Below are 115343 nucleotides of genomic sequence, written 5' to 3' on the forward strand. Positions count from 1 at the left end.
GGAAGCACAATTTTCATTTTTTTTATCTCATCCGCGCTGACATTCGGCTGTGCAGATCCAGTAGACCGATCTAAAATTTTTTGGCGGAAATCCGGCAATTTAGTTATGGCATAGACAAATGGCAATGTGTTCATCTCGTGCACGCTAGAATAAAATTTGCCGACACGTTGATTTAATAATGCGGGTTCTTCAAAATAGTAAATGCCGCATTTCCCGATTTCAGCGCCTGTTAGCCCAATGAGCAGATCTCCTTGTGTAATTTTGAAACGATCTAATCGATGGAATAAAGATGGATCTACATATGCTGCATCTTCTTTGTTGATGAAAGGCGGGACAATATTTTTTATTTTTATTACTGGTATGCCTTCACATTTCCATTCCTTGCTTTTAAAAGCATATCCATTTTGTAATTCTATAACTTCACCTAATGTTCCTGCCTTCCATCCTTTCGGAATCATTCCCAATTCAGAAAGTTCGAACCCTCTATCTTTAAAAGGCCCAAACTCTATGAACCAGTATTTGTAAAGTGTCATGATCGTTTCATCGATCGTTTTATTTATCTTGATATTCAGTTCAATTTTATCATCAATTGTTCCTAATATGTCCGCAATCTTCTCTTGCGTCCGCATGTCCGGCAGCAATACGAGCGCATTTTTAATAGAATCCATGCTGACAGCCGGATACGCAGCTCCCTGTTCCTGAGAAACTAAATAATCTGTAAAAGATTGATTGGAAATAAGGTAATACACATACCTCGGATGAATATGCTCCGTAGGCCGAAGAACCGCAAAACCGGTCGATACAACTTGATTTTCTTTCGGATTTTTTAAAAACAAAAAGGATCTTCGATTCGGACGGACGGTCGAAAGAATTGTATCGCCTGCTCGAACCAGCCTTTTTGCTCTGCTGGGCGCTTCATGAATCAAATATTGCGATGTCTCCCTCAGTTCGCCTGTTCCAACAGACGAAATATCGATGTAATCGATCATTTGAAAGGGAAATTGTTTCGTTAATGATTCAGGATTTATTTGAACAATCTCACCAAGCCGAACTTTCTTCCAGCTCGCCACATAAATTCCTCCACATGCATTAATTTTGAAACTTTATGGGGCAGTCTAATAAGTCGATTTTCCGGCTTATAGACGCCCCTTTAATGTTTTAGAAACGTTGATCCGTTGATATATCAATGCTTATGATGTTTCGTTTTCAGTGGATTTTGACTTTCTGGACAGCCCCATGACAATTCCGAAGCAACAATCAGATCGCTTCCCCAATTTTTCTAGTTATAGCTCGTTCAGAACATAATCCTCCTGTTTTGATCCATATTGATTAGCTTTTCATTTCCAATCAAAGCGGATAAAAAAAACTGCACTATTTTAATTTTTCTTCTGCTTCCGGCATGATGATAGATGTAAAAATTCTTTTTTTTCGGTTAGGAGCAGGCTGGTTTTCCATTAGCTTTTTCATCGCCCGGTTGATAGTTTGAGCAAATTGAAAAAACTCTTCGTCGCTTGCATAAAAGCGAACCTGCCGAAATCCCACCCCATCTTTTAGGAGATCGATTTGTTCTTGTCGTAAATATCTCTCATAATCCGCTAAAATATTGGCGATAAATCTCATAAATATGTTCAAATGTTCATCTCTGCTTATATGCTGCAAATCGCTGTCTTCGAGCCCAATCGTTTCATCCGGCAAGGCATAAACTTTTTCTATTGTTCCCCTTATCTTTCTTTTCTCAACGATTTCAATCAGCTTTGCTTCTTCAAGTTTTTTTAAATGTCTGTACAAGGATGCTTGCGGAACTTCCGGCAGAAACTCCATTATTTCCTGCACAGTCAAGCGTTTTCCGATCAATGTTTGAATGATCCGAATCCGTACCGGATGCAAGATTAAAGCAGCTTTTGATTCAATCATGAAAACACCTCATTGTACCGTTTGTTCAACCAATTTTTCAAATGGTCGCAAAGCTCTTCGTGAAGCGGTTGATCCGCATTTTTGATATAATTTTTTTTCATTTTCAACATATTAATCTCATCTTCTTGTTTTTTCAATAAATGATCCATATTTTGAATCATATAATATTCCAACTCCCCTTTCACTATAGCGGGGAGGCGGTTGAGCTTTTCCGGATCAGCTTGAACGTCCTTGTCACCGGTAATGGCCAAAACAGGGCATTCTATTTTTTTCAAATCTTCGAGCACATCGTATTGCAAATGCTCCCGAAACCATTTAGCATTTATTTTTTGAAAACCAACTTTGATCACATCTTGATCAGATTGCATGATTTTTTCAAAAAGGGCATTCGACTTTTTTTCGTTTTTTTGCTCGATGTTAAACATGCGGATCATTTTTCCTTTTAAACCTGTTACATTGTTTAAAGCTTCATACACAAGCTTTCTCTGTCTCGTTAAAGCTTCTTCCAGCCTCTCCCCTGCCCCTGAGAGAAGAATGAGCCCATCCATTTTCTCCAAGGTGTTTAAAGCAACTGCCAATGTTGTTCCTTCACTGTGCCCCAAGGCAATGATCCGATTTTCATCAACAAGCGGATGTTGTTTTAAAAATTGTACAGCGCTAGCTGCATCCCGGACGAAATCCCACATTCCTGCAGATAAATAATCGCCGCCGCTTTCACCAACTCCCCTTTTATCATATCGCAACACGATAAATCCTAAAGAAGTAAGAAATGATGCCAATTGCTTATATATATTCAACTGGAATTTTCCTTTTGCATCATTGCCGTCGCGATTCAACGGACCAGAACCGGAAAGAATGAGAATAGCCGGCTTTTTTTGGCTGTTCTGTAACACGGATAACGTTCCTTTTAACTCATATCCGCAGCTTTGAAAGCTGATAAATTGTTCAATCATGTTAATTTCTCCTTTATTTATGTTATTATTATCATTATCGATAATAATAACAAATAAGTCAAGAAAATTCTGATGATTGTTTTTTGCATATAAATGTTATCAGAATTGTGCCTTCAGCCCACAGCATATTGAAAGCAGCCGGCATCTGCGAACTGTTTTTTTGAGAAAAATCGTAAACATACAAAAGCCCTTAGAGAAAAACAGCTCTTTTTCTCTAAGGGATTTATTTTAGAGACTAACGGACAGCACCGATGCAAATGTTCTATCATTCTACAACGGCTTTCCTATCAAAATCTTAATTTGGGAGCACTGCGTCGCTGACCATTTCCCATTCGTGAATCTCATACCCTCTAGCGCCAGTCACAACATATGGATCTTCTTTCGCAAGCTTTTCGGCCTCTTCAAAAGAGCCGGCGCGATAAATCACCATACCGCCTGTGCCGTCGGTAAATCTGCCTTTTGCAAATATTTTTCCTTCTTTTCCTTTCTGCTCTAAATAATTCAAGTGATCATTCCGAAACGCTTTGCTTTTTTCTTCATCTTTCATCGGCAATAATACGACAAAATATTTCATCTCAACCACTCTTTCTATTAGATTCATCGCTTACCATTTTACTTGAAGCTGTCAGTCTTGAAAAGCTTCATGTCTTAAGTTCCTAATGTCAATCAAATATTTCTTGCTGCATGCGAATGTGCTCTATTGCGCAATCTTCTTTGATGGAGCAGTTTGATCAATGGAGGTACTGCGATGCATACTAACACAATGCGCAGTACTTGAACGACCACAACAAATGTTGAATCTTCATGAAGTACAGCGGCTGTTGTAGCCATCTCCGTAATACCGCCCGGCGCAAATGCAAGAACTGCTGTGACAAAGGTTATTCCAGTCAGCTTTGAAACAATAAAAGCGCAAATAAACAAGGAAAGAATTAAACCAATCGTGCTGAATAAAGCAACCGCCATTGTTTTCCCTAGCCCTGTAAACATCTTTTTATGAAATTTCGAGCCGATGCTTGAAGCGATAAAAACTTGTGACATTATGATCAATATGTTCGGCCACCATGGAGTCAAGTTGTGGCCTGCAAATGATGAGCCGGCTGCTTGAATGCAAGCAGCACCAAGCATTCCGCCAACGAGCCAAGGTGCAGGGAACTTCAGCCGCTTTCCAATGTAATACCCTCCCAATGCCCCTAGTGCCAATACTGCCGTCCACATCATTTCGCCCATATCCAAACTAGGAAAAAAGAGCGCTGATTGGTTGTTCGAAACTTCAAGCTTCTCAGAATGGACCGCAAATGAAGAAACAAGAAACGGGATCACAAGCACCACTAAAAATACCCGCATCGTTTGTATAATGCTGACGACGCCAATGTTCCCCCCGACTTCTTCTGCTATGCCGGGTATAACTGACAAGCCTCCGGGCACCGTTCCAAATAAACTAGTCAATAAATCTGTATGACTGAACTTCCACAAGACGAGGCCAGACAGCAACGAGAAAAAAACGGACAAGAACAGCATTGTCATAATCGACATCCAATGGTCTGCAAAAATATCTATAACCGTCAAATTGATTTTTTGACCTAATTCAATCGCCAAAATAAATTGCCCGGCGTTCATCCAAAATCGGGGTAAAACATACTTGTCATCGGACGATGTTGAATTGGTATGGCTCCAAAATGAAAAAGCCCCTGCCATCACCAATGTTCCGAGCATCCAGCCGATGGAAAGGCCAGTTTGAGATAAAATCAATCCACCAATGCTGCTAACGATGATAAACGCAATGTTGCGGAAAATACCTTTCGTTCGCATCATGACAAATCCTTCTTTCTAAAACAAAATCTCTTGCGGCATTAGCTATCGTTACAAACATATTGTATACTTTTTTTAGATATAAATAAAATATCAATAATCTATGCATGATTATAAAAATTATTGATGGAAAAAAGAGAGGTGATGACGATGGATGATCGAGACTGGCTTATTTTGAAAGTTCTCTACAACGAAAAAAACATTACAAAGGCTGCAAAAGCGTTATATATTTCCCAACCGGCTTTAACAAACCGGCTTCAGCAAATTGAAAAGGAATTCGGTGTACAGATTGTTCATCGAGGAAGGCGGGGAGTTGAATTTACCCCGCAAGGAGAATATTTAGCGAAATGTGCGAATCAAATGCTGCTGAAAATACAAAAAATAAAAGAAAATGTTGTGAACATGGAGAACCGAGTAACCGGCACATTAAGATTAGGGGTTTCCAATTACTTTACAGATTATAAACTCCCCGGTCTTTTAAAGCTTTTTAAAAACGAGTATCCCGACATTGAATTTAAGGTCCTGACAGGCTCGAGCAGCGAGATAGCCCATTTGATCCACAGCCACGAAGTCCATGTCGCTTTCGTAAAAGGAGCTTACAGCTGGAACGATCAAAAACGATTACTATTTGAGGAATCCATTTGTATTGCTTCTAAAGACAAAATAGATCTCCGGGAGCTTCCAAATTTGCCGAGAATTGATTACCGGATGGATCCCTTGCTAAAAACGGCAGTGGACAATTGGTGGTTTGAGAATTACTCCCAACCACCATTGATCAGCATCGAAGTCGATAAAGCAGATACGTGCAAAAAAATGGTGTTGAACGGATTAGGTTACGCTATTTTGCCAAGCTTGATTTTAGATGATGCCGACGATATTTATAAAATCGATCTGAAATCGAAAAATGGGAAGCCCATTTTAAGAAAAACTTGGATGTTTTATCACAAGGAATCGATCCAACTGAAATTTGTGAAAGCGTTTGTCGAGTTTATGGAAAAGCTCGATTTTCAAAAAATTCCATAAAATGCTATGACACTCGTATAACCTTTTTCCTTACATATGTTGCTTGGAAAAAGGTTTTTCAAAATTTCCGCAAACGTAATTACGTTTGAAACCGTTCATAATGAATAATAGATTCCTTCCGAACCATTTCTTTTGCGGGCGGTTCCTTTTCAGGATAACCTAAACCTAATATTGCAACTACGCGGCGGTCTGATGGAATGTTTAAGGCTGTCCGGACAAAGTCTTCCCGTTTTTTTGATTCTGCTTGATCCTGTGAGTGATATATCGCACCAAAAGCAGCCCCTAAACCTAATTCAGTTGCAGTCAGCCATATAAAACCGCATGCGATCGAGGCGTCCTGCAGCCAATATTTGCTCACTTCCGGGCAGCCTGTAACGGCTATGGCCGCTTTCGCCTCTTTCAACCAAGAAACAAAAGGCGTGGCGTTTGCCAATTCATCAAGCTTTTCACGATTTGTTATAAGTATAAACTCCCTGGAAGGCAGATTGTTCCCAGAAGGGGCTAAATAAGCTGCTTCTAAAATTTGCTCCAACCGTTCATTTGGTATAGGCTGATCTAGAAACTTTGTCATTTCACGTCTTTTCTGTATAGCTTCAAAAACGTTCATGCACCTTCATCCTTCTTTCTATTTTTTCGCCTATTTTGATTTCGTATGAATGTACCTTTTCATAAACGATTTTTTCCCTCTCCTGTTCAATACATGATATGGAATCATTATATCGATTCATATGGATCCACAAAAGAATCATTTTAGCCAAAACTTAGGAAGTTTCATTCCGAAAAATTAAAATATAGGAATGGACGAACAGCGTTATTATTTAGATGCTGCTGTCTATAATGGCAGCTTTATGATACCGACAGAGCCATTCACTTTACTTTTTAATTATTTCACAGTTTGAAGTTAATTTTTTTTATTTATAAATAAAAATCCTAGTTTTGACACTAAATACAAGATAAAAAGAATTACTAAAGTTCTAGCAATTACATAACCATCAACAGCCAGCTTATATGCTTCAGGCACTAGTGAATTGGGTTCAATTAACAAATAAATTGAAATTATCAAAACAATAGAAATAAGTATATACCCTAAAGCTGAAACAGATTCTTTTGACATACATGTTTCTCCTTTTTACCCAATAATAACATTTTTTTGTTGGTACTGGAACATTAGAGATTTCTAAACAATGATAATTAAAATAATTGGAACAATACGCTAAAGCTGGATTGAAAGTGAAATCGGATAATTAGCAGCTAGTATTCACCCGTTATTATCCAATAGAGTATAAATGAAAATATTTAACGACAAGCTGGAAAGCTTCTTGAGTCGTAATCCATCGCTGCCTAAGATAACGATACACACGCTTCATCGTTTTTTGAAGCCGGATTGAATATTAAAAAGATGCAGAAATAGTGACAGTAAAACTATCTATGCTCATATCACGAGATTAGAAAAGATCATCCTGCTCATTTCTAGATTTTTAAAAATGCACAACATAAAAAAACTTTCCCAAAAATCGCGGGAAAGAGTTTGGAAACGTCATGATTATTTGCCAAGCAAAAATGATACACAAATTCATTTTCAGTTAACCATTAACTGTTCGTTCAAAAATCCCTTATTGTTTGGCAGGTCGGGATGTTGTTAAAAAGGATATTTTCGATATTCTTTTTGAATCGAAATCCATTTTGTCATCGTAAAATCTTCTACTACCCAAGGATTTCCGAATCTACCCATTCCGCTCGACTTTGTTCCGCCAAACGGAATTGTCGGGCTGTCGTTGACTGTTTGATCATTAATATGAGTCATTCCGCTTTCAATTTGAAGTCCTAATTGTTCCCCTTCACTTAAATCCTCTGTAAAAATAGCAGAGCTTAAACCATATTCTGTATTATTCGCCATTTCAATTGCGTGATCGTCTGATTCCGCTTTAATGATCGTAGCAATTGGTGAAAATAACTCAGTTTGGGCCAGTTTACTGTTGTTATCAACATCCACAAATACAGTCGGAGTTAAAATATTTCCGATTCGCTGCCCTTCCAATGCAATTTTCGCTCCTTCTTTTTTTGCTTCATTTATAATATTTAAAGCTTTTTCAATTTGTGTTTCGTTTATAAGCGGTCCAATAATTGTTTTCGGGTCAGACGGGTCTCCGTAAGGCAACGATTTGGCTTTTTCCACAAATTTTTGTACAAATTCATCATATTTATTTTTATGGACAATAATTCTGTTTACAATCATACAAATTTGACCTTGATGTATAAACTTTCCAAAAATAGCTGCATCAACAGCACGGTCTACATTTGCATCTGCCAGAACAATGAACGGGTTATTTCCGCCTAGTTCAAGGGCAACCCTTTTCAGCATGCTGCCGGCAATTTTTCCGATATGCTTGCCAACTGGCGTTGAACCAGTAAAGCTAATAAGCTGTGAATGCGGAGAAGTGAGCATGTCATCGCCAATTTCATCAATATCCGTTAAAATACATTGAAAAACACCTTTTGCCAGTCCTGCATATTCAAATGCCCTCGCAATGATTGATCCTCCTGTCAAAGCTGTTTGAATATCAGGTTTATGAACGACACTGTTTCCAAGTGCAATAGCAGGAGCAATTGTCCGAATGGATAAATTCATCGGAAAATTAAAAGGCGAGATGGATGTTATAACTCCTAAAGGAAGACGATAAACACGATTCACTTTCCCCTTTATATCGGCTTCAATTTCCCTCACTTCATCTAATTTCTTGGCCATTTTCACAGCTTCTTCCACAAGCCCTACCGTCAAGTCAAGTTCAACGTTAGCCTTTATGAAGCTTCCGCCTGTTTCACGGGAAATCACTTTTATGATTTCGTCGCGATTTTTTTTGAAAAATTCCGCTGCTTTCCGCAGCACTTCTTCTCGCTCACAAGAAGACGTTTTTCCCCATTCTTTTTGAGCTTCTTTTGCGTTTAAAAAAGCTTGTTCAAGTTGCTGTGAGGTCGCTAGCCGAATCGTTTGAATGACAGTTCCATCATAAGGATTCAAATTTTCATATGTTCTCTTACTTAATCCCTCGACCCATTCACCATTAATATAACTTTTGTTCAATTCCTCAAAGCGCTCCATATAACTTACCCCTTTTTTAATTCATTTATTTGTGGGTAGTTTTTTACAGTTCGAACAAAATTATTCTTGCTAAAGGTCGGAAAGCAAATGACAGATGATCTGTAAATTGGTTCCAAAACATAAAAAAGAGCCAGACATAAGCTGGCTCTCATCTGCCTATTAACAAATATAAAAGATGTATGCACTCTTGCCGTATCAGCATTAAAAAAAGCTAATCCGGCAATACAGCTATTTTCCCCATCTATACCCTACTCCCCAAACAGTGCGAAGGAATTGATCGATCGGAAAACCGGCTTGTCTCAGTTTTTCGCGGATATTTTTTACATGAGAGTCGATGGTGCGCTCCTCAGTTTCAGCATCGTATCCCCATAAGGATAAAATGATTTCTTCCCTGCTGAACGCTCTGTTCGGGTGCTTTAAAAGCAGCCCTAAAATATCGAATTCTTTCGGCGTTAATAATATGTCTTCGTTTTGAAAATGGACTTTATGTTCTTCTTGATCCCACACCAATCCTTGAACATCAATAATTGAACGCTTTCCTGCGGAACGACGCAGCACCGCTTCGATGCGAGCAAGCAGTTCAGCTTCGTCAAACGGTTTTGTTATATAGTCGTCCGCACCGAGTTTGAGGCCTTTAACAATGTCGAATGTTTGGTCTCTTGCTGTTACCATTATAATAGGAACGTTTGAAAATTCTCTTATTTTCCGGCAGGTTTCCCAGCCATCCATTTCCGCCATCATAATATCGAGCAGGACAAGTTCAGCTTTGTTGTTTTCTAAATATCGGATGGCTGATAGTCCTGATTCGCACTTGACGCAATGATATCCTTGAGGGGAAAGATAAAGCTCCAGCAAGTCCAACATTTTTCTTTCATCATCAACGAGCAAAATCGTGTACATCCTTATACCTCCGGCAGCGTGATAACAACGTTTGTTCGTTTTCCGTATTCACTGGCGGCGTAAACCGTTCCTCCGTGCGCTTCGACGATCTCCTTAACAATGGCCAATCCGAGACCAGTACCGCCGCTTGTTCTTGATCTTGATTTATCCACTCGGTAAAATCGTTCAAAAATATGATGCAAATCTTCCTCTGGAATTCCGATTCCATCGTCTGAAACAATGATCACTATGCTGTTTTTCTCCGCTCTTGCTTCAATCGATACAACTGAGCCTTCATCGGAATATTTTAAAGCATTGTCCAACAAATTGATCATCACCTGCTCAAATCGCTTTTGGTCAATTTGGACGGTAATGTTTTTTTCACATTTATAGATAAGTGACATGTTTTTCTCATGAAACGCAGGTAGCATTTTGTCATGTAATTTCTTTAAGAAATCACACAGGTTGGCCGGTTCCTTATGGATTTGAAATGAATGTTGATCCATCTTTGCTAATTCAAACAGTTCCTTTACAAGCTTTTGCATATTCTCCGCTTCTTCATAAATAATGGACAAATAGCGGTTCCTCTCCTCTTCTTTTAGATTCGGCCTTCTTGCGATATCTGCATACCCTTTTACATATGTAAGAGGGGTTCGGAGCTCATGAGAAATGCTGGCAAGAAATTCTTTTCTTTCTTTTTTTAAATATTCCAAATCTCTCGCCAATGTTTGAATCGCTTCCCCCAGCTCCGCCAATTCGTCCTCCCCTTTCACTTGCAAGCGAACAGAAAAATCGCCTTTGCTCAATTTTTCGGTTGCCTGTTTCATACGAATAAGGGGATTTGTTATCACTTTTGATAAAAAAGCGATCGTCAAAATGGTTAAAAATACCGAAAGAAATCCAACCAAAACGAAATGATGCTTTAACTTATAGATCATTTTTTGAATAGCATCGGTATTTTGAAACATATAGACATACCCTTTGATCTTGCCGTCAATACGTATCGGGCTTACTGTCGCTATATGCGACTCTTTTTGCCAATTTCTTTGCACGATTATTCCGTCATGCGGAATCGTTCTGTCCATTGTATTTACAATTTTTTTGGCAAAAGGCAATATGTCATCGGAATAATACAATATATTGCCTTTCTCATTTGTAATCACTACATCCGTCACCGCTTCCGATTCCATCATCGTCACATGCTCCAGCGTGGAATGGTCAAAGTTTTTTTCCAGCACATCGCGATGGTTATTCCCTCTCGCCAATAGATGCTCAAACTCCTCCTCAATTCTTGAATTGACCAAAGTTATGTACAATGAGACAAATAAAATGATTTCGACTCCCAAAACAAACACGAAAAATAGCAGCCCTAATTTAAACGAAATTTTTTTCACTTTTTGTCCCTTCCTTATCAGCCAACTAGCTTTCTCTTCAAAAAGGAAAGCTCTTCGCCGCCTTTAACCGAACGTTCTGTTCTCATTTTTTCATTATATCATTTTCATCCAACGCTTATCTGTCCTCCCCCGTCCGAACTTTAAAACAGCGAGCGGATGCCAAATGCGGGCACACCTTTTTGGCGAGTAAATAATTTTCGCATAAAAAAATTTACAGGATCAAAAATGGACCGTCTCCATCATTTTTGCACATTTTTTTGTTAAAACAGATGCAAAGAAAATGTTAGGAGGAGGAATTAGAATGAAAAAAAATAGTAAGCTGCTGATTTTTCTTACCGTTTTAACAGCTTTCATGCTCTTTTCTGCATCATGTTCCAACGGAAGCAGCAACGGCCATACAGGAGAACATACGGAAGACATGAATCATGAAAAAATGGACCACGAAAATATGAATGATCATGCCAATCATAACGGAAAAGACAGTCAGAGCACAAAAAATCAAGACTTTTCCAAAGCGCCCGCACAATTTAATCCTAATGCTGAAGAAAGCTTAATTGTTCAAAACACGAAAAATATAACGAGAATTCCTGTTGCCGATCCAATTCGTGCATCCATTTACGTATCCCAAACCATTTGGCCTGCCACACATAAAGAAAATCAACCCGGAGCCGTTATTCTGTCGCCTGTTGGTCAATGGCAAACAACATTAGCCGGAGCTGACTTAATCCATCATCCAAATAACGGCCCGATCTTACTGATTCATCAAGATCACATTCCCGATAAAGTGTTGAGTGAAATCAAACGGTTAAATCCGACTGGGAACCGGAACGGCACTCAAATTGTTGTGTTAGGAGATGTTTCAAACAATGTCATCAACCAGTTGTCAGGTTATAAAATAGAACAGAGTCAGTCAAGACTTTGTGGGAATTTTTTTGGTTCGCTGAAAATAGATGTAAGTCATAGGTTAGCGAACCATTTTTTTGAATTTCATCCGTAAGCGCTTTCGGACTCTCATCCCTTGCCATGACAGACCGATATGTATACCTTTTTTTACCATCCCTTGAGTTCAGACAGGGCATGATAGATCGGAGTCCCGGACGATTGCTGTAAATATGGCTTGTTTCCGCGTTACCTCTGGAAGAAGACGGCGGATGCGTTGTTTCGCCTTGTTCACGATCGTCTGTTTGGTAGATGCCGTTTCCTCCGCCGGATGCGACGATTCTTCTCCTAAACGACGTCCGAAAAGACGAATCCCATCCATCCGGGCAATCATTGCCTTGAAAAACGCCCCGAGTCCCTTGTCTGTCCAACTGCGGCGGTATTTCACCCGATACGCCAGCTGGCTCATCACGCTTTCAGCCCTCCCCATCGGATACATGCCCGTTGTGTCCACTCCTTGCTCCTTCAGCCATTCCCGGTAATCACGGATGCATCCCGGCATCGATTCGATCCGGTGGATCAAGGCAGCCAGCTGTTGTTCTTTCGCTTCGTCCCCCAGCGTGCCGAGGGCGCTGTTCAGTTCCACAAGCAGCTTCTCTTCATCCTGCTTCGCCAGCTTTTGCCGAATCGCCTGCCACCGTGGATGGCCCGAGAGGCATTGGCGCAACTCACGCGCCACGTGGAATCGATCCAATTGGAAGCAGACCCGTCCTTTGAAATACTCCCGGCACGCGGTAATCCATGGAGCGCCGTCCCCGTTGATGACAAGAAGATCCCGACACGGATCATAGGCATATTCGTTCATCAAAAATTCCTCGAAGCCTTCCCACACCTCCCTCTTGCCCTCATGGACGTAATGGCGCTGATTCACGAATTCGATCCGTGAGCCGTTGCGCTTCCACCCTTCGTGAACGGTCAGGATTTTGTCTTCCTTGGCCCGTTTTCCCTTCCCTTGGCGAGAGACAAACAGTCCATCGGCCTCCACAAACAGCACCCGTCCATATCGCTGGTCAACCGGGCAGTGCAGCGGAACTTCAGCCTCGAGCACCAACTGGCGGATCGCCTCATGGCTCATCACCGGATACCCGACCATCTGGGCAAGCGTATGAGCCGCTTTGCGATAGGAAGAGCACTCCACAGCCAATCCCACCGCTGTTTCTTCTAGACAAGGGCTGATTGACTGTGATCCATCAAACGCTAAAAAGGAGTCAAGCAAAAACGTGTAACGGTTTTGTTCTCGGTCTAAATAGTAGTTTCGCTCAAAGGTAACTTCGCCAAACAGGGTTTGAATCGTGGTGCGTCGTTTGTCTTTCAAGTGGTACCGGCGCTTGTCCCGGGTTTCCGCCAATTGTCGGTCGATGTCCTCCAACAGAGCCGTAAACAGCTCAGCGAAGGCGTTTTGCAGGGCTCGAAACAAATCAAGTTCGATCTCTTTCCATGTCAACGAATTTGTGGTAAGATGTTGTTGAATATTCATGGGACTCTCTCCTCCTGTTTGTGGTGTGGTCAATGAACATCTTACCAGGGAGAGAGTCCTTTTTTCATGTTTCCTGCTTGGGATCCTACCGCGCTTTGCTTGGTGGCCCCGATGAGGGGGATTGCGAACCTACGTTCCCAACCCCCTCATCGGGGAATTCTAAGAATTTCTCCCACAAACATTTTACTCACACAATAGAACAGATCAAAGGAAAAAATCCCGCAGAATTCGCAAGAAATGTCGATCAAGCTTATGCAGAAGTATCCGAAGGCTATCCAGAAAGCGTGATCATCGTTTCTTCAGAGGATCAACATAAACTATATTCCATACCAGCCGTTAATTGGATTTCCCATATGCCTGAGCCTATACTGTTTGCTGCTGAACACGAGCTTCCTAAAGAAACGAAAGATGCGCTTAAGAAACGGAACAAGAAAGCAAACATTTATATTTTAGGACCAGAGAAGGTTATTTCTAAAGATGTAGAAAATCAATTGAAAGAATACGGGACTGTTCATCGAATAGCTGGAAATGACCCTGTAACCACTTCGATTGAATTTGCCAAATTTAAAGATAAAGACACTCAATTCGGATGGGGTATAACGGAACCGGGCCATGGTGTTTCTTTTATTTCAACAGATTCACCAGAGCTTGCTTTAGCTGCCGCTCCGTTTTCACATCTCGGCAAACATGCACCGATGATTTGGTTAAACAAAGGACAGCTTCAACAAGAAACATATGATTTCTTGGCAAGCATCAAGCCAACCTTTCAAGATGACCCGACAACAGGTCCTTACAATCATGGTTTTATCATCGGAGATCAAAAACAAATTTCCTTTCAAACACAAGGAATTCTAGATGACAAGCTTGAAATTGCTCAGGAAGACGGACACGGGCATGGAGGGCATTAAGGAAAACCGGGCGTGAAAATTGAACGCCCGGTTTTCCTTAACTTTTTAAAGTAAATAAACAGCTTCATATGGTAAGTGTGAAAGGTCGCTTCCATTTAGCTTCCTGCTGTTTGAGGAGTTTTATATACTTTCTGCCCCCGAGGACAAAGTCAATTTTTTTCATTTTCCAAAATAACAAAAAGTGCAAAACCAAGAATCGTACAAGACACATCATCTGTTGTTAATTGTATATTTCCCTATTTATAAAAAATTGAGTATTCTTCACGATGAATAAACTGGCGTTTTCAATTAACTAAAAATGTTTGAAAATGGCGGATTAACAAGAGATAAATTTGTGTAAATAATGATTGGAAAAAGAGAACAATAAATCCAACAACACTCATCGCTGTTGGGCCGAAAAGGAAGCTCCCAATCATTTCTATTCGTTTTTATCCCGGAACAGGCCATCGCCATGCATATTATGGAAGGTTTTCTGCCGATTGAATGGGCTTTATTTTGGTGGGGGGTTACTTTACCTTCTTTAATTATAGGCTTACTCTCTATTAAAAAGAAGCTTCAGGAGCATCCTGAATTCAAAATGATGCTAGGTTTATCTGGAGCATTTGCATTTGTGCTGTCAGCATTAAAAATATAATACTTGCTCTATATGAATTTATTTTTTCAATATGCCTTTTACTGTATAATCCGTTCTTTTACATTTGCCATTTTTATAATAATGACTGACTTTTTGATCATATGGCACCCCTTTGCTCAGCTACGATTACCTAATTTTGCATAACTTATCAGCCCAAAAATCATAACGCGCAGTCCGGATCATCGATGCAGAATAAGAGTGTTCCATCGACAATTTACTGATATGAATAGTAATGCTATTTAACTCTATATTTAAAAACTTTAAAAAATCTTCAGCAACTTTTTGTTGAATCTTTTCTGCGATGACTGGTAACGCTTCATCCAATGGATAAAATATGGTGAGGGTGATTTTTATATTCGGCAGCTCGTTTAATGCAATATCTATCCGATGGCATTTTTTTACTGCTTCTACCGAAGTGCAGGCATGGGAAATGATTTGTTTTAAAACGTGTTCAGAAATGTGGATGGTTCCTTGATGAAACCGTGGTCTTATAATCGTTGTTTCGCCAATCTCTTCTTTTTGGGTAGAAAAAATTTTCTTTCCCTTCATAATGATCTTCTTTAAAATATTTTGTTCGACTTGTACATATGGAATCGGAATAATATGTTTCCCCTCTGTTTTTCTCACATATAATGCCATGTTGATTTCCTTTGACGATCTAATTTCTTCAATTTTGTAATATTTGGTGATTTTTCCTAATTGCAATGTTTCCGCAATTTGATCAACCATTTTTGTAGACGTACCAATAATAAGAATCGAATGAATATCAAGTGCTTTAATAGCATTTTGGACTTCTTTTCGGTGATCCTCATAAAAAAAGACAGCCCGTTTAATAGCGGTTATATAGTTCTTTTCATATTTCGCTGAACTCCCTGCAGCTTTTCGCCCTTTATAAATTAACAATCCATCATCAATCATAGCCGGTATGTTTTTACTATGTGCAAAAGAAAGTGCGCTGGTGCTTTTTCCCGTGCCGCTGCGGCCAACAAGAGCGAATACGCGCATTGGGTGAATACCCCTTTCTTAAAAATCTTTCAACCTGAAGGAAAATGCCCGTAAAACTTAAAGGCGGACCGGATCCGGCAAATCGGAAACTCTATTCTGTCTATTTACAGGAAAATTCAGTTCGTATGACAGCAAATGTTTGTTTCGGGACTCCGATTGTTATGTGGGATATTAATATTCATGAATTTCAAAAAAATAGGCTTTGGATCGAGCATCATACACAATAAAACAGAGGAAGTTTTTTTACTTGAAAAAACTAGCAAATTATTAAAATATTTTTAGTCGATTGTCGACTGAATTTTATCGAATTATACACATTTTTGTTGAGGAATAATAATCCCCTCTTTTATAAATGTTTCTATCTCTTCTTTACTGTAGCCCATTTGCTTTAGAACGGTTTCACTATGCTCCCCCTGAGCTGGAGGGACCGTTTTGATCCTGCCCGGTGTGCGCGATAATTTTACAGGAACACCAAGCATTTTTAAGATTCCGAGGGAAGGATGCTCCATTTCAACGACCATTTCCCTTTCCTTGATATGGGCATCATTTAAAATGTCCGAAAGCTTATTAACCGGTCCGCATGGAATTTTCGCAGATTCCAACATGTCAACCCATTCATCTCTCGTTTTTCTTTTAAATATTTCTTCAAGTATGGAAATCAGTTCATCTCTATTTTGAACCCGGTCCGGATTCGTTTTAAATTTCCGGTCTCTAAGAGCTTCCACATCCAATACGTCAACCAGCGAATTCCAAAGGCTGTCATTTCCTACTGCAAGAATAAAGTGGCCGTCCGAAGCTTCAAAAACCTGGTAAGGCACAATATTCGGATGGGCTCCTCCCAGCGGCTTTGGATCATTGTTTGTCGCAAAATAGTTGCCGGCAAGGTACGTTTGCCAAGAAACCATCGTGTCGAGCAAGGAGACATCGATCCATTGTCCTTGACCTGAACGCTCTCTTTCCCAAAGTGCTGACAGAATGCCGATTGTTGCCCACATTCCTGCTCCGATGTCTGCCAAAGAATATCCAGCTTTAACTGGTGTACCGTCTGGTTCGCCTGTAACGGACATTAACCCGCCCATTCCTTGAGCCAGGACATCATAGCCAGGCTTTTTTGAATACGGTCCTGTTTGACCGAAGCCGGAAATCGAAGCAAGAATAACTCCGCGGTTATGCTGCTTTAAGATGTCATAATCAATTCCGAGCTTTTTTAATGTGCCGGGTCGAAAGTTTTCAACAACAACATCCGTTTCTTCTACCATTTTCAATAAAATTTCTTTTCCTTTTGGATCTTTTAAATTTAAAACAACACTTTTCTTATTGCGGTTGACACTTAGAAAGTACGCACTTTCATTTTTAATGAACGGAGGACCCCATTGCCTTGTATCATCCCCTTGTGGACTTTCAATTTTTATCACCTCGGCGCCTAAATCAGCTAATGTCATTGTGCAAAAAGGGCCGCTCAATATTCTCGTTAAGTCAATAATTTTAATTCCTGCAAGTGGCAGCATGTCAACCTCTCCCTTTAAAATTCGGTTTTCTTTTTTCTACAAAGGAACGAACACCTTCAGGAAAATCATTTGCGTCAATACTGGACGCCGTACCTGTATCCCACGGAAATGAAAGTGCCGGCTTATTGTAGGCGACAGATCTTTTAACAGCAAGAAGAGATGCCGGTGACTGCTCCATAACTTTTTTCGCCAAACGTATTGTAAAATGATCCACATCCTCATCATCCGGAACCATGTAATTAACTAATCCCAATTGACAGCATTCTGAAGCGTCTAGCAGTCGACCTGTATAAACTAAATCCATCGTCCGGCTCCCTCCGATCAGATCTGCAATTCGTTTTACAAACATTTGGTTTAACGTAATTCCCAGCCGTCCGACTGGGATTCCCATTTTAGCTTTAGAGGTCCCAACCCGAAGATCACATGCTAAAGATAGAACAAATCCTGCACCTAATGCCGGACCATTTATAGCGGCAATGGTTGGCAACGGAAGTTTTTCAAACGTCGAAATGGCTTGTTCCATTAAGCGGAAAGCTTCGTGCGCTTCGTTAATCGACATTTGGTTAAATTCTTTCAAATCAGAACCTGAACAAAATTGATCCTTGCTTCCGCGCAGGATCACCACTCGTGTTTTCGGGTTTTCAGGAATCAGCCTTCCGATTTCCGCCAGCTCCCTCCACATCCCCGATGTTATAGCATTTTTTAGGCGTGGACGTTGGATCGTTACAATGGCAAGCCCGGCACTTTCCTGAAGTATAATTTTCCCATCCGCCTCGACCTGACTAATCGTTACCCTCATTAAAAATCACCTATCTCTTGTCTTTATATTTTTTAACAAAACCATCAGGATTCAAAAAATGCTCTTCCTAGAAGATGGACGACTGTCGACAATCATCTTGTTACAACCATGATATCCCCTCATGTTATAAAAGTCAATAAAAATTCTAAAAATTTTAAATTTTCATTTTGTATTTGCTGAGGAAAACCTACTTATGTCATGTTTTGATTATGACCCAGTCAATAAGCTGAAAAATAAAAAAAGGAGCTTATATGAAAAGGGCTTCACTCCTTCATATGAACTCCCTAAAATCATGTATATGTTGTTCGTTTCAAGACATTTACAGCGCTCGTTGTTTTCCCTTTTTTGCTGCTAGTACGATTGTTTATTTTTCGTTTTGTTTTCGACCCTTTTAATTACGCTATGATTATGATTTTCAAGCAAAACAAGCGCTTCATCGATCAGGTTTTCCTTTAACAAATCTAAAATAATGCGGTGTTCCTTCAAAGACTTTTTTATATGCTCCTCTTCAAGAAACGATATTCTTTGAAGTACAAGCAAAGGACGTCCTAATCTCCAATACATTTCTTTAATAATTTCGCTTTTGCTCATTTCAATGATGAGCATATGAAACTCTTGGTTCAGATTGGCATACTGTTTTTCGTCATCAACCTCTGACATCTTTTGTACCAATTGCTCCATTTTCTTAAGAATTTCTTCATTTATCCCGCGGACTTTAATTCTTTTCATCGCAAGGCTTTCCAATACGATTCTCATTTCAAGAAGATCATAAACTTCATCTTCCGTATAGCCTTTCACAACAGCGCCTTTTCTAGGAATTCGCTCTATTAGCCCTTCATTTTCCAGCAAATAGAGCGACTCTCGAATAGGCGCCCGGCTCGTTCCAAACTCTTCTGCGTAAGTGGACTCAATAATTTTTTGTCCGGGCTTCAGCTCCCCCGCCATAATTTGGTTTGTTATTTTTTCCGCTATTTTGTGGGACAACGAATGATTGTAAAATAATTGATTATTTTTCATTCCCGCTCTTCCTCTCTATAATGTCGACTGTCTATTTTTTATAATCCTATTATAACTTGTTTATAAATACAAATCGAAAAATTCTGTAAAGTCGGCATTGTATTGGAAGATTTTCCGCAAATCTTTCGTTTGCTGCACTGTTCTAATTTATTCGAAATTTATAGAAGTTCTCCTTCCTCCATATATAAAAATTAATGTGATCCCTTTCATTATAAATGACTTCATAAATAAGAATATTCAAATTTTTATTACGAATATTTCATCGCTTCGTACATACTGTCGACAATTGACAAAGATGCATATTTTTCATTTTGCTTTCGTAAACATTTTTGTAAATGAATAAATAGCTGTAAACAATCTGTGATGAATGAAAAACGGAGAAAAGGAGGGAATGTGCGAAAAACACTTTATCTTAATCTTATAAATGCTGTTTCTCTCTTTATTTTGCCCTTGGACCGCCTTCTAACAAATAGGATAAGCAGCCGATTTCCTTGTGAAGTCGCCGAAATGTTCAGGTATGTCATTCAAAATAAAAGCATACATTTCAATTATTTTTTCGAGAGGTGACGATTTATGATTTGAAATTATATTTTTCAGAATATTCAAATAAAAAGTCACCTTTTTTCTAGTCATTCATATTCTTATAATGCATTGTCGATCGTCGATTTTGTAAGCTGGGGTTTTTAGAAAGCGGTTTCAAATTTTTGGGATTTTCTATTTTCATTCCAAAGCTTAGGAGGAAAAATCAATATGAGTATTGAGCTCATTGGAATTATTGTGCTTCTGTTGATGTTTATTGTAGGTTCAGTTTTGCCAATTAACCTCGGTGTTTTAGGGTTCGTAGCTGCTTTTATCGTCGGAGTTGTATTCAGCGGATTAAATATTGACGACATTTACAGCGGTTTTCCGGCTGAATTGTTCGTCACTCTTGCTGGAGTGACTTATCTGTTTTCAATTGTTGAGAAAAACGGGACAGTTGATTTGATTACCGGATGGGGTCTTCGCCTAGTCAGAGGTAATCTAGGTCTCGTGCCATGGATTATGTTTTTGCTTTGCGCTATTTTAACTAGCGTCGGCACTTTGGGACCTGCTGCTATTGCGATCCTAGCGCCGATTGCGCTGCGTTTTGCCGCACGATACAACATTAATCCTCTCTTGATGGGGTTATTGTTAGTGATTGGTTCCACAGCGGGATCCTTCTCACTGCTTAATCCTTATGGAGTGATTGTTAACGGCGTTATGCAGGCAAGAGATCTTCCTCATTCGCCGGGGTTGCTTTTCATAAACGCTTTTATCTTCAGTGTATTTGCTTCTGTGATTGTGTTCATCGTTTTGGGAGGACTTCGGCTGCTAAAAAAGCGAACTGCTGCCGAAGAAGATGCAGCGTCTAGAGCTGAAGGGTTCTCCGCAAATGAGAACAATAAATCACAAGAAAATGGATTAACTTTTTACAGAGGCATCACACTTTTAGGGATCATCACACTCGTCGTCCTCGCTCTTATGTTCGATATCGATATCGGCTTTGCAGCGCTTGGAGTAGGATTAGTGCTAGCATTAATTGCTCCAAAGCAGCAAAAGGGCGTTCTATCACGGATGCCTTGGTCTGTGATTCTCTTAATAACTGGTATTATCACATACGTAGGCGTTTTAGAAACAATTGGAACGATTGATTACATGACTGACTTAATCGCAAAAGTAGGAAATCCGGTAATCGCAGCCCTTGCATCGTCATACGTAGGAGGCATCGTTTCAGCTTTTGCCTCGACAACAGGGTTTCTGGCAGCTATCATCCCGCTGGCAGCGCCCATTTTACAGGACCCGACCATTTCTTCCGTCGGTGTCGTTTCAGCCATTGCCATTTCTTCAAGCATCGTCGATATAAGCCCCTTCTCCACTAACGGTGCATTACTGCTCGCAAACGTACAAGGGGTAAAAGAGAATGTATTTTTTAAACAGCTTTTACTTTCTGCTGTTGTAGTCGTAGCGCTTGGACCTGGGCTCGCCTGGCTTGCTTTTGTATTAATTGCGGGATAGCATGGCAAACGATCATCCTTTCACCGGCAGAAAACAGTTTTTTATAACGAACAAGCACAGCTTCAAGCTGCAATAATGAAAAAAACGTTGACCGCTTGATCTTTTGGATAAAACAAACACCTCCATTCATCGAATTTATTTGATGCATTCGACACTGGAGGTGTTTGTCCCTTTCCTCATTTAACCGGGCCGCTTTTAGACAAATTCGTATAGTTTTTTTGAGAAGAAGCGGTGCAATGAAATCTTGCTGTATATAGCGTCAAATTGATTTTATTAGCAAATATATAAAATAAGGCGCCCCCAAAATGGAAACAACGATCCCGACAGGCAGCTCTGAAGGAGCCATGATAACCCGTCCTAATGTATCTGCAGCCAAAAGAATGAAGCTTCCTAAAGCGGCAGTAAGGGGCAAGCATTTCGAATGCTTTGGCCCGACTAGTTGTCTTGTAATATGAGGGGCAAGCAAGCCAAGGAACGTAATCCCTCCGCCAACCGCTACACAAACTCCTGCCAGTGTAACGGCAATGATTAATAAAATCTTGCGTTCTCTTGCAACGTTTATTCCTACCCCTGTTGCTGTTGAATCACCTAAAAGCAATATATCGAGAACCTTTGATTTATAAATCGCGATCGGAATAAGGATCAATAACCATGGTAACAGCGCCCACACATAGTTCCAGTTCGCACCCCAGATGGCTCCCGACAGCCAAGTAAGTGCTCTTGTAAAATCATTCGGTTCCATTTTCATTTGGAAGATGAGGATGCCGGCATTGAATGCCCCATTCATCCCTATTCCCATTAATAAAAGTCTTATCGGTGTAATATGTCCATTTTTTCGAGATAAAAAATAGATTAAGACGGCAGTAAGAAAAGCGCCTGCTAAAGCCGTTATGGGCAAAACATACACGGAAGCCCAGCCGTTCAAAAAGGAAGCTCCTTGGAAAAAGAACATATATAATACAACGGCAAACCCTGCTCCTGAATTAATCCCCAATATTCCCGGATCCGCTAACGGATTTTGCGTAACCCCTTGGAGGATAGCCCCTGAAAGGGAGATTCCCATCCCTACGAGCAATGCCATGAATATTCTAGGCAAACGGAATTGGAATATGGTCAATTCATTTTGATCTGTTCCATTTCCTAATAAGGCGGCAATGACCTCATGAAGAGGTATTTGTATATAGCCGGCATTAATGCTTATGATTGCGGTTATAATGATGAAAAAAATAGTTGAAAAAAACAATGTTTTGAAGTTTATTAATCTTTTTGACATGTTACACCCTCCCCTCTTTACGGGCTAAATAGAGGAAGAAGGGAACCCCTACAACGGCAGTTATCGCTCCAACAGGAGTTTCAAACGGAGCATTCACCATGCGTCCGACAATATCAGCCGCAATTAATAAAATCCCGCCTAAAACGGCAGAACAAGGAATAATCCAACGGTAATCCGTTCCGACTAAAAACCGTGCAATATGAGGAACGATGAGTCCGACAAAGCCAATCACTCCAGCAATTGAAACAGCTGCCCCTGTTAAAAGCAGCACCGTGACCGCTCCTAAAAATTTTACCACATTTGTATTTTGCCCGAGACTTTTGGCAGCTTCTTCGCCCAAGTTAAGGACGGTAATAGAGCGCGACAGTAAGATGGCCAGCAAAAGACCGGAAATGACGAACGGCAAAAGAAAATGGACTTGGGTTGGTTGGACAGCTGAAACTCCTCCCGCAAAAAAATAGCTGATATCCTTTGCAATATTAAATTTAATTCCTATCGCAGTCGATAAGGAGGTTAGGAGTGATGTAATCGCTGACCCGGCCAAAGCCAGCTTCACAGGCGTCATTCCTCCGCGAGAAAGGGAGCTAATGCCGAACACAAGACAAGCGCCAAGACCTGAACCTATAAAAGAAAAGATTGATAGACCGAAATAAGAGATTCCCGGTAAAAATGCCAGCGCAATGGCAATGAGAAAGGACGATCCTGCCGTTACACCCATAATAGAAGGAGAGGCTAATGGATTCCTAGTCATTCCTTGCATAATAGCACCGGAAACAGCCAAGGCAGAACCGACGAGAATGGCTGCGACTGCACGGGGCAAACGCAATTCCCTGACAATGACATGAGCTTGATTGTCCTCTTCAAAGGCAAAAAACGCACCAAGAACATCCCGATAATTCAAATCCGCAGCACCAAAACGAATCGAAATGACAACTGACAGAAATAAGCCAATGATGCCTATGAAAAGAACGATAAGAGCAATCCATCTATTTTTGCTTTTATGTAAAGATTCTGAAGCAGTTTTCGTATGTATCATTGAATCCATAAACCATTTTTCCTCCAAATGATAAAAATTTAGATTGACAAAGTGGCAGAGATATATTTTAATTGAAAATGGTTATCATTATTGCTTCCCAAAAATTTATTTTATCATATGAGTTGGAGGTTTAGAAATGGTATTTCAGAAAAAGTTATTTTCTCTAATAGGAGCTGCGCTATTAGCTCTATCACTAACCGCTTGCGGCGGACAAGGAACCGACTCCTCTTCCGGATCGGATCAAGCTTCAAATGAGAATGAAAAGTCAGCAGAAACAAGAACATTAACAGATGGAATGGGAAATAAAGTGGAAGTTCCTGCTAATCCAAAAAGAATTATTGCCAGCTATCTTGAAGATCATCTTGTTGCCCTTGGCGTAAAACCTGTCGCACAATGGAGTGTAAACGACGGGAAAACCGTACAAGATTATCTGCAAGATGAGCTGAAAGGAATTCCAACCATTCCTCATGATCTTCCGTTTGAAGCAGTTCAAAAAATGAATCCGGACTTAATTATAATGGACTCCGCTAGCATGGTAGAAGGCGGAAAATATGAACAATATAATCAAATCGCCCCTACTTTTGTTATTGGTGAAGAAGATAACAGCGATTGGCGCAAAGAATTGAAGCTTATTGGCGAAGTATTAGGAAAGGAAAAAGAAGCGGAAAAAGCTCTAGAAGAATATGACGCCAAAGTAGCCGAAGCGAAAGAGACAATTAAAGAAAAAGTAGGAAATCCTTCTGTCGCAGCAGTCTGGTTAGTAGGCGGACAATTCTTTATCGTAAATGAAAAACTTTCAAGCGGTGCCGTCATGTACGGAGACTTAGGATTAAAAGTGCCAAAAGTTGTAAAAGAAATTTCAGCAAACTCAGCAGATAACTGGAGCTCTATCTCTTTAGAGAAATTAGTAGAATTGGATGCTGACTATTTGTTCTTAATTAATAGTGACGGTTCCAATGCAGCACCTTTAAGTGATGCTCTATGGAAAAGCATTCCGGCTGTAAAAGCAGGCAACGTTTTTGAATTTTCTCCTGAAAAAAGCTGGTTGTACACAGGCTCTATTGCCAATTCGCAAATCATCGATGATATTCTAGATTCTTTAGTACAAAAATAATGAAAAAGGGTATCCATCACGGATGCCATTTTTTGTTGGAAATTTCAACTGAGCGGTTTTTTCCGTTACGCCTTTCCGTAATGGGCGAGCTGTCACAAACTTCAATGTTGTAAGAATTTTAAACGTCTAATTCATATAAACAGCAGGCCATACAGCTGCTAGAAGATCAAATGAACTTTGTTTTGCTATTTTCAGTCAAAACCGGAGTAGATAGATCACATCTCAGTGTGCTGATCTGAAAACGGAGCAAAAACCGAACTTGATTGATCACAAGTTTATCCTTTTCTTAATGTCTGGCCAATGAAGCCAAAAATGTAAGGTTGAAATTCATGGTTTTTCCCGGAAAATTCCCCTATTTTTTATGTAATGGTTGACACTTCATTACATTAGTCGTTGAAAGTTCTTGTTTGCTATTTTCTATGTAATAACGCGCGTTTGCGATTTTTTAATGTTCATTTTCAAACTCAAGCTGATCTGCATTTGATTCAGGCTGCCGATGATGAAAACGGCTTCCCCTCTCAGTTGTACAAAATCTTTAAACCGTTTGAGGACGCTATTTTGTGCTTTGCAATAGCCTTTGAAGCCTTATTCCCCCCCTTCTGCATAACCGAGCTCCATATGTACATTTTTTCTATTGTTCCTATGGCACAATTGGCATCTATATATGTTAAATATTTAAAGGCGGATTTAGCGAAAATGAAGAACACTGTTTCAATCGGCATCTATAATCCTTACACTAAAATGAAAAGCTAAGAGGCTCTTAAATCAAGATTTCCTCCTATCTCGAATCAAGAGCCTCAAATAATTCAGCTGGTAGTTTATTAAATCATACTAATACTATCTATATAGTAGTATTTAAAGGTGCAAAAGCAGATAGAAATTTTTACTAAAAGCCATTGCGTAAAATTTCGTTTTCGATAAATCTTCATTCAAATTTTTTGGAATTTTCCATAGCGTTTTGATTTGCAAATCACTAGCAGAATAATTGAGAAGGGTTGAAGACCTTTTGGAAAATTCAGTTCACTTACCCATGCTTTGAGGAGAATTCACTGTCCTTCCTTTTCCAATGTACGGGTTTAAAAGAATCATGCGTATTTTTTGATGAAAATTATAACTTTTTGCTCGTCCAACGAATCAACCCTGTTTCACTATGCGGATGGGAATCCCTTTGGGTTTTTTTATATTCATATTCTAATTCTGATAACGTTAATTTGCAAAGCTGCTCCTCATTTTTAAATGCATTTAAGACAATCAGTTTGTTGATCAATTTTTTTCTTCTGATTTCTACAGCCTGACGAAGAAGGTTACTCATGTGATCCTCTCCTTATCATAAAATTTTTACGTTTTTTTAAATGGTTATCCGATTTCGCTGCACCAGCTTTCTTAGTGCAAGTCTGATCTTGTTAAGACTATTTCATCCTCTGTGCCTTACACGGATCATTTATATTCCTGCTGCGAATTTAAAAACTAAGAGGCTCCCAAATCAAGAAAATCCATCTTGAATGGAGCCTCTAGTGAACCAGTCGGCGTTTTTTATTTTCCAGTAAATTTAACATTATATTAAAACATATTAATCCTACCTGTCAAGTAGAAATTTATGTTTTTATGAATTTAGGCAAAAAAATTCTTCCTCATCGGTCGTTGATTTGTTAATGCCAAAGTACATATTGATTTCAATTATACAGTCTCGATCCACCCCGGGAAACAGTCCCTTTTGAATGTGCAGTAACATGTTAAAATGTGAAGGGTTCAGGGTTGCCATCCTGACGAATGTACGGTAACATGTTAAAACCCTATTTCACAACTTGTATAGGTTGTTTCAGCAGGCTAAAAATAAAGCAGCTTACCGTTTTTCTTAACAGAAGAAATGGCGTTTTAGACGATAGCTTTTTCTCTAAGCAATTATTCGAAAGAGATGGAATTCCAATGCTGCTGTTAAAAAGTTGGGAAGTCTCCATAGCAATTTTTTGCATAATATGGCATAAAAGCGTTGGATCTGTGTTTTTGTAGAACAAAGAAATGAGCCGTTCACATTTAGCAATTTGCCGTTTAAATCATAATACTCCGCTCTGATGGAGCTGATAAATCGGTTACACGAAAACTTATAGCCCCTCACTTAATGAGTTTCTCCTGTCCTTAGTAAACATAATAACAGTTCATTTTCTCTTCTGTTGCTGAACTCTTTTTTGTTATAGCAGCTGGCAAATGGATTTGATCCCGATCATTCCAAATTTAGCTTTCTACATAAAGCGGGATATCTGGACGTCTTTTAACGTCAACACATCGAACAAAAATTTTTCTTCAAAATGTGTAGATTGAATGCCCCTCATATACCAAATATACCCAATCTTTTACAACTAGATGAATTTTTTATATAACTTGTGATATTTGTCCGTTTCAAAAAGCCCTGCTAATACATTTAATGTATATAGATATTCTAGGAGGTGAGTTTCCAATGTTTGGTCATACTAGACCCATTATCTGTCCGCCTAAACATGTGGTTCGCGACCGTTTCATTCCACGTGTAGTTCCTTATATCCATCCAATTGTAAGGATTAATCGTTTCAATATTGTCAATGTTCCTAGACATATTTATAGACCAATTACAAGAAACGTAATTGTTGATCCAGGATACCCTTCTAAGTGCTGCTAAATGACATTACAATGCGCCCCTCTTTTATTAAGGGGGGCGTTGTTTTGTTTAAATTCCCTTAACGCCATAACCTCAAGAGGTTCCATATTATTTCGCATTTCAAAAGTGCACTAATGTTCAGATTTTCATTGGAGATACCATAAATTAAGCCGATACAGACCAAGCAACTATTCCTTTGCAAAATGCCGATGCGTTTAATGTGAACAAAGGATTTTTGTGCCCTCTGGATGTTTCAATGTATACAAAAGGAATTTTTCGTCTTCTGATTCGCCATCCTCTGGGATGTTGTCTGCGGCCATCCTCCAAGATCAGAAAGCTTTCTTTTTATCAACCCATTCCAACCTGTTTGCCCAACAATATCCATACTTTGAGTTAATCCCCATCAGTTGCAATACATCCATTTATATCCATATGATGAATGAGTCGACACTTTTTTTATATTAGTTTACATAATTATTTTATGGGTTACTAAACTTAATCTTGGCTAATTTATCAGCTGCTGTTCGCTTCAACATTGATTCTGCTGCGGTTTCCAATCGATTTTAGCAGCGCTTTTGGCTCTTGCTCTTACCCGTTGCTTGTTCAGTATTTAACAAAAAGCTCCCTCCCTCTATAAATGTTGATATATCAACGGTTGTAGCCGTTTCAGGGGTGTCAAAAAAATATTTTTCGACAAAGTTTCTAACATTATTTCTTAAATATGTGTATATCTTACATTGACTGGGTACGCTTCGCGGCCACTACTGGTTAAATTTGGTTGTAGTGGGGGAAGCGTATGGGATGCACCGTGGATCTCTGCATCGCTGATGATGACGAACCCTCCCATGTCTCTTGGCATCCTTGTGCCTACATTCCTTCGTTCGGTCTAGTCATCAGGCAGAGGCCGGCTAAGCTCCTTTAGGGACTCAAGGTCGAATGGATGATATCGCGCCAGCTTCTCCGTGTCATCCTTGTTGTCTAGAGAATCGAGACTATAGGCATCAAGCAGCCGTTTCGAGGCCAAAGATGTCCTGCATCATTCGCTTCGCATCGAACGCTTGGTGCTTCGTACATACAGCGTGCAATACCTTCAATAATTTTCCGCATAACACCACAATCGATTGCTTCTTCCGCAACGGATTATCAGGACGTGTCGTGTAATAGTCGTGCAGCTGCCGAAACGCTTCGTTGTGGCGGATCATCGGCATCATCACCCGGAACAGAAGGGCGCGCAACCGCCTTCTTCCACGCTTGGAGATCCGTTTTTGCCCTTTGTGTTGGCCGGAGGAATGTTCCCGCAGCGTCAGGCCCGCTAATTTGATAAGCTGCCGCGGATCCTGATAATGGGAGAAACTCCCGATCTCTGATAACAGTTCTACGATGGTCGCATCGCCTAAGCCCGGAACGGTCTTCAACCATTCGTACTCGACCGATGTCTGTACGAGTTCGATCAGCTGCTCTGTCAGTGCCTCGATTTCTTCTTCCAGTTGGCGGTATCGGCGGACAAGCGTGGCAATTTCGATACGGGCCATCTGTTGTCCTTCCGTTACGCCAATGGAGTGTTGGGCCAATTCCATCAACTTCTTCGCTTTCGGTTTTTGTGGCGATTGTAATCCCTCACTTTTCCGGTAAAGGGCCAGCACCTCTTCTAGTTCTTTTCCTGCCAGATCACTCGGAAATGGCGTATATTCCAGCACCGCGAGCGCCATTTTCCCAAATGACAGGAAGACTTGGGAAAACTCCGGAAAATATCGATCAAGCCAGCGAATCATTTGATTTCGAATCGCTCCCTGTTCTTCCACCAATTTGGAGCGAAATGTCGCTCCCACGCGCAGCTCCGCCTCCATCCCTTTCAGAATACGCGGATAGCTGAATCGGCCGTCTTTCACTAACCGGGCAATGACGAGCGCGTCTTTCGCATCATGCTTGGTTGGAAGATTGTCGTCCAGCTCTTTGGAGCGCTTCACGTGCATCGGGTTTGTCATGACGAGAGGAATGCCCTTCTCGTCAAGAAAGTAAGCGAGATTGAGCCAATAATGTCCCGTTGGCTCGATGCCAACGATCACCTCGGTTTTTCCAAATTCCTTCATGGCTTCCACGATGCACTGGTACAACCATTCCAATCCTTCTCTAGATTGCGGAACGGGAAACGGCTTTTTTAACACCCTCCCTCGCTCATCCACAAAGCAGGCATAATGTTTTTTCTTTGCAATATCCATCCCAACAACCAGCGTTTGATCGGTGACTTGATTAATCTTCTTGTTTGAGATAGAATTCATGTATAGTCCTCCTTGGTATCCAAATTAGGGGTCAATTCGGTTGATTGACACCCCCGAATCATACCAAGAGGGCTTTTTTTATTCAAGTCCCCGAAAAAACTTCTAACAGGAATGCTCCTTTGAAGTTGAGTTTTGAAGGAAAAGAAAAAGCACCTTTCAAAAGGTGCCTACACTTTTTTTCTAAATGCCCTTCTTTCCGCATATACTGCACATTCCGGACAAACTTTCATACTATTTCCGTTATGGTCTACATAATGATAGGAAGTTTTTGTTTTTCGCTTACACAAAAAGCACCGCTTATGAAATAGACGAAACATAATTCAACTCTCCATACTGTAATGTTTGAAATGCACCTCACTGGGTGCATCTTTTAGATGTTCCATTTTAATACTCTCCACAAAAAAACGTTCGATTCCGAACGCTTTTAAAATGTTCTACCTGTCTTTTTCCATATATTTTTTTATCTTTTTTTCTTCCCATTTGATGCTAGTATAGTTTCATGGACACCCTTTAGTGAAATATAATATTAACGAAGGGATGTGTCCTGATATGGGTAACACAAGCGAAAAACGTAAAAGTTATCATGCTGAATTTAAGGAAATGGTGGTTGAGCTTTATCAAACTGGAACACCAGTAAAACAGATCTGCAGCGAATATGGCCTGTCTGAAACGACAATCTACAAATGGATCAGAAAACAAAAACCGGTTAAGCTGGATGACGGGGGCTCTTTTACCCCGGAAGAATTTCTGAACCTGCAAAAAGAATTGCACCGGCTGAAAGAGGAAAACGAAATCTTAAAAAAAGCTATGGCCATATTCGCAAAGAAGTAGATCAAACCACTGTTATATCCATGATTGACGAGATAAGAGCCAAACACCATTATGACCTTAAAACCATGTGTACGGTCCTTGGCGTGCCGAGAAGTACCTACTATCAATCCAAACAAAAAACAGAGTCAAAAACAAAACGGGAAAACCGGGAGCTGACAGACAGAATACGAAAAATCCATACGGAAAGCAAGCAGAGATACGGAGCACCGAAGATCCACCATATGCTTGAAAAAGAAGGGCTCAAAGTCAGCCTGAAACGGGTTCAGCGTTTGATGAAGGCTGCAGGCATTTATTCCATTATCAGAAAAAAGTACCGCCCCCATTCCAATAAGGGCAAGATGGAAGAACACGATAACCTGCTGAACCAGGACTTCTCAACGACAACCATCAACGAGAAATGGGTTACGGATATTACGTACATTCATACTTTGAGAGACGGTTGGTGCTACCTGGCTTCCGTAATGGATTTACATTCCAGAAAGATTGTCGGTTACGCTTTTGACCGCCACATGACGACTGAACTGGCTTTAAAGGCAGTAGAAAACGCTTATCAGGCACAACGTCCAGGTCCGGGATTGATCTTGCATTCTGATTTGGGATCCCAGTATACAAGCGAGAAATTTGCAGAATACATGGAAAAGAAGCAGTTCAAACACTCCTTCAGTAAAAAAGGTTGCCCATACGATAACGCCTGCATGGAGTCTTTCCATGCAATTCTGAAAAAGGAAGAGATCTACAGAGTCAACTATTTGAACTTTCAAGCTGCCAGAAGAGCCTTATTCGAATTTATAGAAGGCTGGTACAATCGGAAACGGATTCATAGCTGCCTGGGCTATATGACGCCACAAGAAACAGAAGACAGTATCAAAGGGGCAGCGTAGTGCTCTTCACAATTTTACAAGCATCCGCTTTACATGGAGTGGCGGGGCGTGGTAGGCTTGTTTGCCATGCGAAAGAAATCATTGCCCCTTTCGCCCTTCGCATAACACCACGCCCGCAGAGGCTCCATGTCAAGCGACCAGCGATGTCAATGAGATCAAAATTAAATTTCACTTATTGGTGTCCAAAATATTGACTTAAATCCATTTCTTCCCCGAATATGCCAAATGCAAACGTTGAGGCGCCGTGTACTAAAAGTCCAATCCCCCAGCCAAAAAGCGGATATTGAAACCACCAATTACCGGGATCCGAAATTAAGTTAAAAAGAAAAAGCATAGAATTCACTAAAACATAAGAAATGAAATGCATATAAAAGGCTTTCAAATTTTCCACTCTTTTTTTCGCCCTTAAATATTTTTCATCTTTTTCGACTTTCAACCCCCCTATATAGCTTAGTTTTTGAACAGCCTTGTTGCCACTCATAATGCTGAAAACATTTTGTTCTCCTTCACCGTTTACATTTGGGAATGAGGCACGACAATTTCTAACCTGCTGTTGATTCGGTTTTTCATAAGTCTTGAACCGTAAACGCAACAAATTTGCTTAAGTTTCGGCATTTACCTCTCTTCTTTTACTCCATTCGACAAAGGGGTAATTTTTCCTTCTTTAAACAATAAGGATTAACAAATTTTTTGCAGGAAAAAGGCGAATAAAAGCTTCAAAAAAATATGGGTCACCATTCAATGAAATCGTTTCACAAATGAAATGCACACCACAAAGCTCTCAGCAGGATGGATGAAATGAGCTTTTTCATCTAGAAAGGCCAGAACAAGAAGATTGGAGCTGAATCGCCATTGGCTAACAAGTACATCTAGTGGCATTCTTTTGAACAATCTTTTTCTGTCAAAGCGGCAACCGTACCGTCATCCAAACCTTTAATTTGCAACGCATCTTTCACTGGAACAGGGTGTGGCTCCTTAAACAGCTCTTTCATCATTAGAATGGGGGCCATCCGTCATCATGAAGGAAATGGTCAATTTTCAAACTTCCCAGCAGGATTTACATCTACAATTATGGAGATCGTGATGCCATGCCTGTATCTAGAAGACAAAGAAACACCTTGATCATATTTCATAAGCAAATACCTGCATCAATTTTACTGTTTTGAACATCATATCGGCACAATATTTTTATATCTCAAATGTATCTTATGACCGCCTCAAAGTTTTTTATTCCTTATTTTTAACAGCTGGGTCTATAATGGGAGCAATTGGTAGGCATCAAACGTAAAGGCCTTTAGTTTGGTGTTGCAATTCCTTGTAGGTAAGATAAAAACACAAGGTGGCTTGTGTCAAGTGTTTCCTTCCAGACTGTTTCAATTCCTTATAGTTAAGATAAAAACTTCCCTATCACATAATGAGTTGTTGCGTAGACTGTATGTTTCAATTCCTTATAGTTAAGATAAAAACAAAATCACGAGCGAATGGGAGGAATTAAAATGAAAAGTGTTTCAATTCCTTATAGTTAAGATAAAAACAGATGTGGATCCCCAATGAAAGGACATACACACAAATGGTTTCAATTCCTCATAGTTAAGATAAAAACAGACGATCATGAATCACGCATCACTCAAACAGAAAATGCTTCAATTCCTTATAGTTAAGATAAAAACGTGCAAGAGCGTCCTTGTCCTCGACAAAAACTTCGCTTCAATTCCTTATAGTTAAGATAAAAACCCCAGAAAATGTTGTTAAATAAGCATTTCGTTTAAAATGGTTAATTGGTTATTTTCATTTTAACGAAGGAGTCAAATTTTATCAATCCTTTGATTTGCGTGGGCTCAATTGAATTTTAAAAGAGTCGTCGATCCCCTAGGATTTTTGCACGATTGGAGGTCGACGACAAAATTTCATTATTTTTATAAAGAAGAATGTCAATGATTCCAGTATTCTTACTGATCAAAGGCTTGTTTTTAGGACTTTTTATTCGGACAGAAATCGAGAAGAGTTGTAAAGAATTAAAGATCCTGAATTAGAAAATAGATAAGTGGATTATTTGACACTACATCATTTGCGGTAAAGCCATTGTTGCATTCCTCCTTATGTTTGGTCCATTGTAAATTCTACAAAGGAAGGGGAAGCAATGTGGCTCTTTTCTATTTCCCTTTTGACACAATCATATGGACTAATTGGTGACGCAATTTTCTAGTCTGCAACGGTCCAGTTACACACGATTTGCTGTTTCAGATAAATGAAAATTTGCAGCATGTGCTATCAGAAAAAGTGGAATGTTAAAAATTATTGGATTTAAAAAAATGACAACGGTTAGTCGTCCCCGTTGTCATTCTAAATGTTAATTGATTAAAGACTAGTTACGCAGCTGAGAAACAATATTCTCATTTGATAGTTCTTTCGCTAATATGCTGGAAATAACATACTTTACAAACAATTTATTTAGCAAAATGAATAAACTTAATAGTATTAATAAACCAACGGTAATTATCATTAATATTTCATTATTTAGCGCCTTAGAAAGAAGAATAGCAAATAAAATAACCGTTCCATAAGAGAAAATATAAATTTTTTTGTTTCCTGATTCGATTGTTTTATAAAACTGGGATGTGATTTCTTTGCTAGACATTCCGTTTAAATAGAGAGACAGTAAATCACGATTTATTAACTTGATGAGAGAATTTAAGCTGTTTTTATATACAATAACAATTACAATAAGTAAGCTTAGCTGGAAAAACAAAAGCAAATGAAAAGAGACTTTCGAATTTTGTACTAAGTTCTCCAATCCTTCAGATTGATAATATACATAAACTTCATCTTCATTAAACATTTCATGAAAGGATTTGACAAAATCATATATATATTCTGTTTTTTCTAAGTTCACAATAAGTGATTTAACACCTGAATAGTTACTGCTATTAATTGTTGCCAACATTTTATTATATAAAGGTTGAGCGAGATAACATTGATCCTTTAGAAAATATGTGCCTGATCCTTCATAATAATAGTTTGTAGTTTTAACGGGCTTGTGATTCATATCAGAAATAATTAATTTTTGATTTTTAAAATGTTCTGGCAGCACTAAAGCATTGTCATCAACTTGTTCGTCAAAACTAATAGCTTCTCTAGTAGTTTCATTAAGAGGCAAGCAATCTAAAAACTCTACCTCCTCTTTTTCCGACGAATAAATAAGAGGAATTTCATAATCATAGGTAAGATTTTTAACATGAGGCAAATTTAAAATTAAGTTAGTATCGTACTCAAATTCTCCTGTTTCTGTATATCCATTGATCAGTACCATTGATAATTTATCATTATTTAATATATTATTATGGATGTTCTCAGCAGAAATAAATACTGTAAAGATCGAAAATATAATTGATATTAGGTCAATAAAGTAGACACAAAAATTTATAGATTTTTTTTCGCAGCTACCGCGCTATCGCTTGGTGGCCTTTTAAAAGTAATTACGACGTTGTCCTAATTATTTTTAAAAGGTAAATTTTCGTGTCTAACTATTCTATTAATATGTTCATTAAGCTCCCTTTTTATAGTACATACGTTCGTATTCAGATGGCGAAAAATACTCTGTTGCGGAGTGAATACGTTTATTATTGTAAAATATTTCTATATACTCAAATATGCTCTTTTTTGCTTCCTCCCTTGTTTTATAACGAGTCTGATAGATTAGTTCTTTTTTTATAACCCCATGAAATGATTCAATACAAGCGTTGTCATAACAATTTCCTTTGCGGCTCATGCTACATTTCATTCCGTATTCCATTAGCTTAGCTTGATAGTCATTTGAAGCATATTGACTCCCTCGATCAGAATGATGGAGGATAGAACCCTGTGGTTGTTGACGCTGATAGGCTTGCTTTAAAGCACTTAACACTAGCTCCTTTTTCATGGAACAGTCTATATGCCAGCCGACTATTTTCCTTGAATACAAATCCATCATACTAGCTAGATAAAGCCAACCTTCATCCGTTGGAATGTAGGTGATATCAGCTACCCATACTTCATTTGGTTTCGTAACAGTAACATGTTGGTTTAAGACATTTTCGTGGACCGGATGGTTATGTTTTGAGTTAGTGGTAGCCTTATGCTTTTTCACGGTACGAGACTTCATTCCCTCTTTGTTCATTATGCGGGAAACCGTCTTCTGTGAAACCTTAATGCCTTCATGATTAAGCTTTTTGGCAACCTTTGGACTCCCATACAGTTGGCGAGATTCGATATACACACGACGCACTTCCTGCGTCAATTCTTCTCGACGCTCTTGTCTAGCACTTTTGGGACGATCACGCCATTTATAATAACCGCTTCGAGAAACTTTCAATACTTCGCACATCTTCTCCAATCGGTAATCGAAGCGATGCTCATGGATAAATGAATATTTTACCGATGGTCTTTCGCGAAGAAGTGCATCGCCTTTTTTAAGATGGAGTTTTCCTCCTCCAGATCCCGAATACGTTTCTTTAGTTCACGAACTTCGTGGTCTTCGGATCGAAACGTTTGGGTTTCTGTTATTTCAGGTTCTTGCTTATATTTTTTCATCCAGCCGTGAAGAGTATTTTCGTTAATTTTGAGCTCACGAGCCACTTGTGCAACGGATTTCGCTTCCTCCAAAATATAACGAACAGTTTGACGCTTAAAGTCTTCCTCGTACCGCCTTTGTTTTTTTGTCATGTAGACACCTCATTTTTCAGTCTATTATTACTATAATAATCTGTGTCTACTTTTTAGTCTAACATCAAATCAATATTAGTAATAAAAAGTTTAGTATCGCAAGCTTTCTTAAACTTTTTAAATATTTTTGCTTTATATAATAAAAAACCGAATCATGTTTTAACATAGTTCTTTCAATCCTTTATTTAATTGAATAAAATCAAATGATTTGTCTGAATTTTCCACAACAAATTTTGAATGGGTTACTACTATAATGACCCTATCTTTTTTTATACTAGATAAAATATCCATTATGATTTTAATGTTCTCTTCATCTAAATTATTCGTTGGCTCATCCAATAAAATAAGCGGATATTCAAATACCAATACTTTTAAAAAAGCTGCTCGTTGTCTTTCACCACCAGAGAGATTATTTACTGGAATATCTAACTTGTTTTCCATTTGTATTTGCCTGCTGTATTTATTTAGTTTTTCGTTATCTAAAGGCTGGCTGTTTATAAGTGAGATAATTTGAAGGTTTTCTCTAATTGTTAAAGTCTCTATTAAATTTAAATCTTGGAAGAAATACGCTATTTTTTTCCGCAAGTCATCAACTAATTCAACATCCTCAAAATTAATTTGTTTATGGAATAAATTAATGGTTCCTGAGTGAGGTTTTTGTATTAAAGATCACTAGCATTGCAGTAATTAAATCTGATGATTCAAAATGCTAAGAATGTTCAATTTTTTATTGATTTCGAAACAAAAAAATCCTTTACAATGGAAGTACAGGTGGTTCCTGCCCAAATCCAATCGTAAAGGATAACCATTATGGACAAGAATACACTAATTTCATCATTTGGTAAATGGGTTTCACCCATAAATATTCAAAAACTTAGCGAACAAGTCAAAGAATTGAAACAGGACTATTACACAAAAAAGCTGACAACAGAAGCCTATATTAAACTTTTATTGGTAGCCCAGCTGCTCGAATTTAAGAGCTTAGAGGAAATGAGTGATGCACTTGTAGACGAAGATCTTCAAAAAGCACTCGGATTTGAATCGATAAGTGCCTCTCAGCTATCCCGAAAAAACAATCAGATCCACCCACTAATTCTTGCAAATTTGTTCTTGGATCTTGTTTGGAAAATTCAACGGTACCATTATAAAAACGGAAAGAATATGCCACTGAAAATCATTGATTCAAGTACACTCCCGTTGAACTTGACCAATTATAAATGGGCAAAATTCCGGAAAACAAAAGCTGGTGTAAAGCTACACTTACGGCTCGTTTTCATGGATAAAGACACCGTCTATCCTGAAAAAGCAGTGATTACGACAGCAAAAGAACATGACCGAAATCAACTCGAAGTCCTAGTGGATGATCAAGAAGCCATGTATGTGTTTGACCGCGGTTATGTGGACTATGAACGTTTTGATCGGATGACAGATGATGGCTATTTCTTCGTTTCAAGACTGAAGAAAAACGCAGTCATTCGTGAAGTCTATACATTTTCACTTCCTGATGATTGTCACGTTCTATCCGATAAAATGGTCTACATTGGTACCACACAAAATCGTACTGAAAATGTCTTTCGTCTACTAGAAGTTATGGACACAAAAGGGAACTTACTTCGTTTCATCACCAACCGATTTGATTTAAAACCAGAAGAGATAAGTGATATTTACCGATCTCGCTGGGCTATTGAACTCTTTTTCAAATGGCTCAAGCAACACGTAGAAATTAAGCACTTTTATGGAATGAGTGAAACAGCTATTCAAAATCAAATTTTCTTAGCCCTGATCACGTATTGCTTACATGTTCTCATTCAATTGGAGATGAAAAGTAAGAAATCCCTACTTCGAATTACTCGTTGGTTAAAGAGAGCTCTGTGGAAACCAGCTTATGTTTGGTTGCGAAAATTTGATGGGCGAGCCAGTCCATAATCTCCCTTTTGTCGTTGTCGCTCTGGTTTAACTGTATATATTTACCAAATGGACAGTGCCACCTTTCTTTAGGTTTTGTCTTTTTGGCACAAATTCACAAAAATTAATTAACAGAAAATTCTGACTATATTTATGCAATGCTAATGATTAAAGATAAAATATTGATAAAAGTGGTTTTCCCACACCCGCTTTTTCCATAAATAGCATATAAACCAGGTTCATTTATCTCTAGAGAGAGATTTCTCAAGATTATTTTTTCGCCGTATTGAAAGTTAATGTTTTTAACACTAACATGAATATCCTCATAGTTGTCAACGGAATTTTTGTGCAAATTCATCACCCTCTAATATATTAAGGATATTATTCAAATACACACTTAGCTCAAAAACATAGTTACCTCCTGGTTCACAATATCCTAAATAACATTCATACTGCTCTACCTTTTTTCTAATTAATTCCTTATCTATATCAAGGTTATGCTTTTGAACTAGACTAGTATAAATATTTAATATAATATAGAAGTCTTTACTTTCATTATTTAAAACTTCAGGATATAATTTTTTCATTTCTTCGATATCTTTGGGAGTAGGGTCAATGATATCGTACTTTAGTACCTTTGTAAGTAAGTCATCTGACTCTTCGTAAGCGTAAAATAGTCCACACCTACCTTTAGATGTGGACTATTGTTATGATTTATTTAGCTTTATTAGGAACACGACATTCTTCTGGAATTGTTGTGGACCAAGGAAGGAGTTGATCTAATTTTTCTTTGTCAGTCAGATTAATATTTGGAAGCTGTTCAAATAAATATTTAAGATAATTGAATGGGTTTAATCCGTTTTCCTTCGCAGTCTCCACAATGCTATAAATGATTGCGCTGGATTTAGCTCCCTTTATGGTATTGCTAAACAGCCAGTTTTTCCTCCCGATTACAAACGGTTTAATGGATCGTTCTGCGCGGTTGTTATCAATCTCTAAACGACCATCCTCTAAAAAAGCTACTAAACGGTCCCATTGATTACGACAATATTTAATGGCTTGCCCAAGTGCACTTTTTGGCAACACTCTTGGGGATTGTTCATGAAGCCATGCCAAAAAAGCCTCCAATACCGGTTGGCTGCGTTCTAAACGTTTCTTATAACGTTCTTCAGGACTAACATCCTTTAAATCCCGTTCTATCGAGAAAAGTTGGTTACAGAATGCAAGACCTTCTTTGGCTTTTACGTGAGTAGTTTTAGCCGATTCAGGAAGAGCCTGCAAAGCTTCTGTGAATTTACGTCTGGCATGAGCCCAACAACCGACCAGACTGACATCAGGGATTCCGTTATAACCGGCATACCCGTCCACATGTAAATATCCACGGAAACCTTCCAAAAATCGTAAAGGATGCTTGGATGCACGGGTTCGCTGGTAGTCATACAAAACAATTGGAGGCCCCATTCGTCCTGTCCGATAAAGCCACATAAATGATTTGGAAGTCGCTCGTCGGTCAGGTTCTGAAAGAACCTGTAAGGTGGTCTCATCCGCATGGAGGATATCCTGATTCAATAGATGGTTACGCATTTGGTCGTAAACAGGACTCAACCAGGTGTCGGCTCCATACAAAATCCAATTGGATAAAGTTTGCCTGGAAATGAATATGCCAAATCGCTCCAGATGTTTTTCCTGGCGATACAAAGGCATACTTTCAACGTATTTCTGCGTCATCGTATAAGCCATTGACGATGGAGATGCCAGACTTCCCGGAAAAACAGGAGCCGGCATTTTCGCCGTGACAATAGGCGTTTCTATTTCATGGCGTTCACAATGACGACAACTATAAACATATTGGACATGCTTTTTCACTTTTACTTGTGCTGGAATAACTTCTATTTCTCTGCGTACTTGCGTACTCATTTCGTGTAGAGGTCCAGCGCAACACGAACAAACCTGTTCCTCAGCTGGCAAACGGTATTCCACCGTTTCAGTAGGCAGGTTTTCTAGTTTTTCATCTCGACGATTTCGCTTCTTCTTGCGTGTATATGTAATGGTTTCAATCGTCGGTTCTTCATCATCAGGATTTGCGGTAGCTTCAGCTTCATTGAAAAGGGACAGTTGGTCTGAATTGGTCTTCTCACTGGAAGAACCAAAACGACGTTGTTGACTTAACCGAAATTGCTCCTCATACCATTTTAGCTTCGCTTCCAAAGCTTCCTTTTCTATTTCAAGCTTTTCGTTACGCGCTTTATAGTATTCAATTGTTTCTTGAGTTTTCATGTCCATGTTTTTCATAGTTCCAGTATACGCAAAAGAATCCGGCTTGACCAGTCGGATTCTCAAGTTTTTTAATTTCATAGAATCGTGCGTGCTTTCACTGTGGGATGGGCTTGTTTTTGTTCGATGGATAAGCCATCTAATAACCAGCGTAGCTGACGAGGACTGATATCCATCGGCACTCCTTCTTGTTCAGATGGCCAGTTGAAAGTTCCTCTTTCTAATCTTCTATAATGGAGCCAAAACCCATTATTATCCCACTGTAGAATTTTAAGTTTATCCCTTTTCCGATTACAGAAAACAAATAAACAAGGGGAAAATGGATCCAAATCGAAGCATTCTTTGACGATGACTGCGAGACCATCAATCGATTTCCGGAGATCGGTGCTTCCACGTGCAAGGTACACTCGTTCAAAATTTGCGTTAGATATCATCGATTTTGAATCACACGCACTACATCGGAAAGTAGATTCAAATCGGTGCCTGGACGTACTTCGATGGACAGTGCACCGTAATGAATAAGGACAGATTCCTGACCCGTATGATGGGAGGAGATTTCTTGGACATCCACCGTCAACCATTTTGATTGATGCTCGTTCGTAGAAATTTCTTCCTCTCGAAACTTTCGAATCCAGTAGTACATCTGATGTATATTTACATCATTGATGCGAGACCACTCAGAAGCACTCAATCCACTTGTTTTCCAAGCATCATACCTGGATTTCCATTCTATTCTTTTGTCAGCATCATTCATAGCATAACCTCCAGCATTTTTTCTATGGAGATTATCTCATGTAACATTCACAACTAGAAGGTGCTGAGTATTTGACGCTTACGACTCTTCTATAGCAACAGCTTCAGAAGTAGCCATCTCACCAGTTGCCTTATAACAGTAATACATTTCATTAAATAATTTTATGTCTCGGCAGTTTGTATTTTCAGCAGCTTCTTGATTACGAGAGGATTTTCCAATCACTTCTTCTGCATAGTTTAAATAATATGAATATTGGTAATAACTTTGATCTCTATTGTTTTTCAATTCCTGACTAAAAATATCTATGCGATGGCTTAGTACATTTAAATATTTATCGACATCAGAAATTTCTTTACTAGCAAATACATTCGACATTAAATATAGATTTCTTATACTCTCCAATGAATAAAAGTACGTATGAAAAGGTCTTGTTTCTGATAATATATTAGTCATAAACTTTTTGTTCTCAAAGTGTTGCTCTAGTTCTTTTGCGATCATTAAATGAACCCAATAAGTAATTTCATCTCTGAATAATATTGTTATTTGGTTTTCTTTCTTTTCATATATGTCTTTTAAATGGTCCAAATTTACTTCAAGATCATATAGATTGCTTAAAATAATAGAGGCATGAAGAAGAATTGGTTTATTATAGTCTAAGTCTAAAAGGTCTTGTTCAGTAAAACTTGAAATGTTATTTTCAATTTTATCTTTCATATCTGCAACCGTGTTATTTATCTTATAATCCAATATTAGAAAATAATAATACTCCACTTGATCATCCTTGCCTGGATTCTCCAGCTTCATAAATACTTTTTTTATTTTTTCTAACCCCTCTGAATCACCAATATATTCCATCATATTATAAACCTGAATCCGTGACAAAACATCTTTACAATGGTCGCAAACCGTTGATACGATAAGGGAAAACGACGTTGACGATTCTTCATCAAGTAGGTGATGTGATGAAAGATTTCCCGATTCGGTTTGTATTGACAGATGAAGCGATTACCCCAAGTGCTGGGCTTGCTCTCGTTGGCTACTTACTCCATCGAACGAAACTGGATAAACGGGTAAACGCACTTCGGCTTCCAACGGTTCGTCGAGAAGTGCACATTTCCCATAGCGATGTCATTCGCTCGATGATTGGCTTGCTTGCCACAGGAAAAACGGATTTCGATCATATCGAAGCGTATCGTCAGGACGATATCTTTTCGGCATCGATGGGGATTCAGCACGTGCCTTCCTCTCCAACCTTGCGACAACGACTCGATCAGCTCGCTTGTCTTCCGATGACCGAAACGATTCTTTGGGAGGAGTCCATACGTCTGTTGATTCAACGACATGCCACTTTGTCCCCTTGTTGGACCAAAGGAAAGACGACATGGCTTCCCCTTGATATAGATGGTTCCCCATTTGACAACTCCGATACGAAAAAAGAAGGAGTCAGTCGAACGTATAAAGGATTTGACGGTTTTACACCGTTGTTTGCGTATGCAGGGAAGGAAGGGTATCTCGTTCATGCCGAGTTGCGTCCAGGGAAACAACATGTGCAAGACAACATGCCCTCGTTTTTAGTCACCGCTATCCGTCGAGCTCGTCAACTGACTTCATCTCGTCTGCTTGTTCGCATGGATGCAGGAAACGATGCAGAAGCGAATGTGCACGTATGCCTAAAGGAAGACGTGGACTTTGTCATCAAGCGAAACTTACGCCGAGAATCGAAAGCGCTTTGGTTCCAGATCGCTTCGCAAAAGGGCAAACGTGTCGATGATGGACAAAGCGAAGGAGTACAAACCTATGAGCTATGCCTTCCACAGAAGGCAGCGATCGATGGAAACACGTATACGTACGTTCAAGTCACCCAAGTGACGGAACGGACGATGGAACGCAATGGACAGCTGATGCTCGTTCCTGATTATGAAGTGGAAAGCTATTGGGTGCGGCTCAAAGGATACGAGCATGTTCGAATGAGCGATGTGCTCGCGTTGTATCATGACCATGCGACATGCGAACAGTTTCATAGCGAACTGAAGAGCGACTTAGATTTAGAGCGGCTTCCATCTGGGAAGATGAAAACGAATGCGCTCGTGTTGGTCATGGGAGCCTTCGTTTACAATCTTCTTCGTCTGATTGGACAAGATCTATTAAGCGATCCGAGACATCCGTTGCACCACAAAGTGAAACGCCGCCGCATCAAGACGATTATTCAGACGGTGATCACGATGGCAGGGCGACTCGTCCGTCGATCACGACAGATCTGGATGAAACTGACGCGAAGGAGTGGCTATAGCGAGCCCCTACTGAACGTCTATCAGAAATGGAGAGAGGCAAGATAACGAACGAATGTTCGGGCACTGATGTCCAACGTCACTCCCTGTGCTTTTTTGTCTATTTTTTTGGTTCGTATACCTAAAAAAGAGATTTGTTCCATTTTCGGAAATAGAGATGACATAGGTCATAAGCATAAAAAGGGTTTTATGGATTATCAATCCATCAAAATTACAACAAAATCAAAGTCGATTTCAATTCATCACGGATTCAGGATGTTTCTCAAATTTCCATTTATTATCAATACCAAAAATAGATGGAGTGTGATAAGAATGAAAATTTAACAAATCCAAATAGTCTATACTATAAAGTGGACAAAGTTGTAATGATGCGAGGCGAAGAAATATATGTTTATGATCAAAACGGCAACAAATATATAGACTGTACGAGGCAATTCACTGATCGACACCCTCGCGCCGAATCATCCCCAGAGTTTTTATTCAAGTTCTCCTCCAAAAATTTTCTAAACAGGAATATTCCCTCTATAAATATTGATTTATCAACGGTTTGACCCGTTTTAGTTGTGTCAAAAAATATTTTTCGACACGATCACTAACATAATTTTATAAATATGCGATTCTCTTACAGTTAATGGGTACGCTCCGCGGTCACTACTGGTTAAATATGGATGTAGCGATAGGTCTGTATACGATATACGATGCACTGTGGATCTCTGCATCGCTTATGATGACGTACCCTCCCATGTCTCTTGGCATCTAGGTGCCCACATTTCTTCGTTAGGTCTAGTCATAAGGCAGAGGCTGGCTAAGCTCCTCAGGGAACTCAAGGTCGAATGGAATAGATTCTGTTGGCTTCTCCGTGTCATCCTGTTGTCTAGTCCGTGTAAAGTATATGGGTGTCAGGCAGCCTTTTCGAGCTTGGGAATGTCCTGTATCATTCGCTTTGCGTCAAATGCCACATGCTTTGTACTGATTGCGTGCAGTACCTTCAGTAATTTTCAGCATAACACCATGATGGATTGCTTCTTACACAATGGATTGTTTGGTCTGTTCTTGTAATACTCGTGCAACAGTCGAAACTCTTCATTGTGACGGATCATGGGCAAAATAACCCGGAAGAGGAGGGTGCGTAATCGCCTTCTTCCTCGTTTGGATATCCGTTTTTGGCCTTTATGCTGGTCGGAGGAGTTTTCCCGTAAGGTCAGTCCCGCTAGTTTTACTAGTTGGCGTGGATCCTGATAGTGAAAAAAGCTGCCGAGTTCCGACAGTAATTCGACAATGGTGGCATCACCCAGGCCTGGAACAGTTTTCAGCCATTGATACTCGACAGATTCCCGGACAAGTTCAGAAAGCTGCCGAGTGAGTTGACTCCAATATTCTTCGAGCTGGCGGTATCGGCGGACAAGTGTGGCTACTTCTATACGGGCCATCTGCGCCCCTCTGTGACGCCAATCGAGGTGCCTGCGAGTTCAATTAGCCTAGCTGCCTTTGGCCTTTGTGGAGCTTTGAACCCTTCACTTTTCCGGTAAAGCTCCAATACCTCATCGGGCTCTTTCCCTGCGAGACCACTTGGAAAAGGGGTATGTTCCAAAGCAGTGAGTGCCATTTTGCCGAATGACGGAAATACCTGCCCAAACTCCGGGAAATATCGGTCCGTCCAATGTATCAGCTGGTTGCTTACGGAACCTAATTCCTCAACCAGCTTAGACCTCAGGCTAGTTCCGACACGCAGATCGACCTCCATCCCTTTAAGGATGCGTGGATAACTGAACCTCCCATCCTTCACAAGGCGTGCGATCACCAAGGCATCTTTGGCATCATGCTTGGTTGGCAAGTTGTCATCCAACTCTTTGGATCGCTTGACATGCATCGGATTCGTCATGACAAGAGAGATCTCCCTTTCGTCCAGGAAATAGGCCAGATTGAGCCAATAATGTCCGGTTGTCTCAATTCCGTTGATGACTTCTGTTTTGCCGAATTCTTTCATAGCTGACAGGATGCGCTGGCAAACCCTTCAAACCCTTGGTTAGATTGTGCAATCGGGAAAGCCTTTTGCAGGATTCGACCGCGATCATCGACAAAGAAGACGTAATGTTTGCGTTTTGCGATATCCATGCCGACTACCAGCGTTTTTTCGGTGACTTGATTAATTTTGTGATTTTGAGTACAATTCATGGGAGTCCTCCTTGATTCTAAATTAGGGGGGCATTTTCGAGAATTGACACCCCGCATCAAACCAAGAGGGCTCTTTTTATGCAAGTCCCCGAAAAAGCTTCTAACAGGAACGCTCCTCATTAAATGCTTTACAATTGTTTTTCGTGTTAAATTCGTACGATTTGCAATTCGGTAATTAAATCTGGTAAAGTGTGATGAACAGTTAAATAGTCTTCGACGCATTCGCTCACCGTTTGTGCATTAACACCTTTCACTCTGTCCCTTGACACTTGTCCTTTTCGGCTTAAAATTCGAATTTTATCAATGCGCGGCATTTTTTGATATTATTTTTTATATTACAGAGAGACTTTTATAGGGTTTTCTACCTCTGGTATTAATAACTGATTACAGAAAAACATTATTTCAGAACCCATATATTTATTTGCTAACGAATAGTTTAGAGAAAAGTTTTTTTGACGTAAACCTTTATACATTTCTTTTATTTGAGGGGTATTATCATATGTTAAAAGCCAGTATTGTGTAATTTTCGTTCTAATTAATTTTGCCAAAAATTCATGATCTTCATGGCTATAATGATTTTCATACAAGTCTCTACCCTTATGATAATAAGGCGGGTCCAAATAAACTAAAGTTTTTTGAGGTAATCCTGGTAATACATCAGTTATTAATTCTGACGCATCTAAATTCAATAAAAGTATTCGATTTTTATATCTGGCGATTTTCTCTATCCTAGAGATTAAATTTTTTTTATTAAATCTTGCATCGATTTTATATTTGCCATTCTGATTTAATCCTCCTATTACTCCTCCACTCAAAATTCCAGATCTATTTGTCCTATTTAAAAAAAATGTTGAAAAACCTAATTCTAAAAGAGAGCAGTTCATAGCATTTTTTTGAACATTTTTTTGTTTCTTCCACTGTTCAACTGTTACTGGGGTATCGCATATCAATTTACAAAGTTCATCCGTTTTATTTAAAACTGAATACCAAAAAGCAAATATAGATTTATTTATATCATTAATCACCACCTTAGTTACATAACCATCTATAAGTAGTGAAAGAGCTATACCGGCTCCCCCAGCGAAAGGTTCTACATATGTCCCATCTAGAAGTTCATTTTCTTTTAAAATTAATTTCACATAGTTTGAAAGTTTTCTTTTTCCCCCTGGATAACGTAAAGGAGAATATCGCCCCATAATTATCACCGCTTACTTTTTATTTATTAGTCTAATTCCATAGCGATTCAACAAAATTTTGTATAGTATCCCATATTAATTTCAAGTCTTTTGATGAAGGTACCATTACCTCATTATGTACATAAGAATGTAATGTATTTATTGAGAAAAAGTGATTTGGATTAGAAACAGCAGTACGAACAGGTTTAAGTTGATTTTTATCTAATTTATTATTTTGTTCCAAATGTTGAGTAACTTTTTTAACTTTATTCCCCAAAGAATCGTTAGGAAAAATTTCAATTCTATTTTTTTTCATATAATGCTCTACACTTAACTCTATAAAAACCCTTAATAATACTGCTACAGCATTAGGAAAATCATCAACATTAATTTCTTTAAGTTCTCTATAAATATAATTTATTCTAATGTTTTCAATATGAATGATAAAATTGCTAGGAATAAGCTTTTTTCTCGTTATTGAAAGATGTTTACTTTTCTTTGCAGATGAGACCGTTTCTTCAATTTCTTCAATAACTACTTTACTTTCATTATATTTTTCATATACCTTCATTTTTTGCTCTTCATTTTGGTTCTTACTATCTTTATTTGGAACAGATACTATTCTATCTTCGGAGAGTTCTTTTTGGTTATTATTAATCTCGTGTTCCGTATTATTTTCATCATTAATTATCTGAATACTTTCGCTAATATCGTTATTTACAAGACTCAATAACTCTACATAATTCTCACGTGATTTCGATTTATCTGGGAGACAGGAAACATCAAGTCCTTTTATATACCTGATTCTATCATCTTTATAATAAATATCAGTAACTTTAATTGTTTCCGATAAAATATCTTCGAATATTTTTTTAATCCCCTTTCCAACTTCTTCTTTAGGCAAATTGGTGTATAGTACTTTGTTTTCAAGTACTAAACCAAGCGCTTCTCTTACATCTGGATCTCCTATTAAACGATGTATATTGGTTATTTTTACTTTTTTTAATTTTTCTTTGTGTACTAAATTTGCTTTCTTAATAAATTCTAAAATTTGATCTTCAGGAGATTTTAGACCTAAGTTTCTTTCAAAACGTTTTTGTTGAGTTCGATCCCAAGAGACTATACCTACCCCATTATTTTCTCCAGTATGTCTTAATTTAATCCAATGATTGGCCTCACTTTCATTTTCTACAACCACGCATCGAATTTCTTCAAACTTTTTCTCATCAAAGTCTTTCCTCAGTTTTTTATACCTCATTTTTTGAAATTCAGAAAAATCAATTAAATCTGGGTTATTTAAAATTTTAATTGCTGTTATTCTACGATTCCCTTCTAAAACCCTATACATTCCATCTTGTTGAAAGTCCTCTATTACTATAGGTAATTCACTTGGATTTAATCCTTTTTCCACGATACTTTTAGCCAACCTATATAATTTGTCATTTTGTTCTAGAACTAACCGCTTTATAGCTTCAGTTTGAGAATTTACTGATTCAAAACGCGGATTTTCACTATTTACTAGCAAATCGTTTATCTTTATGCTTTTTATTTCGGCCATTAATCCTACCTCCTAAAAATTTTGATAGTGTTATAAAAATATAGTATAAAAAATCAAAATAACGAATAATTAGCAGTAAACCCCATATTATATTGGCGTTACTTAACGTCGTTGATAATAAAGTGGGGATAACCTATTCATAGAACAGTTAAAATGATATCGAATTTTCGCAAAAAATATTGTCGATTTTTGTCTGAAAATTAACACATTATTTCAGAATCCCTTTTTCAAATTATTTCGGACGGATTCGGAAATAATGTGCAAAATCTTTGCGAATTATTTTGCAGATTATATCCGAACGTTTGCACATTATTTCGGATGATCAACTAGAATGAGGATAGAGTGGGATGGAACACAGCAGAGGCCGATCGGCCCCTGCTGTGTTAGTACCCCATTTCTTCGGCTGCCATACGAACGATATCTTCGTCAATCATATCTTTTTTCCATTGAGCGCCGTATAACAGGCAAGTAGTGGCGAGGTTAAAGATCGCGTCGAACCAATCGGAATCCTCGACGAACGACACCAAATGCACTTGCGATTGAAACACCTCATGTGGCGTCTTCCCGTCCAACGAGGTATGCGGTTTTCGTTGGTAATCTTTCTCCAACCACTTCCAAAATCGCTCGTTTAGCTCTTCGAGCAACTTCGGTGGATTCATCTTGAGCAACGGATAAAACCGCGTCTGTACAGTGCGGAAAAATCGTTCGATTTTTCCTTTGCTTTGCGGGTCGTACGGCTTGGTATGGATCAAGGTGATCCCTAACTCCGCGCAGGCGTACTGCAAGGGTTCCGCCCGATAAATTTTTCCGTTGTCCGAATAAATTCGTTTCAACTTCCCGTACCGAAGCAGCGCTCTTTGGTCACGATCCGCAACCCGTCAAATTTCTCGGAAGAGAAAAACTGAGTGTACGGCACGACCCGCGAGCAGTCATCGATGTAGGCAATCAAAAATGTTTTTTGCGTTTTGCCATTCACGCAAATCAACGGGTCATAGGATAAGTCCCCTTGCCAGAGCTCATTGACCTGATCGTACACGAATCGTTTTCGTTCAGGAATTGGTAAAATTTCTTTCCCCACGAGGTTGTATTTTTTGCACAACCGATATATAGTAAAGTAAGATACGAGTTGTTTTTCGATTTCCCCCTGCTCAATAAGGTGTTGGTAAAACGCCGTCACGGGCATGTGGGGATGTTTTTTTCTTAGGGTTAAAATATGATCCTCGTCTTCAGGTGACAGCCTTCGGGAATGGCCACGGTCTGACCGTCGTTTCGGCTTCAGTGCCTCAAAGCCCCCTTTTTTGTACTGCGTGCACCAGTCGAGAATCATTTTGGCAGCGATGCGTTCTCTCCATGGTGGGGAACTGGATGGATCCGTTCCGCCACTTCTTTCAGGTACGTATTCACCAATGGAGCGATCAATCCATACCGAAATAAAGCGATCTCATGTCTTATCGACTCATCCATTTAGATCTCCTCCTTCATTCATCCCATTCTAGGACTGATTGGTCCGTCCTGTCTCTATCCTATCGGATCATTCCCCCGACCGTCGAGATGAAAGGTTTGTGTAATCTATAAATGATTCCATGTAAGGGGATGTAAGTAAAATTAGGAACTGAATGTACGTACAAAAAGATGTGTCGATCGGTGCTCCCATATTTCTTGGATGACGGAAAAAAGGCCAAGCTTCTCGATGGCCTGAACCACCATAAGGCTCGTTCTATCGCTTGGACGATGGCAGGGCCAATTTGGCAACACAGTCACCGTCCCCCAACCTTCGGGCAGCGATACCGAGCGATCCAAATGCGATAAGACTGATGCGGCGTCACGGCATTTCGTTCGTAGTACCATGGCGATAAAGAAGTCGTTTTGCCTGGCAATGAGGACAACGCTCAAGAAGTCGTTTTGTTTTCCCCTTTGATGGAAATAAAGTGGTAATTTACATTTTGTCATTAAAACAAAATACATAAGCCGATGATGTATAAAAGTTTGTGTAAAGCATTCTGCTAGATCAAAAGAAAAAGGTAGGGTATTCTCTGACTTGGTTATAACTCATTCCAGAGAAAAGAGTATCTTACCTACTGTTTATTGCAAAATAAAAATAAAATGATCTGTATCAAAAAAATGTAGAACTCTGTTATTTTATTTTGCAATAAACACTTATGGTAGCCTAACAATAAAAGACGAGCTAAAACTGATATTAGTTAGCACGTCTTTTTACATGTTATAGTGTACACTTTAAAAAACCCATCCCTACCACATAGGTTAGAAATGGATTTCAGCGATCCCCCTTTTACCACTTTTTAAAACACAAATATTTCCTTCTCCATCGCTCTCTCTTCAATAATCTCGCCGTCTTGAACGACATAAATATACACTTTGTTCAAAATATCTGCTAAATCTTCAAGATGTTCTTCAGATGGCATATAGTTTGGATCGTTTGTCAGGATGATATATCGTTCTTCGCCGTTAAAGCGTTCGCTGTAAAAGTCGACTAATGCTAGGCAATTAAACATTTTTATGTTTATCCGTCCGTTTGCTTTTTCGTATTTTTCCACTACATCCTTATAGTAAATAGACATGACTCGCTTACTGCGCCCTGTAGAGGCAAGTTGTAAAGAAAGAATTTTCTTTGGTGGCTTCATGCTAATATTCTTTTGGCGACGAATGACGTTCAAACGTTCTTCTTTCTTCATATCTAAGTCAATTAAATGAGCGTTCATTAGGTTAATAAGAGCGCTATTGCGATTGTCTATGTTTTCTTGTTGATATTTTTCTAGCTTTTCTAGCGTGTTACGGTATTGTTCATTAAAAGATTTCTCTAAGAACGCTAGAAGCTTATCTAATTGTTTTTGACGTTTGGCTTGAACTTGATCTCTAATTAAAGATGAGTGCTTTAGAACATGTCCTATACATTCGTTTGATGCATGATCACTTAATTCAATAACGTTTTCGTAAAAATGACCAGCAAATAACCAGTATGGATCTAGTGCAATGATTTCGCCATTTTCACGTTTGGCTAGATGAATAAAATGGTTTTCAAGCTCTTTTCCCGTTCCATCTACAATGCTAATATTGTATACCTCAACCATCAATGGTTCAGGAACATCATAAGTTACTAAAAATCTCCCCCAAGAACGTTTTTCATTTTCTTTTTTCATTAAGTCCATGCTTAATTTAAAAATTGGATGATCACTATTTAATAACGCCACTTCTTCAGATTCATATTCACGTATACCCGTAAAACGGTAACTTTCCCCTTGATAACGAGCTAATTCAGGCAGGCTGTCTCGAATAAATTTTGGTAAACGTTCAATACGTTTTACTTTGCCATCGTTTGTATCATAGACTCGGACTTTTTTCTTTTCTAATATGTACGTTGCTAAATCTGTATATGCCCGAATTGGAATGCGTTTTACTGTTAAATCATTTTGTTCACGTTTTAAAATCGATAAATCGAGCGGATCTTCAACCATTCTTTCTTCTTGCATGAGCTTCAATAACTTTTGATGCTCTTCCGACAATGTTTTTTTCATATTGGCAATAACATCATCCAGACGTTCCCTGTTTAAAATTGCTTCCTGCATTAAGTCGGCTAAACTATCAAACTTATCTTCTAAAACTTCGCCAATAAAATCATAAACTAAATCAGATCCTAAGTCTTCTTTCATCTGCTCCATTTTTTCAAGCAGACGAATCATGACACTACCTTCACGAGTATTTTGCGCAACTAAGTTAAATACAAACACTTCGTTCTTCTGCCCGATACGATGAATGCGCCCCATTCGCTGTTCTAATTTATTTGGATTCCAAGGGATATCATAGTTAATCATTTGATTACAAAACTGGAGATTTATCGATTCTCCACCTGCATCAGTTGCAAGCATAATTTGACACTCGTTTCGAAAAAGCTCAACTTGTCTTCTACGCTCATCCATTGAAAAATTACCAACAATTTTCGCGATTTTTGGTACATGCTCAAGAAGCTTTCTTTCTAAATAATTCAATGTATCTGTAGAGTCCGTAAAAATGAGAACCTTCTCATTTTGCTGAAGCAGTCCATTTGTTCCAAACAGCGTTTTCTCTAATTCTTGATACTTTTTCTCTACCGCGTATAACTTAAGGTTTTCCGCTTGTTCGATTAATTTCTTTAAAACCATAATTTCCTTTTTTAATTCGATCGTATCAATGGAATCTACAGCTTGTTCCAACTGTTTCTCAATCAATTCTTGTTGCTCGCTCGCCTCTTCTAAATAATTCTCCAACTCAATATGTCCTAATTTTTTAATATACTTTTGCCTTCCTGCTCTGTTTGTTTGTATAACTGAACTAAACGTTTATATCTTCGTCTAAGGGATAAATGAATCGCTTCCAAAGACGAACTTAGACGACGTTGCAAGAGCATCATAGCAAATGCAGTACTATTACTTCCATTACTTATCGCTCGGTTAAAATGCTCTCTTACATATTGCGTTACCGCATCATATAAAGCTAGCTCTTCGTCTGTCAAAGTATATTTAATTGTTTTCGTCGTTCGTTTGGGAAATAGAGGTGTTCCGTCAAAGTTTTTCATACTTTCTTTCAAACGACGGATCATGAATGGATTCGTTTTTTCGCGTAAACTTTCATTCCCGCTTATATTCGAAAAAATATCTTCATCGATTAATTTCATCAAATGGCGAAAATTCTCCATATCACCTTTATGCGGAGTAGCAGTCAGCAACAAACAATGCGGTGCCTTACGTAATATCGACTCGCCTAATTGATACAGCTTTGTCCTTGAAGTGCGCTTTTTTATCGTTCCGTGTGTATACGCTGCCATTTTATGCGCTTCGTCAACGATAATTAAATCAAACTCTGCTTCTTGAATTAATAGTTTAATATCTTCCCGCGCAGCCCAATACATAGAAGCTAAGCATAAATCGTTGGCAACAAACGGATTTTTTCCACCGTATTCCTTTAACACATTTCGATTAATAATATGAAAGTGTTCGTTAAACTTCTCTAATAATTCTTCTTGCCATTGTCTCACTACTAAAGGAGGAACTAAAATTAGAATACGTTCCACACTATATCTAGCTTTTAATTCTTTGATTAGCATACCGGACATAATCGTTTTACCAGCACCTGGATCATCAGCAAGTAAAAAACGAATTTGTGGAACTTGAAGCATTCTGCCATAAACTGCTTCAATTTGGTGCGGTAATGGTAATAATTTTTTATTCCCTAATGCTCTTGTTCGCGAGTACTTAACCTCATTGTGTAACATTAAATCACTAGCATTGCAGTAATTAAATCTGATGATTCAAAATACTAAGAATGTTCAATTTTTTATTGATTTCGAAACAAAAAAATCCTTTACAATGGAAGTACAGGTGGTTCCTGCCCAAATCCAATCGTAAAGGATAACCATTATGGACAAGAATACACTAATTTCATCATTTGGTAAATGGGTTTCACCCATAAATATTCAAAAACTTAGCGAACAAGTCAAAGAATTGAAACAGGACTATTACACAAAAAAGCTGACAACAGAAGCCTATATTAAACTTTTATTGGTAGCCCAGCTGCTCGAATTTAAGAGCTTAGAGGAAATGAGTGATGCACTTGTAGACGAAGATCTTCAAAAAGCACTCGGATTTGAATCGATAAGTGCCTCTCAGCTATCCCGAAAAAACAATCAGATCCACCCACTCATTCTTGCAAATTTGTTCTTGGATCTTGTTTGGAAAATTCAACGGTACCATTATAAAAACGGAAAGAATATGCCACTGAAAATCATTGATTCAAGTACACTCCCGTTGAATTTGACCCATTATAAATGGGCAAAATTCCGGAAAACAAAAGCTGGTGTAAAGCTACACTTACGGCTCGTTTTCATGGATAAAGACACCGTCTATCCTGAAAAAGCAGTGATTACGACAGCAAAAGAACATGACCGAAATCAACTCGAAGTCCTAGTGGATGATCAAGAAGCCATGTATGTGTTTGACCGCGGTTATGTGGACTATGAACGTTTTGATCGGATGACAGATGATGGCTATTTCTTCGTTTCAAGACTGAAGAAAAACGCAGTCATTCGTGAAGTCTATACATTTTCACTTCCTGATGATTGTCACGTTCTATCCGATAAAATGGTCTACATTGGTACCACACAAAATCGTACTGAAAATGTCTTTCGTCTACTAGAAGTTATGGACACAAAAGGGAACTTACTTCGTTTCATCACCAACCGATTTGATTTAAAACCAGAAGAGATAAGTGATATTTACCGATCTCGCTGGGCTATTGAACTCTTTTTCAAATGGCTCAAGCAACACGTAGAAATTAAGCACTTTTATGGAATGAGTGAAACAGCTATTCAAAATCAAATTTTCTTAGCCCTGATCACGTATTGCTTACATGTTCTCATTCAATTGGAGATGAAAAGTAAGAAATCCCTACTTCGAATTACTCGTTGGTTAAAGAGAGCTCTGTGGAAACCAGCTTATGTTTGGTTGCGAAAATTTGATGGGCGAGCCAGTCCATAATCTCCCTTTTGTCGTTGTCGCTCTGGTTTAACTGTATATATTTACCAAATGGGCAGTGCCACCTTTCTTTAGGTTTTGTCTTTTTGGCACAAATTCACAAAAAATAATTAACAGAAAATTCTAACTATATTTATGCAATGCTAATGACATTAAATATTGAAAATATCGCTGAATGTCAATCGCTTGAATATTACTTTCGTTTTTATTTTCCTTTAAACTTTTTAATTCTGTTAATTTCTCTTTCTCCAGCATAAGCTCATAAAATTGATTTGTTTCTCGCCCAATGGCTTCGATAATGTAGAACTCACCAAATAATTCACAACGCTTAATTTCAACACTTTCCGGGAAATGTGGCCCATGTACGATTTCACCAATGTTAAACATAATACAACCTCCACTGAAAACAATAGGAACCTAATCATGATCACAAAGACAGTTCGACTGTCACCATATCGACTCCTTGTCTATTTATACGAAACTGATGATTATTTCGTAACTCTGTCGCACTTATGTCAAATGAAAATGGAAAGAATAAAGCATGATTATGAAGTAAGTCAATAGGCATGGCTGTAACATTCGTTGCTCGTAAAATCACTTCTGTAATAAATTGATTAAGATCCGTTGATGTTACAGACATTTTTGGGCGTAGCTTATATGAACGGCTTTTTAACAGATCGACTATTCCCCACGTTTTTATACTTGTTAATACGGCACTTGTTGCCACTTCTACGCGTCTACGATCCCCGTACAATTCCTTCATTTTTCTTCCGACTACTGCGCTTGGAACTTCATCTTGCAAACGAAACAGCTTTCCTAGTTCCTGTACCAAGTCTTTAAAAAATGGATAAGCAAGAATCGTCATTCCCCAATGAACAAGTAATCGCTCTTCTTTTGTCAAATGAGGAAACATTTCAAGTGCTTTGTCTCGTAATGGAATAATCTCCTCGTCTACTAAATACCAAATTTTCATTAACATCGTGATGGCGTTCTTTCTAGATTTCGCCCCGAGAATATCACTCCGTAAAAAATAATCTAAAACTTCATACATTTCCTTTCTTGATAATTTCCTTGCTTCATTCGCAGTAAAATCTAAATGATGTAACATTATTTTCTGATCAAAGCCTACTGGTTTAACCATTCGTTATCCTCCTAAAGACGGAATCACTTTCACAAAAGGAACGATGACTTCCTCAATACTAATACTACCGTGGCTAACAATTCGCTCATTTTTATTGACAAATGCTTGTCCATATTGAGCTAATAAAGCATGATAGTTTTCCGGTAATCCTACACCAGTCCAAGGAATACCACCTATTTTTTTCGCTGCATCTTTAAACAAATTAGTATCTGTATAAATTCGGACCCGTTCTCCTTTTTGTTCTGCTAATACACCTTCAGAAATTCTGCCAATACCAACACTTTCCGTATTTCCATGGTCAGATGTAATGTAAATAGTGAATTTTTCACGGTGCAAATCAGTTAATAATCGTGCTAAATAGTCTGTATTTAACCATAATTGTAATTCCGACATTAGACTTTTTTCACCTTGTACGGCTCCATGGATAAATTGGTCGATGATGTCAATAACAGCGCCATATACTTTAACGTTCGGACGTTTAAAGGCTGCAATTCCTTCCTTTTTATAAGCTTCTTTTCCTAATCCTTTTTGATATGAAACATATTGTTTTAATAGTCCGCTATTTTCCCAAAATGTTTTCCAATAGTTCTCTTCTGTTGCGGTTGTGCCAATACTTTGTGAAAATGCAGATGGAAAATTACCAGCGAAAATGGCTTGACGAGAAACCGATGTTAATGTTGGAACCCAAGCAAACACACCATTTTCTTCAAAAGAAAAACCTTTATTGGTTAAATAATACTTGATTTTTTTCCATTGAACATAGCTCATCCCGTCCAATACTAGCAAAGCGATTTTTTCATTTTGTCCCCGCTTCGATGCAAGAAATTGTACAATATGATGAACCATTTTCGGTTTAGGAACCGGTGGCAAGCTTGTTAATGAACGGTAGCCTTCCATCATCCATTTTTCGAACATTTCGTTTACTTTATGGAAAAGAGCGCTTACTTCCCTCTCATATTCTTGTTTGTTTGTATCTAAAACTGTACACTTGTATTCAGCCATCAGTTCCATTATGTTAATCCAATCTTTATAGCGAGATGCAGAAGTGATTTGCTCCATGATTTTTTCATGAAGATGACGAATTTTTTCCTGCAATGAACCATCCTCATCCACTTCTACACCGTATTTCATCCAAGTTGGAAAAGAATATGATACGTTCGTTTTTACTTTTCTAATATAACCTTTTGCAAATAAATCGTTCATCAGCCTTCTAACATCTGGACTAGAAAATGGATGAGCTAAATACAAAGGAGTTTCTTCTAATACACTTCCCTCTTGTAAATCCAGTAATTGATGAACAAATGTAGTCCATTGCTTCTCTATATATTGAAAAAAATAACTAGAAGATGTAAGCAAACGTTTTATAGGTATTCCTTCAAATACGTTTTTGCCTGATAACTTTTCGATTAAAAACTGCTGTACAATCGACGGTAATTGTTTCTTAGCATAATGAATCGAAAGAAGTAATTTATATAACTCAACTTCGCTATCAATTAGCTCATGAACAATTTTATAAACATGTTTAACGATGTATTCCAACGTTTCCTTATCAGAAGAAGAACCCTGATACTGTTTATGTGCAGTATACAAGACATCGAAATCTTCTTTGTCTAGCTGTTTAACAATTCCTGGCGAAAACTTTGGAAATAACTCGCTAATCTTTAATTCAATATGGTATCCATGTTGCAAAAAATCATATGGAAAATAAGTGTAATTTTCATCATTACTAAAGAAAAGCAATTTTAATTGATTTTGCTCGACTTTCTCTCTAAATTGAGACTCATACAGGTAACGAATAAAGATGCTATCATTAAAATGAATGACCTCATATCCATTCTCTCTTAACCGTTGAAGAATTTCTTCATCATTCAATAAAAAATCCGGATCATTGACTAACAATAACGAATAAGGCTGATTGACAAACTTTTGGACAATTTCATCGCGCCAAGTTTTCATGGTCTCACCTTAAAAAGATTTTTTCACCGCATATACCATTATGATTACATTATAACAATGTTAAATATTGAAAGCCTGATTTTTTGATAAAAAATCAGGCTTTCAATTGGTTTACAAACCTAAACGAATTTGTGCGTTGTCGTAATACATTAACAGCTTGTCGTCCTCTTGAATGACACTCTCAGGTAGACGTTCGCCGACTTTGACAATCTTTTCATAATCTTTGTCGCTCCATGCTTTCTTAAATCCAGCACGAATCGCTTCTGTACGGAATTGTTTGAGCTTTTTCTTGCTTTTTTCTAATTCTTCTAAGTAACCTTCAAATTCACGCAACAACGCTTTTTCACGAAGTTTCTCTAAATCGGCTTGTTTGTTTGGATCTGGTACGTACCAACGATTCATTGCTTTTTCTTGTAATTGTGGATCATCGTTCTCTAAACCGCGTAAATCTTTATAATTTCGGCGGAGATAGCTTGCAATTTGGTCTGGTACAGGACCGTCCCCTTCATATTTCAAGAAGTTTTGCTGCAATAAGTCATCCAACTCAGGCAACTTCTCATGTTTCGCAATATGCTGAATTTCTTTCATAAAGTTTGGATGAATATCTTGCCGCGTCTGCGGTTTCTTTAATAACTGCTGACGCAACCATTCGATGGCGCTTGTTTCGTCTGTCACGAACAAGCTCATTTGCGCAAATTCTTTCACTAACGTACGTTTCTTATCGTACTCCGCTACTTGGCTTTCTAAAAACGCCATGCCATCACGCATCGGGAAACGTTGCGCAACTCCAGCTTGGAACTCTGCAGAAGAAATCGGTACAGGCAAACCATTTTGAACATGATATGCAACCATTCGGTCAAACAAGATACGTGGTGTCCGCTCCGCAATAATTTGCGCTTCGCCTTTATGACCAATAAACACTGGCAGCTGTTCAAGGTGCTGACGAACAAACGTCCAAGCGGATTCTTCAGTATTTTGTTCCCGTCGCATCTTCTCAATATTTTCTTGTTTAGGTTTATAAGCGGAAATAACTAAGTCTTGTTTAACAGCTGTTGTTGTTGTTACTGCTTTGAAACTGCCTTGCTTTTTATCTAGGACAGAGACATTTGCAATTACGAAGCCCGCCTTCAAAATAGCTTCCTGAATCGCATTCCAAATACTTGCATGTGAATTGCTAAATTCTACCGTCATCCAACGTCCCGGCTTTAACACTCTGTAGTAGTTTTTGAAGCATTTCTCTAGCAATAACTTGTATTCTTGGATTCCTTTGTTTTGAACAGAATTGACAATTGCCTCACTTGAATTATTCGTTTGTACTTTTAACCATGACTCCCAAATAAAATTAAGTTCGGAATAGTTGATGTTAGCTCCAAAAGGTGGATCAGTAAAAATATAGTCAATACTATTATCTTTAATTTTGACGGAATCCGTGGACTGAAGAGTTGTAATTACATTATGTTCGTTTACTTTTAGTGCCTTGGTAAAATCATTTAGTTTTCCTTTTAAAACATTAAAAATATTTGTTTCTGCATTCAAAGAGGATACATAAAGTGTTCCATTTAAAGGTCCATTTCCTCTATTCCCCAGATTATATCTCACTAATTTTGATACTAATGTGCTAACAACAGATTGAAATACCAACTTACTTATATTTTTAAAATCATTTAAATCATTAAAACGCTTATATAATTCAGATAAAATCACTAAATTCCTTTTAGTATAAAAATGATGTACATGACTAAAACCATGACTTACTAAAGGTTGGTTTGTATTTTTACCATCAGGTAACTCATTAATTGGAATCCAATTTGATAAAGGAATTTCTTCTATTTTATTTAGCAATATTCTATCTTTCTCATCAAACCTTTTAGTATATCTTTTATTTCTAAAAGTATAAAAAATAGCAACTGGAACTTGCTTAGATTGTTCTACAGTTCGTTTTAGTATGTTATCGTAAAAGTGCACTTTTAGTCTGAGTAATTTATTCTTTGTAAGTACCGCCTGACAATGTGGACAAGAAAATTTATCATTTACTTTATTACCTTCTTCATTAACAGCAACATCAAAAAAAACAATTTCCCCAGCACAGTGAGGACAACTAAAAACATCACTCCAAATAACATAATTAATCTTACCGATTTTTACAGTACCATTCTCTTTATGTTCAGTCTCATACATCCATCCATACTCTTTTTCAACATCTTCAACAATTTTTAAAAATTGGATTTTAAACTTTTCAATGTTAACTGGATTATTATAATTCGAAGCAATAAAAGATGCAGCCGAGGAAAGATCATTCAATACAGCCTTTCTACTCCCTATAGTTGATATATAATTATCATTTTCATCAAATATTTCGTTACCTACTAATTTATATCCGAGTGACTCTACAATGCTTTTTTGTCCACATAGATTTGCAGCAACGCCAGTCATTCCTGTCCCAGAAAAACCATCTAAAACAATATCACCCGGCTGTGTGTAATGAAGTATATATCTCATAATTGCTTTATACGGAACTTTAGTGTGGTAGCTATGTGCATTATAAATTGGGTCATTCTTCCCCTCACTCACATCCGCCGCGAACGGTTCGCGATGATATTCCTCATTCTCATTTCTACCATACTTCTCTTTTTTCTCGCGCTCCCATTCTTCAATAAAATCGTTAATCCACGGATTCGGACATGCTGTATAGTATGGTGGGTCAGACAACGCAATGATATCTTCATCATCACCGATTGGAAAGCCTTCGATTTTCTTTAGTTCGGGTAGTTTTTTACGTAATTCGTTTCGGAAATATTCTCTTCGTTCCTCATCATTTTTAAATGTCATGCCTAAGCAGACAACGGTCCCGTTGTCTACTTGGTCATCATCTAGTAAAGACAATTGTTTTTCGTCCAATGTTGTTTCCTCCCTTTACTTCTTTACCATGATGCGCACACGATGTGGTTGGTGGTTGCCCACAATTGCCCTCATCAACATTTCAAAGCTTCTTCTCACTTCGTCGACTGTTAATGGGTTACCATCGCCCATCATTTTCACAAGTTGGTCAATATGAATTTCTTCTTTATGAATTCCCTTTAGTAAGTCATTAATAATTTCAAGAAGGCGAATATCAATCGGTAAATCAAACTGTTTCTTTTCAATAAAGTCTTTTACGATTTGTTGTTCATCATCACTCAATAGTGAGATCCCTTCTTGAACGATTGGATCGTTAAAGTTGGTTAATAACGTTTCTGTCCACGTATTTAACAAATCATCAAGCCGTTCTTCTAATTGCTCTAATGAAATTCGTTGTACCATAACTTCGTCACGCGGATTGAACTTACAATGTGGGCAAATTGGATCATGTTGCAATTGCTCACGTGTCAATTGATAACAAGATTTTAATGATTGAATGTTTTTAATCCACTCATCTAGTGCTTGACGAGGTAATAAATCAATTCTTGATACCAACTCTTTTAATGCAAGGTAACGTTTGTCATGCAATAATGCTTTTTTCTTGTTTTCTTCGGTCGCATTTAAACGCGCTTGATGATGTAACTGTAAATAATGTTGAATATATTCTTCTTTTAATTTCTCTAATTCACGAATCTCACTTGAACAATCTCTATTTTCTTTTAATGCAATCGCTAAGTTGTCTAACGCTACGTCAACGCTTTCGAGCCACTCTCGATTTGTAGACATAATTAATTTCGCTTTCGATAAGTAATCGGCTACTTTGGTGTATTCGTGAATTTGTTGTTGTAATTGTTCAAGCTTAGTAACAATCTTTAAGTTTTCGTTTTGTTGTTCAATATCGGACACGCTATATTTTAAGTTTGTCATTTTTGCTCGTGTATTATAAACTTGAAGGCCTTCTAAGAACGTTTTTAAGCTTTCAAGTTTCGTAATGTATTCCGCACGTTCGTCACTTGAGAATAACGGACCATCCCAAATGTGGAATTTATTGCGCACATCGTTTATCATCTTAACCGTTTTTTCAACCGCTTGGCGTGATTGGCTAATGATTTGCTTAATGGCGAATTCTAGCCAACTTTCATCAGTCACATTTCCTTTACCGATATCAAACATATCAATTAATGAGTTAATTGCTGGAATTGGCAACCCGATTGGTTTTTTAATATGACTAAAATTCGTTAGCTTGCTTAAAGGAAGTTTAATAAACTCACCGAAATTCATCGCTTCGTATGTTTTATTATCTACTGTTACGACAATTTCACCTTGTTCAATAAGGGCACCTAACACAACAACTAATAACTCCGGTTCCATTCGAAATTCTTTTGTCAATCTGACATCTTCTGTACCTTGAACAGTATAGATCGTTTCAATTAGTTCGTTTTGATTAAGTACTTGTCCATGTCCTTTTTCTTCTAGTTTTTCAATAACCCAGCGTGCGTATCCAGAACCGCGAACGTTTAATTCCCCTTTTTGATCTAATAATACGAATCCGTTTAAAATTGCTTGCCCTTGGCTCGTTTTTCTTCCATTCATATATGAAAGCGCATCGCTAACGTAGGTTGCCATATTGTCTTTTGTTAAATATGCTTTGTCTAATTTCCGGAAAGAAGGGTAATCTTTATACTTTTCTTCAAACCATTGACTCAATAACCCTTCCGCCACTGTATTAATCAAATCAATTAAGGTGGCGTTTCCTGGAAGAAACATGCCGAATTCTAATACGGAACCTTTTTTACCACGATATTGAATTTCAAAGGCTTCTACGAAATTATCTTTTAACCAAGTAGTAAGGCGTTTTAAGTAAATATCTGCCTTACTATTATATAAATGCTTTGTTGTAGAGGCATCATTGCTCATTTCACGTGCCCCACCGTATAGACGCAATAAACGAACAAATTCATCATCTTTTTTTGTCATACGAAAGAATACTTCATCCGCTTTTTCTTCATCTTTAAATTTTGGTGGTTCAAATGGCTGTAACATATAAATGTAAAAGTCTCGCTCAGGTTGAGCCGTTGAACGTTCATTTGGCGCACCAAAGAATAGATATCCTTGACGTTTTACTCGACGACCTTCCCAAGGAATTTCATGCAGCCAAATTTTATAGCCGGTTACGTATGTGTTATCTGCTACTTCCGTTGCTTGTTTTAATATTTCAAAATAGTAGCGATCTAATTGATTGTCCGTTAATTCTTCCCCACGTTTTTCTATTAAATCGTCTACCGCAATATCTTTTTTAACATCCAAGTAATACTGACCATTCTCTTGGTTCGTAGAAATATATTGGAAGCTAACCACTTTCATGATTTCCTTTAGTACCGATTCAATCGTTGTTTTTAAGAAATCCGCTGCTTCATCATCCATGTCTAGCAACATTCCGATATTTAAGAACAATTTATCTCTTAGTTCTTCAGATGTTAAACCGACTGGAGCATTAATATCATCTGTCGCTAAACGGTTAACGGCAAGAGCATTAACAATACGTAATGCCGCTGGTTTATATGCAGGACGTTTTAAACCGTTTTGCACACGGTCTTTCAATGTCTGCACTTTGCTCATCACTTCTTTTACATTCGGATTACTTCTTAGTGAAGAGTCTTCTTCAATATATTGCCAATAACGGTCAAATGAAATAATCCCTGTTTCATTTTCCGGAACCTCTTCGGTCAATAGCTTTCGGATTTCTCTACTAATTGTTTGCAGTACAACACGTTTTTCCGCAATATTTACATTTTCAAATGTTTCCAAGTAGGCAGGATGGATCGGGAAAAGATTCACATACGTCTCCATATCTTCACCGAGACGATGGTATAATGATGTATATTTGCTTAAATGCTCGCGAATTAACGCTTTTTGTTTTTCATCCTTTTTCAATAGACGTTCTGACACAACGTATGCAATGTCTTCGCGGACAATTCTTACTTCTTGGAAACGTTCCTTTACTCGACGTAAGGAATCAGCAACAAATTGGAATTTTGGGTTGTCAAATAACATTTCTTGGATTCCAGCGATAAAGCGTAAACGAGTTTTACTACAAACTTCTCCAAATTCGCGTAAAAATCCTAAGTCTAAAGTTAGTTCTTGCTCTTTACGGCTGCGTAAATAGTCTAATAATTCGTCTACAACAAGCATGAGTCCTTGATCAGGGTATTGTTCATGGAATATTTCCATCATTTCATAAAGCATGTCTTTATTGTTCGTTACTTCATCAGCTCTTGGGAAAGTATAATCAATCCCTAGGTTTGCTAAGCCTTGTTGTAGCGCTTTGCAAATGATGTCACGCAAAGACATCGCAACAGCGCCTATTTCTGTACGAATCACTTTAAACTTTCCTTCAATTTCTTTTGCTTTTTTTGCAACACGTTCATTTTTAATATGCTCACTTGCCCCTGGCTGTTCCGCAATCGTCGAAATGACACTCATTAAGTGCGATTTACCTGTACCATAGTTACCGACAATCAATAATCCTTTATTGTCAACCATCCGATCAAACTGAATTTGCTCGATGATAATCTCGTCTAGCTGCTCGGCCATACGGTCGGAAATAACATATGTATCAAGCAAGTGAAACGCGCGTTCTTTATCATCCGCATCGCGTAATTGCACGACCGATTCAATTGGCTCGAATTGAATTAAATCGCTGTAACGTAACATAACGATTTTCCCCCTTTTATACGATTACTATTTTTCCTTCGAGTTCACTGCATTTAAAATACTCCGGATGTTCGGGAGTAGCATAAATTAGTGCTTTCCCATCATATTCACCCGGCCAAGATACAATTAATTTAAAGCGTTTACTTAAATGTTCTAGCAATCTTACCGGGTGTTGCTGTAGTTGTTTATCAAATAGGATTTCTATATTGCCTAGCCACAGCGCAGGAGCATGATAACCGTTAAAAATTTCATTAAGTATTTCTCCAACTTGTAAAGGATAATTAGATTTGGGAATGTTCTTCAAATTTTCGCTTAATCGCAAATTGAGATTTATGTAAGGAATATTTAATGAATTTGCAATTTGTCTATCATTTTCGACTTTCCCACAAGCATAAATTATTTTGTACCATCTAGAGTCTAAGAATTGGAGTTCTGATTTAATCGAATATAAACTCATATAAATACTCCTTAAAATAATAAAACTAGTATTTTGTACTCATTTATACACTTTTATATTTAGTATAATTTAATTTCGTGTTAATTAAAATAAGAATAAATTAAGAGAAAACAAAATTGTTAAAGCCAGTGATCCCTAATCTATTCGGAACAAAATTTCCCCACTTAAGAACCATATTATTAATGAGAGAGGAGCTATGGTACGCGATTACGAGAAAGGAATTTTTGATGTTTAAAAAAGGGGAATGAGTGTTTCCAATATAGCAAGGGAAATTGGATCAATCAAAAAAAACAGTCTCATCACCATATTCTGTGATGTTCACACAATTCCGGAAATAAGTTAGCGAGATTGATACTCAATCTAGAGTAGCTCCTTCGTCAGCTTGCAGACCACTAAGTTGGTAGATGGAAGCGGTCAAGTGCTTTCCTTGACGGATTTCATTCTACCAACTACAATGCGGAAAGCTGATGAAGGGCATGGTTAAGCAACCTGATTTTTATAAGTTTTACCTGTACATTCCAAAAATACACGTAGTCGAAATCTTTCAAGGTTTCTGAAGCTTTCAAATTTCTTATCAGGAAATACCTTCCATCCTCCATTTAATTGTTGAACATACCATTTATGTTGAACAATAACAGAATTTAGAATAATCTTTTTAAACAGTACTTCTTCTGTGGTGGCCATATTGTTTTCTAACAATTCATGATGCTTACCAAAAATAAAACCATCATCAGAGTACAGTCTTTTTCCTTTGATTAATCCGTCATACCTTTCGCCTATCGAAAACCAATCAATAATATCTTTAAAAAGATGTAATTGATCAATTAAATTAGATTCAATATTATGTGGATCATTCGGTATAATTACCGCTATAAACATGTGTGACAATGGTAGCACCTCTTACTCAAAATTGAAAGGTTGGTAAATTCAAAGCTTTATGAACCTTCCACGTAAAGTTCTATTGCACTAATTAAAATAATTTAGAACAGAACATTATAAGGAACTGGTTGAAATTAATCAGTCATTCTTCTTTCTCAAACTCATCACCGCATGTTGGACATACCGTATACCAAGAGTAATGGCGATCTATTTGACGATGATAATTATTTGGATGTTTAATAATTTTATGACCATTATGACAGTGTAGAGAACGAAGTATAGTCTTTCTTTGCCGTCGTTGTCGATGAAGAGGGCCCAGTCTGGGTTGTACGAACCGATTGGGATGTCGATTTTGAACCAGCTTGGCAGTTTGACGTATACTTTTACGATTCCTCTCCTACTCGACTCGATAATTTTTAGTTTTTGTTAATCTCAGCCTACCGAGATTATAGGATGGTGTATGTTAGGAGTTTATGTAAATAATTGCGACACTTTTACCTACATGAAAAGCCCTTTATTTTATCCTAAATTATTTTTACAAAAAAAATTCGTCAAATCAGATCATAAAAACAAAAAACATACTAAGATTAGTAGCACAGACCACGGCCATGGTCTGTGCTACTATTTTTTATAGTAGAAGTGGAGAATAGGTCGTGACAGCCCCAGAACCTTGAGTTCGTAGTGAAAAACTGGCCTACTTCACTGCCCTTATAAGAATCAGTTTCAGTATGTTGGATCCTTGAGATCGTGTATAAGAAAAGGGAATCGATAAGGTGAAGTGAAGACTTCTACATAAAAATCAGGAGGAATGTATATGCAAAGCGTCATTGCTTTTGATGTCAGTATGGGAAAAAGTTATATGGTGATTTATAACGCTGCACGTTCTTGTATTTTTGAGGGGGAAATTTTGCATAATCGCCCCCATTTTGAACAGCTAAATAAACGAATCATCGATTTAGTACAAAAAGATGGACAAGTTCCAGCCATTGTATTTGAAGCAACAGGCGTGTATTCCCATTAGAGCGCTTTATGAATGATCACGGTTTTCCGTACTGTCTGTTAAATCCCCTTGAATCAAAGATTCAAACAGCTACTATGCGCATTCATAAAACCGATAAAAGTGATGCCCACAACCGAACGGCGCATAAAAAAACCGCAGGACAACTACTTCGACCAAATGCGTGCGCTTTCCCGATACTATCATGAATTAGACGAAGAACTAGCGATGCTTCGAAGTAGAATGCACACTTTACTACAACTGACTTTCCCAGAAATGGAATTGCTGTTCACACAAAAATCCGAACTGTTTTTAAATATCCTACAGCTATTCCCACATCCTGATTACGTTAAAAATCTTTCAAAGACGGTTGTACGCAACCGACTACTTGCCAACACAGATAAGAAATGAGCGCCTAAAACGGCGGAGAAAAAGGCCATACAGTTAATAGGTGCAGCACAGGATTCGTATCCAGCAGTGGATCAAGACGACATTCGCTGTGAACAGCTAAAAGATTATGCCAAACGTTCTTTAGCCATTTTGAGAAAACGTGAGGAACTGATTCAGCAGATGGTTGTTCTTTCAGAAGAACGAAATGAATATCAAATATTAATCAGTATTCCTGGTATAGGGAAAAATACAGCCGTTCGTTTGATTGGAGAAATAGGCGACATGACACGCTTCGAAAATCATAAGCAACTCAATGCCTATGCAGGAATTGATATAAGGCGTTTTCAATCAGGCACATTGTTTTACAAAGATAAAATCAATAAGCGTGGCAACAGTCATCTGCGCAAAATCCTTTATTTTACGATTCAAAATATAATCCGCCAACGACGCTTTGGACACAATCATTTTGTAGAATACTACGACAAATTAAAAACGCAACCCTATAACAAATGTCATAAAGTTGCGTCCATCGCATGTGTGAATAAGTTATTGAAGTGCCTCTTCCACCTTATTACACACAATTTAACGTACAATTACGAAATCGCTTCAGTATCTTCGTAATTGTGTAGGAAAAGTATAACATAATGGGCCTAGCGAAAAAAAGCAAAAATCGTTAGGTCTATTTGGCATGCGAAAATTTTTTTTGGCGGAAGGGGTACCCCTTCCGCCAAAAAAAAATTAATTATCTCAAATAACTATTGATAAACCTCTTGACTAATCGTAAGAAAGGGGGCTGTCCAAAAAGTCAGGGTAACTGACTTTTTGGAGCCCCTCATTTTTTCACTTTTAAAAAAATGCACAAAAAAATCGTCCTTTCTAGTAAAATGAAGTTGCGACACAACATTACAGAAAGGACGATTTTTTATGAGCAATCAAATGATTACTCCTGAAAATTATAACACACAAATGACACTTCCTCTAGATGGAAAAGAAGAAAAAACTCCTGCCAAAAGAAAGTTCAAATGATTTATGATATTGAATCGCTCATACCTGAACATCACGTGGCTCGTGTCGTGGACGAAATGGTGGAGGCGATACCAGATGAACAATTGTTTTCTCATTATAAAGGCGGCGGCAGAAGCTCCTATCATCCCAAAATGATGCTGAAAATCATTCTGTATGCTTATTCTCAAAAGGTTTATTCTTGTCGAGGAATCGAAAAACTCGTTAAAGAAAATATTCCTGCCATGTGGCTTTCAGCGATGCAACAACCAGATTTCCGGACAATCAACGAATTCCGAGGCGGACGGATGAAGGTCCTAATGGATGAGTTATTTGAAGCGATGATTCTGAAGCTGATTGAAGAAAATTACATCACGATGGAAAACTACTTTTTGGATGGTACTAAAATTGAAGCCAATGCCAAAAGTATTCTTTCGTGTGGAAAAAATCAACCTTGAAATTTGAAGCGAAGGTAAGAGAAAAAATTCAAGAAACACTTCAGTACATTCAAGAATTAACCCAATTAGAAGCAGGAACAGCACAAAAAGAGGCGAAAGAAGATCCAGAAATCACGGAACAGAACTTGGAAGCCATCGCTCAAAAATTAGAAGAAAAAGTCGAAATCCTAACAGAGGAAATCGAACAGGAATCTGATACAAAAGTTCGGAAGGAAAAACGAACAGAACGGAAGAAATGGAAAAAACCTTTAAAACGGTTTCGAGAAAATTTTTTACCTCGACTAAACGTTCATCTAATTTTAAAACTCCCAAACAATTGAACGTTCCGGTACATCTTTTCCTTCTTCAACAACGTAAAAAATATCTACCTTACACCCATACAATAACTTCAGCAACGCCATTCCTCTTAATTGAGCTTCATTTAAACGATCGTTCGTATCCATTCTCTTCACTTCTGCAAACCGCACTTTACAAAAATCAGGATGAATCATCAAATCGGGTTCTTGAACGTGAACATAAGGAGAAAAAAGGCGATAAAACTGCCGTCCTTGTTCATATCGCTTATCTCCAAAATGTATTCGAAACACTTCTTCAGCAACAGGATATTTACCTAGCCGATTGCCACCGAACAGATTATAATCATGGTGAATCCATTCGTATCCTAATGATTCAAATAACGTCCGACAATAAATTCACCGAACCCTTTTGTTCCAGGCAGTTTTCTACAATAAGAATCTTTGCAATTCACTCTTTCACCGTTTCTCCACTTGTCTAACTCCTCCGAGCGAAACGTTACAACTCAAACGGGAATTTCTATTTTGATACCCACATAGTTTTCCTCCCTATCTAACCGAACTACCGTTCTCTCAGTATCAGCAATATATGGCTAGGAACCGATTCTACATAAAATCCCAAAGACTACATGAAAACTTGACTTTACCGTTTTCTGAATAGCTTTCACCCTATTTCTTGTTTATTGCCCTAAAAATAAACATTCGACCTTACAAATTACAATTTTTCCAGCTCATGAAACACCGCATCTCGAATATTTGTCGATGTGATCGATAATTAATCAATTTCTTTCCAAATAACCTCTTGAATTCTACCGTACTTTTCAGAAGTTTTTTCATCATTTGGAACTGTCTTAAAGATTCCGTTTCCAAGTCCATGATCGCTAAAATGACTGCCATCATATAATGGCCAATAGAAAAACCAACGTCCAGAAACGCTTGGTAGCTTATCCCGATGTTCAAGAGACTGATATTGTTTATGTTTTTATCAAATATTGGAAAAAATGTGGACACATAAAGTGTAGCAGCATTGTTGTAGTTGGAAATGTGCCGATTATTTGTAGATGGTGTGATTTGCGAGATTTTTCGATTTTGAGTATAATTCATTATTGAGTCCTCCTTGGTAACTTATTAATTCGGGGTCAATGCATTGACACCCTGTACTATACTAAGAGGGCTCTTTTTGTTTCAAACCTCAAATTTCTTCATTACAGGAATGCTCCTTGTTCAAAATCTCTAGATACTTTTTTAAGATTTTATTCTCCATTTCTAATTTTCGTACATAGCGATCTTTATCTTTATACACTTCACGACGTCCTTGTTTATCGATGAAAGCTGATTGTCCTTCTTTTCTAAACTGTCTGTACCAACATTTCACCGTATCCTTATTGGTAATCCCTAATTTCGTAAGCGTCAAATAAAACCCACATTCCGATCATAGGTCATCCGTGTGATAATCTTCTTAGAATGATTCGGGAGGTTTTGCCATGACCCTAAAAGAAAAAAGAATAGAATGGAAAGCACGATATGATGCCTGGAAAGAGAGTGGACAGAGTATAGCGGAGTGGTGCCGGGATCAAGGAATCAAAACTCACCAAATGTACTATTGGGTGAGGCAGTTCTCCCGCGGTGGCAGTTGCACTGAAACGCCTGTCCAGACGCAGTGGCTGGCTGTTCAGGTAGAAGAATCCTTGCCCTCTTCAGGTCAAGGTCCGATCTTTTTACACGTTGATGCGATCTCCGTTGAAGTACGGCCCGGTGCCAATCTGGATCTATTAACCGATGTGATTCGGGTGCTGCAACACCAATGTTGATGAATTCCCCGTTTGAACGTGTCTATCTGGCGCGTGGCAGTACGGATCTTCGCAAATCGATTGACGGACTGGCCGCTATTGTACAGGAATGCTTTGAACTCGATCCCTTTTCTCCGTGCTTATTCGTGTTTTGTAACCGGAAACGGGACAAGTTAAAGATTCTTCAATGGGAACATAACGGCTTCTGGCTTCATTATCGCCGTCTGGAAAAAGGGACGTTCCACTGGCCGTCGGAGAATGATACAGCGCCCATGTCTATCAGTTCACGCCAGCTGCGCTGGCTGCTGGACGGCTTGCCAATCGAACAAAAACAAGCGCATCAGGAAGTGAAGGCACGCATCCTTCTATAAAACAAATAAATAAAAAAAGAATTCGATACTAGGCAAGTTGGATTCTTTTCCGTATACTGGACATATGGAAAAATCAGCGCAGACTTCAAAAGGCACAATTGAATATTACAAAGCGCTCAACGAAAAGCTCCAAATGGAAAAGGAAGAGTTGGAAGCGAAATTAAAATGGTATGAGGAACAATTCCGCCTCAGCCAGCAACGCCTATTCGGAGCTTCCAGCGAGAAGACCCATCCGGACCAGCTCTCCCTTTTCAACGAAGCCGAGTCCACGGCTGATCCAGCTATGGAAGAGCCCACCGTTGAGACGATGACATATAGACGCAAGAAACAACACGGCCAACGCAAACGCATGCTTGAAAACCTGCCTACAGAGACGATCGAATACCGTTTGTCTGATGAGGAACAGGTCTGTTCGTGCTGTGGCGGTGCCATGCATGAAATGAGCACAGAAGTACGCAAGGAATTGAAAGTCATTCCTGCCCAAGTGAAAGTAGTCGAACATGTGCGTCATGTATATAGCTGCCGTCACTGTGAGCGTCATGAACTGAACACACCTATTGTGACAGCGAAGATGCCGGAACCTGTTTTCCCTGGAAGCCTAGCGTCTCCGTCGTCAATGGCTTATACCATGACACAAAAATACATAGAAGGTATGCCCCTGTATCGCCAGGAGAAACAACTGGAACGCTTTGGCGTGTCCATACCTCGGCAAACGCTGGCCAATTGGACAATTTATGGGGCTCAAACTTGGCTTAGCCTCATTTACGATGAGATGCATGAGCACCTCCTACAGAAGGATCGTCTGCATGCGGATGAGACAACCTTGCAGGTCCTGTCTGAACCGGACCGGCCAGCGACATCGACTTCCTACATATGGCTTTATCGTACCGGTCGCGGGGATACACCAATCGTCTTATACGATTACCAGCAAACCCGTGCAGGCAAGCACCCACGCCGTTTTTTGGACGGCTTCCGGGGATATTTGCATGTGGACGGGTATGCGGGTTATAACGTCCTCCCCGATGTGAAATTGGTCGGGTGCTGGGCCCATGCCCGCCGCAAATTCACAGAAGCCCTGCAGGCACTGCCTGAATCGGCGAGCACTTCCACCGTCAAAGCAAAGGAAGGTCTGGCCTATTGCAATAAACTTTTTGAAATTGAGCGCAAGCTTAAAGATGCAAGTCCAGAGGAGCGCTATCAAGCACGGCTGGAGCACAGCAAACCCGTGCTTGAGGCTTTTTTGTCATGGCTTAAAGAGCAAATGCCGCGCGTACTGCCAAAAAGCGCACTTGGCAAAGCGATCAAGTATTGTCGTAACCAATGGGAGCGGTTGGAGGCATTTTTAGAGGACGGCCGTTTGGAGATCGATAATAATCGCGGGGAACGGTCAATTAAACCTTTTGTGATCGGTCGCAAAAACTGGCTCTTCAGTAATACATCAAAAGGAGCAAGGTCTAGTGCGATCATCTATAGTGTTGTGGAGACAGCCAAGGAAAACGAGTTGGATCCATTCAACTACCTTAGCTATCTGTTTCAAGAGCTTCCCAATATAGATACGACAGATAAAACAAAATTAGCTGAATTCCTGCCATGGTCACCGACGCTTCCGCAGGAATGCCGTGTTCCTAAAAAATCTAAATAAAGCATACATGAAATCCCCATCTGAATACAGGTGGGGATTACTTTACGCTTACCTAATTTCTCTGCTATTTGAGCATGAGTATAACCATCTTCCTTCATTTTCATTGCTTCTAGCATAAGTTCTACAGAATAAATTTGGAAACGTTTCCTTTTCTTGCCATAAAAAATCACCTCTTAAAGAAGTGTTGACCAAATAGGGATTTTTCAACATCTACTTTAAGGGGTGCAGTTCATCAAAAGGTGTGGATTATTTGACGCTTACAAATCCGCTGCTGGTAATTGACATCAATGGAACTAAGGGGAGTTATGGTAAACCCGAGTTCGACAGTCACTAGGCAAACAAAATGCCTCTCATCCCTTGATACCAAAGGGACGAGAGGCATTTGGGCATACGTTGGGCGTGTATCTAGGTGCGAGGATGAATGCCTAGAATCTTCGGAGGAGGCTCCAGCCCTAGAGCCGCAAAGAATTGAGCCTGTTTGGCCGTCAGTTCGGTTCGTTGATAAAGGTCACCGTTTTTTGAAGAAAAATGTCCAAGCATGAGACGTTCGCATTCGTCCCTTACGTTCGGCCACGATTCATAGGTTCGAATCTCCACGATCCGAACTAACAAGAGAGCAAGCCAACTGAGCAGCACATGCGCCCGAATGCGGTCTTCCAAGCGATGATACATAGGCCGCAATTCCAATGTAGACTTCAATGTTCGGAAGGCCTGCTCAATATCCACCAGCTGCTTATACCCGATGGCGACATCTTCGGCAGACAAGGTGTCATCGGATGTCCGGATGAGATATTTGCCGTCGTACTTTTCCGCGTCACGAACCGCTTGCTTGTCGATGCGAAGGGTTCCGTCCTTCAACTGGCGCAAGTATTTTCCGTAGGACGAATGGGAACGCAACCGGCAGGTCGCCTTATGATGGGCTTCGTTTGGGAGTTGGCGAAGCCCTTCTAACTCCTCTTTCAGCGATTCAAGCAGCTTTTCTCGCTCCTTGCGTTGGCGTTCGGCTTCGCTGGGATTGTACACGAGAACATAGCGCTGACGCGCTTCTCCGTCGCCGACGATGATTTCTTTGATGTGCAAATTCTCGTCCACTTCATGATAACGTCCGCGACGACTTAAGGCCTCTTCGACGGCGGCTTTGCCGGATCGCATTTTTTCGCCGACAATGTAGTGTCCGCCGGCCTGTTGCAAGATTCGCAAATTCTCTTCAGAGGAAAAGCCGCGGTCCATGACGCTGATCACACGTCCAAGCTTCCAGCCAATCAAGTCTTGTTTCACCTGTTTGATGACCGTCATGTCCATCGTATTGCCAGGCCATACCCAAGCGCGAATCGGGATTCCTTCCCGGGTGACAGCCAGCCCAATGACGATTTGAACCAAGTCTGGGCGTTTGTCTTTCGAGAATCCTTGTTTTCGAAGCGATTCTCCTTCCGGTGTTTCAGAGGGATCCACTTCGAAGTACGACGAAGTCGTATCGAAGTAAATCAAGTCGACTTCCAAATTCAATAAATCGGCCACAGCATGGAACACTTGACGTTCCAATTCCGGCTGCACGGCCAACAGTTCATCCATCGCCCGGTACAACTGGTGGCTGGCGGCTTGAGAAAGGTGAGGGATATACACGTCTTTCTCCACCCACTCCTCCATCGCCAACTTGCTTGACGGATGAAGGGCGCGATTCGCCACCATGGCAAAAATCAGCCGTTCCAGCGAAATCTGGTGATGTCGGGAGGTAAACAAGGAGTGGAGAATCTCTCCCAACCCCAGTTGTCTCCAGAGCTGATCCAAGAGCCAGACGCCGCCGAGGTGTTTGCATGACTGGAATTGAAAGTCATCGGAAGCTTCTCCTGTCAACGTTTCGACTTCCCAAGCCTGCTCAGGAGAAAGGAATCGCGAAATGCTTTTGGCCAGACGTTCCAAGACGGCGCGATCCACTTCATCTTCGCGCCCGAATGAATAAATCACCTTCGCTTTCGCATATTTGGCCTTTGGATCCCATTCATTGTGAGCAAGCTGGAGATAAGCAACGGTTGTTCCATCCTTGTTTTTGCGTGTGACTCGTCGTATGTACATGCCTATATTATAACGTATAAAATTTATTTTTAAAAGGAAAAATTAATAAATCGTGTGCCTATGAAATTCGGCGTTTTTTCCTAGGATCCGCATTACGAAACCCTTGATATAACAGCATTTTGGTCATTTCCATTTGCCTAAAATGACCTCAAAACTGTCGAACTCGGGGTAAATAAAGCTTCGATAAAAAGCTTGCAAAACTGTCGCTTACTTTTTCAACCCTATTTTCTTCATGAAGCCATAGGTAAATTGGCGGGTTTTTTTGATTTTCACTGTAATCAAAACATAAGTAATTACCACTGTTATCATTTGCAAACGGGATAAATTTAGAAGGTATTTTTCCTGATATCCAATTCATTACATCGAAAATATTTCCCTCTTCTTTTTGATTTAAAGATAATAACGATTTAACTGTACGTTCCTTCGTTTTTTCAGTATCGTATACATTAGGTTTCGGCCTAGCACCATTATAATTTAATACAATTTGCTTGTATTCTTCTGGAAATTCTATATCAAAATGCTTCTCAATATTAGAAATTGTTTCACTATCAATTGGTGATTTAGTAAATCTCCATTCAATTTGCGTAAACATCTTAATTGTCCCTCCTAAGTGTTTATTAACGATATAATGAACCTCCTCCCCATATAGTCCGTCCCCCGGTATGACCTGTTAGCGCATGAATCCTTTCATCAACTAATTGTAATTTTCCGACTTCCTCACTATGATGCCACGTAAATCCATCTGGTGTTTCCCCTGCTTTAATTTGTTCAAGTTGAAGATCGTTAAACTGCTTAGCTAATTCCGGGTTTTGTTGAATCGCTTCTTTAAGTTGTTCATTTGCATAGGAAAATTGCTGATAATCAGTATCTAAATACATATTTTCAGGTAGTTGCACATCAAAAACAGAGTCAAACTGAGGAAAAACTCCTTCGATTATTGTGCCATCTGGTAGTTCAATTACTTTCACTTCAAATGGTACACCTGTTTCCGGGTGAACAGTACCTTCTAAATGATCATTAAGCGTTTCTATTCTAATTATTTCTTGCCTTATCCCTTCATCTACTGCTATATCCATATTTTCAAAAGCGTTTAACGCTTCAGGCGTGGCTGATGCATTTTCAATTGTCTCTAAGGCAGACTCAATAGATGCTTCCTTTAAGCCTTCAATAGAAGATGTTTCTATCATTTTCTCTAAGGTCGCACCTGCTAAAGTTAATAATTCCATTTTTCTATTCCCCCTTATCTACTAAATTGGAGAACATTTGTTGCAAATGAGGTTTGTTTGCTTTTGCTGTTAGTATCAGTAAAACACGTTTTAATAACATTTTAAAATTAGGAGAATTATACGTTTTTAGAAATTCTTTTTTTAATTTTTCTTTTACTACTTCATAAAAAATATATACATTTTGTTTTTTATCATTTTCTGCAAAATTTAAGTTGTAAATACTATCTTCTATCAATTTTTGCGCTAATAAAATTGCTTCTCCATCCAATCCACTTGATTCATTCAACAAGCTCATATACGGTTCATCAGATAATAAACGTTCATTTGCTTCCGCAAGTAATGTATAAAGATTTGTACTTCTTCGATAGTTAATTAATTTTAACTCATTGATAGACCACTCATAATGACGATACTGAGTCATTGTGAGAAGATATTCTCTAATTTTATTGGAGATTTTTTTTATTTTTGAGAAGTAAGTATAATTATTTAAAAATTGATTTATACCTTGAACTAATATAGAAGTTAAAAATTGCTCTTCATTATTTTTATTAATTTCATAACCACTTTTATAAACAATTTGTAAAATGTTTTTTTCAACTAAATTAAACACTTCTTTTATATTGAGCATTTTGCAAAATTAGATTTTTTGGATAAAAGTATAAAAAATAAAGCACTCGGCAAATAGCTACCAGCATGTTATTTTACAAAATATTACAATAATCTTGTTTTCGGGCATACCTACAGAATTTTTCACATTGAATTTTTTTAAGCGGCTTTCTTCCCTTTATTTTCCTTTGCCATCGCTAGCGCTGAAACAAGTAATACAATAGCGTTCAGGTAAATATGGGTCTTTACTTTTTCAATTCCCCATACATGTAGGGAGTTCGCCGTAAGGTAGCTTTTCATTCTTGAATTACAGCGTTCTACACTTGTCCTCTCGTTGTAAAGCTCTTTCCAACGTTTTGTATCACGGTGCGGATTGGAATATCGGCGCACATCCTTTTTGATGTCGACTTTTACCACCATTCCATAGTTGGAAGATGAACAGGCTGCCATTCCTAATGGGCAATCCACTTTGCCGGTTGCGTGAGGACATCTGAACTTGAGCTGGTCCTTATCAGCTCCCCAATAAGTCATTTCATAACCCATGGAACAACGCGGAGTTCCATTGGAAGAAATCCCTTCAGGAGGCTCTTTTTCGTTGCGCAAATTGAGCGGGATAATGGCTTGCGCTCCAATGTTTTTGGCTGATTCATAGTTTTTTAGTTGGTCATATCCGCCATCCATGATCAGAAATTCAATTTTGGATTTGGTACGCTCTGCCACTTGCTCTATTAATTCTGGTGCGACTTCTCCATCGTTCACATGGGCAGGGGTTACTTTTATGGCTATTGGCAGTTCGCTTGCGGTATCGACTGAAAGATGCATCTTATAGCCAAACCAGGTAATTTTATTGCCGAAGGAATCATATTTTGCGCCCCAATTGGCATTACCCGTTTGTTCACTACGCTTTTTGGGCTGTTTCTTTTCATAGGCATCAATGGCGGCACTGTCGATGGCCTGGTGGCTGCCGTCAATTATTCCTTCCTCCTGAGCTAACTGTACCAAGTCAAGGAAGATCTTTTCAGCCAGCTTTTTTTTGGTAAGTGCCGCAAAAACCCGGCTGAGAGTGGAGATAGACGGTGCGGGGCGATCAATCGATAAACCGCATTGATAACGGAAACGAAGGTCTTTATCCAATCGATGATGAAGGGCGGTAAAGGTGTCGATGCCTTCGAGTGGGGCAGCGATGAGAGCCCTTAGAATCCCTTCTCTGGAATGACCGTCAGCCCCTCGGGGTGAAGAACTTCTCAACTGTTTAGCATAAGGGCGTAAATCAAGCGAGCTAAAAAAGATAGGTAATTTCTCTTTTGACTCTAATTTTTGCAGTTCTTCAAAGGAAAATAGGCTTTCTTGTAGAATATACAAAGTGACTTCCTCCTTTTGAATTTTTGTGGTTTCGTCACTTCAAAAATTCTACATTTTAGGGGTGAAGTCCTTTTTTATGTCTTTGAAATCCTTATGGCTCTTGGGTCAAAAAATATGCAAAATGCTCATATTAAAAATATCTTCGAACATTAAATTTCGATAAAGCTTTTGTATAAGTTCGAGAATTCTATTCTTAGTAAAATTGTCTTGTTCCATAATAATTTCAGCAATTGGATGGATAAATTCCTTTTCATAAATAAATGGATTAAATTTTTCTACAATTGTTTCCAATTGATTATCTGAAACAAACGTTAACTTTGATTTACTATGATAAATTAAAACATGAGAAGCTCTCTCCATTCCAGCTTTAAAGATAATAGCTTCTCCTTTCTTTAATCTTGAAATAGTAAACCCTTCCTTTGTTTCGTCTAAACCTAACGCTTGACACATACTTGCAATATCATCATATGACACGAGTCGATGAACAATCTTTAAATTTGTATTCTTAATCGTATCGGGCGCTAATTTAGTAGGAATTTGGTCTACAATAATCATCCCTTCGCCCATGGAACGAATTTCACTTAATAAATTACAAAAATGTTCTACTGCTTTTCCACGAATATTAACAGTTTCAGGATTTTGATTTGTCATTTGTTCATTTCTAAATAGACGGTGAGCTTCTTCTACAACTGTTACATGTTTCAGCGGATGATCAATCTGTCCAGCATTCTTAATTTTTAATGCTTGTGACAAACGTATAAAAAAGAGCCCCATAATTAAAGCTTTATCGTCATCATCCGCTACTTCCTCAAGTTCTAAAATTGTAGGATAACTAAGTAATTCATCGAAATCGAGGCATTCTTTAGTATTTAACATTAAACCTTTGCTACCAACCATCAAACTTTTTAATCGAGTTAGTAAAGCGGCGCGTATATTAGATTTTTGTTCTTCTGCATATCCTGATTTAGTAACATAGTCGTCAATTTCTTCATACAAATCTTGTAAAGTTGGAAAATAAGGTGTCGCTTCCTCATGACAACTAGCATACACATTCGTGGAATGATGCAAACTCCAACCATTTTTTTTGTAAATGGAATATAAACATTGTTCTAGTATGTTCGGCATTGAAGCATACATCGAAAATGCTGACATAAACACTGCCTTTAAAGAATCAATATGAGACAGAAGAGAAACACCTTTTGGAAAATAAAATGGATTAAGGCGAATCGGAGAGATGTTTTCATTTCCAACAGTATATACACGAACATTTTTGTTACGACTTAGTAAGTGGCGATACTCACGCTTAGTTGGTTCAATGACAAGAAAAGGGGCACTCAGATTTTCAAGCAATGATAATATTGTGTTCGTTTTGCCACTTCCAGTGATTCCTGTTACTAACCCATGCATTGTTAAATCTTCTTCCGATATTTTAAAACATTGCTGTAATTTACGTTCACGACTATACAAATAACCGATATGTATCCCTTTCTCTTGATCAACATTTACATTAAAATCTGCAACTTTTCTAACACTATATCCTATGAACTCTTCATCAGGAAGAAGCAAAAGATGAGTTAGTTCATCAGAAGTTAAAATTGTAGTTGCTCTACTGAAAAATCCATTCAATAAATTGCTCTCTCGCTCACGGTCTGGCAGAGTTCCCGAATCATAAAATTCCTTAACTGTCAAATCTTCAATCACTTTAAAACTAGGTGTATAGGATTCTGGTAGCATGGTTGTCAAAAGGGCCCCATTAACATAAGAGAATATTTCTCTAGAATCTGTAGCAATATAAATTGCAGTTTGCCACACCCCTCTAGTTGCCCCTTGCTCCAAGCGTTTTAAGTGAAAAGATAAGATATCAACATACTTAGTTATGTAGCTGTTTTCAAACTCGCTTGATTCATCTTTTGAATTAGATGTTCCTTTAGAAGTGGTACTACTTATATTCTCGCTTTCTGAAACGATAACCATACCTTTATTTGAATTATGACTTTTCGAATCAGATATTTGCACGGATTCTTGTTCTCCAGTTGTACGCGTTACTTTTCTCAATGGGGCGAATTGGTTATATTCATAACTAATATTTTCAGTAAGTTCAATAATCTCAGCTGTCTGTAATGGCTTGCACAAAATCATGATTTCAAACTTTTCTTCTAACTTCGAACGTAGCACAGCTCTAATCCATGATTTCGAATCTTCATTAATTTGTGCTGGAATTCCTAACGCATACCCATAGTAACGATAGTTATCAACTCCCTTTTCTTGTTGCTCGGTAATAACACCTGTAAATGCACTTTGGAGTATATCACTTGACTCCCTTTCACTGTAATAAGGGAAAGCAAAAGACAAAGTTGCCTTCCCTTGTCCATCCGAATTTATAAAAAATTGGAATGGCTGATTCATCCCTTGTAAAAAAAGAATTAGCTCATTTATCGACTCAACCAAAGCTTGACTAACTTTTTCTAAATTTTGTTCTGAAAGAAGAATTTCGCGTATAGCAATTCTTTTACCATTCTTTCCTTTTCTAAAAGGCATAGTCAGCTGTGTTGGCTCAAACTGAAGGAGCTGATTATATTTATCACGCGTTATCTCATTTTCCATAAATAACAGCATTGCTTTTTCCTCCTTTAACTAGCTCTCTTCAGTATTGCTTCATATTCTTTTTGAATACTAGTGATTACATTGTAAATATACTCTTCTACTTCATACTTTCTTTTTTGTAGAACCGCTTCAATCGGCAAAGTGTTGTCTTTTTGCTGTTTCGAAGTCATAGAAATTTCCGATTGTTTGTTTACATATTTTATATTTGTCCGCTCCTTACCTGACGCATAATTATTAACAAAACTGGATGCAACAAAATATACACATACTGCTCCGCCGATAACACCTGTGATTGCAAGAATAGCTGGTTTTCCAATTGCAGTTCCAAGAGCAAGACCTGTTACTCCCCCTGCAACAGCCCCTCCTGCGGTAGCATACATAATGTTTTGATTGCTGTTCTCTTTTAACGTTCTATTTTGAGAATTACTATGCAATACAACTCTTTGAACTAGCGATTCTTTTTTCGAATCACTAGAAAAGTTATAATCCATAGCAGAAATTTCTTTGTGAAAAAATTTGGTTTTTAATTCATTATAAATTTGACTCGCCTCTTCTGATTCAAAAAAATTTTTTAACTCGTCACGTATATTTAAAAGAATAGTATCTAGTTGAGATTGAAAAAAACGATTAATACCAGCTTTTTCTAATTTGATTAATTGTGGGTAAGAGTTTACTGAACGACTTTGAAACTGCTCTAATAAATCCTGATAATAAGCAGTCAAATAATTTTTTGTATTTTCAAGATACTGATTGAACTTCACTAATGTCGCCCTCCTCCAACACTAAAATATCTAAATACTTTTGACGAACTTCTTCATACTTCTGAGATAGACTTGAAACCTTTTGTTCAATAGCTGAAATAGCTTCTTCCATATCTTCTTTTTTGATTGACAGCTCTTCCTCAAGCTGTTTCATATTTCTCGTTTTCCATTTTTGGAAATGATCAATTTTTTCCTTTAATCCCTTTTTAACTTTATCATTAATTAATCGAATTTTCTCTTCAATTGAGAACTCAATCTCAGTAACTTCCATTCTTAAAACTTCTAAACTTTCATCAGTCACCTCATCGACCAACTGTCTAAAATCTTGCTGATAACGGTATTGGTTAAATTCTTTAATCATTTCTGCTTTTCCAAAAAAAGATTTAATCGCATTCAAAAGTCCCGGTTTTCGACTATAAGAAGTATTTTCATTGATTAAATCATCAATTCTTTCATTAATAGCCGGAGAGCATTCAAGAGCCGTTTCTTTGTAAAACTTCTCTACTTCATTACTCACTTCGTTTAACACTTGCTCTTTATTAAAGAAAGAACTATGATTTTCAATTGGTTGCAAATCTAGCTCTTTCACAAAATTATCAAGCACTTCTTTTTCGAAATCTTTAAATGCCCCAATAAATTCTTCCATACTTTTCGTATATCTTCGTTCTAATTGTTGGAAAACTTTTTGTATAAAGGTTTTCTTTGCTGTCTGTATATTAATTTTTAAAATATCAATGATTTCTTGCATAATACGTTTACCATTGTATTGATTTAACTCGTTTTTTCTTGCTTGCCACGCTTTCATTGATTGAATTTTCACTTGTTCAGTTAAAATTGGAGTCTCGTATTTTCGAATTTCTTTTACCAAATTTACAATAGGCGATTGTCCCCGTTCATTATATTCAAATTCTTCGATTACTCTCTTTTCTGTTTTCTGTTTTAATTCTTCCACATCACGTACAAAATCCCTTTGTAAACTTTCTAATTTCAGTTGGTAATTAACCTCTTCATTTTTAAAATTATTCTCTAACATTTGTATTCTTTGTTGTAATTCTTCCTGTTCTCTTTCAAACATACTCAATGTCAAACTTATCACTTCATCAATTAAATAATTATTTTTATACTCAAGGTAATCAGCTAACGTTTTTTCAACCTTTTCAATTTGACTGACTTCTTTAATAAGCGGAACTTTATCTTCTGTTAGTAGCGGACCAGCAACTGGATAACCTGTTTCCTCGTCTATAAATAAAATATCTCGATCAGACTGAAGTTCCTGCAAAGAAAATCTCCCTTTTTCATACATGCGCGATTTCATTGCAAAATAAGAGGAAACTTCAAGAATTTGCGGATTTGACAAAATCGGCTGAAGCACTTTTAGCAGTTCTTCACGAGCATGTTGAATCTCTTCCTTCTTAAAGCGATCTATTTTTGTAATAACAAAAAAGATATGTTTTCCTTCCGCATCTAAGTTGCTTCTTTTAGCATTTTCAACATAATTAGAAATAAATTCGGTAAAATGCACTTCCCCTACGCTGTCCGGAGAAATTAAGAAGAGGATCGCATGTGCTTCTGTTAAAATCCGTTCAGTAATATCTTTATGCTCTTTATAAGAAGAATACAATCCTGGTGTATCTATAATTTCAACCCCATCTTTTAGCAAATCAACATCCCAAAACACATCGACTGCTCGAACACTGTCTTCAACCCTAACAACAAACTCCTTTTCGCTTTCTATTCTTGTGACCGTCGTTTTTTCTTTCAAAAATCTTTTTAAGTCCTCAAAGGTAACTTGTGTATCATTTATACCCGGGTACTCTTCTTCCGTACCGTCATAATAATAAACTTTTATTTTATTTTCTTTCCCATATTTTAAAGTTGTGATTGTTGCTGTTTCTGCTAAAATGTTACGAGACAATAAATCTTCGCCGATCAATCCATTAATAAATGTTGATTTTCCCGCAGAAAATGGAGCGATCAGTGCAACCTTAAACGCACCTGACTTTAAATTTGCTAAACTTTTATTTATACCTGATTCAGTAATTACTTCATCATAAAAATAATTACTATTTTTGACTTCTTGGATAAGCTCTATTATTCGATTTCTTTTTTCAATAAATTTTTGAATCATACAAATATTTCCTCCCGTCTTTGCTGTAATACATTTTTAACAACGTCTATGCCGCTACTCTTAAACAGAACATTTTTCCAATTTTTTATTGTTGTTTTCGGTAAAGGAAATCCATTATCATCAACAATAACAATATCTTTATCTTTAATTAATTCTTCAGTTACTATATTGTCTAGTTTAGATAAAGGATAGCTATTTACTGGTATAAATAGTGTATCTGGAAATTTACGTTTCCATTTCCTAATTGCTTTTTCCATTTCAAATAATTGTATTTGATTGCTACCATCGACTAATAAAATCATGTTTCGATAACTATTAAGATTATCTTCTGTAATTTCATAAAAGTATCGGGAAGTAACTACTATGGTTTCCACTTCTTCTCTTAAAAACTCTAAATCGTCTTCCGTATCGATAACCTGTATAAATAAACTAATATCTTTCTGTAGTTCCCTTAGAAATAATGGATCAAGTCTATATGCAAATATATATTTTTTTGAAGGATCCCTCTTTATAGCTAAAAACTCCTTTTTAAGAAGCTTTTTTATTGCTTCTTCCAGCTTTTGTACACCTGAATATTCTATTAGCAGTTGAATATTGCGTTCATGAAGAATCTGTTGAAACGTTTTAACCGCACCATCCTTATGATTCGAGAATAAGAAAGTACTTACTACGCCCTCTGATTTATATCTTTGCATAACTTCATACCCAGTTAATGAAACAAATAGTATTTTCGGGTCTTTTATCAGTCTACTCAATTTTTTTTCTAAATCTTTATAAACAATGGCGACTTCCTCATTCGATATTTTTTCAATATCATTAATAACAAAAATCATACTTTTATCGTGGGCACCGAGTTGTTTAAGTCGTTGTATCGTATTAGTCAGGTGACTTGAGTTTGCTCTTTGGGAATTTAGTAAAAATATACTGATTGAATCTTTGGTAGGTATTTCTTTTTCTAAAGGTATATATTCATATGTAAATGAGTGAAAAAGCTCTTTTTTTGACTCTATGAACATCTGAAATTGATTTACGTACTTAGGTGTGTCATAAAATATAGAAACATTCATCCATGAATCTCCTCCTTTCGTAGCAATCTCCTAACGAATTTATTTATTTTTTGCTCCAAGATTTTGATATTGCTGTTTTCATATATTTTGGGAAGATGATGTTCTTCTAAAAGCGGACTTGGATAATACATACCATCGTCGTCGATTAAAAACATATCCCTGTCTCTTTTTAACTCTTCAATACTAATTAACTTCTTTTCATATGCTTTTACTTTAACTGCCCAATAGCCAGAAATATAGACAATAGGAGAATTTTTAAAAATTGGATTAAACAACCTTCTTACCTCTCCCATAACTGTATTTATGGATTGATAGTGCAAATCATATTTATTAACAGCAAATATAAAAGGAACATCCAATTCTTTACGAAATCTCACTAATTTATCCATGTACTGTTCTTTCCCTACTTGTTCAGGATCAATTAAAAAAACGATTATATCAAACTCTTTTAACGAATTTTCTGTAATTAAATCATGATGTTTATGAGGACCAAAAAAACCTGGTGTATCTATCCATTCAATCGATTTGTATAGACCAGCAAAAGGTAATGTGATATGAATTTTTTGAAAATCAGATGATATAACTTTTACACTAGAGCATTTAATAATATCTTCACGGAATTCTTCAAAACTATCATAACGTTTAGAAAAGATGTCATTTTCCGTCTCATAATATAATGAAAAGTACGGTGAATATGTAATATAGGTAACTACAGCTGTTTCAGCAGTTATTGCTTCTTTCAATATAGGTAAACCTAATAAACCATTTAAAACCGTAGATTTTCCATACGTGAACGGACTTACTATACCAACTTTTTGCGTTCTTAGTGGCTTTAAAAGAAACAAATCTCTTAACTTTTCTAATTCTTGTTGTTTTATGACCTCTTCTTTAATAATCATTTGCTTAAGAAGATTGATTAGAATTTGTTTATCATCCTTAGAATAATATGAAAATGAAGTTAAAATATTTAAAAATATTCCTTTATATCTTTGAGAAGGTAATTTTTCGATGAGCTGTGTCATTACCTTTTCTAAATCAATTTCATGTTTTAATAATTTATAACCTTCTCCGTATTCAATCGGTATCATATGGCCTATTTGGAATGACTTTCCATTATCTTCGTAGAAATATTTGAATATCCCTTTAAAGTTGTTCGAAAACTTTTCTTTAGATTTTGCAAAAATACTCAAATCTTTTCGTGAATTAATGTTTAATTCTATACACAACTTATTAATTGCTTTGATTAACAAAACTTCTTCTTGTATATCTGAAAAATATATTTCTTTTTCGACAAATAATTTATTTTTTTCAAATTTAGATAATATAAGCTCCGTTCCCTCTACTCCTCTGTACAAATGCATGATGTATTTTGTGACAACCTTTTTATTTTTAACTGGGCTACTTAAATAAAAAAAGACAAAACTTTGAATCTCAAAGTCTTTGATTAAACTACGAATTGTTTGCTGTAACTCTGCTCGATACAATCGTAAAATTGAATTAGGAAACACGAAAACATAGGGTCCAACACAGTTATTAGTGAGTTGGGAAAAAATATCTTTAATCATTTTCTCTATTCGACTCTTTACTTTTTCTTTGCGTATTAGTTCAAAAAAGTATCCCGAATCCCGTATAGGCCAGATATTTCTTAATACCTCAGCCTTTCTTCCGAATATAAAATCCCCGTTAATATTTTCATAGATATATGCTGGAAACTCTTTCGATTGTTGTTTATATAAACATTCAATACAATCTTCATAAAAAACAATATACGTTTTATCCAAACCACACACCTACCGAAAAAAAGCTAAAAGAATAATGATACATAAAAGTATATAATTCCATAGTTGGCCTTTCGACACTTTTCGTTCAAGTTCTACAAGCCTATCTTTAACCCTGTCTAAATCCCTTGAATGATTTGTGCTGATTGCTTTTATATGATCTTTTATAGCTTTAACACTATTTTCTTGATTTTGTTCCAATAAACCAATTGAGTAATCTATATTCTGAAACAATTCCTCTTGTTTTTGTTTATGTTTTAAATCTATATCTTTTAATAGAGCGACTTGTTTACTAAACTCCGTAGAAATGTGAGTTTCAAGCTTAGTATGTATAGAATTAATAAGCTTATTCTGATTCTCAATACTATGTTCTATTGCTTTTAAAACCTTTATATACTGTTCATTTTTTGCAAGTAGATGATTCGAATTTTCTTTAATTGCTTCTTTTACTTCACTAATGCCATCACTAACATCATTTGTTAGCTTTCTTATTAGCTTTTCTATTTCCTCATGGACAACTTTTAAATGTATAACTTCTTCTCTAACAGTCCCGAGCTCATCCGTTTGAGAGCAAAGTTTATAAACAATATCATTATTAATTAAAATTTGCTCTGCAAACTTTTCTCCTAAGCTGGCCAAGTAGTCAATCATAATATCTTGTTGCTTATTATGCATGGAATACCTTCCTTTTTTTCTAACTGTATAGTAAAAAAGAAGCATTTCTAACTTTATTTCCAAAAATTAATTGGGATAAAATGACATTTTATACAACTTACTACTTACTATTATATAAAATTATTTACAAATTTCGCACTAATTATAACAAAAAAAAACATCATAAGCTATTTAATTCCAATTTTCGAGCTAAAAATAAAACATACTAAGATTAGTAGCCCAGACCACGGCCATGGTCTGTGCTACTATTTTTTTATAGTAGAAGTGGAGAATAGGTCGTGACAGCCCCAGAACCTTGAGTTCGTAATGAAAAAACTGGCCTACTTCACTGCCCTTATAAGAATCAGTTTCAGTATGTTGGTTCCTTGAGATCGTGTATAAGAAAAGGGAATCGATAAGGTGAAGTGAAGACTTCTACATAAAAATCAGGAGGAATGTATATGAAAAGCGTCATAGCTTTTGATGTCAGTATGGGAAAAAGTTATATGGTGATTTATAACGCTGCACGTTCTTGTATTTTTGAGGGGGAAATTTTGCATAATCGACCCCATTTTGAACAGCTAAATAAACGAATCATCGATTTAGTACAAAAAAATGGACAAGTTCCAGCCATTGTATTGAAGCAACAGGCGTGTATTCCCGACCATTAGAGCGCTTTATGAATGATCACGGTTTTCCGTACTGTCTGTAACAGACAAAGCTAGAAGAACGTATATAGTCCAGTTTGCCGCCCTGTTCATTTTACTTTTTCCCGCAGTTTGTTGATTCATTTCATACATCCCCTTTACATTATCGGTAACTATTACGAATAATTGTAAGTTCTAAGAGTACATCATACAAGCTGAAGTTCCCGCTGAATGACTTATTCCTTTTACAGGAAAAAACTGACCAAGGAAGCGAATCTTTCACCCCTGTGGCCAGTTGTTATTAAATGCCCCTATCATCATTAATCATTTGCGTTATGATGTGTTGTATGATGAAATTTATCCCACAGCTCTCATTGACTCTTCCAATCTCCTAAAACAACTCCAACTGCTCGGTTTCGCCGAGACGTTCGAGCGATTTTGGCTCGTGATCTTGAAAATAGGCGTAGTGGAGCCATTTTTCCTTCGTCATCACCTGCTTGTTCGGTTCGGACGATGGGCGCAGACGGCAGCTGTAAATGATCGGGAAGTAGTCCCTGAGAAACTTGCCTTCCGCATGTGCGGTCAAAGCAATGATTTGGAAGCCAAGCTGTTCAGCGATAAAGAAGACCGGGTTGAGCACGTGGTCGCTTGATGCTTTTCCGAACGGATTGTCTAAAATGACGGTGCGATGGCGTTTCATCGTCGGCTGGATGTGCTGCTTTTTCTCTGCGACATAGTTGAGAATACCTAAAAAGAGCGTCATGTTTTTGCTCCATTTTTCGCCTCCAGACCAGACGTTGCTTTGCTCCCACGAATACGAGCGCATCGTCACTTGGTTGTCGTTCGTCACCTTTCGGCAGTTCACTTTCATGCCTTCGTTGTTCATGACGACTTGGAGAAGCTGCTTCGATTGCAGCCACATTTCGATTTCTTTTCTCACCTTCGCTTCGTCTTGCTGGCCGTGCTCGTTCATAAACCGTTCGGACTCGAGCTGCTGTAAAATCCATTCAATATGGTTGCAAATGCGCGTCTTGCCGACTTCTTCTTCCCACTCTGGAATCGTAAACGTGAAAATGCGCTTCCATTCGTCTCCGACTTTTACTCTTGTTTTGTTCGGGATTTGCTTCAGCTCCTCCACCAATGTGCGCAAATGGGTGTGAATATGATTAATAAACGCTTGAAGCTCCGCGTCTTTTTGCCGGATATGTTCATTCGCGTAGTTTGTCGCGCTTTCAACGCTTCGCATCATATTTTTCTTAAAGTCGATAATGTCTTCGTACGTCTCTTTATGCTCAATGCCGTTGAGTGCCATTTGCCGCATTTTCATATCTTTAATCGAAGCGTTGCAAAACTCTCTAAAAGAACGTTTCGCGCGCTCGACGCGGCTTTTCGTCTCTTCGACCGCTTGTCTGCCCGCCTTTAAACTCTCGGTGATACCTTCGATAAAACGTTGGTGCTCGTACGTAAATGCCGTTGCTTCTTCCGCGCTCAACGAAAGGGCGTCGATAGTCGGCGCATTGAAATGATGCACTTCTTTAGATAACTCTAAATGGCGTTCTGCCTGTTCAATGCTTTTCATCTTTTTCGCCAAGCGCTCATGTTCTTGGTCGAGAAACACCTTCCGTTTCTCCAGTTCTTCTTTTTCGGTTTTCAAATGATCGGCGATCTCATCAAGCGGTTCGGTAAACGGCCAACGTTCTTCATTCGGATATTGTTGTTGAAATTGCTGCTCTTTCGTTTTTAACACGCCGCTTTGCTGCTCCTTTCTGATCAAGGCATCTTGCACGTCTTTGTTTAACCGCTTTAATTCCGATTGGAGCGACGCGATTTGTTCTTCTAACTGCTGCAGCACATACGGTCCGTCGCTTGGAAACGAACGCGTTTCGTCGAGGTCGCTATGCTCGCGTTTCAGCTTGTTTATTTCGTTCGTTAGCCGGTCAATTTCTCTTTGTTCAGTCTCTTGCCTCAACTTCCACTCCCTGTAGGTCGTTTCAATTCCATTAATTCGGTCTTCCAACTTACGAATTTTATCGCGAATGACACGCTCGCTTTCGCCTGAATAAAGCGGTGTAAAGGAGCGGAGCGATTGATAATCATCGCTTCGTTCGATGTTACGGCGATCTGCTTGTAGCGATCGGATGCGCTCTTCGAGATCCTCTTTTTGTGCCAGTGCGTCTTCAAACCGCTCGCTGAGGCGCACAATGTCTTTTTCAAGCGCCGCGATCGTCTCGTTGAGCGTTTTTTCCGTTTTTCGCGCTTCTTGCACTTCTTTTTCATATTGGATATATTTATTTGCATCTTCGATTTTGTCGCTCCAACCTTTCATTTCTTGCTCGTATTGGTGGATGATCGACTGCGCGTGCGCGATTTTGGCACGCCATTCTTCAATGCGCGCTTTTTCTTTGGCAATCGCCATGTTCAGCTGCTCGATGCCGCTGATGAGCTCTGCGTATTGCGTGCGAGCCGCTTCAACCGTTTTGTACGGGTGAGCTTCCAAAAACGCGCGGAATGCTTGTTGCACGTCTTGCCACACTTTGAGTTCCGCTTCTTTCTCTTGGCGGTGCTTTGTCGTTTCTTGCGCACTCGCGTTGATTCGTTCTTTCCATGCGCGGAACAACTCTGGATCGCTCGCTTCCTCCCAATAGCGCGGCGCGATCCATTCGTATGAAAACGCTTCGTCTTCGATGCGCGCCGCTTCGTCCGCTGCAAACACGACAATCGGCAGCTGCAAGCGGTCATTTAAGTACTGCACTTTTTGCGAGAGCCGCTCCTTCGATTTTGCTGTTGTAATCAACGTCATCGGCCAGAGCGGAAACACCCGTTTCTTCGCGCGGTCTTCTTCCTCAAGCGACTGTAAGTATTCGACGCCCGTCTCTACGTAATCAAATTGGTTTTTCCACGAGGCGAGCTGCTGCGCTAAAAACGGATCGGCGAAAAAGATGTCTTGTGCGCCGTACGCATCCGCGAGCCGCGAAACGATGCGTTCACGCACTAAGAGCGCCTCCCGCTCTTTCGTTCTCTTCTCGATTTCTTCGAGGAGTCTCATTCCGATCGTCGCTTCATGGGAGTAGACGCTATCAAGTGCGACCCATTGCGGACGGAGCGATGCGAGCTTCTTGATGAGCGCTTGCTCCTCGTTTTCGAACGCTTTGAGTCGTTGCGCCAGTGCCTCGCATTCCGCACGCTTTGCCGCCCATTCTTGCTGGAGCACTTCTTTTTTCGCTTCCGCTTCTTGTTCCGCTTGGCTGAATTGCTTCACATCTTGGCGCAAGCGGACAATTTCTTCATCAAGCCACCGTTCGCGCTCAAGCCATTTCTCCCTTTCTACTTCTACCGATTGTTGGGACGGGTTTGCTAAAATGTGCTGTTTAATTTGCTCCATGTCCCTCTCTCTCGCCTCGATGCGGCTTTGAACGGCAGCGCGCTCTTCGCGGGTGTTCTGCTTTTTCTGATCAAGCGCTTCTTTTTCCTTCGTCCATTGTTCAATCTGCATCTGAATCGGATTCAGCTCATAGTGAAGGCTTTGTTGTTCTTTGTCAATCGTCTCAAGCTTCTCGATGAAGCAGCCGAGCAGCAAGCGGCGCGCTCTTTCCAATTCCTCTTCGCAGTTCGCAAGTTCCTCAGCGTCCTTCAGCTTGGCCAACTCCCGTTCGATGTATGCAAGCGCCTCTTCATGCTGTTTTCGCCGCTCTTTTCGCTCCGCCAGCTGCAGCGAATAATAATCTCGTTTGTGCCGGGCAAACGCCTCTTCCTTTTCTTTCTGCCGCGCGAGGGCGAGTTCAAATTCGCGTTGAAGCTTTTGCCATCGCGCTTCTTCGACTAAAATGTCATATGACGCACGCTTTTTGTTGTGCGCTGCGTAGTTCAGTTTCCAATACTCAAGCTTGTCCGCGATGTCTTTCTGCTCGTCAAGACACGCTTGCTTTTGCTTCAACGTTTCGAGCCATACTCCTTTGGCGCGCTGCTTCGCTTTTAAATACGCGAGTTCTTCACGATGGAGTTGTTCGTACGTTTCGACGTATCTCTCCAACTCCCGCTGAATGAGCTTGTTTTCTTCGATCGTCTCTTTCAGCTTTTTGTAATGCTTGAAGCTTGAGTGCTGTTTTTCAAACATATCGGCGAACAGCTTCTCGTCATGGCCGACGATGGCGCTTTCGACAATCGGAATGAGCAGGCGATCAAACAGCTGGTTCGTGCTTTTGCATTCGTCGAAAAACGCTTCAACGCCGCCTTCCGAACTATTAATCTTCACCACGCTTTCCCATTCGCTTGAAATAATATGATATTGCTCTTCGATAAACGCCTTGTATTCTTTAATCGTCGAAAACGTGCGCGCCAAGAACGATTTCTCTTTCATATGACTATAGTAGTCTTGCATTTCCCCGCGTTCCGCCGGGCGCTTTCCATCTTTCCCTTCACGCACGAACGGAAGACCTTCGATGCCATGCGGGTCGTTCGCGTTGTATTCATAGACGTAGCGGAGTGAATCGAGTCCGTTGTTCGTCATGAACAGCGAGACCGTGGTCACGACATACCGTCTCGGTTCGTCGTTCAACATCCATTCGATCGCAATATGGGCTGGGGCGTTTTCGAGCTGCAGCGTGTTTTTAATTTTCCGGTCTGCCACATCGACATGAGGCAAAATCGCTTGCAGCACCGTTTGAATAAACACCGTTTTTCCTCCGCCATTTTCAAGCAAAATCGCCCCATTATGCCCGTCAAAGCGGAAGATTTCATCGTTGTACCGTTTGCGCCCTTCTTCATACACAACATTCGTGAGCCGAATTTTACTGATCGCTGGCATCGTCCTTCTCCCTTTCAAATCCGTAAATAAATTCAAAAATCCCGCGGTTGTATTCGACTTCCATGAAAAAGCGTTGAACAATTGTTTTTGCTTTTTCCGTCAACGCGACTTCATGGTTGCCGATATCGACAATAAGATCTTGGTCGATTAAAAAGCGCCGCGTCGTGTCGATGAAGCTTAAACGGCTGATCGTATTGCCGCTTTGCTTTTTCGCTGTTTCTTTAATATCGTCCATCGCATCCCATTTTTCAATAATGAGTCTCCAATTGTACGAAAACTCTTGTTCTAAATGTTTCAATTCATCCGGATTGTGCTGTTTCAATTGATCGATACGCTCTTGGACAAGGTGCACCCATTCATCCATGCCTAAAAATTGCCGCGTTGGTTCTTGACTTTGATACGTATCGTAAAAGCTGCCAAACAAAACGAGCACCGTAAAATAAAGCAAGTACAAATCGCCGTTCGTGGCACCTGAGCGAAGATAATGGCGCTTAATCCAGTCGTTGCTGACATGGAACGGAGACAGCTTCGTGCGCGGCACGAGAAACATTTGCTCGCTCGTCAAAATGATCACGCAATCGACTTCGCGACTGAATATATCCAATAGCCCGCGTATATCATCGTCGCTTTTATAAAGCTGCACCGCCTGCTCGCCTGCGACGCCATGGCTCGCTAGCACCGTATACAATTGAAACGCTTGAATGACTTTTTGCTCTGGATAATTTCTCATTGTTCCCTCACCGTTATCATCATGTCTTGAATTGAAAAACGTTCAAATTTTCGAATAATACGATCCCCTTCTTGGACATCCAGCACATTTCCGCCAAGCAAAACGAGCGCATCCCCTAAAAGTGTGTTTCCTTCCTCCCCTTTCATATCGCCGTGTTGAACCGGGGAGTGTTGATGCATAATGAGCCAAAAATCGTAAAAATAACGCTGCTCATACAAACGCGACTGTCCGATGTCGTCCAAGTAACTGAAAAACTCTGAAAGCGTTTGGGCGCGCCCAAGCTGGTACGCCTCTAAAAACAGCTGCATCAATTCTTTATATTTTGCCATAAGCCATGTGCGATACGGATCGTCGCACACCGCATCGTCCGCTTCGATAAAGCGCAGCCCAACTTTTTCTTCCCTCTCTTCCGTAATGTTTTGCTCCGCAAAAATCGCAAGCGGCGACCAAAATTGATTTTCTTCGACTTTTAAAAACGGGTGGAGCAACCCTTTCATCGCTTCGAGGGGGGAACGGGGTGGAAACGATGTATGACACGATGTCTTGGTCGAAATTGAACGAATGCAGACCCGTATAATAAAGCGACTCCTGCGCCGTGACGAGCGTTGTATTTTTTAATGAAAGAGCCTTGTCAAGCAAAGCAGAATGCGCATAATGCACCGACTCTAATTCCCGGGCGATTTTTAAGACAAGTTCATACGTCTTCGCTTCTTTTTGATGAACATCGCGCGCGTACAGGCGTTCCCTTGTTTCATTGACGAATTCGCGCAGTTCCTTGAACTCCTCATCCTCTCGCGAAAGCCGACTGTAGATGTCGTCGAGTAGCTGTTTATACCGTTCAAACGTCTCTTCGGAAATAATGCTGCGCTGAATTTCATGCTTCAGCCGAGTCATGCGTTCTTCCAATGTTTCGACGTCAATTCGCATTTCGTTGATTTGCTTGAGTGCCGCGGCAAATTCGCCTTTTTCCAACCGTTTCCGCAACATCAACTGGTTAATCGCTAACTGGAATTCGCTATAAAACTCCTTCGTCGCAAAGACGAGCTCAAGCCCATCTTCATCGAGCGTGTAATATTGCGTATTCGTTTTCACATTGAAATCGTTCGCTTTTAAAAGGGAATATTCAATCGCGCTCTCTTCCCGTTTTTCCCAATCGTAAAACGAATAACTCCGTTTTTTCCCCGTCGTCGGGCGAACACGTTTGAATAATCGTCCGCGCCAAGTCTTCGTACATCTCGTCATCTAACACGTACACATTTTCCGTTAGCTTTTTTAAAAAAGACGCGAGCTGTTTTACCCCAGTTTTATACTGCCGCATCAGCTTTTGCTCAAAGAAAAATAAAAGCGCCAATAGCCCGAGCCCTTTCATATCAATCGGCTGCCCATTGAGGTCAGTTGAACGCTTCCGCTCAAGATCAAAAAGCGGATCAAACAGCGCAAGCCTTCTGATACGTTCGCGATAGCCGTCCGTCACCCCTGCCAATTCTAGCTTGTCCACTGCCATTCCCTCCAAATTTGTTGCAGTTCCCTCGTTTTCAACATTTCTTGCGGATAGTACTGGCCGGAAGCCAACAGCTCTTGAAGCTGCTTTTTTTCATCCGCTGAAAAATAAGCGAGAAACGCGTCAAGCGCGTCCGCCCGCTCCATCTGATAGTCCTTGCCGCTGGCCGGATCTTTCTGCAAACACGCCCGATAAAACGGAAGCGCCGGTGAAACGGGCTGCTTTTTCGCAAGCGAATGCCAAATCGCAATACCTTCGCGGTCAATGTCGCCAAAGTAATAAAAACGATGGTCCGCTTTCACCGGATATTGCAGCGAAAATTGTTCGATGCTGCTAATTATGGCTTTGCCTTCCCCGTAAATCAGCGTCGAAAATGCGGTGTCTGGAAGCGCGGGAAGCAGCGCTTGATACGTCGTTTTATTTTCAACAATGAGGTGGAGCTGGACCACTTCCGCTATTTTTGCCGGATGGACGGCTAACATTAACGGTTCGGACACGGGGATGATGAGAAGGTGGTCAAAAAGACCGATTCGCTCAAGCAGCTTTTTCCCGTCGCCTTCGGTGATCCATTTCTCATCGCCGACCAACTCCATGCTGTGCTCCGGTGCGGGAACGGGTTCGCTCGGTAACGAATGCGTCTTTAAATATTCGTCAATTTTTAAAATGAACGGCACATCGTTGTTCCAAACGGACGGATCTTTGCCGTAATAGGCATCGAGCTGAATCGCCGGATGAAGCCGATTTTGATAGCGCTGCAGCTCATGATGATAGTCTTCTATAAATCTGCTTTTATAAATGCGATATTGAAAAGCGAGAGACGGGGTTCTCGTTGTCCGCCCTTTCGACTTCACCATGTCAAGCACCCGCTCCGCCTCCAGACGCAAAATTATTTCGGAAAACTCATCATACGTACGTACAAAAGGCTGAATGAGCTGTTCCAGCTCCCCTAACGAAATCGTCCGCTTCGGAAAAACGGCTAGCAATCTTTCAATTGGTTCCAATCTCGCTCCACTCCTACAAACTGGATTTTCTCTTATTATATTAAGAAAACAAGAGAAGAGGGTATGAATGATTGTTCCCAAACTTGAGGAGGATTGCAAAACAAGGGAAGATGATGAAACACCGGGCTAAGCATCTTTCACTTTTAAGCTAAAAAACTTGAGGAGAATTTTTCATTAAACTATAGTTTTACGCAAAGTTTGAGGCAGGAAATAAAGATGAATAAATGAACTGATTTAACAACATAGCAACCTCATGCGGACGCTCCTCAGCATACTTCACTAATCATACAAAACTTCCAGAGGAAGGATTCTCTTTCTGCAGCTTTTTTACAATATTGACAAACAATGCCTGTCACTGTTCGCCAAGAACGTCTTTCAAAACTGTTTGCGTTCATCATCCATTATGGGAAGGAATAGTTGATTTTCATGTATGGGTGGGGAGTAAAATTTACTCATGGATGTTTTTTGCGGAAAAAGGGAGGACACCCGAAAAGAGAACGCCTAGCGAACACTTTTGGGTCCCATCATGTTCGACACATACTCTCGAACACTGAGCTCACGACAGAGGCTTTGCATAAATGACCTTTCCATCACGCATAATTTGCCGTTTTATTTCCTCATTCAGCGAGTCAAAAAACAGCACATCACACGAATAAATGCCGACAATCTCGTCAATGTCGTCCATTATTTTCCCCTTTTTATTTCCGGTATAATCAAGACACAAATCAATATCAGAATTATAGCGTGCCGTGTTTTTTGCGCGTGATCCAAACAAAATAACTTTTTGAATCTCTTTGTCACCTTCAAAATACGTAAGCAACCGCTCAAATACATTTTTATTAATTCCATACATCGCTATCAATCACTTCTTCTTTTATTTTTTGAAGCAACGCTTCGATTTGGTGAACATATTCATTTACGATTTTATTTTTTATTCGCTCATAATCTTCTTCGTTATACACATGGGCAGTTGCGTTTCGCGAACTCAGTATATCGTTCCATACATCAATATTTTCAATCCATCCTTCCTTAAAAGCTTGACGATAACATGCCCGCGGACTGTTTAGTTCAAGCCCGGATGACTTAAAAATTTTTGATAAAAGCTTCCAAAGTTGATCTTCTAAAATCTCATATTTTTTCACAATCGAATCTCTATACACTTCTTTCATCAATTCGTCTTCATTTGTTATTTGTTGCGATGCTGAAATCACATTTTTTAAGTGCAACAATAAACGAAATGCATATTGATACGACAACATGATCGATTCTTTGTATTTGTCAAACAAATCGTCCATTCCCAATCTACCGCCTTTCTCTTACATAATAACACAAAAAGGCTAAAACTATGTATGGCTTCTTCTGATGACTTTCAAACAAACAAGACATAAGTTCAACAACTTGATATGGTTGCTAATATAATGAATACATCTTCCATGGACATACTCAAATTCCAAATTGTATAAATTTAAAACATTCGACAAAATAGATTTTCACTCTTGTAATAATGATGCATTTTTTGCGTCATGAGTATCAATCTCGAAAACATAATTAAGAAAAAAAGCCTCCTCCTAGCCTTTAAAGCATTTTTTCAAAAAGTTGAAATTGACACATATTTCATCCTCGAAAAATTCACTGAGCATGTTGAGATACGTAGCTTGGTAAAAAATGACGCGAATATGAATGTTCATTCTTTGCGACTTCTTTGTTTTTTCCTACTTATACTTACTCATTCGGCATCGTTCAAAAAAAATCTACTTTTTCGGAATCAAAGATTACGAAATGTGAGTGAACGGTTTTTTAGAGTACATTGAACATCGTCTGGAAGAAGTTCTACAACGCTTAAGACGTTTCTTGAGAAGTCGAAATATTGAATTACAGTTACATTTATATATAACAGAAATGCTCTTTTTTCATTGTTTATTTGACAGGGTTAATTGTAGGGAGTTTTTATCTGGATTCAAAAGCTCTTCAATATATTTTAGAACACTTTTACACAAAATAAATTACTCAACTTTCGCAGTGAAAAATTTATGAATAATCCTTGATTTGATAGGTTTCTTTGGGTATCTCATATTCACTTGACACTGAAAAAATTCGTCTAAAAAACAAAAAGACACCTCTTTCTTTTGGTAAACTATTGGTGACCAAACCAAAAACCAAAGAAAGAAAGGTGTCACCATTATGATAACGAAAAAAGAGTATTTTGCGCAATTACCAAAAGAAATAAAAGACGGATTTTCTGAATGACAAATTGGTAATCATTTAAGAAAAGCAGGAATTATCAAGGCTTGTGGTTATTCTTGTTTATCGATTTTTCAACTATTATTTCTTCTTGTTTTTCAATACAGAAACTGGTACCACGCCTTACAAAGCAAAAAGGCTGCCGATTTACCAGGAAAAGATACCATTTATCGTTTTTTGAACTCGTCTACGTATAACTGGAGAACCTTTTTACTATCTCTGAGCTCCGAAGTGATTCGTCGTGTGAAACAACAAACGAAACATGGTGTTGACATTAGTAGAACATGCATTGGATAAAGGAATTTTCGCTGATTATGTGCTCATGGATACATGGTTTACTCATGCCCCGTTGGTGGAGAAGATTCACTCCAAAGGCCTTTTTGTCATTGGTATGGTCAAACAGCTGAAACAACGGTATCTTTTCAACGGAGAACGTTTCACCTTGGAACAACTGTATCGAAAAGCGAAACGAGACATTGGCAAAAAAGAAACACTCGGCTCGATTCACGCAACCCTTCATACGGGTTTACCAGTGAAAATCGTGTTTGTGCGGAATCGAAACAACCAAAGTGAATGGCTGGCCATTTTGAGTACAGATACCACGCTGTCTAATGAAGAAATCGTTCGAATCTATGGGATGCGTTGGGACATCGAAATCTTTTTTAAATTCAGTAAATCGTTTTTACATTTAGCCAAAGAGTTTCAAGGTCGTTCCTATGACATGATGATTAGCCATACTACCATTGTCTTCACTCGGTATATCTTGTTTGCTTGGCAACTTCGGAAAGAAGAGGATCCGAAGACCATGGGCAACTTATTCTTGTTTCTATGTGACGAAGTAAAGGAGATGGACTTTAAAACGGCTTTACTACAATTGATTTCTCTTTTCCAAACTTTGGCTGAAGCTAAGGTTTATTTGAGTATGGACATTTTTCAGTGTCAACTGTCCAATTGGATTACTTCTTTACCTCGTTATATCAAGGACTGTCTCCATATTTCTGTGTGCGAAAGTTGAGTTACAATATATAGAAGAAAAAATATTAATTGATTCAAACAATTAGATAGCAATTTCTTAAAAGTTTATGAAAGAGAGGATGAAAAATAGATGCACACCACCCTGAACGCTCAGGAAATGCCGTTACATAAAGTGTTTAGTGATGATTTTTTATTTACCATTCCTTCTGTTCAAAGACCTTACTCTTGGACTACCGATCAAGCGGGAGAGTTATTAGATGATTTACTTGAGTTCATTGAACATCATGGAATCACTGAAAAAAATATTGAGCAAATTCCGGAACCTTATTTTCTTGGAAGCATTGTCCTTGTAAAAGGGGAGAAACCAGAGGCAGAAGTATTGGATGGGCAGCAGCGTTTAACGACTTTAACTATCTTATTATCTGCCCTGCGCAGTTATTTACCAGAAGAATATGCGAATGAAATTGACGAACTTATTGTTCAGCGCGGTAGTCGAATTCGTAAAATTGAAGATACATATCGTCTTCGTTTACGTAAGAAAGACAATGACTTTTTTAAAAAATACATTCAAGAGCGCGATGGAATTACAAAACTAACAAAACAAACCCCTGTAAAAACAGACAGTCAAGCATTAATTAGGGATAACGCGCTATATTATTTAGAGCGTTTTAACGACCTTGATGAATCTACTTTAACAACGTTACCAAGTGTCATTGCTACGCTATGCTATATGGTTATTGTGTCTACACCGAATTTTGACTCTGCCTTTCGTATCTTTACTGTTTTAAACGACCGTGGACTAGATTTAATGGTTACTGATATTTTAAAAGCTAAAATTATCGGTAAAATTCCTGAAAGCGAGCAAGAAATCTACACAGAAAAATGGGAAGATATTGAAAGTGCGCTGGGCCGAGAGCAGTTTAATGAATTATTTTCACACATCCGTATGATTTTGCAAAAAAGAAAAGGCATGGGAAACCTTAAAGATGAATACGATAGTATTTTAGAAAACATGTCTGGAAAAACATTTATCGATGAAATATTGATACCATACAGCGACATTTATATACAAATAAGAAATTATAAAACATCGTTTGTTAATGATGAAGAAACCGTCAAGATTTTAGAATTTCTAAATCGAATTGATAATATAGACTGGATACCTGTAGCTATGTACTATATGCATCATTATAATAACAACATTCCAGCTTTCTTAAAACGTCTTGAAAGATTTGCAGCAGTTCATATGATTTTACGGAAAAATTTTAACTGGCGACAATCAAAATATTCGACTATTTTACGAGAATTAGAACAAGGCAAAGACCCTTTTTCGAAAGCGAGTACGTTAAATCTTACTGACGATGAAAAGAAAGAAGTAATTGAAGCGTTGAATGGGGATGTATACAAAAAATTAAAAGATGCTGCTAAACGGTATGTACTTTTACGTTTAGATGCATTGTTATCTAAGGGACAGCCTTATTATGATTACAATACCATTACGATTGAACATGTACTGCCACAAACTCCTCCTAAGGAAAGCGAGTGGACAAAGAATTTCCCAAACATTGAACAGTATGTGCATAAATTAGGTAATTTAGTTTTACATAAAGAAAAATTCACGTGCCAAAAACTTTGATTTTGAGCGTAAAAAATCTACCTATTTTCAATCTAAAGATGGAGTCAGTACATTTGCTTTGACAACCCAAGTGATCCAAGAAAAAGAATGGACACCAAAAGTACTTGAAAGACGACAAAAGTTTCTTTTAGATTTGCTGATAAAAGAATGGGAACTTCGTTAAAAATTACTTCCATGTTAAGATAAAAACCCCAGAAAATGTTGTTAAATAAGCATTTCGTTTTAAATGGTTGATTGGTTATTTTCATTTTAACGAAGGAGTTATATTTTATCAATCCTTTAATTTGTGCGGGCTCAATGGAGATTTGAAAGAGTCGTCGATCCCCCAGGTTTTTTGCACGATTGGAGGTCGACGACAAATTTCATTATGTTTTGAAACATAACGTTTGTTTGCAGATCGTCAATTCAATTTTGTTTAAATCCGTGTTTTTTTCAGAATGCTTTTTACTGCTGCTTCTGTATCATAGACAATATTCCACCAGCTTTTTCTCGATCTCTTCTTTCTTTGGAACAATTTCATCTATTGATTTTGTAATATGGTGATTGCCTTTGAATCTCAAATTGATTATACACCAGATGTAAATTTATACAAGAATTGATTGTTAAATCCAAAAATTATATGAACAATATATTTCTCAAGCATTTTTTGGGTCAACTCGTCCGCTCCGGCGCATACATAGCCGGCAGCGTTAACTTCTTTACGGTTTAAACATAATCTTTTTCACCAAGTTCAGCTTTGCAACGTTTATTATCAACTGTAGATGAGCAAATTCACTAACATAAATTTACATCCGAACAAAAAAGGAGACATGAACCCGATTCCTTGATTAGAATAGATGTGTCACCAAACCATTCTCAAGGAGGTTCATGTCTCATGAATAGACTACCACATCACCAAGGAATCGACAAGTTTTTCGCAATGTTGGGGCTGGCCCTTTATTTCTCTAAGCCGGTCATGAAGCATCTCGTTCATATTATCGATGCGCTGACAACGAAAGGATTTGTGGGAACCTTGACCGATCTGCATCATGAGAGCTTTCATCCCAACCATCGAACGACACTGAGCCATTTTTTCACGAAAAGCCCTTGGGATGAAGAAATCTTGCTTCGCAAACTCCAGCAGTGGATGCTTCGTCATGTGGAACGAACGGCCAAGCGAAAGAATCACCCCATTTTTGTTTCGATCGATGATACGATCTGCCGAAAAACGAAGCCTTCGTCACAGGCGAAACACGCTATTGAAGGGTGTAATTGGCATTATTCTCACGCGGACAAAAAGTCGATTTGGGGACACTCTCTCGTCTGGCTCATGGTTCATACGATGACGCAAGCCTTTCCCTTTGCGTTTCGCCTCTACGACAAGGCGGATGGGAAAAGCAAGGGTCAATGGGCCATCGAGATGCTTTCTTCTTTGGATGTGCACGGTTCTGTTTATGTGCTGATGGATTCTTGGTACCCATCGAAAACACTCGTGGAAGCCTGCCTGAAAAAAGGATTCCACGTCATTGCGATGCTCAAGACGAATCGGGTTCTTTATCCAAAAGGCATCGCCATCCAAGCCAAACAGTTTGCCCGCTATATCGAACCGAACGACACCCATCTCGTCACGGTGGGAGAAGAGCGTTATCGCGTGTATCGCTACGAGGGAGCGCTGAAAGGTCTCGATGATGCCGTTGTGTTGTTGGCTTGGAAAGCCGATCAGCCGATGACACCTGAACATCTTCACTGCGTCTTGAGCACCGACCGGGAGCTAAGCGATGAAGAGATCTTGCGCTACTATGCCCAGCGTTGGTCGATCGAATGCTTTTTTCGACAAGCGAAAGACCAGCTGAAGCTCGATGGGTACCGCGTTCGTCAACGTCGGGCGGTGAAACGGTATTGGATCTTGGTGCAACTCGCTTATGTGTACAGTATGGTCGAATCCAACAGCGATTTCTCTACCGGGCTTGACTTCCTTCGAAAGAAGAAAGGACATAGCCTCGTGGAGTTTATTTACGATGCAGCGAAACAAGATATTCCCATTGATGTCGTTAAAAAACAGCTTCATGTGGCATAAGGGGTACTCCGTTTGTCTCTTTTTACATGGTAATTATTGTAATGAAAATTGCTCAACTACAGTTATCAACAAAAAAGCGTCTAGATGTTCGACGCTTCCTGCCCAGATTTCGTACTTTTTAACTTCGCATTGACAACAACCCTTCATGCATTGTGATGGTGTTGACCGAAAAACGAACCATCTGGTTGTTACCATTTCCGGCCAAACCGCTTGTTCCTCTAGCTGATTCAAGTACGCTTATGCAGCTGTCAAGAAAGGAAACACTTTATACTTTTCCAACCAGCTATCGCCCCGGATTTATGTCTGCCATTATTTCTCCGTTGTCTTTTCAAGAGCATATTTGATTGCAGCGACGGATCCGATCCCATACAAGGCATATTTTAATCCGTTTACTAAAACCTCAAACGAGAAAGCGCTGGCTTCAAAAATAGAGAAAGCAACGCCAAGTACAACTGCGACAATCGGAATGTAGCGATTCGAAAGATTGGTTGCTTGACGGATTGCGTACAGCAAAACGGCTAATGCCACATATGCAGTGAACTCAATTGATAGAATAGCTTCCATTTGAACATCTCCTTTCTAATTGTCATTGCTCCAACATTAGTGTATTCAAGACCTAGTGCAAGAGAAACAGCAGAAGCATAGCAATTCAACAAATTAGTTACTTGTCTACCGCACGATTTTTTCCGTCACCGAACACTTACTTCAATGCAGCAAAAATAATAGCTACGACTCCTCCGATCACTTACACAATAATTGCGCTTGTGATCGTTAGCCGTAGCCATTTTGTATCGTCCTTAATAGCTCGAATGTCATTAAATTTTTGTAGTCGCCTTGTGGTCAAGAAGGCAGAGTTTTACGTCCGGCTTCTTTTCGTCCAATAATGATCGCCAAAACAATTGACATAGAACCGTAATTAAATTACATTCTTATCCTTTGAATTTCAAATGTCGATATTTAAAACTCAATCGTTTGCTCGATTCTCATTAAAAATTTTCAAAAGAAAAAATGAACTTACTCAACTTTCGCACACAGAAATATTTAAGCATTGCTTGATATAATTAGGTATAGTGGCCAACCATTTATTCATTTGATTTTTAAAGATGTCCATGTTCAAAGAAACCTCGGCTTCCGCCAAAGTTTGGAAAAGGTCAATAAGTGATTGAAGGGCAGTAATAAAATCTATGTCTTTTACATCTTCGCAAAGGATGTAAAAAAGGTTGCCAATCGTCTTAGGATCCTCCTCTTTTCGCATTTGCCAAGCAATGAGAATATATCGTGTAAAAACAATGGTTGTATGGCTAATTAACATGTCGTAGGAACGTCCCTGGAATTCTTTCTCTAAATTTAAAAGGGATTTATTGCATTTGAAGAAGACTTCAATGTCCCAACGCATGCCGTAAATACGAATGATCTCTTCATTTTCTAATGTTGTATCTGTGCTGAGAATGGCAAGCCATTCGCTCCGTTTATTACGGTTTCGTACAAATAGAATTTTTACTGGAATTCCATTGTCTAAAGTAGCATAAACGGATCCGCGAATGTCTTTTTTACCCATGTGAGGTTTTGCCAATTTGTAAAGTTGATTCAGTGTGAAACGTTCACCATTGTAAACGTATCGCTGCTTTAATTGCTTCACCAAGCCAATGACAAATAACCCTTTGTTCGTAATCTTCTCAATTAAAGGCGCTTGTGTAAACCAGGAATCCATGAGAACATAGTCAGCTATAATCCCTTTTTCAAGCGCATGATCAAGTAAAGCTGAAGCCACGTCCGGTTTTGATTTCAGAGCTTCCTGGCGACGCTTATAGCCAGATGTTCGTTTATCAATATTGGTATTGATTTCTTGCAGGCGATTTTCCTTTTTCGGTGAACTTAGAAGAGCAAAATCAACGGGAATAAAAGTAAAACTATCGGTCCAGCCAAGGGTAAGCATTTGAAACCCTTTCAAGTACTGATGGGTAGAGTGATCAAAAACCTTAGCCAACAGTTCAACCGACTTACTACGGTTTCTTGAAAAGACAGAATCATCAATCACAAAAGCTGTGACACGATCTTTTGAAGTTAATGGTTGAAGCAGACGGATCATTTCACTGCTTAATGAAAGCAGAAACTTTCTCCAATGATAGGTTGGTGTATTTAAAAAGCGATAGACTGTATCCTTTCCGGGCAGATCCTGAGATCGTTTACTCATAAAAGCACGAAACCAGTTCTTATATTGGAAGACTAAAAGAAAAATCAGTTTGAAAACAGTAAGACAAGAATACCCGGAAAGTTTCGTAATATTCGCTTTTCTTAAATGATATCCAATATTTAATTCGGAAAATCCTTGTTTAATTTCTTTTGGTAATTGCGCAAAGTAGTCTTTATTCGTTATCATAGTGGTGACACCTTTCTTTTGGATTTGGTTTCGTCACCAATATTTTACCAAAAGAATAGGTGTCTTTCTTTATGTTTTAAAAAATGTCAAATGATAATTTTGTACTTCCCAAAACCATTTACATCAAGCATTTAAACAAGATTTTGGACTGCGAAAGCTGAGTGAACTTACTAATAAAACAGGTATTCCTATCAAGATGTATAAAAAATTTTTCGGCAGAATCATATCGTATACATACAAAAAAAGAGTTGTCCAAACAAACAGGACTATATATTTTAATATTTTTCAACTCCGCATTCATTTATCCATCGCTGCTTAACATAAAATCTCTATGAAACTGTCATTTACTGCAAAATTTACATTGTATTAAAATCGATGGATAAACATGAAAAAGGTCGTGTAGTATGAATGAAAGCATTTTTATTTAGAAATCTCACAACATATTGATTGGTATCAGTACTGATAACGATCTGTCTTATCCCTAGATTCTGGATGTAAATATTTCCTATATTTTCATCTGCTGGCTTCTATGTATCTTTCATTGTTTTGTTGTATGGGGTATCCGCATCAATCCTCTCTGAAATTTTAAGTAAAAGTATTATGAAAAAAGAAAATCGACTATTAGTCAAAGCAATTATATACTGTCTTTCTATATCTATATTTGCATTACAGTCAAAGTAAAGCGAAACACGTTAGAGAGTTCAGAAACTTTCTATATCTATATTTGCATTACAGTCTCCTCCTGAATTACTGATTTATGCAGTTATTCGTGCAGTGTTCTATTATTCTGTGGACGAGTTTGTTCGAAAATATAATAGCAATAAACAATAGCCCAAGGATTTTTCTTTTTTGAACCTAAATAAAAATGCTCTATCAAATACAACTTCTAAATTTTATGTCGTTGGGCGAACTTTTAACGAATGTTCCGTTCTTCTAATTTCGCATATTCACCTGCTTTTTACATTTAGATGAACAAAAAACACATAGTTTTGACGGCATCTCCTTTTTTATACGATTCAGCGAGCGATTAGTCTCACGCTTTTAGAAGTCCTTACGCAATTTCCTGCTGGGTTAGTTTGATGATCAAAAAAAATAAATGTGTGATTCTTTAAGGCTTGTAATTGCGATTGAAGAATATATTCATTTTTTACCATTACAGTCGTTTCCGAGAAAAAATAACGGCCTTTCCCCGGTTGAGTATCGAGAAAAGGCCGCAGCTTCATATACTCTTTTTCTAATATCTGCTTGACAGAGTTATGTGCAAGTGACTATTACAGCATTGTTGTTCGATCTCAGTCGGAAATGCCCACTTGACAGGGTTTTGCGGAAGCGCCTGGCATTTTTTATATCTTACACTAATAAATCCAGCAACGCAATCAGCGCAAAAGCGACGACAGAAATAATTGTCTCCATTGCGGTCCATGTCATCAACGTTTCTTTGACGGTCATGCCGAAATACTCTTTGATCATCCAGAAGCCGGAGTCGTTGACGTGCGATAAAATGAGTGATCCCGCTCCTGTCGCTAATACAAGCAATTCAGCGTTCGTGCCAGGAATGCTGGCGGCAATTGGGGCAACGATGCCTGCCGCTGTCATCATCGATACCGTCGCAGAACCTGTCGCAATCCGAATGAGCGCGGCAATTCCCCAACCTAACAGCAGCGGAGACATTTGCGAATGTGTAGCCCAGTCTGCGATTTGGTCGCCAATGCCAGAATCAAGCAACACCTTATTGAACGCCCCGCCAGCGCCGATGACAAGCAAAATATTGGCGACAGGACCAAGGCAGTCATTGGCAAATTTTAATACTTTATCGCGATTGAATCCTCGAGCGTAGCCAAGGCTAAAGAACGAATAAATCGTCGCGATCAAAAGCGCGATGATCGGATCCCCGATAAAGCGCAGCACTTTCGATGCTTCCGACGCTTGATCCAGCGTAACATTAGCTATGGAAGCAACCAGCATTAAAATAACCGGAAGCAGAATCGTAAATAACGTGTTGCCAAAGCCAGGGAGGTCTTTCTTTTCTTTATGCTGTACAAGCTGCTCGGCGATTTCACCAGGCACTTGTTTATACATGCGCGACCCGATCCATTTTCCAAACAACGGGCCGGCGATAATGGCTGTCGGCAGCCCGACAATAAGCGAATAAAGAATTGTTGTCCCGACATCGGCTTTAAAAATGCCGACGGCAGCCATCGCAGCCGGATGCGGCGGAACAAGTCCATGCACGACAGATAATCCGGCAACTAGCGGAATACCAATTGTCACAAGCGAAATTCCTGTTTCCATTGCAATGGTAAACACAAGCGGAATTAATAGCACGAATCCTACTTGGAAAAATACTGGGATCCCCACTAAAAATGCGACGACCATCATTGCCCAATGGACGCGTTTTTGGCCAAAACGGTCAATCAATGTTTTCGCAATGCGTTCAGCGCCTCCGGACTCCGCCATCATTTTTCCAAGCATCGTTCCAAGCGCCAATACGATCGCCAAAAAGCCAAGCGTATTGCCAAGACCTGCTTTAATCGAATCAATAATTCCCGGCGTTTCCGGCGACGGTGCGATCAGCGGCATTCCCATTGCCAGCCCTACACCAACGGATGTCAAAATCAAAGCGACAAACGGATGCATTTTCGCAACCGTGATGAGCAGCAATAACACAACAATCGCAGCAATAACAATCGCGATTCCCATTTCCATTCCTCCTATTTTCTGTTTGATGTGAACTAAACCGATTTAGTAGCTATCCATTTCTACGCTGGAAAGAAGCAATCACATCAAACTCATCCTTTATGCGATCATATAATCGTGTATATATATCAAATAGTTCGGAATAAATAAGCGTATTTTCTTCATTTGGCACATGGCGTGATAAAATATGAATCCACGTTTTCACCGTATCAAGCGATGGAATATCGCCAAGCGCATACAATGCCAATGCTGCAGCGCCTAACGCAGACGCCTCGTGCGTTTCCGGTACTAACAGCTCTTTTCCCATCATATCGGCAAGCATTTGCCGCCAAAACGGAGATTTCGCAAAACCGCCAGATACGCGGATTTCCGACAGCGGCCCTGTGACATCGCGAATCGCCAGAGCGACAGAAAAGACGCTCATACATACCCCTTCCATCACCGCGCGAATAAAATGCTCCCGCTTATGACGGAGGCTGATGCCGAAAAAAGTCCCTCTTGCGTTCGCGTTCCAGTACGGTGCACGTTCGCCAGACAAAAACGGAAGAAACAGCAATCCTTCTGAACCTGCTGGAACTCTTTCAGCGTACTTTGTCAGCAGTTCATATGGATCAATGCCGAGCCTTTTCGCCACTTCGCGCTCTGGGCTGCCAAATTCGTCACGAAGCCAACGCAGCAAAATACCGCCATTGTTCGTCGGCCCGCCAACGACCCAATGATTTGGTGTAAGCGCATAACAAAACGTCCGCCCTTTTTCATCTGTTTTTTGAATTGGGGAAATCGTCCGCACCGCGCCGCTTGTTCCAATCGTAATCGCCGCCTCCCCGGGCAAAATCGCTCCGACGCCGACATTAGCGAGCACCCCGTCACTAGCTCCGACAACGACAGGGACGTTCGGATCCAAGCCCATTTGCTCAGCCCATTCTTTCCTCATCCCCTGCAATATGTGCGTCGTTGGCACCAAGCTCGATAACTGCGCTCTTGTCATTCCGAGAAGTTTAAGAACATCCTCATCCCAATCAAGCGTATCTAAGCGGAACAGACCCGTTGCTGAAGCGATCGAATAGTCGACAACATATTGGCCATATAATTGATACAGCACATATTCTTTCATCGATACAAATTTGTGCGTCTGACGGAATAAATCAGGCTGTTCCTCTTTCAGCCAAAGCAATTTCGGAAGCGGGGACATCGGATGAATCGGGGTTCCAGTCCGTTTGTAAATGCTTATGCCGCTTAATTCATCCAAAAGCCGCTCCGCTTGTTCGACACTGCGGTTATCGGCCCAAATAATGCAGCGGGTAAGCGGGCGTCCTGATACATCAAGCGCCATTAATGAATGCATCGCCGCGCTGAATCCGATCGCCTTCACTTGGCTAGAAGGAATTTTTAACTTAGAAATAACAGCGTTTACAGTTTTCACAACAGCTGCGAAAATCTCCTCCGGATCCTGCTCCGCCCAGCCTGGATGCTGCTGTATTATTGGATAATCAATTGCGTGGGAGGCTAGCGTCCGCCCCTGTTCGCCAAACGCCACCGCTTTTGTGCTCGTCGTTCCGATATCGACACCAATTACAACTGGTTGTTTTGCTTCCATGTTTGCTCCCTCTTTCTATGATGTTTTTTCTTTTACCGATCCTCGTTCGATAAACGTAGGCGAAAAACGAAAAACTTGCGGTTGATGCTCGCTTTTTTTGGCGATTTGCAAAAAAAGCCGTTCTGCCGCTTTTTTCCCCATGGCAAACGTCGGCTGCGAGATCGTCGTCAACGTCGGCGTATAAACATGGGCAAACGGCACATCGTCAATGCTGATAATCGCCAATTCGTCAGGAGTATTAATATGATTTCCTTTAATAAAATACAAAACTTCCATCAATGTTAAATCATTGATCGTAAACAATGCTTCCGGCAAGCGGCCGGATTCATACAACCTTGTCAATTCTTTTTGAATACGCGGGATCTCCGTTGTGATAAAATAATCGTCAACAACTGGAAGTCCCTTTTTTACTAACGCTTGCCGAAATCCTTCAATGCGCTCCATCCTCGGAACGATATGGGAAACAAGCGGCGGAGTGACAATTCCGATGTGTTCGTAACCACGCTCAGCAAAATATTCGACCGCCAATTCAGCAGCCTTTTGATTATCAAGCAGAACTGCGTCCGCTTTGACCTCCGGAACCATCCGATCGACAAACACAAGCGGAAACCGTTCTTCAAGTAATTTTTGATATATATCAGCGTTTTTTCCTGTTGGAAAAATAATCAAACCATCGACTTGTTTTGCCCGCAGCATCTCAATATATTTCTTTTCTTTCTCCGGATCATCATCGGAATTAGAGACGATAACATGGAAACCCCGCTCTTGGCACTCTTCCTCAATCGCATGCAGCACTTGCGTCGTAAGCATATGCATAATGTTGAAGACGACCACTCCGATTGTCATCGTTGTTTTCTGTTTTAAGCTGCGGGCGATAAAATTCGGTTGATATCCCAATTCCTTAATCGCCATGGCAATTCGTTTTCTCGTTTCCTCGCTCATATATTCATAGCGTTTATTTAAATATTGCGACACTGTGCTTTTCGAGACATCCGCCAACTTTGCGACGTCAGCCATCGTAACTTTTTTCAAAGGGATCCCTCTTTCATTACTAAATCGATTTAGTATTTATAAGCGTTTTCATAAACCGGTTTAGTAAAATTATAAAACAAAATGAAATCGTTTTACAATTAATTTGTTAAAAATTTTTCTTTAAAAATCAACATATCTGGCTGCCAAACGTTGTAAATAAATCGATATTTTTGTGAACCAGTTAAATGCGGACAAATCCAATTTTAAAAAAACTGCCCGTTTATATGGATAGATTCATTAATCGCCGATAAGAAAAAATCTTAGCAAAACATTGACGGAATTTCCGGCTGTGCGCAACAGCGATCATAAAGATGTAATTTTCGACATCTATGACCCGGCACAAAAAATCTGCGATACTAGTTGCCCCTTTACGATAAGCCGAAAACAACATGAGGTACCAGTAAAAATCCATCTCCTCCCCCGTTTCAAATCCAGAAACCGGATAGTGAGAAATGGCTGGATAGCAAAAGATTGTAATTGCTGGACAAAAACAAATCGCGTTCAACAAAGCTGAACATTTCTGACCATTGAAAGTCGTGTAACTTAACATTCTCTTGACCATTCTTGTCAAACCGTGATACGCTCGACTTACAAATTATTTTAAAAATTCTAAAAATAATGTTACAAAGGGGTGAATATGATGCACATGGCGGATGCCTTGATTTCACCAGCTGTTGGTGGAACCATGCTGGCAACCACTGCTGGAGTTGCAGCTTATTCAATCAAAAAGCTCCAGAATGAGCTGGATGAAAAGAAAATTCCTTTAATGGGAGTGATGGGAGCATTTGTTTTTGCAGCACAAATGATTAATTTTTCAATACCAGGCACTGGTTCAAGCGGACACCTCGGAGGAGGAATGCTGCTGGCAATATTATTAGGTCCTTATGCGGGATTTTTAACGATGGCTTCGATTTTGTTGATACAGGCATTGTTCTTTGGTGACGGCGGATTGCTTGCTTATGGCTGCAACGTATTTAACCTTGGTTTTTATACGTGCTTTATAGCGTATCCATTCATATATAAGTGGATTACACGTAAAGGGGTTACTTCCAAAAGGATTTTTGCTGGTTCGATGGCTTCAGCACTGGTTGCTCTCCAATTGGGTGCTTTTAGCGTTGTCCTTGAGACTCTTTTATCGGGAAAAACCGAATTGCCCTTTGTGAAATTCGTATTGTTAATGCAGCCGATACACCTTGCGATCGGGATAGTTGAAGGGCTGGTAACCGCAGCAATCATTACCTTCGTATGGAGAGCTAGACCTGACATTTTGGACAAAGCAGCAAACGGGAAAGCCTTTGGTAATATTTCAATGAAGAAAGTATTGACAGGCTTTTCAATCGCTGTAGTTGTGGTTGGCGGTTTGTTTTCTTGGTTTGCATCCGCTAATCCTGACGGACTGGAATGGTCTATCGAAAAAACAGCAGGTACAGAAGAATTGGAAGCTCCTGACGGCATTCATGAAACACTCTCTGAAATTCAAAGCAAAACAGCATTATTGCCTGATTATGATTTTAAAGCAAGTGAAAATGAAAAAACAGCTGGACAAGCTGAAAATGCGTGGCCTGCTGTTAATGCTGGGACAAGCGTTTCGGGTATAGTAGGAGGAGCATTGACTCTTGCATTAGCCGTATTTACAGGGTGGGTCATCATGTTGATTAAAAGGAAAAAAATAAAAACGACCGCTTGATTATTTTATGGTGGGGCCCTCCCTTTAGTTTATTAAAATATATAATAGGAATGGATGTAAATGTCGAACATGATAAATTCGCTGTCTAATATGAGGCTTCTGGATGATCTGGCGCGAAAAGAGACCTTTATACACAAAATTCATCCGCTAATAAAGCTGTTAACCACAGTCGTCTATTTGACTGTGGTTGTATCATTTGAAAGGTATGAAATAATTGGTCTTTTGCCTTTTATTTTTTATCCTATACTAATTTTTGCTTTTGCAGAGCTACCAGTTGCACCAATTTTAAAAATGATATTGCTTATTGAACCTTTCATTATCGGAATTGGAATATTAAATCCATTGTTTGATCAATCTAAAGTGCTGTTTGGTGGAATTGCCATTTCAAAAGGTTGGGTTACTTTTTTATCCATTTTAATAAAATGCAGTTTAACAGTGACAGCCAGCATTTTACTCATTGCAACCACAGGGATGGATCGGTTTGCCGCAGCTTTGCGGATGGTCAAAATCCCTAAGATTTTTGTCTTACAGCTTCTATTAACATATCGATATATATCGGTGTTGATCGAAGAGGTTTCCAGGATGATAAGGGCGTATTCACTTAGGGCGCCAGGACAAAAGGGATTAAAGTGGAGCGCTTGGGGTTCTTTTGCCGGACAAATATTGCTCAGGACTTTTGAAAGAGCAGAGCTGGTATATCAAGCAATGAATTTAAGAGGCTTTACAGGAGAGTATTATACAGGAGATATTGCAAAACTTAGCTTTAAAGATCTTGCCTATTTTGCCGGATGGAGTCTATTTTTTATTATTGCAAGAATTTACAACATACCTGTATTGATAGGGTCATTGTTTACAGGAGTGATTTGATAGGATGAGTCATCATAAAATTGAAGTGAGGAATCTGCATTTTTCGTATCCGGATGGACATGAAGCAATTAAAAATATGTCTTTTTCCATTTATCATGGTGAATCAGTCGGAATCATTGGTGCAAATGGTGCTGGGAAGTCTACGCTGCTAATGCTGTTGATGGGAGTTTATTTTCCGGATGGCGGAGAAGTGCTGGTAGGAGATGTGCGTGTAACCAAAAAGACATTACCGATGATTCGCCAAAGATTGGGAATGGTTTTTCAGGACCCTGACGACCAATTGTTCATGACTACTGTTTATGAAGACGTTGCCTTTGGACCACGAAATTATAAGCTGGAAGAGGAAGACGTGGAGAGACGGGTGATGCAGGCGCTGGAGAAGGTTGGAATACCTCATTTGAAAGACAGGGCCCCCTATAAACTATCAGGAGGAGAAAAGCGCTCTGCCGCAATTGCATCCGTTTTATCCATGCAACCTGATGTATTGATCATGGATGAGCCAACTTCTGGCCTGGACCCAAAATCAAGACGGAGAGTAATTGATTTGTTAAAAAGCTTTGAACATACAAAAATAATTACCAGCCACGACTTGGACATGGTACTTGAAACCTGTAAAAGGATTATTGTGATAAAAAAAGGAGAAATAGCTGCAGATGGAACCGCAGTGGACATTTTATCCAATGAAGATCTGCTGAATAGCTGTGGCTTGGAATTACCTCTTTCACTTCAAAAATGTCCTGTTTGCGGAACTTCAAAAGGTAAATTCGGATATATCCATGAGAAAATTGTAGTCGACAAAGAAGCCAAAAAAGAATTGCGATTGACCAGAGAATGAGATTGCTTTTGAATTTTGAAGAAGCTCAAATAAATTCAACTATTTCGAAGCAGTTGACCTTATGAAATAAGCACTGCCTAATCTGACGAGAACCATAAAATATTCTCTCGTTTATTTTGATGTTCCATGCCCCCCGCTCCGGCATCACTTTCACAAAAAACATCGGCTGGCTCATTGATGTTCCGAACTTAACTTATATCCGTTTCCCCGAGTCTCCTAGTGGGAACAGATAAATGAATTTATTATCGAATAAAGCATAATCTGAGGATACTCTATAGAACCTTACACAAAATTCTTGACGGTACCTTTAAAAGGAAGAGTTTCTATTTCTATATAATTATTCTTACAACCTTTTTATTTTAGAATGAGTGTATTGAACAATTCTATTTGATATGCAACATACACTTTACTGAGGGATAAATCCTATTAAGTTAAAAATGCCTTGTGGCTCTATGGTTGTGGAAATATATGCTTTACGTCATACGAAATGTGACAGGAACCATAAAATTTCCGTTTGGAAGTTTTATGGTTCTTTTTATTTTAATGGAATTTTATATACTTGTCGAAGCAAAAAATAAAGTGTGATGTCCCCTTTATGCGATCCTATTGTAGTAAAAACAAAGACATGTTTGGATTATCCAATCCTTCATAAATTTTACTCCACCATTTTTACCTATATATTTTCGTGCAAAAATACTAAACCTTAATTGATGCTAGTAATATTGTTTCATTTTGTCAAAATAGAGAGGATATTATTGTAAATTGTTGAAAAGATTACTGTGAAAAACTTGGAAAGGGGGGATAAAAAATGAATAGTAGTCTTGGAGTTTCTCGCTATGTGCGAAATGTATTTGTCTTAATCATTGCGGGGCTTTTAATTACCTTATGTCTCTCTTTTACTCAAACACAAGCAGCCGGTCAGAACTATGCTAAAGCATGGGAAACACTAATGGGGGCAAAATGGAATGGCTATGTCCAAATCAAAGCCTCGTAAAATGATAATGGCAAACACGCGAAACAGGGATATCACCGGTTTACTCGTCAGGCGGGACCTTCTCTTGATACAGGACGTCTTTACACTTCAAAAGCAAGTTCGAAAAGTGATACAAGAGTTCATTCCCGCCAAGACTCTGTTTGGGACTCACCACTTTGGGGTGACAAATATGTAACTCGCTATAACTATAACTTTATTTACTTCTAAAATTATAACCTAATTAAGTTTTACTTTCTAGAATTTGGATCAAAGCACGTAAATTGAGGAGGGCGTTGACATGAATACAAATAAATGGTTTCTATTAAATTTAAGACTTGCACTTAGTAGCGTCCTTCTCAGCATGCTAACATCTTTCATGGTGCAAGCATTTCAATGGACGCTTGAAAGCCGCCAAGAAATCACATTCGGCTTAACAGGAGAAATAACTGTCTTGACCATGATTAATGGTCCACAAGAGGTTACAAAAACTGAAGCATCTTCTGCACAAAGTATGTTAATTGACTATATTGATAAACAGTCACTATCTCTTGTTTATTCTTCGTTAGGCGATGGTCGACCTGAAATCATTGTTTACGACCCACATGGATCCCTGCCTTGGTTTCCAAAAGATTCAGATGAAAGTA

General features: G+C 38.8%; 87 protein-coding genes, 9 pseudogenes and 1 CRISPR repeat array (2 of these 97 only partly in view). Of the genes and pseudogenes, 26 read left to right on the forward strand and 70 right to left on the reverse strand.

Going from position 1 to position 115343, the window contains the following annotated elements:
- From NSU19_RS10225 to NSU19_RS10245, 5 genes are all read right to left on the reverse strand, one after another.
- Positions 1 to 1070 carry the 5' portion of a restriction endonuclease subunit S gene (locus NSU19_RS10225; protein WP_339196307.1) on the reverse strand. Its footprint begins 178 nt before the window's first position, so the window shows 1070 of its 1248 coding nt (coding positions 1-1070); its start codon is at positions 1068 to 1070; its stop codon lies off the left edge, out of view.
- Positions 1071 to 1371: 301 nt separating this feature from the next.
- Positions 1372 to 1914, reverse strand: coding sequence for a helix-turn-helix domain-containing protein (locus NSU19_RS10230; protein WP_339196309.1), 543 nt, complete (start codon positions 1912 to 1914; stop codon positions 1372 to 1374).
- Positions 1911 to 2867: an alpha/beta hydrolase gene (locus tag NSU19_RS10235; protein ID WP_339196311.1), complete on the reverse strand. Its 957-nt coding sequence runs from the start codon at positions 2865 to 2867 to the stop codon at positions 1911 to 1913. The genes NSU19_RS10230 and NSU19_RS10235 overlap by 4 nt, the downstream gene beginning before the upstream one ends.
- A gap of 295 nt (positions 2868 to 3162) precedes the next feature.
- Positions 3163 to 3441, reverse strand: a complete 279-nt coding sequence (locus NSU19_RS10240; RefSeq protein ID WP_066251612.1) for a YciI family protein — start codon at positions 3439 to 3441, stop codon at positions 3163 to 3165.
- 92 nt (positions 3442 to 3533) lie between these two features.
- Positions 3534 to 4679 carry an AbrB family transcriptional regulator gene (locus NSU19_RS10245; RefSeq protein ID WP_339196313.1) on the reverse strand — a complete coding sequence of 382 codons (1146 nt, stop codon included), beginning with the start codon at positions 4677 to 4679 and terminating at the stop codon, positions 3534 to 3536.
- Positions 4680 to 4826: 147 nt separating this feature from the next.
- On the opposite strand from NSU19_RS10245, the gene NSU19_RS10250 reads away from it, so the two are divergent.
- Entirely contained in the window at positions 4827 to 5699 is an 873-nt protein-coding gene (locus NSU19_RS10250) for a LysR family transcriptional regulator (RefSeq protein ID WP_339196316.1), read from the forward strand.
- Between the two features lie 79 nt (positions 5700 to 5778).
- Here NSU19_RS10250 and NSU19_RS10255 read toward each other — a convergent pair whose 3' ends face one another.
- From NSU19_RS10255 to NSU19_RS10275, 5 genes are all read right to left on the reverse strand, one after another.
- On the reverse strand, positions 5779 to 6306 hold the full coding sequence (locus tag NSU19_RS10255) for a nitroreductase family protein (RefSeq protein ID WP_066251605.1): 528 nt from the start codon (positions 6304 to 6306) through the stop codon (positions 5779 to 5781).
- A gap of 294 nt (positions 6307 to 6600) precedes the next feature.
- On the reverse strand, positions 6601 to 6813 hold the full coding sequence (locus NSU19_RS10260) for a hypothetical protein (protein WP_066251603.1): 213 nt from the start codon (positions 6811 to 6813) through the stop codon (positions 6601 to 6603).
- Between the two features lie 525 nt (positions 6814 to 7338).
- Positions 7339 to 8799, reverse strand: a complete 1461-nt coding sequence (locus NSU19_RS10265) for an aldehyde dehydrogenase family protein (protein WP_339196319.1) — start codon at positions 8797 to 8799, stop codon at positions 7339 to 7341.
- A gap of 228 nt (positions 8800 to 9027) precedes the next feature.
- Positions 9028 to 9699: a response regulator transcription factor gene (locus tag NSU19_RS10270; protein ID WP_339196321.1), complete on the reverse strand. Its 672-nt coding sequence runs from the start codon at positions 9697 to 9699 to the stop codon at positions 9028 to 9030.
- Between the two features lie 2 nt (positions 9700 to 9701).
- Positions 9702 to 11072 carry an ATP-binding protein gene (locus NSU19_RS10275; RefSeq protein ID WP_339196323.1) on the reverse strand — a complete coding sequence of 457 codons (1371 nt, stop codon included), beginning with the start codon at positions 11070 to 11072 and terminating at the stop codon, positions 9702 to 9704.
- A 301-nt stretch (positions 11073 to 11373) separates the two neighbouring features.
- On the opposite strand from NSU19_RS10275, the gene NSU19_RS10280 reads away from it, so the two are divergent.
- On the forward strand, positions 11374 to 12069 hold the full coding sequence (locus NSU19_RS10280) for a hypothetical protein (protein WP_339196326.1): 696 nt from the start codon (positions 11374 to 11376) through the stop codon (positions 12067 to 12069).
- 53 nt (positions 12070 to 12122) lie between these two features.
- On the opposite strand, the pseudogene NSU19_RS10285 reads toward NSU19_RS10280, so the two are convergent.
- Positions 12123 to 13488: pseudogene (locus NSU19_RS10285) on the reverse strand (ISLre2-like element ISGsp4 family transposase).
- 353 nt (positions 13489 to 13841) lie between these two features.
- On the opposite strand from NSU19_RS10285, the gene NSU19_RS10290 reads away from it, so the two are divergent.
- Both NSU19_RS10290 and NSU19_RS10295 read left to right on the forward strand, forming a co-directional pair.
- Positions 13842 to 14396 carry an ArsR family transcriptional regulator gene (locus tag NSU19_RS10290; RefSeq protein WP_339196329.1) on the forward strand — a complete coding sequence of 185 codons (555 nt, stop codon included), beginning with the start codon at positions 13842 to 13844 and terminating at the stop codon, positions 14394 to 14396.
- Positions 14397 to 14847: 451 nt separating this feature from the next.
- Positions 14848 to 15027: pseudogene (locus NSU19_RS10295) on the forward strand (energy-coupling factor ABC transporter permease); the annotation flags it as partial.
- Positions 15028 to 15156: 129 nt separating this feature from the next.
- Here NSU19_RS10295 and NSU19_RS10300 read toward each other — a convergent pair.
- From NSU19_RS10300 to NSU19_RS10315, 4 genes are all read right to left on the reverse strand, one after another.
- Complete coding sequence (locus tag NSU19_RS10300) at positions 15157 to 16035, reverse strand: hypothetical protein (RefSeq protein WP_339192866.1); 879 nt, start codon at positions 16033 to 16035, stop codon at positions 15157 to 15159.
- A gap of 308 nt (positions 16036 to 16343) precedes the next feature.
- Complete coding sequence (locus NSU19_RS10305; RefSeq protein WP_339196332.1) at positions 16344 to 17543, reverse strand: CoA transferase; 1200 nt, start codon at positions 17541 to 17543, stop codon at positions 16344 to 16346.
- 1 nt (position 17544) lies between these two features.
- Positions 17545 to 18342 carry an enoyl-CoA hydratase-related protein gene (locus NSU19_RS10310; RefSeq protein ID WP_339196335.1) on the reverse strand — a complete coding sequence of 266 codons (798 nt, stop codon included), beginning with the start codon at positions 18340 to 18342 and terminating at the stop codon, positions 17545 to 17547.
- Positions 18343 to 18693: 351 nt separating this feature from the next.
- Positions 18694 to 19359, reverse strand: a complete 666-nt coding sequence (locus NSU19_RS10315) for a GntR family transcriptional regulator (protein WP_339196337.1) — start codon at positions 19357 to 19359, stop codon at positions 18694 to 18696.
- 750 nt (positions 19360 to 20109) lie between these two features.
- Between NSU19_RS10315 and NSU19_RS10320 the strand changes: the two genes are divergently transcribed.
- Positions 20110 to 21393 (forward strand): SLC13 family permease, encoded by a 1284-nt coding sequence (locus tag NSU19_RS10320; RefSeq protein ID WP_339196339.1) that lies wholly within the window; start codon positions 20110 to 20112, stop codon positions 21391 to 21393.
- A gap of 259 nt (positions 21394 to 21652) precedes the next feature.
- Here the strand turns inward: NSU19_RS10320 and NSU19_RS10325 are convergent, their stop codons facing one another.
- Complete coding sequence (locus NSU19_RS10325; protein ID WP_327848727.1) at positions 21653 to 22666, reverse strand: iron ABC transporter permease; 1014 nt, start codon at positions 22664 to 22666, stop codon at positions 21653 to 21655.
- 1 nt (position 22667) lies between these two features.
- On the reverse strand, positions 22668 to 23702 hold the full coding sequence (locus NSU19_RS10330) for an iron ABC transporter permease (RefSeq protein ID WP_339200005.1): 1035 nt from the start codon (positions 23700 to 23702) through the stop codon (positions 22668 to 22670).
- A 136-nt stretch (positions 23703 to 23838) separates the two neighbouring features.
- Here NSU19_RS10330 and NSU19_RS10335 point away from each other — a divergent pair, with 136 nt between their 5' ends.
- Positions 23839 to 24816 (forward strand): ABC transporter substrate-binding protein, encoded by a 978-nt coding sequence (locus NSU19_RS10335; protein ID WP_066251568.1) that lies wholly within the window; start codon positions 23839 to 23841, stop codon positions 24814 to 24816.
- A 1108-nt stretch (positions 24817 to 25924) separates the two neighbouring features.
- Here NSU19_RS10335 and NSU19_RS10340 read toward each other — a convergent pair.
- The gene (locus tag NSU19_RS10340) at positions 25925 to 26128 is read right to left on the reverse strand and encodes a Fur-regulated basic protein FbpA (protein ID WP_063387775.1); all 204 of its coding nucleotides are present in this window, start codon (positions 26126 to 26128) and stop codon (positions 25925 to 25927) included.
- Positions 26129 to 27271: 1143 nt separating this feature from the next.
- Here NSU19_RS10340 and NSU19_RS10345 point away from each other — a divergent pair.
- Positions 27272 to 27469: a hypothetical protein gene (locus NSU19_RS10345; protein ID WP_082829623.1), complete on the forward strand. Its 198-nt coding sequence runs from the start codon at positions 27272 to 27274 to the stop codon at positions 27467 to 27469.
- Between the two features lie 980 nt (positions 27470 to 28449).
- Here NSU19_RS10345 and NSU19_RS10350 read toward each other — a convergent pair.
- The gene (locus NSU19_RS10350) at positions 28450 to 29727 is read right to left on the reverse strand and encodes an IS110 family transposase (protein ID WP_339196343.1); all 1278 of its coding nucleotides are present in this window, start codon (positions 29725 to 29727) and stop codon (positions 28450 to 28452) included.
- Positions 29728 to 30276: 549 nt separating this feature from the next.
- Here NSU19_RS10350 and NSU19_RS10355 point away from each other — a divergent pair.
- Positions 30277 to 31439 (forward strand): IS3 family transposase gene (locus NSU19_RS10355; RefSeq protein ID WP_339196345.1). Its coding sequence is split into 2 segments (ribosomal slippage): positions 30277 to 30532 and positions 30532 to 31439, totalling 1164 coding nucleotides; the frame shifts between segments, so codons are not numbered across the junction.
- 172 nt (positions 31440 to 31611) lie between these two features.
- On the opposite strand, the gene NSU19_RS10360 is transcribed toward NSU19_RS10355, so the two are convergent.
- The 5 genes and pseudogenes from NSU19_RS10360 to NSU19_RS10380 form a co-directional block, all read right to left on the reverse strand.
- Positions 31612 to 31875 (reverse strand): 2TM domain-containing protein, encoded by a 264-nt coding sequence (locus NSU19_RS10360; RefSeq protein WP_339196348.1) that lies wholly within the window; start codon positions 31873 to 31875, stop codon positions 31612 to 31614.
- Between the two features lie 475 nt (positions 31876 to 32350).
- Positions 32351 to 32452 (reverse strand): annotated as a pseudogene (locus NSU19_RS10365) (4-hydroxy-tetrahydrodipicolinate synthase); the annotation flags it as partial.
- Positions 32453 to 32745: 293 nt separating this feature from the next.
- Positions 32746 to 33173: a CRISPR direct-repeat array (repeat unit 28 nt; unit sequence TTCAATTCCTTATAGTTAAGATAAAAAC).
- Positions 33174 to 33804: 631 nt separating this feature from the next.
- Complete coding sequence (locus NSU19_RS10370) at positions 33805 to 34749, reverse strand: hypothetical protein (protein ID WP_339196350.1); 945 nt, start codon at positions 34747 to 34749, stop codon at positions 33805 to 33807.
- Between the two features lie 234 nt (positions 34750 to 34983).
- A protein-coding gene (locus tag NSU19_RS10375; protein ID WP_339196352.1) for an IS3 family transposase occupies positions 34984 to 36140 on the reverse strand; the annotation gives its coding sequence in 2 pieces (ribosomal slippage) (positions 34984 to 35882 and positions 35882 to 36140; 1158 coding nt in all).
- Between the two features lie 159 nt (positions 36141 to 36299).
- On the reverse strand, positions 36300 to 36803 hold the full coding sequence (locus tag NSU19_RS10380) for an ATP-binding cassette domain-containing protein (protein ID WP_339200006.1): 504 nt from the start codon (positions 36801 to 36803) through the stop codon (positions 36300 to 36302).
- 147 nt (positions 36804 to 36950) lie between these two features.
- Between NSU19_RS10380 and NSU19_RS10385 the strand changes: the two genes are divergently transcribed.
- The gene (locus NSU19_RS10385; RefSeq protein ID WP_339196354.1) at positions 36951 to 38066 is read left to right on the forward strand and encodes an IS4 family transposase; all 1116 of its coding nucleotides are present in this window, start codon (positions 36951 to 36953) and stop codon (positions 38064 to 38066) included.
- A 311-nt stretch (positions 38067 to 38377) separates the two neighbouring features.
- On the opposite strand, the gene NSU19_RS10390 is transcribed toward NSU19_RS10385, so the two are convergent.
- The 5 genes from NSU19_RS10390 to NSU19_RS10410 form a co-directional block, all read right to left on the reverse strand.
- On the reverse strand, positions 38378 to 38632 hold the full coding sequence (locus NSU19_RS10390; protein ID WP_339196356.1) for a hypothetical protein: 255 nt from the start codon (positions 38630 to 38632) through the stop codon (positions 38378 to 38380).
- A 127-nt stretch (positions 38633 to 38759) separates the two neighbouring features.
- Positions 38760 to 40337 carry an IS66 family transposase gene (locus NSU19_RS10395; protein WP_339200008.1) on the reverse strand — a complete coding sequence of 526 codons (1578 nt, stop codon included), beginning with the start codon at positions 40335 to 40337 and terminating at the stop codon, positions 38760 to 38762.
- A gap of 59 nt (positions 40338 to 40396) precedes the next feature.
- Positions 40397 to 40753: an IS66 family insertion sequence element accessory protein TnpB gene (tnpB, locus tag NSU19_RS10400; RefSeq protein ID WP_063389611.1), complete on the reverse strand. Its 357-nt coding sequence runs from the start codon at positions 40751 to 40753 to the stop codon at positions 40397 to 40399.
- Entirely contained in the window at positions 40750 to 41073 is a 324-nt protein-coding gene (locus NSU19_RS10405; RefSeq protein ID WP_063389610.1) for a hypothetical protein, read from the reverse strand. The genes tnpB (NSU19_RS10400) and NSU19_RS10405 overlap by 4 nt, the downstream gene beginning before the upstream one ends.
- 78 nt (positions 41074 to 41151) lie before the next feature.
- The gene (locus NSU19_RS10410; RefSeq protein ID WP_339196359.1) at positions 41152 to 41928 is read right to left on the reverse strand and encodes a hypothetical protein; all 777 of its coding nucleotides are present in this window, start codon (positions 41926 to 41928) and stop codon (positions 41152 to 41154) included.
- 107 nt (positions 41929 to 42035) lie between these two features.
- On the opposite strand from NSU19_RS10410, the gene NSU19_RS10415 reads away from it, so the two are divergent.
- Complete coding sequence (locus tag NSU19_RS10415; protein WP_044899598.1) at positions 42036 to 43409, forward strand: IS1380-like element ISGsp2 family transposase; 1374 nt, start codon at positions 42036 to 42038, stop codon at positions 43407 to 43409.
- Between the two features lie 851 nt (positions 43410 to 44260).
- Here the strand turns inward: NSU19_RS10415 and NSU19_RS10420 are convergent.
- The 7 genes and pseudogenes from NSU19_RS10420 to NSU19_RS10450 all read right to left on the reverse strand — a co-directional run bounded on the left by NSU19_RS10420 (position 44261) and on the right by NSU19_RS10450 (position 53439).
- Positions 44261 to 45536, reverse strand: a pseudogene (locus NSU19_RS10420) (IS110 family transposase).
- Between the two features lie 146 nt (positions 45537 to 45682).
- The gene (locus NSU19_RS10425) at positions 45683 to 45850 is read right to left on the reverse strand and encodes a hypothetical protein (RefSeq protein ID WP_339196361.1); all 168 of its coding nucleotides are present in this window, start codon (positions 45848 to 45850) and stop codon (positions 45683 to 45685) included.
- Between the two features lie 21 nt (positions 45851 to 45871).
- Positions 45872 to 46732 (reverse strand): DNA adenine methylase, encoded by an 861-nt coding sequence (locus NSU19_RS10430; protein ID WP_339196365.1) that lies wholly within the window; start codon positions 46730 to 46732, stop codon positions 45872 to 45874.
- 31 nt (positions 46733 to 46763) lie between these two features.
- Positions 46764 to 48269, reverse strand: coding sequence for a ParB N-terminal domain-containing protein (locus tag NSU19_RS10435; RefSeq protein ID WP_339196368.1), 1506 nt, complete (start codon positions 48267 to 48269; stop codon positions 46764 to 46766).
- 482 nt (positions 48270 to 48751) lie between these two features.
- Positions 48752 to 49733 (reverse strand): annotated as a pseudogene (locus tag NSU19_RS10440) (IS481 family transposase); the annotation flags it as partial.
- 836 nt (positions 49734 to 50569) lie between these two features.
- Entirely contained in the window at positions 50570 to 52531 is a 1962-nt protein-coding gene (locus NSU19_RS10445; RefSeq protein WP_339196371.1) for a C-terminal helicase domain-containing protein, read from the reverse strand.
- Between the two features lie 11 nt (positions 52532 to 52542).
- On the reverse strand, positions 52543 to 53439 hold the full coding sequence (locus NSU19_RS10450) for a DEAD/DEAH box helicase (RefSeq protein WP_339196373.1): 897 nt from the start codon (positions 53437 to 53439) through the stop codon (positions 52543 to 52545).
- A gap of 241 nt (positions 53440 to 53680) precedes the next feature.
- On the opposite strand from NSU19_RS10450, the gene NSU19_RS10455 reads away from it, so the two are divergent.
- Positions 53681 to 54796, forward strand: a complete 1116-nt coding sequence (locus tag NSU19_RS10455; protein WP_003352762.1) for an IS4 family transposase — start codon at positions 53681 to 53683, stop codon at positions 54794 to 54796.
- A 120-nt stretch (positions 54797 to 54916) separates the two neighbouring features.
- Here the strand turns inward: NSU19_RS10455 and NSU19_RS10460 are convergent, their stop codons facing one another.
- The 7 genes from NSU19_RS10460 to NSU19_RS10490 all read right to left on the reverse strand — a co-directional run bounded on the left by NSU19_RS10460 (position 54917) and on the right by NSU19_RS10490 (position 65847).
- Entirely contained in the window at positions 54917 to 55180 is a 264-nt protein-coding gene (locus NSU19_RS10460; protein WP_339196375.1) for a hypothetical protein, read from the reverse strand.
- Positions 55181 to 55220: 40 nt separating this feature from the next.
- Positions 55221 to 55934 carry a hypothetical protein gene (locus NSU19_RS10465; RefSeq protein WP_339196377.1) on the reverse strand — a complete coding sequence of 238 codons (714 nt, stop codon included), beginning with the start codon at positions 55932 to 55934 and terminating at the stop codon, positions 55221 to 55223.
- Between the two features lie 3 nt (positions 55935 to 55937).
- Positions 55938 to 57890, reverse strand: coding sequence for a BREX-3 system phosphatase PglZ (gene pglZ / locus NSU19_RS10470; RefSeq protein WP_339196380.1), 1953 nt, complete (start codon positions 57888 to 57890; stop codon positions 55938 to 55940).
- A 111-nt stretch (positions 57891 to 58001) separates the two neighbouring features.
- Positions 58002 to 60788: a DNA methyltransferase gene (locus tag NSU19_RS10475; RefSeq protein ID WP_339196382.1), complete on the reverse strand. Its 2787-nt coding sequence runs from the start codon at positions 60786 to 60788 to the stop codon at positions 58002 to 58004.
- Between the two features lie 15 nt (positions 60789 to 60803).
- A complete protein-coding gene (locus tag NSU19_RS10480) occupies positions 60804 to 64502 on the reverse strand; it encodes a DUF6079 family protein (protein ID WP_339196384.1) in 3699 nt (1232 codons plus the stop codon).
- Between the two features lie 16 nt (positions 64503 to 64518).
- A complete protein-coding gene (brxF, locus tag NSU19_RS10485; RefSeq protein ID WP_339196386.1) occupies positions 64519 to 64959 on the reverse strand; it encodes a BREX-3 system P-loop-containing protein BrxF in 441 nt (146 codons plus the stop codon).
- A gap of 480 nt (positions 64960 to 65439) precedes the next feature.
- Positions 65440 to 65847, reverse strand: coding sequence for a hypothetical protein (locus NSU19_RS10490; protein WP_339196388.1), 408 nt, complete (start codon positions 65845 to 65847; stop codon positions 65440 to 65442).
- An 805-nt stretch (positions 65848 to 66652) separates the two neighbouring features.
- Between NSU19_RS10490 and NSU19_RS10495 the strand changes: the two are divergent.
- From NSU19_RS10495 to NSU19_RS10505, 3 genes and pseudogenes are all read left to right on the forward strand, one after another.
- A pseudogene (locus tag NSU19_RS10495) lies at positions 66653 to 67846 on the forward strand (IS110 family transposase).
- A 401-nt stretch (positions 67847 to 68247) separates the two neighbouring features.
- Complete coding sequence (locus NSU19_RS10500) at positions 68248 to 68685, forward strand: transposase (RefSeq protein ID WP_327856886.1); 438 nt, start codon at positions 68248 to 68250, stop codon at positions 68683 to 68685.
- Positions 68682 to 69005 carry a hypothetical protein gene (locus NSU19_RS10505; RefSeq protein WP_339196390.1) on the forward strand — a complete coding sequence of 108 codons (324 nt, stop codon included), beginning with the start codon at positions 68682 to 68684 and terminating at the stop codon, positions 69003 to 69005. Before NSU19_RS10500 ends, NSU19_RS10505 begins: the two co-directional genes overlap by 4 nt.
- On the opposite strand, the gene NSU19_RS10510 is transcribed toward NSU19_RS10505, so the two are convergent.
- From NSU19_RS10510 to NSU19_RS10520, 3 genes are all read right to left on the reverse strand, one after another.
- Entirely contained in the window at positions 68985 to 69272 is a 288-nt protein-coding gene (locus NSU19_RS10510; RefSeq protein WP_327856884.1) for a hypothetical protein, read from the reverse strand. The two genes, NSU19_RS10505 and NSU19_RS10510, sit on opposite strands and share 21 nt — an antisense overlap.
- 414 nt (positions 69273 to 69686) lie before the next feature.
- On the reverse strand, positions 69687 to 70082 hold the full coding sequence (locus NSU19_RS10515) for a hypothetical protein (protein ID WP_339196392.1): 396 nt from the start codon (positions 70080 to 70082) through the stop codon (positions 69687 to 69689).
- A gap of 88 nt (positions 70083 to 70170) precedes the next feature.
- Positions 70171 to 70392: a hypothetical protein gene (locus tag NSU19_RS10520; protein WP_339196394.1), complete on the reverse strand. Its 222-nt coding sequence runs from the start codon at positions 70390 to 70392 to the stop codon at positions 70171 to 70173.
- Between the two features lie 70 nt (positions 70393 to 70462).
- Between NSU19_RS10520 and NSU19_RS10525 the strand changes: the two genes are divergently transcribed.
- The 3 genes from NSU19_RS10525 (at position 70463) to NSU19_RS10535 (ending at position 72781) form a co-directional block, all read left to right on the forward strand.
- Positions 70463 to 70789: a transposase gene (locus NSU19_RS10525; protein ID WP_327848417.1), complete on the forward strand. Its 327-nt coding sequence runs from the start codon at positions 70463 to 70465 to the stop codon at positions 70787 to 70789.
- Entirely contained in the window at positions 70783 to 71139 is a 357-nt protein-coding gene (gene tnpB / locus NSU19_RS10530) for an IS66 family insertion sequence element accessory protein TnpB (RefSeq protein WP_048622526.1), read from the forward strand. Before NSU19_RS10525 ends, tnpB (NSU19_RS10530) begins: the two co-directional genes overlap by 7 nt.
- Before the next feature lie 133 nt (positions 71140 to 71272).
- A complete protein-coding gene (locus tag NSU19_RS10535; protein ID WP_339200010.1) occupies positions 71273 to 72781 on the forward strand; it encodes an IS66 family transposase in 1509 nt (502 codons plus the stop codon).
- 405 nt (positions 72782 to 73186) lie between these two features.
- Here the strand turns inward: NSU19_RS10535 and NSU19_RS10540 are convergent, their stop codons facing one another.
- The 11 genes from NSU19_RS10540 to NSU19_RS10590 all read right to left on the reverse strand — a co-directional run bounded on the left by NSU19_RS10540 (position 73187) and on the right by NSU19_RS10590 (position 87061).
- Positions 73187 to 74854, reverse strand: a complete 1668-nt coding sequence (locus tag NSU19_RS10540; protein WP_044899596.1) for an IS1634 family transposase — start codon at positions 74852 to 74854, stop codon at positions 73187 to 73189.
- Positions 74855 to 75002: 148 nt separating this feature from the next.
- Positions 75003 to 75446, reverse strand: a complete 444-nt coding sequence (locus NSU19_RS10545) for an SMI1/KNR4 family protein (RefSeq protein ID WP_339196400.1) — start codon at positions 75444 to 75446, stop codon at positions 75003 to 75005.
- Positions 75447 to 75471: 25 nt separating this feature from the next.
- Positions 75472 to 76080, reverse strand: a complete 609-nt coding sequence (locus NSU19_RS10550; protein ID WP_339196402.1) for an HNH endonuclease — start codon at positions 76078 to 76080, stop codon at positions 75472 to 75474.
- A gap of 4 nt (positions 76081 to 76084) precedes the next feature.
- Positions 76085 to 76690 (reverse strand): hypothetical protein, encoded by a 606-nt coding sequence (locus tag NSU19_RS10555; protein ID WP_339196404.1) that lies wholly within the window; start codon positions 76688 to 76690, stop codon positions 76085 to 76087.
- A 155-nt stretch (positions 76691 to 76845) separates the two neighbouring features.
- Entirely contained in the window at positions 76846 to 78048 is a 1203-nt protein-coding gene (locus NSU19_RS10560; RefSeq protein WP_339192838.1) for a transposase, read from the reverse strand.
- 105 nt (positions 78049 to 78153) lie between these two features.
- Positions 78154 to 80664 carry a DUF87 domain-containing protein gene (locus tag NSU19_RS10565; RefSeq protein ID WP_339196406.1) on the reverse strand — a complete coding sequence of 837 codons (2511 nt, stop codon included), beginning with the start codon at positions 80662 to 80664 and terminating at the stop codon, positions 78154 to 78156.
- Positions 80665 to 80678: 14 nt separating this feature from the next.
- Complete coding sequence (locus tag NSU19_RS10570; RefSeq protein WP_339196408.1) at positions 80679 to 81413, reverse strand: hypothetical protein; 735 nt, start codon at positions 81411 to 81413, stop codon at positions 80679 to 80681.
- On the reverse strand, positions 81391 to 83541 hold the full coding sequence (locus NSU19_RS10575) for a dynamin family protein (protein ID WP_339196410.1): 2151 nt from the start codon (positions 83539 to 83541) through the stop codon (positions 81391 to 81393). The genes NSU19_RS10570 and NSU19_RS10575 overlap by 23 nt, the downstream gene beginning before the upstream one ends.
- Complete coding sequence (locus tag NSU19_RS10580) at positions 83538 to 84608, reverse strand: hypothetical protein (protein ID WP_339196412.1); 1071 nt, start codon at positions 84606 to 84608, stop codon at positions 83538 to 83540. The genes NSU19_RS10575 and NSU19_RS10580 overlap by 4 nt, the downstream gene beginning before the upstream one ends.
- Entirely contained in the window at positions 84605 to 86389 is a 1785-nt protein-coding gene (locus tag NSU19_RS10585; protein ID WP_339196414.1) for a dynamin family protein, read from the reverse strand. Before NSU19_RS10585 ends, NSU19_RS10580 begins: the two co-directional genes overlap by 4 nt.
- A 9-nt stretch (positions 86390 to 86398) precedes the next feature.
- Positions 86399 to 87061: a hypothetical protein gene (locus NSU19_RS10590; RefSeq protein WP_339196417.1), complete on the reverse strand. Its 663-nt coding sequence runs from the start codon at positions 87059 to 87061 to the stop codon at positions 86399 to 86401.
- Positions 87062 to 87501: 440 nt separating this feature from the next.
- On the opposite strand from NSU19_RS10590, the pseudogene NSU19_RS10595 reads away from it, so the two are divergent.
- A pseudogene (locus tag NSU19_RS10595) lies at positions 87502 to 87749 on the forward strand (IS110 family transposase); the annotation flags it as partial.
- Positions 87750 to 88078: 329 nt separating this feature from the next.
- Here NSU19_RS10595 and NSU19_RS10600 read toward each other — a convergent pair.
- The 8 genes from NSU19_RS10600 to NSU19_RS10635 form a co-directional block, all read right to left on the reverse strand.
- Complete coding sequence (locus tag NSU19_RS10600; RefSeq protein ID WP_339196419.1) at positions 88079 to 92491, reverse strand: hypothetical protein; 4413 nt, start codon at positions 92489 to 92491, stop codon at positions 88079 to 88081.
- Positions 92475 to 93221 carry a DUF6063 family protein gene (locus NSU19_RS10605; protein WP_339196421.1) on the reverse strand — a complete coding sequence of 249 codons (747 nt, stop codon included), beginning with the start codon at positions 93219 to 93221 and terminating at the stop codon, positions 92475 to 92477. The genes NSU19_RS10600 and NSU19_RS10605 overlap by 17 nt, the downstream gene beginning before the upstream one ends.
- Positions 93218 to 93580, reverse strand: a complete 363-nt coding sequence (locus NSU19_RS10610) for a hypothetical protein (protein ID WP_339196423.1) — start codon at positions 93578 to 93580, stop codon at positions 93218 to 93220. The genes NSU19_RS10605 and NSU19_RS10610 overlap by 4 nt, the downstream gene beginning before the upstream one ends.
- Complete coding sequence (locus NSU19_RS10615) at positions 93537 to 94313, reverse strand: hypothetical protein (protein WP_339196425.1); 777 nt, start codon at positions 94311 to 94313, stop codon at positions 93537 to 93539. The genes NSU19_RS10610 and NSU19_RS10615 overlap by 44 nt, the downstream gene beginning before the upstream one ends.
- A gap of 31 nt (positions 94314 to 94344) precedes the next feature.
- Positions 94345 to 94719, reverse strand: a complete 375-nt coding sequence (locus tag NSU19_RS10620) for a hypothetical protein (RefSeq protein WP_339196427.1) — start codon at positions 94717 to 94719, stop codon at positions 94345 to 94347.
- Positions 94707 to 95723, reverse strand: coding sequence for a Wadjet anti-phage system protein JetD domain-containing protein (locus NSU19_RS10625; protein ID WP_339196429.1), 1017 nt, complete (start codon positions 95721 to 95723; stop codon positions 94707 to 94709). Before NSU19_RS10625 ends, NSU19_RS10620 begins: the two co-directional genes overlap by 13 nt.
- A 556-nt stretch (positions 95724 to 96279) precedes the next feature.
- Positions 96280 to 96576 carry a nucleotidyltransferase domain-containing protein gene (locus NSU19_RS10630; RefSeq protein WP_003397908.1) on the reverse strand — a complete coding sequence of 99 codons (297 nt, stop codon included), beginning with the start codon at positions 96574 to 96576 and terminating at the stop codon, positions 96280 to 96282.
- Positions 96563 to 97018, reverse strand: a complete 456-nt coding sequence (locus tag NSU19_RS10635) for an HI0074 family nucleotidyltransferase substrate-binding subunit (protein ID WP_094245930.1) — start codon at positions 97016 to 97018, stop codon at positions 96563 to 96565. The genes NSU19_RS10630 and NSU19_RS10635 overlap by 14 nt, the downstream gene beginning before the upstream one ends.
- 886 nt (positions 97019 to 97904) lie before the next feature.
- On the opposite strand from NSU19_RS10635, the pseudogene NSU19_RS10640 reads away from it, so the two are divergent.
- The 3 genes and pseudogenes from NSU19_RS10640 (at position 97905) to NSU19_RS10650 (ending at position 102631) form a co-directional block, all read left to right on the forward strand.
- Positions 97905 to 98979 (forward strand): annotated as a pseudogene (locus NSU19_RS10640) (transposase).
- A 117-nt stretch (positions 98980 to 99096) separates the two neighbouring features.
- Positions 99097 to 100738 (forward strand): annotated as a pseudogene (locus NSU19_RS10645) (DUF262 domain-containing HNH endonuclease family protein).
- A gap of 711 nt (positions 100739 to 101449) precedes the next feature.
- Positions 101450 to 102631 carry an IS701 family transposase gene (locus NSU19_RS10650; protein WP_063388773.1) on the forward strand — a complete coding sequence of 394 codons (1182 nt, stop codon included), beginning with the start codon at positions 101450 to 101452 and terminating at the stop codon, positions 102629 to 102631.
- A gap of 309 nt (positions 102632 to 102940) precedes the next feature.
- Here NSU19_RS10650 and NSU19_RS10655 read toward each other — a convergent pair whose 3' ends face one another.
- From NSU19_RS10655 to NSU19_RS10675, 5 genes are all read right to left on the reverse strand, one after another.
- A complete protein-coding gene (locus tag NSU19_RS10655) occupies positions 102941 to 103195 on the reverse strand; it encodes a hypothetical protein (protein ID WP_063388730.1) in 255 nt (84 codons plus the stop codon).
- A gap of 454 nt (positions 103196 to 103649) precedes the next feature.
- Positions 103650 to 105011: a transposase gene (locus NSU19_RS10660; RefSeq protein WP_087960047.1), complete on the reverse strand. Its 1362-nt coding sequence runs from the start codon at positions 105009 to 105011 to the stop codon at positions 103650 to 103652.
- Positions 105012 to 106361: 1350 nt separating this feature from the next.
- Entirely contained in the window at positions 106362 to 107711 is a 1350-nt protein-coding gene (locus NSU19_RS10665; protein WP_130157838.1) for a GntP family permease, read from the reverse strand.
- A gap of 49 nt (positions 107712 to 107760) precedes the next feature.
- Complete coding sequence (gene gntK / locus NSU19_RS10670) at positions 107761 to 109305, reverse strand: gluconokinase (protein ID WP_339196434.1); 1545 nt, start codon at positions 109303 to 109305, stop codon at positions 107761 to 107763.
- Between the two features lie 15 nt (positions 109306 to 109320).
- Complete coding sequence (locus NSU19_RS10675) at positions 109321 to 110337, reverse strand: LacI family DNA-binding transcriptional regulator (protein ID WP_339196436.1); 1017 nt, start codon at positions 110335 to 110337, stop codon at positions 109321 to 109323.
- Between the two features lie 640 nt (positions 110338 to 110977).
- Here NSU19_RS10675 and NSU19_RS10680 point away from each other — a divergent pair.
- The 5 genes from NSU19_RS10680 to NSU19_RS10700 form a co-directional block, all read left to right on the forward strand.
- Positions 110978 to 112024 (forward strand): energy-coupling factor ABC transporter permease, encoded by a 1047-nt coding sequence (locus NSU19_RS10680; protein WP_339196438.1) that lies wholly within the window; start codon positions 110978 to 110980, stop codon positions 112022 to 112024.
- A gap of 60 nt (positions 112025 to 112084) precedes the next feature.
- Entirely contained in the window at positions 112085 to 112891 is an 807-nt protein-coding gene (gene cbiQ / locus NSU19_RS10685; protein WP_339196440.1) for a cobalt ECF transporter T component CbiQ, read from the forward strand.
- A gap of 4 nt (positions 112892 to 112895) precedes the next feature.
- The gene (locus NSU19_RS10690) at positions 112896 to 113726 is read left to right on the forward strand and encodes an ABC transporter ATP-binding protein (protein ID WP_339196442.1); all 831 of its coding nucleotides are present in this window, start codon (positions 112896 to 112898) and stop codon (positions 113724 to 113726) included.
- 808 nt (positions 113727 to 114534) lie between these two features.
- The gene (locus NSU19_RS10695) at positions 114535 to 114720 is read left to right on the forward strand and encodes a hypothetical protein (protein WP_339196444.1); all 186 of its coding nucleotides are present in this window, start codon (positions 114535 to 114537) and stop codon (positions 114718 to 114720) included.
- A gap of 277 nt (positions 114721 to 114997) precedes the next feature.
- A protein-coding gene (locus NSU19_RS10700; protein WP_339196446.1) for an FtsX-like permease family protein crosses the window boundary here: on the forward strand, positions 114998 to 115343 show its beginning. Its footprint extends 671 nt past the window's final position; 346 of the gene's 1017 nt are visible here — the first part of the coding sequence; its start codon is at positions 114998 to 115000; its stop codon lies beyond the right edge, outside the window.

Origin of the sequence: Aeribacillus sp. FSL k6-2211, assembly GCF_037966125.1 — a bacterium.
GTDB lineage: Bacteria > Bacillota > Bacilli > Bacillales > Aeribacillaceae > Aeribacillus > Aeribacillus composti.

What these genes read in the sequence shown, in the direction of transcription:
- tnpB (WP_063389611.1), bottom strand. Translation starts at nt 40,753, where the DNA reads ATGATATCTAACGCAAATTTTGAACGAGTGTACCTTGCACGTGGAAGC.
- NSU19_RS10280 (WP_339196326.1), top strand. Translation starts at nt 11,374, where the DNA reads ATGAAAAAAAATAGTAAGCTGCTGATTTTTCTTACCGTTTTAACAGCT.
- NSU19_RS10500 (WP_327856886.1), top strand. Translation starts at nt 68,248, where the DNA reads ATGATTTATGATATTGAATCGCTCATACCTGAACATCACGTGGCTCGT.
- NSU19_RS10410 (WP_339196359.1), bottom strand. Translation starts at nt 41,928, where the DNA reads ATGGAATATATTGGTGATTCAGAGGGGTTAGAAAAAATAAAAAAAGTA.
- NSU19_RS10460 (WP_339196375.1), bottom strand. Translation starts at nt 55,180, where the DNA reads ATGTTTAACATTGGTGAAATCGTACATGGGCCACATTTCCCGGAAAGT.
- NSU19_RS10230 (WP_339196309.1), bottom strand. Translation starts at nt 1,914, where the DNA reads ATGATTGAATCAAAAGCTGCTTTAATCTTGCATCCGGTACGGATTCGG.
- NSU19_RS10695 (WP_339196444.1), top strand. Translation starts at nt 114,535, where the DNA reads ATGAATAGTAGTCTTGGAGTTTCTCGCTATGTGCGAAATGTATTTGTC.
- NSU19_RS10290 (WP_339196329.1), top strand. Translation starts at nt 13,842, where the DNA reads ATGCCTGAGCCTATACTGTTTGCTGCTGAACACGAGCTTCCTAAAGAA.
- pglZ (WP_339196380.1), bottom strand. Translation starts at nt 57,890, where the DNA reads ATGAAAACTTGGCGCGATGAAATTGTCCAAAAGTTTGTCAATCAGCCT.
- NSU19_RS10650 (WP_063388773.1), top strand. Translation starts at nt 101,450, where the DNA reads ATGAATAGACTACCACATCACCAAGGAATCGACAAGTTTTTCGCAATG.
- NSU19_RS10535 (WP_339200010.1), top strand. Translation starts at nt 71,273, where the DNA reads ATGGAAAAGGAAGAGTTGGAAGCGAAATTAAAATGGTATGAGGAACAA.
- brxF (WP_339196386.1), bottom strand. Translation starts at nt 64,959, where the DNA reads ATGAGTTTATATTCGATTAAATCAGAACTCCAATTCTTAGACTCTAGA.
- NSU19_RS10325 (WP_327848727.1), bottom strand. Translation starts at nt 22,666, where the DNA reads ATGTCAAAAAGATTAATAAACTTCAAAACATTGTTTTTTTCAACTATT.
- NSU19_RS10415 (WP_044899598.1), top strand. Translation starts at nt 42,036, where the DNA reads ATGAAAGATTTCCCGATTCGGTTTGTATTGACAGATGAAGCGATTACC.
- NSU19_RS10235 (WP_339196311.1), bottom strand. Translation starts at nt 2,867, where the DNA reads ATGATTGAACAATTTATCAGCTTTCAAAGCTGCGGATATGAGTTAAAA.
- NSU19_RS10590 (WP_339196417.1), bottom strand. Translation starts at nt 87,061, where the DNA reads ATGCATAATAAGCAACAAGATATTATGATTGACTACTTGGCCAGCTTA.
- NSU19_RS10370 (WP_339196350.1), bottom strand. Translation starts at nt 34,749, where the DNA reads ATGGTACTGATCAATGGATATACAGAAACAGGAGAATTTGAGTACGAT.
- NSU19_RS10465 (WP_339196377.1), bottom strand. Translation starts at nt 55,934, where the DNA reads ATGGTTAAACCAGTAGGCTTTGATCAGAAAATAATGTTACATCATTTA.
- NSU19_RS10480 (WP_339196384.1), bottom strand. Translation starts at nt 64,502, where the DNA reads ATGTTACGTTACAGCGATTTAATTCAATTCGAGCCAATTGAATCGGTC.
- tnpB (WP_048622526.1), top strand. Translation starts at nt 70,783, where the DNA reads ATGTTGATGAATTCCCCGTTTGAACGTGTCTATCTGGCGCGTGGCAGT.
- NSU19_RS10245 (WP_339196313.1), bottom strand. Translation starts at nt 4,679, where the DNA reads ATGATGCGAACGAAAGGTATTTTCCGCAACATTGCGTTTATCATCGTT.
- gntK (WP_339196434.1), bottom strand. Translation starts at nt 109,305, where the DNA reads ATGGAAGCAAAACAACCAGTTGTAATTGGTGTCGATATCGGAACGACG.
- NSU19_RS10260 (WP_066251603.1), bottom strand. Translation starts at nt 6,813, where the DNA reads ATGTCAAAAGAATCTGTTTCAGCTTTAGGGTATATACTTATTTCTATT.
- NSU19_RS10540 (WP_044899596.1), bottom strand. Translation starts at nt 74,854, where the DNA reads ATGTACATACGACGAGTCACACGCAAAAACAAGGATGGAACAACCGTT.
- NSU19_RS10435 (WP_339196368.1), bottom strand. Translation starts at nt 48,269, where the DNA reads ATGGCCGAAATAAAAAGCATAAAGATAAACGATTTGCTAGTAAATAGT.
- NSU19_RS10545 (WP_339196400.1), bottom strand. Translation starts at nt 75,446, where the DNA reads ATGTTTACGCAAATTGAATGGAGATTTACTAAATCACCAATTGATAGT.
- NSU19_RS10255 (WP_066251605.1), bottom strand. Translation starts at nt 6,306, where the DNA reads ATGAACGTTTTTGAAGCTATACAGAAAAGACGTGAAATGACAAAGTTT.
- NSU19_RS10390 (WP_339196356.1), bottom strand. Translation starts at nt 38,632, where the DNA reads ATGAAAAAATTATATCCTGAAGTTTTAAATAATGAAAGTAAAGACTTC.
- NSU19_RS10450 (WP_339196373.1), bottom strand. Translation starts at nt 53,439, where the DNA reads ATGCTTCAAGTTCCACAAATTCGTTTTTTACTTGCTGATGATCCAGGT.
- NSU19_RS10265 (WP_339196319.1), bottom strand. Translation starts at nt 8,799, where the DNA reads ATGGAGCGCTTTGAGGAATTGAACAAAAGTTATATTAATGGTGAATGG.
- NSU19_RS10515 (WP_339196392.1), bottom strand. Translation starts at nt 70,082, where the DNA reads ATGAATTATACTCAAAATCGAAAAATCTCGCAAATCACACCATCTACA.
- NSU19_RS10550 (WP_339196402.1), bottom strand. Translation starts at nt 76,080, where the DNA reads ATGGAATTATTAACTTTAGCAGGTGCGACCTTAGAGAAAATGATAGAA.
- NSU19_RS10405 (WP_063389610.1), bottom strand. Translation starts at nt 41,073, where the DNA reads ATGAATGATGCTGACAAAAGAATAGAATGGAAATCCAGGTATGATGCT.
- NSU19_RS10335 (WP_066251568.1), top strand. Translation starts at nt 23,839, where the DNA reads ATGGTATTTCAGAAAAAGTTATTTTCTCTAATAGGAGCTGCGCTATTA.
- NSU19_RS10300 (WP_339192866.1), bottom strand. Translation starts at nt 16,035, where the DNA reads ATGCGCGTATTCGCTCTTGTTGGCCGCAGCGGCACGGGAAAAAGCACC.
- NSU19_RS10525 (WP_327848417.1), top strand. Translation starts at nt 70,463, where the DNA reads ATGACCCTAAAAGAAAAAAGAATAGAATGGAAAGCACGATATGATGCC.
- NSU19_RS10345 (WP_082829623.1), top strand. Translation starts at nt 27,272, where the DNA reads ATGTTTGGTCATACTAGACCCATTATCTGTCCGCCTAAACATGTGGTT.
- NSU19_RS10630 (WP_003397908.1), bottom strand. Translation starts at nt 96,576, where the DNA reads ATGTATGGAATTAATAAAAATGTATTTGAGCGGTTGCTTACGTATTTT.
- NSU19_RS10350 (WP_339196343.1), bottom strand. Translation starts at nt 29,727, where the DNA reads ATGAATTCTATCTCAAACAAGAAGATTAATCAAGTCACCGATCAAACG.
- NSU19_RS10395 (WP_339200008.1), bottom strand. Translation starts at nt 40,337, where the DNA reads ATGAAAAACATGGACATGAAAACTCAAGAAACAATTGAATACTATAAA.
- NSU19_RS10305 (WP_339196332.1), bottom strand. Translation starts at nt 17,543, where the DNA reads ATGCTGCCACTTGCAGGAATTAAAATTATTGACTTAACGAGAATATTG.
- NSU19_RS10690 (WP_339196442.1), top strand. Translation starts at nt 112,896, where the DNA reads ATGAGTCATCATAAAATTGAAGTGAGGAATCTGCATTTTTCGTATCCG.
- NSU19_RS10680 (WP_339196438.1), top strand. Translation starts at nt 110,978, where the DNA reads ATGCACATGGCGGATGCCTTGATTTCACCAGCTGTTGGTGGAACCATG.
- NSU19_RS10655 (WP_063388730.1), bottom strand. Translation starts at nt 103,195, where the DNA reads ATGGAAGCTATTCTATCAATTGAGTTCACTGCATATGTGGCATTAGCC.
- NSU19_RS10575 (WP_339196410.1), bottom strand. Translation starts at nt 83,541, where the DNA reads ATGATTCAAAAATTTATTGAAAAAAGAAATCGAATAATAGAGCTTATC.
- NSU19_RS10635 (WP_094245930.1), bottom strand. Translation starts at nt 97,018, where the DNA reads ATGGACGATTTGTTTGACAAATACAAAGAATCGATCATGTTGTCGTAT.
- NSU19_RS10315 (WP_339196337.1), bottom strand. Translation starts at nt 19,359, where the DNA reads ATGAAAAATAATCAATTATTTTACAATCATTCGTTGTCCCACAAAATA.
- NSU19_RS10665 (WP_130157838.1), bottom strand. Translation starts at nt 107,711, where the DNA reads ATGGGAATCGCGATTGTTATTGCTGCGATTGTTGTGTTATTGCTGCTC.
- NSU19_RS10565 (WP_339196406.1), bottom strand. Translation starts at nt 80,664, where the DNA reads ATGCTGTTATTTATGGAAAATGAGATAACGCGTGATAAATATAATCAG.
- NSU19_RS10580 (WP_339196412.1), bottom strand. Translation starts at nt 84,608, where the DNA reads ATGAATGTTTCTATATTTTATGACACACCTAAGTACGTAAATCAATTT.
- NSU19_RS10250 (WP_339196316.1), top strand. Translation starts at nt 4,827, where the DNA reads ATGGATGATCGAGACTGGCTTATTTTGAAAGTTCTCTACAACGAAAAA.
- NSU19_RS10385 (WP_339196354.1), top strand. Translation starts at nt 36,951, where the DNA reads ATGGACAAGAATACACTAATTTCATCATTTGGTAAATGGGTTTCACCC.
- NSU19_RS10340 (WP_063387775.1), bottom strand. Translation starts at nt 26,128, where the DNA reads ATGAGTAACCTTCTTCGTCAGGCTGTAGAAATCAGAAGAAAAAAATTG.
- NSU19_RS10270 (WP_339196321.1), bottom strand. Translation starts at nt 9,699, where the DNA reads ATGTACACGATTTTGCTCGTTGATGATGAAAGAAAAATGTTGGACTTG.
- NSU19_RS10320 (WP_339196339.1), top strand. Translation starts at nt 20,110, where the DNA reads ATGAGTATTGAGCTCATTGGAATTATTGTGCTTCTGTTGATGTTTATT.
- NSU19_RS10425 (WP_339196361.1), bottom strand. Translation starts at nt 45,850, where the DNA reads ATGCCGCGCATTGATAAAATTCGAATTTTAAGCCGAAAAGGACAAGTG.
- NSU19_RS10240 (WP_066251612.1), bottom strand. Translation starts at nt 3,441, where the DNA reads ATGAAATATTTTGTCGTATTATTGCCGATGAAAGATGAAGAAAAAAGC.
- NSU19_RS10605 (WP_339196421.1), bottom strand. Translation starts at nt 93,221, where the DNA reads ATGAGAAATTATCCAGAGCAAAAAGTCATTCAAGCGTTTCAATTGTAT.
- NSU19_RS10660 (WP_087960047.1), bottom strand. Translation starts at nt 105,011, where the DNA reads ATGATAACGAATAAAGACTACTTTGCGCAATTACCAAAAGAAATTAAA.
- NSU19_RS10600 (WP_339196419.1), bottom strand. Translation starts at nt 92,491, where the DNA reads ATGCCAGCGATCAGTAAAATTCGGCTCACGAATGTTGTGTATGAAGAA.
- NSU19_RS10330 (WP_339200005.1), bottom strand. Translation starts at nt 23,702, where the DNA reads ATGATACATACGAAAACTGCTTCAGAATCTTTACATAAAAGCAAAAAT.
- NSU19_RS10310 (WP_339196335.1), bottom strand. Translation starts at nt 18,342, where the DNA reads ATGAGGGTAACGATTAGTCAGGTCGAGGCGGATGGGAAAATTATACTT.
- NSU19_RS10455 (WP_003352762.1), top strand. Translation starts at nt 53,681, where the DNA reads ATGGACAAGAATACACTAATTTCATCATTTGGTAAATGGGTTTCACCC.
- NSU19_RS10430 (WP_339196365.1), bottom strand. Translation starts at nt 46,732, where the DNA reads ATGGGGCGATATTCTCCTTTACGTTATCCAGGGGGAAAAAGAAAACTT.
- cbiQ (WP_339196440.1), top strand. Translation starts at nt 112,085, where the DNA reads ATGTCGAACATGATAAATTCGCTGTCTAATATGAGGCTTCTGGATGAT.